The organism is Affinundibacterium macrobrachii, from assembly GCF_014652415.1.
Taxonomy (GTDB): domain Bacteria; phylum Pseudomonadota; class Gammaproteobacteria; order Burkholderiales; family Burkholderiaceae_D; genus Undibacterium; species Undibacterium macrobrachii.
In genome coordinates, this window is sequence record NZ_BMYT01000003.1 from 1 (window position 1) to 115,343 (window position 115,343).

The 115,343-nt window shown below is 45.1% G+C and carries 101 protein-coding genes, 4 tRNA genes and 1 pseudogene (1 of these 106 running past the window's edge); 52 read left to right on the forward strand and 54 right to left on the reverse strand.

Translation table 11 applies throughout. From position 1 onward, the window contains the following. Positions 1–120: 120 nt before the first annotated feature. The 7 genes and pseudogenes from IE103_RS18385 to IE103_RS09025 form a co-directional block, all read right to left on the reverse strand. Complete coding sequence (locus IE103_RS18385; RefSeq protein ID WP_229827195.1) at positions 121–291, reverse strand: hypothetical protein; 171 nt, start codon at positions 289–291, stop codon at positions 121–123. Between the two features lie 15 nt (positions 292–306). Next, positions 307–447 (reverse strand): annotated as a pseudogene (locus IE103_RS18665) (helix-turn-helix domain-containing protein); the annotation flags it as partial. Positions 448–450: 3 nt separating this feature from the next. Beyond that, positions 451–645, reverse strand: coding sequence for a helix-turn-helix domain-containing protein (locus tag IE103_RS09005; RefSeq protein WP_189345810.1), 195 nt, complete (start codon positions 643–645; stop codon positions 451–453). Between the two features lie 115 nt (positions 646–760). Next, a complete protein-coding gene (locus tag IE103_RS09010; protein WP_189345811.1) occupies positions 761–1,504 on the reverse strand; it encodes a BPSS1780 family membrane protein in 744 nt (247 codons plus the stop codon). 101 nt (positions 1,505–1,605) lie between these two features. Next, a complete protein-coding gene (locus tag IE103_RS09015) occupies positions 1,606–2,568 on the reverse strand; it encodes a homoserine kinase (RefSeq protein ID WP_189345812.1) in 963 nt (320 codons plus the stop codon). Between the two features lie 161 nt (positions 2,569–2,729). Further along, entirely contained in the window at positions 2,730–3,257 is a 528-nt protein-coding gene (locus tag IE103_RS09020) for a hypothetical protein (RefSeq protein ID WP_189345813.1), read from the reverse strand. A 232-nt stretch (positions 3,258–3,489) separates the two neighbouring features. Further along, a complete protein-coding gene (locus IE103_RS09025) occupies positions 3,490–4,227 on the reverse strand; it encodes an LOG family protein (RefSeq protein ID WP_189345814.1) in 738 nt (245 codons plus the stop codon). Between the two features lie 12 nt (positions 4,228–4,239). On the opposite strand from IE103_RS09025, the gene polA reads away from it, so the two are divergent. From polA to bla, 4 genes are all read left to right on the forward strand, one after another. Then, complete coding sequence (polA, locus tag IE103_RS09030; RefSeq protein ID WP_189345815.1) at positions 4,240–7,026, forward strand: DNA polymerase I; 2,787 nt, start codon at positions 4,240–4,242, stop codon at positions 7,024–7,026. Between the two features lies 1 nt (position 7,027). Further along, complete coding sequence (locus tag IE103_RS09035) at positions 7,028–7,627, forward strand: hypothetical protein (RefSeq protein WP_189345816.1); 600 nt, start codon at positions 7,028–7,030, stop codon at positions 7,625–7,627. A 142-nt stretch (positions 7,628–7,769) separates the two neighbouring features. Beyond that, positions 7,770–8,462, forward strand: coding sequence for a hypothetical protein (locus IE103_RS09040; RefSeq protein ID WP_189345817.1), 693 nt, complete (start codon positions 7,770–7,772; stop codon positions 8,460–8,462). A gap of 179 nt (positions 8,463–8,641) precedes the next feature. Next, positions 8,642–9,556 (forward strand): subclass B3 metallo-beta-lactamase, encoded by a 915-nt coding sequence (gene bla / locus IE103_RS09045; protein ID WP_189345818.1) that lies wholly within the window; start codon positions 8,642–8,644, stop codon positions 9,554–9,556. A gap of 163 nt (positions 9,557–9,719) precedes the next feature. Here the strand turns inward: bla and IE103_RS09050 are convergent, their stop codons facing one another. Continuing rightward, positions 9,720–10,700, reverse strand: a complete 981-nt coding sequence (locus tag IE103_RS09050) for a sulfite exporter TauE/SafE family protein (RefSeq protein ID WP_189345819.1) — start codon at positions 10,698–10,700, stop codon at positions 9,720–9,722. Between the two features lie 300 nt (positions 10,701–11,000). On the opposite strand from IE103_RS09050, the gene IE103_RS09055 reads away from it, so the two are divergent. The 3 genes from IE103_RS09055 (at position 11,001) to paeA (ending at position 14,370) form a co-directional block, all read left to right on the forward strand. Next, positions 11,001–12,332 carry a M28 family metallopeptidase gene (locus tag IE103_RS09055; RefSeq protein WP_189345820.1) on the forward strand — a complete coding sequence of 444 codons (1,332 nt, stop codon included), beginning with the start codon at positions 11,001–11,003 and terminating at the stop codon, positions 12,330–12,332. 152 nt (positions 12,333–12,484) lie between these two features. Then, complete coding sequence (locus tag IE103_RS09060; protein ID WP_189345821.1) at positions 12,485–12,901, forward strand: hypothetical protein; 417 nt, start codon at positions 12,485–12,487, stop codon at positions 12,899–12,901. 152 nt (positions 12,902–13,053) lie between these two features. Then, a complete protein-coding gene (paeA, locus tag IE103_RS09065) occupies positions 13,054–14,370 on the forward strand; it encodes a polyamine export protein PaeA (RefSeq protein WP_189345822.1) in 1,317 nt (438 codons plus the stop codon). Between the two features lie 114 nt (positions 14,371–14,484). On the opposite strand, the gene IE103_RS09070 is transcribed toward paeA, so the two are convergent. Continuing rightward, complete coding sequence (locus IE103_RS09070; RefSeq protein ID WP_189345823.1) at positions 14,485–16,197, reverse strand: serine hydrolase; 1,713 nt, start codon at positions 16,195–16,197, stop codon at positions 14,485–14,487. Between the two features lie 284 nt (positions 16,198–16,481). On the opposite strand from IE103_RS09070, the gene IE103_RS09075 reads away from it, so the two are divergent. From IE103_RS09075 to IE103_RS09105, 7 genes are all read left to right on the forward strand, one after another. Beyond that, positions 16,482–17,165 carry a response regulator transcription factor gene (locus IE103_RS09075; RefSeq protein ID WP_189345824.1) on the forward strand — a complete coding sequence of 228 codons (684 nt, stop codon included), beginning with the start codon at positions 16,482–16,484 and terminating at the stop codon, positions 17,163–17,165. A 27-nt stretch (positions 17,166–17,192) separates the two neighbouring features. After that, entirely contained in the window at positions 17,193–18,449 is a 1,257-nt protein-coding gene (locus tag IE103_RS09080; protein ID WP_189345825.1) for a sensor histidine kinase, read from the forward strand. Positions 18,450–18,596: 147 nt separating this feature from the next. After that, positions 18,597–19,532, forward strand: coding sequence for a CE1 family esterase (locus IE103_RS09085; RefSeq protein WP_229827196.1), 936 nt, complete (start codon positions 18,597–18,599; stop codon positions 19,530–19,532). A 181-nt stretch (positions 19,533–19,713) separates the two neighbouring features. Next, on the forward strand, positions 19,714–20,262 hold the full coding sequence (locus tag IE103_RS09090) for a DUF3455 domain-containing protein (RefSeq protein WP_189345826.1): 549 nt from the start codon (positions 19,714–19,716) through the stop codon (positions 20,260–20,262). 259 nt (positions 20,263–20,521) lie between these two features. Further along, positions 20,522–21,175, forward strand: coding sequence for a glutathione S-transferase family protein (locus IE103_RS09095; RefSeq protein WP_189345827.1), 654 nt, complete (start codon positions 20,522–20,524; stop codon positions 21,173–21,175). 420 nt (positions 21,176–21,595) lie between these two features. Further along, positions 21,596–22,483, forward strand: a complete 888-nt coding sequence (locus IE103_RS09100; RefSeq protein WP_189345828.1) for a hypothetical protein — start codon at positions 21,596–21,598, stop codon at positions 22,481–22,483. A gap of 144 nt (positions 22,484–22,627) precedes the next feature. Continuing rightward, positions 22,628–23,968, forward strand: coding sequence for a hypothetical protein (locus IE103_RS09105; protein WP_189345829.1), 1,341 nt, complete (start codon positions 22,628–22,630; stop codon positions 23,966–23,968). Positions 23,969–24,075: 107 nt separating this feature from the next. Here IE103_RS09105 and IE103_RS09110 read toward each other — a convergent pair whose 3' ends face one another. From IE103_RS09110 to IE103_RS09160, 11 genes are all read right to left on the reverse strand, one after another. Beyond that, entirely contained in the window at positions 24,076–25,014 is a 939-nt protein-coding gene (locus tag IE103_RS09110; protein ID WP_189345830.1) for a DHH family phosphoesterase, read from the reverse strand. A 231-nt stretch (positions 25,015–25,245) separates the two neighbouring features. Next, a complete protein-coding gene (locus IE103_RS09115) occupies positions 25,246–26,685 on the reverse strand; it encodes a DUF4139 domain-containing protein (RefSeq protein ID WP_229827197.1) in 1,440 nt (479 codons plus the stop codon). A 66-nt stretch (positions 26,686–26,751) separates the two neighbouring features. Beyond that, positions 26,752–27,306: a YggT family protein gene (locus IE103_RS09120; RefSeq protein WP_189345832.1), complete on the reverse strand. Its 555-nt coding sequence runs from the start codon at positions 27,304–27,306 to the stop codon at positions 26,752–26,754. An 87-nt stretch (positions 27,307–27,393) separates the two neighbouring features. Beyond that, positions 27,394–28,251, reverse strand: a complete 858-nt coding sequence (locus IE103_RS09125) for a hypothetical protein (RefSeq protein WP_189345833.1) — start codon at positions 28,249–28,251, stop codon at positions 27,394–27,396. Positions 28,252–28,773: 522 nt separating this feature from the next. After that, positions 28,774–29,976 (reverse strand): ribonucleotide-diphosphate reductase subunit beta, encoded by a 1,203-nt coding sequence (locus IE103_RS09130; protein ID WP_189345834.1) that lies wholly within the window; start codon positions 29,974–29,976, stop codon positions 28,774–28,776. A 149-nt stretch (positions 29,977–30,125) separates the two neighbouring features. Beyond that, complete coding sequence (locus IE103_RS09135; protein WP_189345835.1) at positions 30,126–33,047, reverse strand: ribonucleoside-diphosphate reductase subunit alpha; 2,922 nt, start codon at positions 33,045–33,047, stop codon at positions 30,126–30,128. A 710-nt stretch (positions 33,048–33,757) separates the two neighbouring features. Continuing rightward, positions 33,758–34,351: a 1,6-anhydro-N-acetylmuramyl-L-alanine amidase AmpD gene (ampD, locus tag IE103_RS09140; RefSeq protein ID WP_189345836.1), complete on the reverse strand. Its 594-nt coding sequence runs from the start codon at positions 34,349–34,351 to the stop codon at positions 33,758–33,760. Then, positions 34,335–35,807 carry a sigma-54-dependent transcriptional regulator gene (locus IE103_RS09145; RefSeq protein ID WP_189345837.1) on the reverse strand — a complete coding sequence of 491 codons (1,473 nt, stop codon included), beginning with the start codon at positions 35,805–35,807 and terminating at the stop codon, positions 34,335–34,337. Before IE103_RS09145 ends, ampD begins: the two co-directional genes overlap by 17 nt. After that, positions 35,794–37,539 (reverse strand): two-component system sensor histidine kinase NtrB, encoded by a 1,746-nt coding sequence (locus tag IE103_RS09150; RefSeq protein ID WP_189345838.1) that lies wholly within the window; start codon positions 37,537–37,539, stop codon positions 35,794–35,796. The genes IE103_RS09145 and IE103_RS09150 overlap by 14 nt, the downstream gene beginning before the upstream one ends. A gap of 15 nt (positions 37,540–37,554) precedes the next feature. Continuing rightward, positions 37,555–37,842, reverse strand: a complete 288-nt coding sequence (locus IE103_RS09155; RefSeq protein WP_189345839.1) for a PP0621 family protein — start codon at positions 37,840–37,842, stop codon at positions 37,555–37,557. Beyond that, on the reverse strand, positions 37,839–38,648 hold the full coding sequence (locus IE103_RS09160; RefSeq protein WP_189345840.1) for a cytochrome C assembly family protein: 810 nt from the start codon (positions 38,646–38,648) through the stop codon (positions 37,839–37,841). Before IE103_RS09160 ends, IE103_RS09155 begins: the two co-directional genes overlap by 4 nt. Positions 38,649–39,173: 525 nt before the next feature. Here IE103_RS09160 and IE103_RS09165 point away from each other — a divergent pair. From IE103_RS09165 to IE103_RS09175, 3 genes are all read left to right on the forward strand, one after another. Beyond that, positions 39,174–41,336, forward strand: coding sequence for a S46 family peptidase (locus IE103_RS09165; RefSeq protein ID WP_189345841.1), 2,163 nt, complete (start codon positions 39,174–39,176; stop codon positions 41,334–41,336). A 241-nt stretch (positions 41,337–41,577) separates the two neighbouring features. Further along, the gene (gene ffh / locus IE103_RS09170; protein WP_189345842.1) at positions 41,578–42,936 is read left to right on the forward strand and encodes a signal recognition particle protein; all 1,359 of its coding nucleotides are present in this window, start codon (positions 41,578–41,580) and stop codon (positions 42,934–42,936) included. 767 nt (positions 42,937–43,703) lie between these two features. Then, a complete protein-coding gene (locus tag IE103_RS09175; protein ID WP_189345843.1) occupies positions 43,704–44,138 on the forward strand; it encodes an SWIB/MDM2 domain-containing protein in 435 nt (144 codons plus the stop codon). Between the two features lie 283 nt (positions 44,139–44,421). On the opposite strand, the gene IE103_RS09180 is transcribed toward IE103_RS09175, so the two are convergent. After that, a complete protein-coding gene (locus IE103_RS09180) occupies positions 44,422–45,186 on the reverse strand; it encodes a hypothetical protein (RefSeq protein WP_189345844.1) in 765 nt (254 codons plus the stop codon). A gap of 48 nt (positions 45,187–45,234) precedes the next feature. On the opposite strand from IE103_RS09180, the gene IE103_RS09185 reads away from it, so the two are divergent. The 7 genes from IE103_RS09185 (at position 45,235) to IE103_RS09215 (ending at position 51,947) form a co-directional block, all read left to right on the forward strand. Continuing rightward, positions 45,235–45,498: a hypothetical protein gene (locus IE103_RS09185; protein ID WP_189345845.1), complete on the forward strand. Its 264-nt coding sequence runs from the start codon at positions 45,235–45,237 to the stop codon at positions 45,496–45,498. Between the two features lie 193 nt (positions 45,499–45,691). After that, complete coding sequence (locus IE103_RS09190) at positions 45,692–46,117, forward strand: c-type cytochrome (RefSeq protein WP_189345846.1); 426 nt, start codon at positions 45,692–45,694, stop codon at positions 46,115–46,117. A gap of 36 nt (positions 46,118–46,153) precedes the next feature. After that, positions 46,154–47,539: a cbb3-type cytochrome c oxidase subunit I gene (locus tag IE103_RS09195; RefSeq protein WP_189345847.1), complete on the forward strand. Its 1,386-nt coding sequence runs from the start codon at positions 46,154–46,156 to the stop codon at positions 47,537–47,539. A 189-nt stretch (positions 47,540–47,728) separates the two neighbouring features. Beyond that, positions 47,729–48,589, forward strand: coding sequence for a CbbQ/NirQ/NorQ/GpvN family protein (locus IE103_RS09200; protein ID WP_189345848.1), 861 nt, complete (start codon positions 47,729–47,731; stop codon positions 48,587–48,589). Further along, positions 48,586–48,987, forward strand: coding sequence for a hypothetical protein (locus IE103_RS09205; protein WP_189345849.1), 402 nt, complete (start codon positions 48,586–48,588; stop codon positions 48,985–48,987). Before IE103_RS09200 ends, IE103_RS09205 begins: the two co-directional genes overlap by 4 nt. A 13-nt stretch (positions 48,988–49,000) precedes the next feature. Further along, positions 49,001–50,050 carry a 4Fe-4S binding protein gene (locus IE103_RS09210; RefSeq protein ID WP_189345850.1) on the forward strand — a complete coding sequence of 350 codons (1,050 nt, stop codon included), beginning with the start codon at positions 49,001–49,003 and terminating at the stop codon, positions 50,048–50,050. 19 nt (positions 50,051–50,069) lie between these two features. Continuing rightward, complete coding sequence (locus tag IE103_RS09215) at positions 50,070–51,947, forward strand: nitric oxide reductase activation protein NorD (RefSeq protein WP_189345851.1); 1,878 nt, start codon at positions 50,070–50,072, stop codon at positions 51,945–51,947. A 139-nt stretch (positions 51,948–52,086) separates the two neighbouring features. Here the strand turns inward: IE103_RS09215 and IE103_RS09220 are convergent, their stop codons facing one another. Continuing rightward, positions 52,087–52,323, reverse strand: a complete 237-nt coding sequence (locus tag IE103_RS09220; protein WP_189345852.1) for a hypothetical protein — start codon at positions 52,321–52,323, stop codon at positions 52,087–52,089. A 164-nt stretch (positions 52,324–52,487) separates the two neighbouring features. On the opposite strand from IE103_RS09220, the gene IE103_RS09225 reads away from it, so the two are divergent. From IE103_RS09225 to IE103_RS09240, 4 genes are all read left to right on the forward strand, one after another. Next, positions 52,488–54,239: a nitrite reductase gene (locus IE103_RS09225; RefSeq protein ID WP_373295236.1), complete on the forward strand. Its 1,752-nt coding sequence runs from the start codon at positions 52,488–52,490 to the stop codon at positions 54,237–54,239. A gap of 10 nt (positions 54,240–54,249) precedes the next feature. Then, complete coding sequence (locus tag IE103_RS09230) at positions 54,250–54,570, forward strand: c-type cytochrome (RefSeq protein ID WP_189345853.1); 321 nt, start codon at positions 54,250–54,252, stop codon at positions 54,568–54,570. Positions 54,571–54,915: 345 nt separating this feature from the next. After that, complete coding sequence (locus IE103_RS09235) at positions 54,916–57,666, forward strand: PEP/pyruvate-binding domain-containing protein (protein ID WP_189345854.1); 2,751 nt, start codon at positions 54,916–54,918, stop codon at positions 57,664–57,666. 4 nt (positions 57,667–57,670) lie between these two features. Further along, positions 57,671–58,366 carry a hypothetical protein gene (locus IE103_RS09240; protein ID WP_189345855.1) on the forward strand — a complete coding sequence of 232 codons (696 nt, stop codon included), beginning with the start codon at positions 57,671–57,673 and terminating at the stop codon, positions 58,364–58,366. 307 nt (positions 58,367–58,673) lie between these two features. Here IE103_RS09240 and IE103_RS09245 read toward each other — a convergent pair whose 3' ends face one another. Continuing rightward, positions 58,674–60,989, reverse strand: a complete 2,316-nt coding sequence (locus IE103_RS09245) for a TonB-dependent hemoglobin/transferrin/lactoferrin family receptor (protein WP_189345856.1) — start codon at positions 60,987–60,989, stop codon at positions 58,674–58,676. Between the two features lie 398 nt (positions 60,990–61,387). Between IE103_RS09245 and IE103_RS09250 the strand changes: the two genes are divergently transcribed. The 5 genes from IE103_RS09250 to IE103_RS09270 all read left to right on the forward strand — a co-directional run bounded on the left by IE103_RS09250 (position 61,388) and on the right by IE103_RS09270 (position 64,991). After that, complete coding sequence (locus tag IE103_RS09250; RefSeq protein ID WP_189345857.1) at positions 61,388–61,972, forward strand: hypothetical protein; 585 nt, start codon at positions 61,388–61,390, stop codon at positions 61,970–61,972. A 9-nt stretch (positions 61,973–61,981) separates the two neighbouring features. Further along, positions 61,982–62,218 carry a helix-turn-helix domain-containing protein gene (locus tag IE103_RS09255; RefSeq protein ID WP_189345858.1) on the forward strand — a complete coding sequence of 79 codons (237 nt, stop codon included), beginning with the start codon at positions 61,982–61,984 and terminating at the stop codon, positions 62,216–62,218. A 190-nt stretch (positions 62,219–62,408) separates the two neighbouring features. Then, positions 62,409–63,491, forward strand: a complete 1,083-nt coding sequence (locus tag IE103_RS09260; protein WP_189345859.1) for a sensor histidine kinase — start codon at positions 62,409–62,411, stop codon at positions 63,489–63,491. Continuing rightward, a complete protein-coding gene (locus IE103_RS09265; protein ID WP_189345860.1) occupies positions 63,488–64,276 on the forward strand; it encodes a LytR/AlgR family response regulator transcription factor in 789 nt (262 codons plus the stop codon). Before IE103_RS09260 ends, IE103_RS09265 begins: the two co-directional genes overlap by 4 nt. A 67-nt stretch (positions 64,277–64,343) precedes the next feature. After that, a complete protein-coding gene (locus IE103_RS09270; protein ID WP_229827198.1) occupies positions 64,344–64,991 on the forward strand; it encodes a hypothetical protein in 648 nt (215 codons plus the stop codon). Between the two features lie 105 nt (positions 64,992–65,096). Here the strand turns inward: IE103_RS09270 and ybeY are convergent, their stop codons facing one another. The 4 genes from ybeY to IE103_RS09290 form a co-directional block, all read right to left on the reverse strand. Continuing rightward, a complete protein-coding gene (gene ybeY / locus IE103_RS09275) occupies positions 65,097–65,561 on the reverse strand; it encodes an rRNA maturation RNase YbeY (RefSeq protein WP_189345861.1) in 465 nt (154 codons plus the stop codon). A 20-nt stretch (positions 65,562–65,581) separates the two neighbouring features. Continuing rightward, entirely contained in the window at positions 65,582–66,760 is a 1,179-nt protein-coding gene (locus tag IE103_RS09280; RefSeq protein ID WP_189345862.1) for a PhoH family protein, read from the reverse strand. A 245-nt stretch (positions 66,761–67,005) separates the two neighbouring features. Beyond that, a complete protein-coding gene (gene miaB, locus IE103_RS09285) occupies positions 67,006–68,331 on the reverse strand; it encodes a tRNA (N6-isopentenyl adenosine(37)-C2)-methylthiotransferase MiaB (RefSeq protein WP_189345863.1) in 1,326 nt (441 codons plus the stop codon). 126 nt (positions 68,332–68,457) lie between these two features. Further along, the gene (locus tag IE103_RS09290) at positions 68,458–68,805 is read right to left on the reverse strand and encodes a hypothetical protein (protein ID WP_189345864.1); all 348 of its coding nucleotides are present in this window, start codon (positions 68,803–68,805) and stop codon (positions 68,458–68,460) included. Between the two features lie 338 nt (positions 68,806–69,143). Between IE103_RS09290 and IE103_RS09295 the strand changes: the two genes are divergently transcribed. Together IE103_RS09295 and IE103_RS09300 are read left to right on the forward strand one after the other, a co-directional pair. Continuing rightward, the gene (locus tag IE103_RS09295) at positions 69,144–69,653 is read left to right on the forward strand and encodes a flavin reductase family protein (RefSeq protein ID WP_189345865.1); all 510 of its coding nucleotides are present in this window, start codon (positions 69,144–69,146) and stop codon (positions 69,651–69,653) included. Continuing rightward, positions 69,650–69,904 carry a SemiSWEET family sugar transporter gene (locus IE103_RS09300; RefSeq protein WP_189345866.1) on the forward strand — a complete coding sequence of 85 codons (255 nt, stop codon included), beginning with the start codon at positions 69,650–69,652 and terminating at the stop codon, positions 69,902–69,904. Before IE103_RS09295 ends, IE103_RS09300 begins: the two co-directional genes overlap by 4 nt. A 71-nt stretch (positions 69,905–69,975) precedes the next feature. Here IE103_RS09300 and IE103_RS09305 read toward each other — a convergent pair whose 3' ends face one another. The 9 genes from IE103_RS09305 to IE103_RS09345 all read right to left on the reverse strand — a co-directional run bounded on the left by IE103_RS09305 (position 69,976) and on the right by IE103_RS09345 (position 79,640). Next, on the reverse strand, positions 69,976–71,007 hold the full coding sequence (locus IE103_RS09305; protein ID WP_189345867.1) for an L-threonylcarbamoyladenylate synthase: 1,032 nt from the start codon (positions 71,005–71,007) through the stop codon (positions 69,976–69,978). Positions 71,008–71,019: 12 nt separating this feature from the next. Then, entirely contained in the window at positions 71,020–72,213 is a 1,194-nt protein-coding gene (locus IE103_RS09310; protein ID WP_189345868.1) for a 5-(carboxyamino)imidazole ribonucleotide synthase, read from the reverse strand. Positions 72,214–72,586: 373 nt separating this feature from the next. Continuing rightward, positions 72,587–73,093 (reverse strand): 5-(carboxyamino)imidazole ribonucleotide mutase, encoded by a 507-nt coding sequence (gene purE / locus IE103_RS09315; RefSeq protein ID WP_189345869.1) that lies wholly within the window; start codon positions 73,091–73,093, stop codon positions 72,587–72,589. A gap of 1 nt (position 73,094) precedes the next feature. Further along, positions 73,095–73,991 carry a phosphoribosylaminoimidazolesuccinocarboxamide synthase gene (locus tag IE103_RS09320; RefSeq protein ID WP_189345870.1) on the reverse strand — a complete coding sequence of 299 codons (897 nt, stop codon included), beginning with the start codon at positions 73,989–73,991 and terminating at the stop codon, positions 73,095–73,097. 148 nt (positions 73,992–74,139) lie between these two features. Further along, complete coding sequence (gene fba / locus IE103_RS09325) at positions 74,140–75,204, reverse strand: class II fructose-bisphosphate aldolase (RefSeq protein WP_189345871.1); 1,065 nt, start codon at positions 75,202–75,204, stop codon at positions 74,140–74,142. Between the two features lie 323 nt (positions 75,205–75,527). Then, positions 75,528–76,958, reverse strand: a complete 1,431-nt coding sequence (gene pyk, locus IE103_RS09330; RefSeq protein WP_189345872.1) for a pyruvate kinase — start codon at positions 76,956–76,958, stop codon at positions 75,528–75,530. 157 nt (positions 76,959–77,115) lie between these two features. After that, entirely contained in the window at positions 77,116–78,309 is a 1,194-nt protein-coding gene (locus IE103_RS09335; protein ID WP_189345873.1) for a phosphoglycerate kinase, read from the reverse strand. Positions 78,310–78,559: 250 nt separating this feature from the next. After that, entirely contained in the window at positions 78,560–78,883 is a 324-nt protein-coding gene (locus IE103_RS09340) for an AzlD domain-containing protein (RefSeq protein ID WP_189345874.1), read from the reverse strand. Then, the gene (locus tag IE103_RS09345; RefSeq protein WP_189345875.1) at positions 78,876–79,640 is read right to left on the reverse strand and encodes an AzlC family ABC transporter permease; all 765 of its coding nucleotides are present in this window, start codon (positions 79,638–79,640) and stop codon (positions 78,876–78,878) included. Before IE103_RS09345 ends, IE103_RS09340 begins: the two co-directional genes overlap by 8 nt. Before the next feature lie 216 nt (positions 79,641–79,856). On the opposite strand from IE103_RS09345, the gene IE103_RS09350 reads away from it, so the two are divergent. The 4 genes from IE103_RS09350 to IE103_RS09365 all read left to right on the forward strand — a co-directional run bounded on the left by IE103_RS09350 (position 79,857) and on the right by IE103_RS09365 (position 82,097). Beyond that, positions 79,857–80,054 carry a zinc-finger domain-containing protein gene (locus tag IE103_RS09350; protein WP_186890668.1) on the forward strand — a complete coding sequence of 66 codons (198 nt, stop codon included), beginning with the start codon at positions 79,857–79,859 and terminating at the stop codon, positions 80,052–80,054. Positions 80,055–80,117: 63 nt separating this feature from the next. Beyond that, on the forward strand, positions 80,118–80,549 hold the full coding sequence (locus tag IE103_RS09355) for a YybH family protein (protein WP_189345876.1): 432 nt from the start codon (positions 80,118–80,120) through the stop codon (positions 80,547–80,549). Beyond that, positions 80,549–81,505, forward strand: coding sequence for a hydrolase (locus tag IE103_RS09360; protein WP_189345877.1), 957 nt, complete (start codon positions 80,549–80,551; stop codon positions 81,503–81,505). Before IE103_RS09355 ends, IE103_RS09360 begins: the two co-directional genes overlap by 1 nt. Beyond that, entirely contained in the window at positions 81,498–82,097 is a 600-nt protein-coding gene (locus IE103_RS09365) for a DUF2946 family protein (protein WP_189345878.1), read from the forward strand. Before IE103_RS09360 ends, IE103_RS09365 begins: the two co-directional genes overlap by 8 nt. 153 nt (positions 82,098–82,250) lie before the next feature. Here the strand turns inward: IE103_RS09365 and IE103_RS09370 are convergent, their stop codons facing one another. The 3 genes from IE103_RS09370 to IE103_RS09380 all read right to left on the reverse strand — a co-directional run bounded on the left by IE103_RS09370 (position 82,251) and on the right by IE103_RS09380 (position 85,596). Continuing rightward, a complete protein-coding gene (locus IE103_RS09370) occupies positions 82,251–82,592 on the reverse strand; it encodes a DUF2489 domain-containing protein (protein ID WP_189345879.1) in 342 nt (113 codons plus the stop codon). Between the two features lie 1,012 nt (positions 82,593–83,604). Further along, a complete protein-coding gene (locus IE103_RS09375) occupies positions 83,605–83,790 on the reverse strand; it encodes a hypothetical protein (protein ID WP_189345880.1) in 186 nt (61 codons plus the stop codon). A 204-nt stretch (positions 83,791–83,994) separates the two neighbouring features. After that, a complete protein-coding gene (locus IE103_RS09380) occupies positions 83,995–85,596 on the reverse strand; it encodes a M48 family metalloprotease (RefSeq protein ID WP_229827200.1) in 1,602 nt (533 codons plus the stop codon). Positions 85,597–85,735: 139 nt separating this feature from the next. Between IE103_RS09380 and moaC the strand changes: the two genes are divergently transcribed. Continuing rightward, on the forward strand, positions 85,736–86,263 hold the full coding sequence (gene moaC / locus IE103_RS09385; RefSeq protein ID WP_189345881.1) for a cyclic pyranopterin monophosphate synthase MoaC: 528 nt from the start codon (positions 85,736–85,738) through the stop codon (positions 86,261–86,263). Between the two features lie 334 nt (positions 86,264–86,597). Here the strand turns inward: moaC and IE103_RS09390 are convergent, their stop codons facing one another. Together IE103_RS09390 and IE103_RS09395 are read right to left on the reverse strand one after the other, a co-directional pair. Beyond that, complete coding sequence (locus IE103_RS09390) at positions 86,598–88,133, reverse strand: acetyl-CoA hydrolase/transferase family protein (RefSeq protein ID WP_189345882.1); 1,536 nt, start codon at positions 88,131–88,133, stop codon at positions 86,598–86,600. A 56-nt stretch (positions 88,134–88,189) separates the two neighbouring features. Beyond that, complete coding sequence (locus IE103_RS09395) at positions 88,190–89,905, reverse strand: PglL family O-oligosaccharyltransferase (RefSeq protein WP_189345883.1); 1,716 nt, start codon at positions 89,903–89,905, stop codon at positions 88,190–88,192. A 248-nt stretch (positions 89,906–90,153) separates the two neighbouring features. On the opposite strand from IE103_RS09395, the gene tfpZ reads away from it, so the two are divergent. Then, positions 90,154–90,903 carry a TfpX/TfpZ family type IV pilin accessory protein gene (tfpZ, locus tag IE103_RS09400; RefSeq protein ID WP_189345884.1) on the forward strand — a complete coding sequence of 250 codons (750 nt, stop codon included), beginning with the start codon at positions 90,154–90,156 and terminating at the stop codon, positions 90,901–90,903. 103 nt (positions 90,904–91,006) lie between these two features. Here the strand turns inward: tfpZ and IE103_RS09405 are convergent, their stop codons facing one another. The 6 genes from IE103_RS09405 to recA all read right to left on the reverse strand — a co-directional run bounded on the left by IE103_RS09405 (position 91,007) and on the right by recA (position 97,117). Continuing rightward, a complete protein-coding gene (locus tag IE103_RS09405; RefSeq protein ID WP_189345885.1) occupies positions 91,007–91,588 on the reverse strand; it encodes an FHA domain-containing protein in 582 nt (193 codons plus the stop codon). 56 nt (positions 91,589–91,644) lie between these two features. Further along, positions 91,645–92,451 carry a Stp1/IreP family PP2C-type Ser/Thr phosphatase gene (locus tag IE103_RS09410; protein ID WP_189345886.1) on the reverse strand — a complete coding sequence of 269 codons (807 nt, stop codon included), beginning with the start codon at positions 92,449–92,451 and terminating at the stop codon, positions 91,645–91,647. A gap of 267 nt (positions 92,452–92,718) precedes the next feature. After that, positions 92,719–93,600, reverse strand: coding sequence for a succinate--CoA ligase subunit alpha (gene sucD / locus IE103_RS09415; protein ID WP_186914681.1), 882 nt, complete (start codon positions 93,598–93,600; stop codon positions 92,719–92,721). Positions 93,601–93,618: 18 nt separating this feature from the next. Then, positions 93,619–94,803: an ADP-forming succinate--CoA ligase subunit beta gene (gene sucC, locus IE103_RS09420; RefSeq protein ID WP_255423111.1), complete on the reverse strand. Its 1,185-nt coding sequence runs from the start codon at positions 94,801–94,803 to the stop codon at positions 93,619–93,621. Positions 94,804–95,422: 619 nt separating this feature from the next. Then, positions 95,423–95,881 carry a recombination regulator RecX gene (recX, locus tag IE103_RS09425; RefSeq protein WP_189345887.1) on the reverse strand — a complete coding sequence of 153 codons (459 nt, stop codon included), beginning with the start codon at positions 95,879–95,881 and terminating at the stop codon, positions 95,423–95,425. 198 nt (positions 95,882–96,079) lie between these two features. Further along, on the reverse strand, positions 96,080–97,117 hold the full coding sequence (gene recA, locus IE103_RS09430; protein WP_189345888.1) for a recombinase RecA: 1,038 nt from the start codon (positions 97,115–97,117) through the stop codon (positions 96,080–96,082). A gap of 286 nt (positions 97,118–97,403) precedes the next feature. Between recA and IE103_RS09435 the strand changes: the two genes are divergently transcribed. Beyond that, positions 97,404–98,405, forward strand: coding sequence for a hypothetical protein (locus tag IE103_RS09435; RefSeq protein ID WP_189345889.1), 1,002 nt, complete (start codon positions 97,404–97,406; stop codon positions 98,403–98,405). A gap of 61 nt (positions 98,406–98,466) precedes the next feature. On the opposite strand, the gene IE103_RS09440 is transcribed toward IE103_RS09435, so the two are convergent. After that, the gene (locus IE103_RS09440) at positions 98,467–99,492 is read right to left on the reverse strand and encodes an FAD:protein FMN transferase (RefSeq protein WP_189345890.1); all 1,026 of its coding nucleotides are present in this window, start codon (positions 99,490–99,492) and stop codon (positions 98,467–98,469) included. A 153-nt stretch (positions 99,493–99,645) separates the two neighbouring features. Next, positions 99,646–100,065, reverse strand: coding sequence for a c-type cytochrome (locus tag IE103_RS09445; RefSeq protein WP_189345891.1), 420 nt, complete (start codon positions 100,063–100,065; stop codon positions 99,646–99,648). A 282-nt stretch (positions 100,066–100,347) separates the two neighbouring features. Between IE103_RS09445 and nosZ the strand changes: the two genes are divergently transcribed. From nosZ to IE103_RS09480, 7 genes are all read left to right on the forward strand, one after another. After that, positions 100,348–102,261, forward strand: a complete 1,914-nt coding sequence (gene nosZ, locus IE103_RS09450; protein ID WP_189345892.1) for a TAT-dependent nitrous-oxide reductase — start codon at positions 100,348–100,350, stop codon at positions 102,259–102,261. Positions 102,262–102,356: 95 nt separating this feature from the next. Then, positions 102,357–104,999: a NosR/NirI family protein gene (locus tag IE103_RS09455; protein ID WP_189345893.1), complete on the forward strand. Its 2,643-nt coding sequence runs from the start codon at positions 102,357–102,359 to the stop codon at positions 104,997–104,999. Positions 105,000–105,039: 40 nt separating this feature from the next. Next, the gene (locus IE103_RS09460; RefSeq protein ID WP_189345894.1) at positions 105,040–106,308 is read left to right on the forward strand and encodes a nitrous oxide reductase family maturation protein NosD; all 1,269 of its coding nucleotides are present in this window, start codon (positions 105,040–105,042) and stop codon (positions 106,306–106,308) included. Continuing rightward, the gene (locus tag IE103_RS09465; RefSeq protein ID WP_189345895.1) at positions 106,283–107,230 is read left to right on the forward strand and encodes an ABC transporter ATP-binding protein; all 948 of its coding nucleotides are present in this window, start codon (positions 106,283–106,285) and stop codon (positions 107,228–107,230) included. Before IE103_RS09460 ends, IE103_RS09465 begins: the two co-directional genes overlap by 26 nt. A gap of 19 nt (positions 107,231–107,249) precedes the next feature. Next, positions 107,250–108,065 (forward strand): ABC transporter permease, encoded by an 816-nt coding sequence (locus IE103_RS09470; RefSeq protein ID WP_189345896.1) that lies wholly within the window; start codon positions 107,250–107,252, stop codon positions 108,063–108,065. Further along, positions 108,062–108,595, forward strand: a complete 534-nt coding sequence (locus IE103_RS09475; protein WP_189345897.1) for a nitrous oxide reductase accessory protein NosL — start codon at positions 108,062–108,064, stop codon at positions 108,593–108,595. Before IE103_RS09470 ends, IE103_RS09475 begins: the two co-directional genes overlap by 4 nt. Positions 108,596–108,610: 15 nt before the next feature. After that, entirely contained in the window at positions 108,611–109,243 is a 633-nt protein-coding gene (locus IE103_RS09480; protein WP_229827201.1) for a nitrous oxide reductase accessory protein NosL, read from the forward strand. A 335-nt stretch (positions 109,244–109,578) separates the two neighbouring features. Here the strand turns inward: IE103_RS09480 and IE103_RS09485 are convergent. The 3 genes from IE103_RS09485 to gltX all read right to left on the reverse strand — a co-directional run bounded on the left by IE103_RS09485 (position 109,579) and on the right by gltX (position 111,431). Then, positions 109,579–109,654 (reverse strand) — tRNA-Glu (locus tag IE103_RS09485). Positions 109,655–109,824: 170 nt separating this feature from the next. Next, a tRNA-Ala gene (locus tag IE103_RS09490) sits at positions 109,825–109,900 on the reverse strand. Between the two features lie 112 nt (positions 109,901–110,012). After that, entirely contained in the window at positions 110,013–111,431 is a 1,419-nt protein-coding gene (gene gltX, locus IE103_RS09495; RefSeq protein ID WP_189345899.1) for a glutamate--tRNA ligase, read from the reverse strand. A gap of 179 nt (positions 111,432–111,610) precedes the next feature. Between gltX and IE103_RS09500 the strand changes: the two genes are divergently transcribed. From IE103_RS09500 to IE103_RS09510, 3 genes are all read left to right on the forward strand, one after another. Continuing rightward, positions 111,611–112,570: a pseudouridine synthase gene (locus tag IE103_RS09500; protein WP_189345900.1), complete on the forward strand. Its 960-nt coding sequence runs from the start codon at positions 111,611–111,613 to the stop codon at positions 112,568–112,570. A 222-nt stretch (positions 112,571–112,792) separates the two neighbouring features. Continuing rightward, positions 112,793–112,869: transfer RNA gene (locus IE103_RS09505), tRNA-Pro, on the forward strand. A gap of 87 nt (positions 112,870–112,956) precedes the next feature. After that, a tRNA-Pro gene (locus IE103_RS09510) sits at positions 112,957–113,033 on the forward strand. Positions 113,034–113,244: 211 nt separating this feature from the next. On the opposite strand, the gene ribD is transcribed toward IE103_RS09510, so the two are convergent. Continuing rightward, positions 113,245–114,384, reverse strand: a complete 1,140-nt coding sequence (ribD, locus tag IE103_RS09515) for a bifunctional diaminohydroxyphosphoribosylaminopyrimidine deaminase/5-amino-6-(5-phosphoribosylamino)uracil reductase RibD (RefSeq protein WP_229827202.1) — start codon at positions 114,382–114,384, stop codon at positions 113,245–113,247. Next, positions 114,384–115,343: the 3' portion of an iron-sulfur cluster carrier protein ApbC gene (gene apbC / locus IE103_RS09520; RefSeq protein WP_189345901.1), read on the reverse strand. The gene runs 153 nt beyond the window's last position; 960 of the gene's 1,113 nt are visible here — the last part of the coding sequence; its start codon lies off the right edge, out of view; its stop codon occupies positions 114,384–114,386. The genes ribD and apbC overlap by 1 nt, the downstream gene beginning before the upstream one ends.

The window sequence follows — 115,343 nt, forward strand, 5'->3', positions numbered from 1 at the left end:
TGATCGCGTCATACTTGTCGTCGAGACGCGATTGTTTGCGTTGGTAGTAAAACGTACTGCGTGCCATACCAACTACCTTGAGAACCTGTGTGATCGGATATTGCTACCTTAGTTCATCGACTATTTGCGCTTTCTCTCTTGCGCTAGTTTCTGCTTTGCCTGAACTAAGGCTTGCAACTTTTTTAGGTATGCATTTTCTAGGCGCAAATGATTGAGCTCTTTGAGTAGTGCTTCTTGAGAGAGCGGTATTGGTTCCTGATCTTTACTTGGCTTAGTGACTGGAGCTGACATAGATCGGGGTCTTCCTTTGCGACGTGGTTGTAGAGCGTCAAGCCCACCTTCGCGATAAAGGCGAATCCATTGCGCAAGAATGCCTGGGTTGCGAATATTGAAGTGTGCTGCGGCTTGACCATAGGATAGAGCATTGTCCCATATGTGGGTTAGCACAGACTATTTGAATTCGGCACTGTAATGCGTGAATTTCTTTCTGATCCCTTCAATACCGTGCGCTCGGTACCAACCAACCCAGCGCCTGATCATATCGCCATCCAAGTTGTATTTCTTGCCCAACGAAGCGTACCCCATCGCCCCACCCAAGTACTCTTGCACTACTTGGTATTTGAACTCATCTGTATTTTTAGTCATTAAAAAACCCCAATAGTTGGTGTCCAACTATTGGGGTTCAGTTCACTCCGGCATTTTTACTATAAAAGGACAAAATCGAAAAAGAGAAGAATCTAAGAATCTGAAAATATGAAAATCAAACAAGTTGATCACGGCTAAACACCGCCGTGTAACTAAAATAAAAAGTGCAGTACATCACCAAAGAAATCATCAACATGACCGGCAGCATAAGAATGCCAAGCGCACCACCACTCAGCGCAACTAGCAAAGCCACGAAACTTAAAATACCGCACCAAGCCAATAAATAAACCATGAATGCGCGACGCGCACGCCAGACTGCAAAAAAGCTATAGAAAATCGCCTTCGCCACGCCCATCCCATGCCACATGATCAAGGGTGCACCAAACCAAAAACCCATCGCTGCCGGTGTATACACAGCGAAAAAGGTCAACATACCCCATCCGATATTCGACTTCACTAAGGCTTTTTGATCTGCTTTAGAAGGATCGGTTAAATAATTCCAAAGTGCGCCATCATCAACGGGTATCGAACAAGCTAAGGATCCGACCAAAGCCATCGTGTACAAGCAGCCCAAAACCAATAAAGGTTTGAGCGCTGGTGAACGAAACACGATCAATAAAGAACCAGTTGCAATTGGCTTAGCCTGATCAATATCTCGACAAGCATGCATGATGCCCATGCCCAACACAGGACCAAAAATAAAAGGTAAGAAACTACCAAGATAAGGTATTAAGCTGAGGCCAAGATTAAAAAAGATCAAACCAAAAAACATAAACAGCAATTCAAATGGATGCTTTTTGAATGTCTGAAAACCTTGCTGTATCCATTGCAAACCCGCTTTGGGCATCGGTGTATTCATTTGTCTTTTCTATCGTTACTTTAACAACACGCTTTATCGGCTTTATATCTACACTAAACTACGCTAAATCAATTCTATGTTTGAATTTCCAGAATCAAGACTCAAGCTTGTGGCAAGGCTGGAACTGGCTGCGAAATGCGCAAACGTAAAATACGTTCAAAATGTGTAGGATCATGTGGTGTCAACATTTCTGCATCGCGCGGCTGATAAAAATCATACACACGCGAAAGCCAAAACCGGAAAGCAGCGGCGCGCAACATCGCTTGCCAGGCTTGCGATTCTTCGGCGGTAAATGGTCGAACTGCATGATAGGCATTTAACATCGCTTGCACGCGTGTCATATCTAACTCGCCACTCACTAAATCAATACACCAATCATTAATCGTCACCGCCACATCAAACAACCAAGTATCACAGCCAGCAAAATAAAAATCGAAGAATCCGGTTAATTGCTCGCCATCAAACATCACATTATTGCGAAACAAATCCGCATGTACTGGCCCAGTTGCCAATGCCTTATATGTTGGAGTCAATGCAAATGCAGATTGGAATGCGATTTCATCTTGCATCAATTGTCGATTCTCAGCGGATAAAAATCCCAACACTTTGGGTACAGTTAACTGCCACCAGTCAAGCGAGCGCAAGTTAGCTTGATGAATCGTAAAATCACGTCCTGCCAAATGCATACGCGCCAGCATCGTACCGACTTCAGCACAGTGCACAGGCTGCGGCTCCATTTGCGAGCTGCCATTAAGTTTGCTCACAATCGCTGCAGGCTTACCATGCAATGCAACGCATAACTCACCATCCGCATTCGCAATTGGTGCTGGCACCAACACACCACGGTCTGCCAAATGACGCATTAATTTCAAGTAAAACGGCAATTGCTCGAAATTCAAATTTTCGAAAATAGTCAGAACATATTCGCCCTGCTCTGTATCAATAAAAAAATTACTGTTTTCAATGCCAGAAGCAATACCACGTATGTTCAACGCCTTACCAAGCGGGAATTGCGTCATCCAAGGCGCAAGATCTTCCAATGTTACCGATGTAAATACAGCCATGTCTATCCACTATCAATGATAGGATCTCTAACAACGCCAATTCTTCGTTAGCAAAGACACGAACACGATACCGCCATCACAAGTCATGCCAGGCATTCATTGTGAAAGATCATTGATCGTTGCCAAGCATCACAAGGACATTTGGAAAAGTAGAGTTACCCTTATTTTTTCTCTGCCGGCATCGAAGCCGACGCTGCGCTCGCTGCATTTGCAGAAGCGGGAGTCGATGCAGCTTTCGCTGCTGGAGGCGCTACTGATTTGGTAGAACCAGTCTTTGAAGTAGAGTAAGGGCCTGGTGATAACACAGGTAAAGATTCGACTTCTTTAGTCTCTTTCTTGCCGCCGAATTCCATTACTTTCCATTGCGCTGCGCGATTAGCATCACCTTCTGGGGTGCCTTTCGGCGCATTATTTGGTTTCACCGTGTAGGTGCTTTTGCCAGTACGGACCTGGACTTCAGTTACTTTACCGTTATCTTTACGCTCAACGGTTTTTAACTTATTACTTTCTTGCTTAATCAATTTAATATCAGAATCTGGACCTTCTTCCAATTTTTCTAATTTTGGTGGTGGAGGTGCCGTCTTTTCTTGCGCTAACACAGTTGCTGGTGCCGAAATAGCAAAACAGGCCATCACAAAAGTCGCAATAAGGCTGGAAAGGCTGGAAACAGAGGTCGATGAACTTTTCATGATTTTCACTTTAGATTCAATAGAAATGCGGACAATTGCCCAGCATTGTAACAAAGCCCGAGCGTCCTTAGCAGGAAAGTCGTGCGATGATGTTTCACCAGCGTTCACCATCGCACACTTTTTATAAAAACACGCCAACAACTAAATCATATTGGTGAAAAGTTTGTATGCAATGTCTCACTGGTGTTCACGCTAAAGTTAGTTTCGTGCATACAGCGTGTTTTCAAATACCTTACAGATACAACATGCGTTGGCGTTCTTCGTCCGATGGTTCAATATCATGCGCTTCATAAAACGCAAAAATCGCGTCGACAATATTTGCTGGCTCATCGATCACTTGTACCAAATTCAAATCCTTATCTTCAATCAAACCCATATCAGCCATTTGCGAACGAATCCAATCTAAAAATCCCTGCCAAAAACCAGTGCCTACCAAAATTACTGGTATGCGCTTACTTTTTCCGGTTTGGATCAAGGTTAGCACTTCCATCAATTCATCCATGGTACCGAAACCACCGGGGAAAATAATATACGCATCGGCATACTTCACGAACGACACTTTACGCGCAAAAAAATGACGAAAATTTAAGGAAATATTTTGCCAAGGATTGGTTTTTTGCTCGTGTGGCAATTCAATATTTAAACCAACCGATGCAGAAGCTCCTTCAAAAGCGCCACGATTGGCAGCTTCCATGATGCCAGGACCACCACCAGAAATCACCGCAAAACCTTCATCGGATAATCGTTTCGCGACATCGACGCATTGTTGATAATACGGATTCTCAGGCTTAATTCGGGCAGAACCAAAGATTGTAACAGCGGGACCGAGTGCCGACAGACGTTCGGTAGATTCGATAAACTCTGCCATAATCGTGAACATATGCCATGACTCACGTGCCTTCAAGGCGGTTGCCTTGTCTTTGTCCGTTATCTGGCGCAATTTTAAAATTCTTTTTCCGCTGTCATTCATACCCAAATCCTTATGCAAAAAACTCTGTTATTAGTCGACGGCTCTAGCTATTTATACCGCGCATTCCACGCCCTACCTGATTTGCGCAATATGCGCGGTGAACCGACTGGCGCGATACATGGCATGGTCAATATGATGCGTAAGCTGCGCCAAGATTATCCCGCAGCTTACATGGCTTGTGTGTTTGATGCCAAGGGCAAGACCTTCCGCGACGATCTCTATCCAGAATATAAAGCACAGCGCGCACCGATGCCAGACGATTTGCGCTTACAAATCGAACCAATTCATCAAGCAGTCGCAGCAATGGGTTGGCCGATCTTGATGGTGGAAGGTGTCGAGGCCGATGATGTGATCGGCACGCTCGCGGTCGAAGCCACGGCACGCGGCATGAACACCATCATCTCCACCGGCGATAAAGATTTGGCGCAATTGGTGAATGCCAACGTCACCTTGATCAACACCATGAGTAATGAAAAACTCGATGAAGCGGGTGTACTCGCCAAATTCGGCGTACCACCGAATCGCATCATCGACTATTTAACCTTGATCGGCGACACCGTTGATAACGTCCCCGGCGTAACCAAGTGCGGCCCGAAAACAGCGGTGAAATGGCTAACCGAATACGATAGCTTAGATGGCGTAATCGCCAATGCAGACAAGATCAAAGGTGTGGTCGGCGACAATCTGCGCGCTGCCTTAGATTGGTTGCCACAAGGCCGCGTCTTAATTACGGTAAAAACCAACTGCGATCTAGCCGGACATCATATTTCCATCGATGAATCGCTCAAGGCGAAAGAAGAAAATCGCGAAGAAATGATCGCGTTCTTGCAGCACCAAGGCTTCAAGAGTTTATTACGTGAATTTGGCGTTGATCCGGTAGCCGGTTCTGCGCCAGCCAAAGCAGCACCTGCGCAAGGTGGATTATTTGGCGAAGATGCTGCTAGCGATTCTGCGGCAAGCAAAGCGCCTGTCACGATTCCAGCTGCACCCGCCATCACCCAATACGAAACGATCTTGACCGAAGCTCAGCTTGATGTATGGTTAGACAAAATCAATCAAGCCGCCCTCACCTCAGTCGATACCGAAACCACCTCGCTAGAACCGATGAACGCACAAATGGTCGGGATTTCTTTGTGCTGCGAAGCTGGCATTGCTGCCTATATTCCGCTCGCACACAATTATCCGGGCGCACCAGAGCAATTAAGTCGTGAATTCGTTTTAGGCAAAATGAAGGCATGGTTAGAAGATGCCAGCAAAGCCAAAGTCGGACAAAACCTCAAATATGACACGCACATTTTCGCTAATCACGGCGTGCATTTACGCGGCATTCTGCACGACACTTTGCTGCAATCTTATGTATTTGAATCCCACAAATCGCACGACATGGATAGCCTCGCGCTACGCCACTTAGAACGCAAAACGATTAGCTTTGAAGAAGTCTGCGGCAAAGGTGCATCACAAATTGGTTTTGATCAAGTGGAGATTGAACGCGCCACCGCCTACGCTGCGGAAGACGCCGACATCACTTTGCAATTGCATCAAGCGATGTGGCCACAAGTCGAACCTTACGACAAACTGCGCTTCATTTACGTCAAGATCGAATTACCGACATCAGTCGTTTTACAAAAAATAGAACGCAATGGCGTCTTGATCAATCGTGATTTACTCGCCACCCAATCGCATGAAATCGGCAATCGCTTATTAGAGCTGGAACAAAAAGCCTACGAACTAGCAGAACAACCATTTAACTTAAATTCACCCAAACAACTCGGTGAAATTTTCTTCGGCAAACTCGGCCTCCCCGTCGTCAAAAAAACACCATCAGGCGCACCATCGACCGATGAAGAAGTTTTGCAAAAACTGGCCGAGGATTACCCATTGCCCAAAGTGCTGTTGGAATACCGTGGCCTCGCCAAACTCAAATCGACCTACACCGACAAGCTACCGAAAATGGTCAACAGCGAAACGGGTCGCGTCCACACCAACTACGCGCAAGCGGTAGCGGTCACAGGTCGCTTGGCATCGAATGATCCTAACTTACAAAACATTCCCGTGCGCACCGCCGAAGGCCGCCGCATCCGCGAAGCTTTTGTCGCTGCACCGGGCAATAGCATCGTCTCGGCCGATTATTCCCAAATCGAATTACGCATCATGGCGCACATCTCGGGCGACGCGAGTTTGCTCAAAGCCTTTGCCGATGGCGAAGACGTGCATAGAGCCACCGCATCAGAGATTTTTGGTGTGCCATTAGCTGAAGTCACGAGCGAACAACGACGCTACGCCAAAGTAATTAACTTCGGCCTAATCTACGGCATGAGCGCCTTTGGTTTGGCCGGTAATTTAGGCATAGAACGCAACGCCGCGCAAAGCTACATCGATAAGTATTTCCAACGCTACCCAGGCGTCGCCCAATACATGGCCGATACCCGACTCCAAGCCAAAGCCCACGGCTACGTAGAAACGGTCTTCGGTCGCCGCCTCTGGCTACCAGAAATCAACAGCCCCAACGGCCCACGCCGCCAAGGCGCAGAACGTGCAGCGATTAACGCCCCTATGCAAGGCACGGCGGCGGATTTGATTAAGCTTGCGATGATAGCGGTGCAGACTTGGTTAGAGACTGATGGTTTGCAATCCAAAATGATTATGCAAGTGCATGATGAATTGGTGTTGGAAGTGGTGGCTGATGAATTGGAATTGGTGAAGCGCAAATTGCCGGAGTTAATGGCTGGGGTGGCTGAGTTGAAGGTGCCGCTATTGGCCGAAGTGGGCGTGGGGTTGAATTGGGAAGAGGCACATTAAAATGCGTCAATTCTCGGTATTCTTCATTCTATGTATTCTCCTATTGGAACTCTTTATCTCCAAACCTGCATCCGCACAAATAAGGACGGAAGAAATAAGTGTCTATGTAGGTCTCATTGATGAACTATTAAAGGAAAATTCAGATAATTCAAACCCCATCATATTAACAACAACGAGATCTTTATCACAAAGCTTGTTGACAGTAAAAACAAAGAAGATAAGTAAGCTCCTACCAGCCGCGACAACATCTGTAATTTCTGATTTTCTAGATGTCGGAGAAAAAGTTCAGCACTTCAAAATCCCAAGAACAGTTACGTCGCCCAGTAAAAGACTCTTTACACTTTCAGAAAAAAGTTACCTGCAACTGTTTGATGAGTCAATCAAATTACAAGAAAGATGGAAAAATTTCAAACGCCAGTTTCCAAAATCGCAAAGCTTAATCACCTTTTCACGTGTTGGTATAGATAAAGAGAAAAAACAAGCTTTAGTGCTGCTATCAACCTCGTCGAGTGGGCAATATGGCGCTGGAGATCTTTTCTTACTATCAAAAGAAAGTGGACATTGGAAAATTCTCCAACAGGTGAATATTTGGATCACTTAACATCGAGAGACTTGTAGAGTGGGTATGCTTTCTGTGCCCACGCGGATTGCGCTCTGCGGACCACGGCAATATTTTTTCTTCGATATATTTTCACCTTTCTCAACCGTAACTTACCTTGTGAATATTAGAAGTGGAAAATCAGATGAAAACCAACACTTTATTGTATTTAAAGAATTGCTTACTAGGATCACTCTTTTTAACAACTAGCGTGTTAGCATATCCTTCAGTTAATGCATCTAGCGATAAACTCAAAAAAATTGAACTAGACCTTTATGGAAAAAGGCTTAGCATTGATGTTCCTAAACAAGAAAGTAAGGAATTCCCTCAATTTCCTTTGATTGATTTCGTTGACTCAAATACTGAACCTGCATTGCAGGAAACAACTGGCTATCAAATAGTTAATAAATATTGGGAGTTCAAAAAAATCATGCACCCCGGTTCTGTAGGTGCAATGCAAATGCGAGTAGCAGTTTTTGCACTTGCAAATCCAGAGTTAGAAATTGCTAAGGCAGATGATCTGCGAGAAATAATCACTCAAAATGCAATCCGGTTTTATGATGCATCGAACAAAGAAAAACTTGAAAAAGGCAGGCCACTACTACGAGTCGACTTGCCTCAAAATTTTTCTATAAAACATTTGGGAAATTTAAATTGGCTTGAGTATGGTTTTGAAAATGAGTCAGGCATCGCAATCTATGCAATCCCCTTAGATAAAAAACATTACATCAAAATTTACTTTACTTATGTTAATAATAGTCGTGGCAATCTTGTCGAAATAAAGGGACTTGCTGAAAATGAAATTATGGAAATAATGAGGTCATCAACGATCAAATAAATTTTAGCCCTGTAGGATGGGCACGCTTTTTGTGCTCAAGCGGATCGTGCTTTTCGAATCACGGCAATATTCTTTTCTTCGATATATTTTCACCTCTTTCAACCGTAACACGTAGGCACGATGAAGCTGTGCCCCACCCTACGAAATTAACCCACCCAAAACGGTCAAACAAAAATCCAATGAATTTTCAAATCCGCCCTCTCTTACTGATCACTAGCATCGCCCTTCTCAGCCTTACCCAAACAGCAAACGCCAACAGAATCGCCATCAAAATGCCAAGCGAGCCAAAACTAGCGTCTGCACCAGCAGCTTGCAAATCGCTCGATGATTGGAACGAGCCTACCCATGCGCGTCGGATTTATGGCAATACTTGGTATGTCGGCACATGCGGGATCAGCGTCGTGTTAATCGCGACACCGAACGGTCATGTCTTGATTGATAGCGCACCGCAAAAAGCGTCGGAAGCGGTGCGGCAAAACATTCTATCTTTGGGTGTCAAACTGAGTGACATCAAAACGATTTTGATCACACATGAGCACCATGATCACATGGGTGGTTTGGCTAGCATGCAAGCCGCAACTGGGGCGAAGGTATTGAGTCGCAGCAATATCGTCGATGTTCTGAAATCGGGCAAGAATGATCGTCGTGATCCGCAATTTGATGAATTATCTGGCTTTGATCCGGTTGCGAATGTGCATGCGTTTAAGGATGCGGGTACGATCGTCATCGGTGATAAAAAGATTCAACACTTGCCCATGGCGGGTCATGCGCCTGGTGGCTCGGGTTGGACTTGGCAAGAGTGCGAGAAATCTGTTTGCAAGAATCTCGTGTTTGCCGATAGTTTAGGATCTATTTCTGATGCGACTTATCGCTATTCCGCACCCGATTCTTTGGCAAATGCGCTGCGCGAAAGTAGTCAACGCGTAGCGAAGACGGCCTGCGATATTCTAATCACCGGCCATGGCACAGCGAGTGATCTGATGGCTCGTTTGGATGGTACAAAACCGCTTGCCGACACACAAGCCTGTGTAAATTATGCGCAGACTGGAATGCTGCGATTGGAAGATCGATTAAAAAAAGAGATGATTAAGTAAAGAGACATCGCTAAAAAACAGAAGTAATAAAGTGAATGTGTGATGGGCATAAACAGTACATGCCCATCAACATCACAACAAGTTTCCGAACAAGCTAGCAGATCAAATTAGAGATGCTTTAATTGTAGCGACTACCCGATATCGCTATCGTATGCATCATCAACTACTTGATAAATGCCTGATACAAATTAAACACGCTGACCAAGCTGATTAAACTGCCGACCAAGATCAACAAAGTCTTTGCTTTTAAGTGCTTGGTAACAAATGCAGCAAAAGGCGCAGCCACTAAGCCACCCAAGGCTAAACCTGCGACTAAGATCCATACCGTGTGATCCAAAATAGAAAAGAACGACGCGGCGACCACGATGGTTAAAAAGAACTCGGCAAAATTGACCGTACCAATCGTGGTACGTGGGTCTTGTCCTGAACCTACCAATGAGGTTGTCACGATTGGTCCCCAACCGCCACCGCCTGTGGTATCCATTAATCCGCCAAAGAATGCGAGTGGAACCACCTTTTTCGTATTGATATCAGACTTGGCTTTGATTTGACGAAAGGCTTTACTAATTACGTAAACGCCCATCAATAGAAGATACAAACTGATATAGGGCTTGAGCGCTTTACCATCAATACTACTCAAAATATAAGTACCAACCAGCGCACCGATAATACCCGGCACGAGTAAGCCAAAGAATAATTTCTTATTCACGTTACCCATTTTTAAATGCGCCACGCCCGACACGCCTGTCGTGAATACCTCGGCCAAATGCGTTGCGCCGCTCGCTAACGCCGGTGGCGCACCTGCGGCGAGCAAAAAGCTGCTTGAAGTAATACCGTAAGCCATACCCAATGCACCATCAATCACTTGTGCTAAGAACCCAACGCCAACGGCACTCCAAAACAAAGGATCGTATAAGGTTTGCGTTATCAGCGCCATGCCGGTTTGTTCATTACCACCGAAAAACAAGCGAAACACCAAGTACACAACTAAGCCGAGCAAGATCGCTACCACTGCATAACTCAATATCCGCAAAATCGGATGCTCATGCGCATGCGTCACTTCGTATTCGATAGGAGGCAATGCCAGCGCTTCGTGCTCTGGATTAATGCTTCTATCATCAAGATCGATATGACGGATTTTCATATTGGCTTAGGGGCTGGATTTCATTCAGAAGCGGCGATGATAACGAAATCAACTCAAATTCAAAACAATAGAATAACTATTTGCTTATGCAAAAGTTCTGTGTCGCTGCAATTAAATAAAACCGTAGCGCTTTGTCTACCACTAAAAATATTGCCGAGTTCGACGGATGGGTTTTACACTGGTTGTATCGAATTTTCGGCGAACTTTCAATGATCTCACCAATCAAAGTCTAGCGATCAGCATCCACTTTCGCCAATAACAGAAAATAACAATCACACAAGCCAAACAGAGGAGACTTCCATGCACTTTTCGCAAAAATTAATCTGCACTACCTTGGTTAGTGCTTTATGCGGCGCTAGTTCGATCGGCTTTGCACAAGCACAATCGCTGGAGATTTTGCAAGGCAGCGCGCTCAAACAAGATGATTTTGTGGTGACGATGGTGCGGCAATTGGAATTAGAAAAATACAAGGCGACGATCAAATCATTGACCGAATTTGGCGATCGTCGTCAGGGCACAGAACGCAATCGTCGTGCTTTGGATTGGATAGAAGCCCAACTCAAATCCTACGGTTGTACCAACACCGAGCGCATGCAATTTGACTATACACAAGCAGCACCCGCCACACCGGGAGCGGCTCCTGCACCGCGCCGCAATGTGATTCCTAGTGGTGGCTTGGGCGGTGCACCAGGACAAGGTGGTAGCACGCTGTTTGGCAAACGTGCAAAAACTGGAGTCAATACCGACCCGCTACTGCAGCCAAATGAAAAATTACGTGCCTTAAATGCAGAACAAACTCCGGTCGGCACTTCACAACGCGAGAATGTGTACTGCACAAAAATAGGCAAAACCAATCCCGACGAAATGTATATCGTCGGCGCACATTTTGATGGCATCGGCTTCGGCGAAGCTGCCAATGACAATGGATCTGGAACCGCCTTGGTCATGGAGCTCGCCAGAATATTTAGTGCACCGGGAATTGAAACCGACAAATCGATACGCTTTGTTTTTTGGAATAATGAAGAAAGTGGCTTAAATGGCGCTTATGCCTATGTCGCACAACGTAAAGATTTGCAAGGTATTGAATCACCAAAAGGCTCGGGTAAATATCCCGAACCAAAATGGCTGGGCATGATACAGCACGATATGATGCTGTGGGATCATGGTATGCCAATCGAAAAATTAGATGAACATGGTAAGCCAGTATTGGGCGCAGATGGCAAACCAATCTACGTTTCGCCAAAAGAACAAAGAGCCGAAGCAGACGTCAATATCGAATTTCAATCGACGGCAAAACAGGCAGAAGGCGCAGCGAAGTTGGCATGGTTCTTCCGCGCGGCGAATGATAAATATGCGACTAACTACCCGGCCGCTGTTGGATTTCATATGACCAACACCGATTCGGTGCCGTTTATGGATTTAGTCCCTGCGATCTCGTTGCGCGAAAATGAGCGCGGTATGCATATCGGTGCAGGTTGGAATCCGAACTGGCACCAACCCAGCGATGTGTACTCAACTTATTCAGATAAAGACTTTTTGTTGGGCTTAAATGCCGCGCAGACAACCTTGTCCGCAGTGGCAATCTTGTCTGGTGCCAAGCCGGTCGCAAAATCGAGCAGCGACAAAAAGTAATTGGCTTATTTGAACCAGTAAACGTCGACGATTTAACCAAATTTATCTTTTGACGAAGGGGTGATTCAAACTTTTGGACTTACAATTCTAGTATTTGCAATAAAACACTAATCGTCGCGCTGGTTCAATGGGAATCAGCGCTTAGGATTTGCATGAATGCTATTTTTCGCCCGCACGGTAAGTTTCGAGTTTGGATCGAAGGGCAACTTCTCATCACAGAATTGACTGGGCCTTGGAATCGCGAGCTAATCGAGTACTGGGCCGTGCAAGCCTTGCCGCTCGCTAGTCAATTTTCTGCTGTACATCCATACATAGCGATCACCATCGTGCATGAATCGATCTTGTGTCCTGGCGATGCAATTGATCGCATCGCACGAGCGATCCAATTTAGTCGCAATCAACTGCACTGCATAGAAAACATCATCGTCGCAGCTGATGATGTCGATGGCAAAGATTTACTTAAATCGACGTATCATCGGATTGGCTTGCAGCATTTCTTTAACGATTTTGACAGCGCCAAACATTGGGCGGAACAAACCATCATTCAGCAAGGCAAATCTTCATTCTAAATTCTGTATCAGCCTACTTTCTCGCTCCAGCTTGAGCTAAGCCAACACTAGCCCAACACCAAGCCAATAAGAGCTACTCCAAGCCGCACAGAAGTATTTCCAGTTTTACCCTAAGCTCGGCTATGATGTTTACCATCATTAATGGAGGCAACATGGCATTATTTGATCATCTCTTGGTTATCTTGCTACTGGTAGCGATCAGTGGCTTTTTCTCTATGTCAGAAATCGCGCTCGCCGCAGCGCGTAAAGTCAAACTACAAATTTTAGAAGCCGATGGCGATTTGCGCGCCAGCAAAGTGTTGGCGCTGCAACAAGAACCCGGACATTTTTTTACGGTAGTACAAATCGCGCTAAATGCTATTGCGATTTTGGGTGGTATTTTAGGTGAACAATCCTTAACGCCCTACTTCGCTAAACTATTTCAATCCCTATTTGGTGAAGCGAGCTGGATTGATACTTTGAGTTTTTTGAGTTCATTCATCTTCGTTACTTCAATATTTATTCTACTTGCCGATCTGATGCCGAAAAAGCTGGCGATGGTTGCGCCCGAAAGCGTAGCGATGTTTGTTGTCGCACCTATGATGTTGTGCGTTAAATTATTCAAACCTTTGGTGTGGATATTCAATGGCTTATCGAATTTAATTTTTACAAGCTTTAATTTACCGACCGAACGTGACGATCAAATCACATCTGACGAAATTCATGCAGTCGTCAATGCGGGTGCCGAGGCTGGCATTTTACAAACCCGCGAACACGATATGATAGGCAATGTTTTTGAACTCGAGAGCCGCACTGTTCCCTCTGCGATGTCACAACGCGATAGCATCGTCTATTTGAGCTTGCAAGATAATGAGGAAAGCATACGACAAAAAATCGCCGAACATCCACACACCAAGTTCCTAGTCTGTGATGGGCAAATTGATAAAGTCGTTGGCTATGTCGAATCTAAAGACATCCTCAAACGCATCTTGACCAATCAAGCCTTCTCTAAGGTGCAGGAGTTGTCGCTGCGCACCGCATTAGTGGTACCCGATTCACTCACGCTGTCGGAAATGTTAGAGCAATTTAAAGCCACGCGAGAAGACTTTGCGGTGATCTTAAATGAATACGCACTAGTAGTCGGTATCATTACCTTAAACGATGTCTTAAGCACCTTAATGGATGGCATGGTGCATCCTTATTTAGAAGATCAAATCGTGCGTCGCGATGATCAATCTTGGCTGATCGATGGTGCAACCACGATAGAAGATGTATGCCGCGCCCTCGATATAGACGACTTACCGGAGAGTGGCAATTACGAAACCATCGCGGGCTTCATGATGACTATGCTGAGAAAAATTCCTAAGCGCACCGACTTTGTCATGGTTGGGGATTATAAATTTGAAGTAGTCGATATTGATCAATTTAGGATTGATCAATTATTGGTCGTGAAAAAACCTCCTACCGAAGCAATTCCAAATAAATCCTAAGCGGCTTTTGCCGCTTAGAAATCTAGTTACTCCATCTGCGATCCAGTCTAAAAAAATCCCTGTCCCATGGACGCCCCAAACGGGACAGGGAATTTTCAAACATCAATGTGGCGCTTATTTAATTTTCTTGGCAGGAATCGCGCGACCACCTTGATTCAAAATTAATTGCGTCACTTTGCCATCCGCATCTTTTTCAAATTTCAATTGCGCACCAACTTCTGCCGCGCTAAAAGTATCAGCACCTATGGCGACAATACCGACTGGGCCTTGCCCCGTAGCTTGTGTAATGAAGCGATTTCCTTCGCGTCGCACATTCAAAATAAAATTCGCTTGTATCTGATAGTCACCTTCAAATACCGCAAACTGCTCAGCCGTCATCTCGACCACTTTTGGCGGCTGAGGCAGTGCTTCTTTTAATTTGGGATGCGCTACTGAACCGCCGTTTTGATACACCACCGCTTCATTGACTTCGCCATTCGCTTGACGATTAAATTCAACGCGCAGTAAAGAGTTTTGATCTTTAAAGAAAGCATTCTGTGCGTAAGCTTGCAACTCGGTGCGCGGACCATCAGTGCGAGTCATCACCAATTTATTGCCTTCACGCGTGACGAAGCGACGATTTTTATCGTCAATCTTATACACACCGACATACTGATCTAAGATTTTTTCATCGACACTGATCGCCTTAAATTCTGGAATCGGCTTGCCAATTGCGGCAGACGCCAAACGCGTTGCAATCATTTCTGGTTGTGGCAATCCACGATCAGCATTATGTAACACGGCGACAAACACCTTGTCTTTCGGTAAACGCAGCGCATAAGTCGAAAATCCAGGGATGCCGCCTCCATGCGAGAGCATTGTTTGGCCTTCAAATTGCCCTACGCCCCAACCATAAGCATAATTTGTGACTTGCCCATTCTTCAGTTTGTAAGAAGTAAATGCACGTTGCCAGCTATCTGCTTTTAATAATTTGCCCGCTGTAATTGCCGCATCCCATTTCGCCAAATCATCCACCGTAGAAGCGATAGAGCCAGCAGCATAAGGCTGCGTCATACTGATCTTCATGCTTGGATCAAACACGTCACCAAGCTGAGAGTAGCCTTGCGCACGCGCTTGCCGACTACGCTCATGACCTTCGTGCGCGGTGTTATTCATGTCCAGAGGCATGAAAATATGCTTGGCAACATAATTCGCATAAGTTTCACCACTGACTTTTTCTATGATGGCACCCAATAAGAAGTAACCGGAATTATTGTATTTGTAGGCAGTTCCAGGTTCAAATTCCAGTGCATCACTTTTAAAGCTATCGACCATCTCGCTTACGCTAATGTCGGTCATCGATTTCGCCATAAAACCGGGCTTGCCGGTGTAACTTGGAATGCCGGAGGTATGGGTCAACAAATGCTCGATCGTGACCAGTTTTCCACTGACAGGATAATCAGGGAAAAACTTGCTTACGGGGTCATTCAAAGCTATTTTCCCAGCTTCGATTAACTGCAAAATCGCGACGGCGGTAAATTGTTTGGTAATCGACCCCAAGCGCATCACATGATCCGCTTGCAAGGCTTCCTTGGTACTCAGATTGGCTAAACCATAGGCTTTACGCAGCAAAACTTTGCCGTCTTTGATGACGATTACCGTCGCTCCTGGTTGATCTGCTTTGTAGTAACCCTTTGCGATCTGATCAAGTTGCTGCGTGCTTGGTGTTGCGCTAGCCGCAGACTGGCTTAGTCCATTAAGATTCTGCGCCAGACTGATTGGCGCTTGTAGCAGCAAAAAACTAGCAAATGCAATTGGCGTTAAAGCCAAGATAGTGCTTCTCGACATGATGTTTACCTTTACGTGATTATTCATTCTAAAAATAACTTAAGAAATATATTCTAGTGATTTAACACAAGATCTTCATCTTAAACAGCTTCGATTTTATTTTCTCAAGCATTACGACAAAACGCAAAAATTGGGGCATCAATGGTCTTAGCTGAGCAATCAACAAAAATTGAAAAAGCGATCTCGCAATTGGATTACAATAAAAAAGCAAACTTCTCTTTAATACAATCCGCTTTAATGTACAACTAAGTTACTCCACCACTTTTACCAATATCTGATTCACTTTGAAACCACTCAAGCTATTAATCGTTGAAGATAATCCACACATCGCCAAGCAACTAGGTGATTTTTTGGCTGGCTTGCAGTGGCAGGTAGATTTTGCGAGTGAAGGCAAGCTCGCTGTACAACTCGCCAGCAAAGAACATTTCGATGTTGTGTTACTCGATCTCAATTTGCCAGATATTGATGGTTTTCAAGTGTGCCAACAAATCAAAGCGCAAGCACCTAGCAATGTCCCCATATTAATGCTGACCGCGCGTGATGCATTTGAAGATAAGGCGCGTGGCTTCTCAATGGGTGCCGATGATTACCTAAGCAAGCCATTCGATTTTCGGGAAGTGGCTTTACGTTGTGAAGCATTAAGTCGTCGACAGCAATTACATCTAAAACAAGAAATTCAGATTGGCCGCTTACGATTATTGGTACGCGACATGCGCGCAGATTATGCGGATCGGAGCCTTGCACTAACCCAAGTTGGTTTTAAGATTCTGCTACTACTCGCACAAAAATATCCAGATGCAGTCAGTCGCTCGCACATCTTGCATGAAATCTGGGGCGACGCCCCACCTCAAAGTGATGCTTTGAAATCGCACATCTACAGCTTACGCAAGCAACTCGAAAATGCTGCTGGACACGATCTGGTACGCACTGTACATAATCTTGGTTATCAATTGATTGCGCCAATTTAAAAAGCCAACAGATCAACAAAGCACCGAATGATATTCGCAAAACTCAACACCAGTATCAAACGACAATTGTTTGTCGCCCTCGCTAGCTTCACACTTTTTTTGTGTGTGAGTTATACCGGCGTCGCGGTCTTGATTGCTTATGTCACGGAAGATACTGTACTTGAAAGCATCTTGAATCACGAAGCGAAGCATCTACAAGAACACTACACAAAGACCGCAACTTGGAAACAGCCGCGCATGGGTTTCATGCAAATGGTTCCATCACTAGAGCAATTAGCTGAACCATTAAAATCCGAAGTACAAGAAGCGAATCAACACAATAGAACGCGAGCAGAAGTCTTTACGCATGAACAAACGCACTTTCACGTGATGCGTTTAAGTAAAGATAGCCAAGGTCCCTACCTTGTTGCGGAAGTAAGCCCGTTTTTGGTAGTCGGCAATTTATCAAAAAACTTGGCTGATTTCATGATGTTTGTTGCGATTTTCATGCTGGCTGGTGCTTTGCTATTGGCATATCGTTTGGCAAAACATATCGCGGCACCGCTTGTGCAATTGAATGAAGAAATCAAAGACGGAATCAATAATCAACTTCATGGAAAATTTACCGCATCGCAGCGCGTCGATGAAATTGGATTTTTGGCGCAAACCCTAAGCCAAAGTTTGCAGTCATTACAAGCCGCCTTGCAACGAGAAAGCTTGTTCACACGCGATATCAGTCACGAGCTAAGAACGCCGGTTACCATCATTAAAAATTTATTACAAACTGATAGCAAGGCAAACTGGAGCCAAGATGATCGGCAATTACTTAGCGCATCCATGACCGAGATTGATCAGACTTTGACGATATTACTAGCGCTAGCACGCGCAGAAAATCTGGCACTGGAACAAACTAACTTGCAAGCGCATTTAGAACACGCAATCTTGAATCTAGAAAAAACCGCACAAGCCCATCAACGACAGTTCAGCCTCGAATTTGATGAAGCGATGTTTGAGAAAAATATCTTCGTCATGGCAAACCCAACGCTACTCACATTGTTATTCAATAACCTGCTCAACAATGCCTTATTTCATGGTGGTCAACAGGTTCTGATTCGTATTCGCATTGATGCAGATCAGTTAATGATTGCGAATACAATTCACGCTTCATCGCCCACGCAGACTAGTGGTTTTACTCACGGTAAAAATTTACTGACACGTATCGCACAAGCACTAGAGTGGTCTATCGAGTTCCAACACAGTGCAAACTACTTCGAGGTGCGCGTTGGTTTTAACTCAATCAGCTAAGAAATTAGTTCGATAATTTCACCTAAATTTCACAGGCATTTCCCTACACTTAGTTGACTATGTATGGCGACAATCCGCTGCAAAAACCCGTGAGCGGCTGAATTTTGCGCTATGCATTAACTTACTCAATCTAGGTAAAGGAAATGTATGAAATCACTTCAACTAATGTTACGCGCAATACTAACTATCAGTGTAATCACAGGTTTATCGCTCGCATCGACTGCTGCCATTGCGCAGGAAATAGGATTAACACACAAAGAAGAAAAACGACGTTACATCGTTTATACACCAGCGTCGTATGTCAATAATCCTGATAAAAAATACCCATTAGTTTTAAATTTTCATGGTGGCGGTATGAGCATGCGCGAACAAATGCTCTACACACAAATGAATAAAACCGCTGAGCAGTTTGATTTCATCATGGTATATCCACAAGGATTGGGCAATGTCGGCAAACAGGACTGGAATGTGGGCTTTGGCACGTCGTATCATGAAGGGACTGACGATGTTGGTTTTACCGATAGTTTATTGAATCAATTAGAAAAGAATCTGCGAATTGATACTTCGAGAATCTATGCCACAGGCTTATCGCGCGGTGGTTTCTTCGCGCAACGTTTAGCGGCCGAACTGTCGCATCGATTCGCGGCAGTTGCCTCTGTTGGCGCTAGCTTGCCGATACCTGTCGAGAAAAATAAAACACCGCGCGGTGAGAAAAAACCGGTCGGTGTCATGATAGTAATGGGAACGGCAGATCAAGTAGTCGCCTATACAGGCAAAGCAGAAGGCTATCTGTCTGCAATTGCCAGCTACGAATATTGGATACAACAAAACACCGGCAAAGCACGAGATACATCATTGGATACCAAGCGATACATCAACCGTGATCCGAATGATGGAACCGAAGTCGATATCTTAGAAAACAAGGCCGGAGCTTTTCAAACAAGTTTAGTCAGTGTTCATCAAGGTGGCCATACCTGGGCGGGAGCAGATCCTTTCAATATCGGCCTACCTATTGGTAAGACTTCCAATGACATCAACTTAAACGAAGTGATCTGGCAATTCTTTCAAAAGCACAGACGTTGACTTAGAGTAAGAGAGCTAATTAATTTGTTTGGTTTTCGAAGGGGCTTTATGTTCAATATCCTATTCTAAATTATCTGTTGTTTGAATCCAATTCATTAGCAGATGCGTATATGAATAAGTAATTCAATCGCGTTCTTGTTAAATCATGAGCGCACTTATTCTTTTACCATTGGAGATTCACATGAAACGAACAACTCAGATTTTACCTATAGCCACTGCAGCTTGCCTGCTAATTTCACTGAGTGCTTGTAGCGCTACATTAATTGCACCAAATACACCGCCTGCCATCACTGTGCCGAGTGGAAATCAGTTAGTAATGGTGGCTGTCGGATCTGGAGATTTAAATTATGAATGTCGAGTCAAAGCCAATAGCAATGTTACCTATGAATGGGTATTTACAGGACCGAATGCGTTACTAAGCGACAAAAACGGTATGGTGGTTGGCAGATATTATGGAGGCCCAACATGGGAGTCAAATGACGGAAGTAAGATTTCTGGCAAGCAGATAGCAACTGCTCCTGCATCACCGACCGCCATTCCCTTACAATTGGTCAAAGTCGATACCCTACTTGATGGTACTAACAGTGGTATGCTGACAGGAATTACCTATATCCAGCGCTTAAATACGGTAGGAGGAATTGCTCCCACTGAAAGCTGCTCAATTGATAATTTGGGCGCAAAAGTATTAGTGAAATATCAGGCGGATTATTTATTCTATAAAGCCAACTAACACAAATCGTCGATTTGATTTATATTAAAATGGATATTTAATTTTTGTGAGCTATTTCGCATCGACACTCTAAAAAAATGTATTTAAATTAATATATTGAGGAAAATTTAGATCCAGAATATGAAGCCGAGAAAACCACTATTCTCGGCTTTTTTCTTAGTAGCAGAGCTTTATAAAGTCGATTCTTAGACCATACGAAAATATAATAACTTTGCAATTGCGCCAATAAATTGGAACTTATATCCAGAAAGATGATTACATGATCCAGCTCTACTATTCCCCTGGCACTGCGTGCCTTGCCCCGCATTTTTTGTTAGAAGAATTAGGGTTAGCTTATGAATTAATCCTAGTCGACACAGCAAAACAACAACATCAAGAAGCTGCCTACTTGCAACTAAATCCTAAAGGCAAAATTCCTTTTATGATTGACGGCGACCTTCATCTCAGCGAGAGTGCAGCGATTTGTTTGTACCTGATTGAAAAATATACAGATACTCAACAAGCTACGCATTTTAATCCTGCCCCTGGTACAGCGGAACGAGCACAGCTTTATCAGTGGATGCTGTATTTATCCAATACCTTGCAGGCTGAATTGCTGAGTTATTTCTATCCTGAGCGTTTAAGCGAAGATGCTGCGGGCGCAGCGCAAGTGAAGGCGCATGCGGAACAACGCGTCGCATCTATGCTGAGTTATATCGACACCCAACTGAGCAAGACAGCAGGCAATTATCTGCTAGGTCATGAACTCAGTTGCGCGGATCTATTTTTATTCATGCTATGTCGATGGACGCGTGGCATGACCAAACCAGCGCGCGAATATCCACACTTAAAACCTTACTTACAAAGCATGTTCGAACGCCGCTCCATTCAGGATAGCTTGGCACAAGAAGGTATTAGCGCACCTTACTATTAATTATCTAGTAGAGTGGAAAATTGCTTCTTTCCACTCTTCTTTGCCTACTCAATTCCAAGTTTGCGGCAATCTCCACAGCGATATCAGTGACAAGGTTTGTTCTAAATTTCCAACACTTTCAAGACCCAAAATTCGTTTAGAGAGAAATCTCTAATTGAGATTAATCATCAAGCTCTCATAGCTAAGCTAGTCGTTTTTCATTCTATTGTTGCTGTTTTCGGCGTGCTTTTTTGTTGCATCGCAAATTGACCCTGCATGCGGTGATTTTGATAATCCGCTGCAGACCACTTGCATTCAAATCGACGCGGCGCTGATCGCTTCACCACAATATCAAGCGGTCATCTTGTCACTAGGCGATAAAACAAAGCAGACGTCTAGTGTTCTCGTTTTTTCATTCAGGTTGGTCTCAATGGGAGTCGCATGATGAAGTTCAAACGTTTACTTGTTTCTTTATTTTTACTCAGCAGTACATTACTTGCCAATATCGCCAGCGCGGAAAATTACACACTATGGGTCAATGGTCGTGGCGGCGGTGGTGTAGTTGGTAATTACGCTAGTTTCACTTATTGGGGACCAGCGTCAACTGCCGCTGGTGTCAATAAAAAGGCAGTCAATTGGGATGGTTATAACAGCATCGCATCACAGAACGGAAAAATTCGCGATGCCTTGGATTGCTTTTGCACGGGAAACAATTGGTGCTACATCGCCACACATAGCGCGGGCGACTTAATGATGGGTTATACGCTGGCAAATTATGGCAGCTCATCCCGTATGAAGAAAAACGCAGTCGCCAATTCTAGCGGCCAATGCAGTAATTCAGACGGTACCGCACAAACTGGTTGGAATATCAAATGGGTGCGCGCAGCATCTGGTGCTGGCGGCGGCTCCGAATTGTCTGATGCAGGCTCATGGGCGCTAAGCGAACCTTTGGTTAAAGACTTAAAAACGACGACAGCACGTGCGATGTATAACCACAATAGCACTGCGAATGTGTGGTTCTATATGTATGCAGGAGCTAAAGGCACCGTTTATTCTGGCATCTTACCTGGTCAAGATGATGAAGCGGTCTCCTATCACAGTACAGGTGGTGTGGCAGGTAGTGCAGGACGCTCGTTGTGCAATCCTAGCGATTGGTTGTGCAATGATTTGACCATGGGTACCGCTGCAAACGAAGGCGGTTCAGCTAAATGGGCTTATCACTCAGTTGTGTTCCGCGACGATAACGAAGCCTACAACCACTATGCGAGCGGCAACTGGCTAGGAATTATTTCCGTCGTGCGAACGGCGGTTGTGAATAGTGCGCTGTAGCTAGTTTAACGATATCAACCACAACATCAACAGGATGCGAGCCTACTCAAGCTGGCATCCTGTTTTAAAACTATACGCCGTGATTTAGTCGGCAATTCGTACGCAATTCAAGTTCAACACACCAATTAAGCCCGTCCAGCCCAAGTGAAACCTACGCAATCCAAATCAAGCAACAAGAAAAACGATGCACCTGCTGTCCAAGCTAACTCTCCAGCTTGGTACAACTCAAAGCTAGTACTGAGCTTGATCAGCGTATTCGCTGTACTGCTGACCTACTTAATTTGGAATAATTTCTTTCGCGTTGAGCGATCACAAGCAGCTAACAATCTGCCCACCCAACAAGCGGTGAAAACCGCACAAGTTACGACAACATCCATAAGTACATTACCAATCGCCATCGCTGATCGCGAAGAACTCAGAAAAAAATTAGTCAGCCAACTTGAAGAGGTCGACCATACTTTATGTAGTTATCGTGAAGCCAGTAAGTATCCATTAAGTTCACGGCCCATCGACGAACATCCTGATCAGATTTATCCAAATCAAGCAATCACAGAACAACACCCTATGCGGAAACGCGATGGCAAAACCGATGCGACAATTCAAATTAGTTCTAGCCAATCGCGTGTGTATCTTGCGGCTAATGAGAGCGTTAGTTTTAGCGTACAAGCCAAGGATGCGAATCAACAAAGCCTGCCAATCTTTGTAACGCGTGCTTTTTCAACTGGACTGAACTTCAATTCCGATCGTCCAAGCAGCCAGCTACCATTAGCCTTCGCTGACAATGGTCGTGACGGCGATGCACAAGCGAATGATGGTATTGCTAGTGCTCTATTACATCCTGCCAACACCAGTCTGGCAGGCTTTCACGGCACGATACGCACCGAAATTGAATACACAGTCAACGGTCAAACTGGACGCCTGTTTTTCGATGTCATCTATTCGCCAGAACTACCCGCAACTTGGGCGGGAAAAATCCGCGATGGCATCGAAAATGGACAATTAGTATTTTATTTGCCTATCGAAGTCAGACAAGCTGGTCGCTACATCGTCAATGCTAGATTGGATGATGCAAAAGGCCAAGCGTTCGCACTGCTGAATTTTAATGATCTTCTGCCACAAGGCCGGACAGAAATCCGCCTAAGCGCAGCTGGAAATTTATTGCGTGACAAAGAAGCCAACTTCCCAATGAGTCTGCGCGACATCGACGGCTATCTACTCAAAGAAAACGTCGATCCTGATCGCTCTCTAATTTCAAGAATTGAAGCGGCCGCGCATAAAACAAAAAATTATTCTCTGAAAGGCTTTTCGGATGCGGAACCGGATACCGAAGAAAGACGACGGCATTTGAAGGAATTTAGTAAAGATGTTGAGCTAGCCAAAGCGGCCTTAATTGCATTCGACCCTGAACAAGCACGGCGCGCATTTCCGCAGAGTGCTTGCAGCTTAAAACGTCAGGCGTCAACCATGGGATCTACTGCAAAATAAGTTGCTAGTAAAAATGCGGCATCGACAGAACTAGCTCAGACGTAGCTCAAAATTAGTTCTGCCCAACCGCGATGAAATCAGCGCGCACATGCAATCATCAAAGATGGTCAACCATCTAAGTTGATACGTCGAACTAACTGTGCAAGAACTGCTTCTGCCTGATCATTTTCAACTTGGCAAGTGCCTGCATTTTCATGACCACCACCGCCATATTCCAACATCAAAGCGCCAACATTGGTCTTTGATGTTCGGTTCAAAATCGACTTACCTGTCGCAAAAACCGTATTCTGCTGTTTCAAACCCCACAGCACATGAATCGAGATATTAATCTCTGGATAAATCGCATAAATGACAAAGCGATTACCTGCAAAAATGGTTTCTTCATTACGTAAATCTAAAACCACCAAATTGCCGACGACTTTTGCACAACGACTGATTTGTTCTTTGCACTTTGCCGCATGCTCTTGATAAATTTCTACCCGCTCTTTGACGTCAGGTAGTTCCATAATTTGCTCAATGCGATGGTTTCGACAATAGTCGATTAAGTCCATCATCAAGTTGTAATTTGAAATCCGAAACTCACGGAAACGCCCAAGCCCAGTGCGCGCATCCATCAAGAAATTTAATAGATCCCAATTCGCTGGATTTAAGACTTCTTCGCGATTAAATTGCGCGGCATCCCCTTTATCAACCGCCGCCATCATATCGTCCCACTCCGCTGGAAAAACCTGTCGCCCACCATAATGATCATAAACCACCCGTGCCGCCGACGGTGCGTCAGGATGAATCACATGATTGCTACGTTCGCCGGGATTACGCAATGTTTCGGATAGGTGATGATCAAACGCAAGGTGTACGCCGGGTACGAAAGGTAGGTTGGTTGTGATATCTCTATCACTCACCTCTACTTTGCCATCTTGCATGTCTTTGGGATGCACGAATTTGATGTCATCTATTAGCTGTAAATGCTTGAGTAACACCGCACAAACCAAGCCATCAAAGTCACTGCGCGTGATCAAACGATACTTTGGGGACGTTGCAGACATGAACCACCTCTCGATAAAAAGGGAATTCTAGTCTACTCCAAAGTTTTGGTGATTTCGAGAAATATTAAGAGGAAAATCTAAGCTGTTGTGTTTAGATTCAAAGGATTTGATTTACTTTAAAAAAACGCTTTCCATAAGAAAAACTCCATCGCAATGATGGAGTTTTTTCAGACGGTCACGCTCTCAATTTTAGCTTTAAGTTCAACTTCAAATGCAGCTGCAGTTTCCGTTTTAGTAACGCACTTGCGCACGATAAACCAACTTGCTCGCGCCTTCGGCTGGAACTGTGATTTTCCAAACCGCGGTATTGCTACTTGCCTTGTTGTGTGGATGATTACTGCTTAAGACTTGCCAATCACCTGGCATCGGTTCTTGAACTGTGACGGTGACCGCTTCTTTCTTCGCATTTTTTAAAACCACTTCATAGCCGCTCTCGAACACATAATTGTATTTAGATGTGCCAGCAATCTTCTTGAAATCCGTTTGCTTTTTATCTGCGGTTACGTCAAATGCATCGCCCAACTTCAAACGCACTTTTTCATTCTTCGGTGTGTGATCTACCCTATCTTCACCGATGAACTGTGCATTCCCGTTACTATCTTTCTTATAAACACGAATCACACCTTTTGGCAAAGGCATTCCAAGTTGTGCGCTTTCTTTGTTGTCGAATTCGATGAAGGCACCAATCTTCATCTTTTGTCCTAAGTCACCGTAGGCAGATTGATAGTAATAATCACTGCCTTGTAACAAAAACTCTTTACGCGCAGGAACCCCAGAAGCACCTAACAGTGCAACTTGCTTGGTTTGATTTTCAGCGATGGTAGTCGGACGATTCAACGTATATAGATGATATTCAAACAGCGATTCTTCTTGCATATCGGCCACTTTAGCGACTGGTGCAGCAGCCATTGGCATCGCTCTACTACCTGACACCGTGACTCGTTCTCGAACTTGATTGACATCGCCAGCCACCAATTGCAACTTGGCATTCCGATAGCTCGCACCACTCGTATTCGTCAAGGTCACCCAACCAGAAATATCTAACTTGTCTTCATTGGAATTGAGCTCAACCACGTAATCTGCTTTCCAAGCCAAGCCACCCGTCAAATAACTTAACTCAACATCTTGCGTTGCGTTACTCGTATTATTGAGCGACATCACCAGCGTTGGGCGTTCGCGTAAATTCGCAGGTACACCATCGTAGACGATACGACCAGGCATACCGGTCTCGATCCGATTGCCGATCTTCATCACCACACCCTCATTGGCCGCTAGGACTTGCGCGACTTCCGTTGATTCAAGCCCGGTGGTTGGATGGGTGCGCACAATCGTCACCGTTTGGCCTACATATTTTTCCAATAATTTTCTTGGTGTCAGCAAATCAAAATCAAAGTTTTGCTCGACGACTGAAAGGCTACCTGGTGCAGAAACACTGCGCAATAAAGCTGTTTCGGGACGCATTTTGGCGCTCACATCACGAAAGGCCAAGGCTGTTTGCCCACGCTTCAAATTGATCTTTCGCTGATCTTTTACCAATGCAAGGTTTTCGTTATAAATCGTCACAGCGACTTCACGCTGATCATTTAACGTACTACGTTGCTCGGTATCCTGCGCGTAGACATTCGCAGAGCATGCTAATAACAGTGAAACGCAACTAAGTGGATAACGCATTTTCATTCCTTCCATCAAGTGAACAAACTGAATCAAACCGTGATTCAGCGCCCTAACTAACTAGGATTACATAACGTAAAAATAGAGCTTTGGGATGACGGACATTAACACGCGGCTAAGTATTTGCAAAACAATTAATGCAACTAAGACAGAAAAATCGATGCCTCCCATCGCTGGTAAAACACGACGAATTGGTCGTAGCAAAGGCTCATTCAAAGCGCGAATGATTGGTGCCAGCGGTGCATAAGGATTGACGAAACTTAAAATCGCTTCTAGTACAAGCAAGGCCATTAAGCCATATAGTATCCATTGAACCAAGCGTAACAAAGAAGCCAACATCACTACAGCAATATTCAATTGGCCGCCAAATAGCAACTCCAAGAGAATGGAAACCATTGCAACTAAAAAAGCGGCAATCAAACTTGCCCAATCTAATCCACCAAAGCCTGGGACTAATCTTCGTATCGGCTTGACCAACCAATCTGTTAATTGATAAATCGCCTGTCCCAAAGAACTAGGTGGTCGCAATCGTAAAGCTTGCATCCAAAATCGCAATAACAAAAAACCGGCAAAAATACCTGCAAGGATTTCGATCACAAATCCAAACAATTCATAAAACATGGATGCTTCCTCAAAAAAAAACCCACTGGGTGATTAACACACAGTGGGTATTGTGCCTGAATAAAACCAGGCGTCCAAGTAAGAAGATTACGCTGGACGTGTACCAGTTGGGAAAGGCCAAGCTGCCGTTGGGCTGACAACTGTCTTTGCTTCTGCTGGTGCTGCCGCTGCTGCAGCTGGCTTTGCAGCCGCTGGTTTAGCCGCTTTCTTTGCTGCTGGTTTCGCTGCTGGTTTCGCTGCGGCCTTTTTTGCGGCTGGCTTAGCCGCCGCTTTTTTTGCTGCTGGCTTAGCTGCTGGTTTCGCTGCTGCTTTTTTCGCTGCTGGCTTCGCTGCTACTTTTTTCGCTGCTGGCTTAGCTGCTGGTTTTGCTGCTGCTTTTTTCGCTGCTGGCTTAGCTGCTGGTTTTGCTGCCGCTTTTTTGGCTGCTGGCTTAGCTGCTGGTTTCGCTGCTACTTTTTTTGCTGCTGGCTTAGCTGCTGGTTTTGCCGCTACTTTTTTTGCTGCTGGCTTAGCTGCTGGTTTCGCTGCCGCTTTTTTCGCTGCTGGCTTAGCTGCTGGTTTCGCCGCTACTTTTTTTGCTGCTGGCTTAGCTGCTGGTTTCGCCGCTACTTTTTTTGCTGCTGGCTTAGCTGCTGGTTTCGCTGCCGCTTTTTTCGCTGCTGGCTTAGCTGCTGGTTTCGCCGCTACTTTTTTCGCTGCTGGCTTAGCTGCTGGTTTTGCTGCCGCTTTTTTCGCTGCTGGCTTAGCTGCTGGTTTCGCTGCTACTTTTTTCGCTGCTGGCTTAGCTGCTGGTTTTGCCGCCGCTTTCGCTGCTGGCTTAGCTGCTGCTTTCGCTGCTACTTTTTTCGCTGCTGGTTTTGCAGCAGGTTTTGCTGCTGCTTTTTTTGCCGCCGGTTTTGCTGCAGGCTTAGCTGCTGCTTTCTTGGCTTCGGGTGCTGTTGCCATTTTGTTTCTCCTTCACGTTAGTCGGAAAAAATCAGATTAAAGTTAAAATCCGCTCTCTTTCTAGTAAGCGGATTATTCATCGGCACAAACATGACATCTGGTTGCGCTAATGAATTCGGCACCGACTATCTTATTCACTCCCGCTGCAGAATAAGACGGTCATATGGCTTTGTCGTTTGCCCTTTTTTATTCTTCACTACAGGCAGACCTTAACACTTGATGACAACAGCCAAAACGCTATTTATAAAACACTAGCGCTGGAATTCTTTATTTCAAATTGCTCTTAAATCCGCTTTTCAGCTCACAAATAGTTTGCCAATTGCATTTCGGATTTTCCAAACACAAAAGCGCAACACCCAGTCTCGCTGGGGTCGCGCTATCTAAACTTACCACATCGAATGAGTCTAAAAAGTTCATTCAGTTTTGTGAAGCCTTTCTTGTTCAATTACTTTGGTCGCATTTTACTGTCTTTACGATTTTTTGTCTTGAACACTTTCGACTACAAAAATTGATTCTAATGATTTATTCCCAATTGAGTGCGCCACCTGTTTGATATTCGATGACACGAGTCTCAAAGAAGTTTCGCTCTTTTTTCAAGTCGATCATTTCGCTCATCCACGGGAAAGGATTTTCTTCTTGTGGGAACAAAACATCCAGACCGATTTGTTGTGCGCGACGATTTGCGATGAATCGTAAATAGCCTTTAAACATAGGCGCATTCAAGCCGAGTACTCCTCGCGGCATTGTATCCTCTGCGTAACGATATTCCAACTCAACCGCACGTAAAAACAACGATTTAATTTCGTCGCGAAATGCAGCAGTCCACAAATGTGGATTTTCCATTTTGATCGTGTTGATCAAATCGATTCCGAAATTGCAGTGCATCGATTCATCACGCAAGATGTACTGGTATTGTTCCGCAGCGCCCATCATTTTATTCTGACGACCAAGCGCAAGAATTTGTGTGAAGCCAACGTAGAAGAAAAGACCTTCCATCAAACACGCAAAAACGATCAAAGAGCGCAATAGTGTTTGGTCCGCTTCCGTAGTGCCCGTCTTGAATTCCGGGTTCGTCAATACATCGATGAATGGAATCAAGAACTGATCTTTATCGCGAATCGATTCAACTTCGTTGTATGCATTGAAGATCTCTGCCTCATCTAAACCAAGTGATTCAACGATGTACTGGTATGCATGCGTATGAATCGCTTCTTCAAATGCTTGACGCAATAAATATTGGCGACATTCTGGCGCAGTGATGTGACGATAGGTGCCGAGCACAATATTATTCGCAGCTAAAGAATCCGCGGTGACAAAAAATCCGAGATTACGTTTAACCAAACGACGTTCATCTTCAGTCAAACCATTTGGATTTTTCCACAGCTCGATATCACGCTGCATATTGATCTCTTGTGGCATCCAATGGTTAGCGCAACCCGCCAAATATTTATCCCAAGCCCATTTATATTTAAACGGAACCAGCTGGTTCACATCGGTCTGTCCGTTGATAATCCGCTTGTCCGCGGCGTTAACACGACGGCCAATATCTTCTGCGCTCACGACAACAGGCTTGGTTACCAAGGCTGGATTCAAAGCCACATCTTGCGTTTGCATACGCGTTTGATATTGATCAAATTGATTGGCAACACCTGCTGGTGCTGGTGGTTGCATGGCCGGACGTGGTGCCGGTGCCGCTGGTGCGACTTCATCATCCCATGAAAGCATGTGACATTCCTTATTTGTTAAATTTTGCTAAATTCGGTTCAGTGCAAGTTTGTTCAGCGAAGTTGATCACCGCAGCACATCATGCAGTGATCAACTACCGTGATCAAACAATGCTTACAGCGCTAATTTGCAGCACTTATTTGCAACACTTACTGGCAGGCTTCGCATTCTTCAAAACCTGGATCACCTGGACGCAAGTAACATGCAGCTCCCTCGGCTTCAACCGCGGGCAATGCACTAACTTCTGCACTTGCCGCATAGCTGCCATGACCACCGTCAACTGCTACTGCGTTCAAAGCACCTGTCTTACTAGTGGATTTTTCAGTATGGGTCGCACCGATCGTACGCAAGTAATACGTGGTTTTTAAACCGCGCAACCAAGCCAGCTTATAAGTTTCGTCCAACTTCTTACCTGAAGCACCAGCCATGTAGATATTCAAAGACTGCGCTTGATCGATCCACTTTTGACGGCGTGAAGCCGCTTCTACCAACCATGTTGGGCTAATTTCAAATGCCGTCGCATATAACTCACGCAGATCTTCTGGAATACGATCGATCTTTGCCAAGCTACCGTCAAAGTATTTGAGATCAGAAATCATCACGTCATCCCACAAGCCACGTTCTTTCAAATCACGCACCAAGTGTTCATTGATTTCAGTGAATTCACCAGACAGGTTCGATTTCACGTACAAGTTTTGATAAGTAGGCTCAATACAGGCTGAGACACCGATAATATTAGAGATCGTCGCGGTCGGTGCAATTGCTACACAATTAGAGTTACGCATACCGTATTGCTTAATACGATCACGCACAATCGACCAGTCCATTGTTTCTGAGCTATCGACTTCCAAATAACCGCCGCGTTCTTGTGCCAATAACTTCACAGAATCCTGCGGCAAAATACCGCGATCCCACAAGGAACCTGTATAAGAACTATAACGACCGCGCTCTTGTGCTAATTCTGTCGAAGCCAAATACGCGTAGTAGCACACTGCTTCCATCGATGTATCAGCAAACTGCACCGCATCCATCGATGCGTAAGGAATACGCATCATATGCAAGCAGTCTTGGAAACCCATGATACCCAAACCAACTGGACGATGACGCAAGTTAGAATCACGCGCCTTCTTCACTGCATAGTAATTAATATCAATCACGTTATCCAACATGCGCATTGCCGTCGTGATAGTACGTTTAAGTTTTTCGTGATCCAACTTGCCATCTTTCATATGGGCTGGCATGTTGACGGAACCCAAGTTACAGACCGCGATTTCACTATCATTGGTGTTTAGTGTAATTTCTGTACACAAGTTCGAACTATGCACAACACCAACATGCTGCTGCGGTGAGCGGATATTGCAAGGATCTTTGAACGTGATCCATGGATGACCAGTTTCAAACAACATCGACAACATTTTGCGCCACAGATCTAAAGCCGGTACTTTTTTAGACAACTTGATTTCACCAGAAGCTGCCTTTGCTTCATATGCTGTATACGCTTCTTCGAATGCCTTACCGAACTTATCATGCAGATCAGGTACGTCAGACGGTGAGAACAAAGTCCACTCGCCTTTTTCCATCACACGTTTCATGAACAAATCTGGAATCCAGTTGGAAGTGTTCATGTCATGCGTACGACGACGATCATCACCGGTGTTTTTACGCAATTCCAAAAATTCTTCAACGTCCATATGCCAAGTTTCGAGATAAGCGCAGACTGCACCTTTACGCTTACCACCTTGGTTTACCGCGACGGCGGTATCGTTCACCACTTTTAAGAACGGCACCACACCTTGTGATTTACCATTCGTCCCTTTGATGTGCGCACCTAAAGAGCGCACTGGGGTCCAGTCATTACCTAAGCCACCTGCATATTTCGCCAACAAGGCATTTTCTTTGATCGCTTCGTAGATGCCATCGAGATCATCGGCAACTGTAGTCAAGTAGCAAGACGACAATTGTGAGCGTTGCGTGCCACTATTAAATAGTGTTGGTGTTGAACTCATGAAGTCGAAAGTCGACAACAAGTTATAGAATTCAATCGCACGAGCTTCGCGATCGATCTCGTTTAAGGCCAAGCCCATTGCTACACGCATGTAAAACGCTTGCGGCATTTCAATACGGATATCGCGAACATGCAAGAAATAGCGATCATACAAAGTCTGCAAGCCGATGTAACCAAATTGCAAATCACGATCAGCGACCAAGGCTTTTGCCAAACGTTTCAAATCAAATTGCGCTAATTTGGCATCCAGTAAACCAGCTTCAATCCCTTTTTTGATAAATTTTGGGAAGTATTCTACGTATTCATCTGCGGCATCTTTTTGCGCCACTTCACGTTTGAACACTTCTTTACGAACTGTATGCAACAACAAACGTGCAGTAACTTGGCTGTATGCTGGTTCTTTTTCCATCATCGCACGTGCCGCCAAAATCGCCGATTTATGCAATTCTTCTACAGGGACGCCGTCATACAAATTCTTTAAAGTTTCGATCAGAATCGCTTCTGCATCCACCAAAGACTCTAGACCAACACAAGCAGCAGAAATCAAGGCGCGCACTTGCGCTACTTCTAGCACTTGCGGACGACCATCTACGATGACGTGAATTTGTGGTGCCGCTGCATCGGACTTGCCCGCTGCTTGCGCTTCTAACTGTTGACGACGCTCTTCCATGCGTTTGGCGCGATATAACACATAGGCGCGCGCTACATCATGTTCACCAGAGCGCATCAAGGCCAATTCAACTTGATCTTGGATATCTTCAATATGGAAAGTGCCACCATTGGGCTGACGGCGCATCAATGCATTGACGACATTAGAAGTTAACTGTTCAACCAACTCACGAATTCTTGCCGATGCAGCACCTTGGCCGCCATTCACAGCCAAAAATGCTTTCGTTACCGCAATCGCAATTTTAGACGGCTCAAAACCAACGACGGCGCCGTTACGACGAATGATTCGATAGTCGCTAAAACTCGCAGTTGGAACAGTTGAACGCATTTCCAAACTTGCTTGTGCCGCTGCTGCATCAAATGCTTGGGATGGTGATATTTCTAATGAAGAGTGCATTTCGCCTCCAGGTTTAGGGTCTTATTAAATGTCAAAATTGAGCGTCGAACTTTAGTTATCGATTGACACATCAGAGTGATTCGTCAAACTAAAGTGAATATCTGCTCGGGTACTGCGGAATTTACTCAAACTACCGTACTGCCTGAGGTCAAACAATCATCAACCTCAATTTCAACTTCGGCTCATGCTTATTTGAATTCAGATAAACGACAAATTCGGAATTGGATTACTCCAATCAATCCATCATCATTTGCGTTACTTACTTAGGTTCAAAACAAGCGAAAAAATAATTTTGGGAAACTTTCCAAAAAACACTATATCTAGTGCGATTATTTTCATTTGCACTAATTCTAGTGTCCAGTTCTGCAGAGTGCAACCGCTTTTTTTCACAATTGGCGGATATATTTGAGGTAAAACGATCGCTTCTATTTGACATTAGTCAAGCCACAAAACTATGCGGATTAGAGAGTGAGTAGGCACTAACATCGAGTGCTAATTTCTTGTGCAGCAAAGTGAAAAATAAGAAGGCGAAAGCAAAAAAATCATCGCTACACTGTATTACAGCGACAACAAAAAAGTGTAAGAAACCACTAGCTGTAGTTTTTTTCCGCACTAATAAGCTCTATCTAGTAGCAAAGATCAAACGCATTTTTGCCTCAGATACGCCAATTGTTTAATCAAATTAGTGCTATTAGAGAAGTCGCGTTTGCTTAAAACGCGAATTGATTGGAGATTGACTGCTGAAAGCGTGACCATTCGAAAAAAGGTCCAGGGTCGGTTTTACGCCCGGGAGCAATTTCATTATGTCCAACTATGTAGTGGATAGGAAAATGCTGAAGCAAACTCATGGTCAATAGACTCAAGCTAGCATACTGTGCATCAGTGAAGGGGCAAGTATCGCATCCCTCTAACTCAATCCCAATCGAATAATCATTGCACTTTTCGCGTCCTTGAAAACTCGACAAGCCTGCGTGCCACGCTCGCGCCAAACAAGAAACAAACTGAAATAACTGTCCATCACGGCGGATCACAAAGTGACTAGAAACCTCTAATCCACGCAAATCAGCAAAACTAGGATGCGCATCGCAATCAAGTTGATTCTGAAACAAATCGAGTATGTAATCACTACTAAAATCGGCCTCGGGCAAACTCATATTATGAATCACCAATAAATCGACTTGGGTATCAGCAGGACGTTCAGTAAAGTTCGGTGATATTAAAATCTGCGCTTGCTTGCACCAGCCTTGCGCATCGAAATCCAAATTCGCCACCGAAGCGAGCGTAGAATTAGTCCGCTTCAACATCTTGAATTTTTAATTTTTGAATTGAATAACGTAATTGCCGAAAACTGACACCCAATAATTCGGCCGCCTGTGTGCGGTTATTGCGGGTTCTCGCCAAGGCGGCACGAATCACCTCGCGCTCAATTTGTTCTAAATACTCGGGCAAAACACACGGCAATTCTGGCATGACGAATAAATTGCTGGCTTGATCAGGCGCTGATTCGCTGATTGACTGTGATTCTTGCATGCCAACTACAGCAGAACTAGACTCTCGTTCAATTTGCGGTACCGATCGCAAGCTGGAACGCAATCCGAGATCGATCACATCAATACAGCCATCATTCGCAAACGCGGCTGCGCGCTCTAGGATATTTTCTAATTCTCGTACATTTCCGGGAAAATCATAAGCCTGTAGCGCATTCAATGCTGTCGGGTTCAAACTAATCGGATAGCCAGGTGTGGCTAACTTTAATAAGATGCCTGAGGCTAACTCGCTTACATCGTTCAAGCGTTGACGTAAGGGTGGCAGCACGAGTTCGATCACATTCAAGCGGTAATATAAGTCTTGACGAAATTTCCCAGCGGTTACACAGGCTTCCAAATTCTGATGAGTTGCACTCAGAATACGTACATCAACCGCTTCTTCAACGGTAGCGCCAACTTTACGAACTCGCCGCTCTTGTATTGCACGAAGCAATTTTACTTGCATAGGCAAAGGCAAATCTGCCACTTCATCTAACATTAAAGTACCGCCATTTGCTGCCTGAAAAAAGCCGTCACGATCTTCATTCGCACCGGTGAACGCACCTTTGCGATAACCGAAAAACTCGGCCTCCATCAAAGCCTCTGGAATCGCGCCACAGTTAACTGCGATAAATGGCTTATCTGCACGAGCACTATTACGGTGGATTTCTCGTGCTGCTAATTCTTTGCCGCTGCCAGACTCACCAGTAATAATTACTGGAGCCATACTACGCGCAAGTCGGCTAATTTGCGAACGTACATGTTGAATCTCTTCCGATTGCCCAATTAAAAACGACGGACTGGAAGGCTTAGCGGCGACAATCGCGACTTCCTCAGTTGGCTTCACTTCTTGCATTTGCAATGCAGAACGAACTAACTTACGTAGTTGATCCAATGCCACCGGTTTAGACACATAATCAAATGCGCCCGCCTTTAAAGCAACGACGGCATTATCTGCACTACCAAAAGCAGTAATCACAGCAATTGGCGTCGATTTATATTTGCTACTGACTTCCTCGACCATCTCTAAGCCGCTACCGTCGGGCAAACGCATATCGGTGAGCACAAGGGAATAATGTTGCTTCGCCAAAAATTCGCGTGCCGCTGCTAAGGTTTCTGCCGTATCGACATCTAAACCCATTTTGATCAAGGTAATTTCTAGTAGCTCGCGCAGATGAGCTTCATCATCAATCACCAGGATGCGTGCCGCGGCAGTTAGCTCATTTGGATTCATGATTTTCATTAGAGAAATTGATAACGAAACGACCACCCGGCTCTATGCCATGGGTATAAGTATCGTCGTTCCTATATTCGTAATCGAGAACAGCATGATTATTCAAACATAATTCCCTGGCCATATACAAGCCTAAGCCTGTACCTTTACTCGATGTGGTGTAGAAAGGTTCAAATAAATGCGATCGGACCATAGCAGAAATTCCGGGACCATCATCTTGAATATGTAACTCGCGCCGATTACCCGAAGAGATTTTGATAATTAAACGAATACAACCCGGCTTACCGCTGGCATAACGCACGGCATTCGATAGTAAATTAGTAATGACTTCATGCAAATGCCCCGGATCGAAGACGATATGTAATCGCGCTGTATCGATCAATTGAATCATATCTGCCGAGATACCACGGGTTTCTACAAATTCTTGCACGATACTTTTTAACTCATCCGCTAACAAAACCGGAGCAAGGTTCATTTGTGCTTTGCGCGACAATTTCAAAATATCTTCAATCAGCTGATTTAAGCGAGCAACATTGTCTTCAACGATTTTTAGTAAGCGACGCGCCTGCACTTCATTATGCACATCTTCGCCCAGCAAGGATGCTGCATAAGAAATCGACGATAAGGGATTACGCACCTCATGCGCGATGCTGGCAGTTAATCGGCCCATCGACGCGAGTTTTAATTGCTGCGCTTGATTTTCTAGTTCCGATACATTTTGCATAAAAATGATGGTACAAGGCGTCAATTGCAAACCCAAATGATTGAAATCATCTTCATCGATTCGAATAAAACGTAATTTCAAATGGGTGACGGCTTCAAGCGGTGCTTCTGCTGAAGAAAAATTCGTATTCTGATTACGCGTATCAACAAAGTGACGAATCGTTACAAAGGATGCACCTTCATTTCTCATCCAAGTCGTTGTATGAGGTCTCTGCCCCTCACTCCATTTTTCCAGTGCTTCGGCAATTGGCTCTAAGCTATTGATTTGTTTTAAGCGTACTTTGCGCTCGACCGAGTAAGGAAAGGTAGAAATACCCAACATCCGTTCAGCAGCTGGATTGGATTCGAATAAATAGCCATCCTGATCGATCACCAATACGCCGTCTTCCATATCTGCAATCACGGTGCGATTAATCGCTTGTTGCAGAGCTAATTCAAAACCGCGTTGATTCGCTAGCTCCTCTTGTCCAAGCAAATTTTTCGCTAAGCGATTTAAGACATAGACCACCGCAAAATAAGCCGCACCGTACAAGCCCGCTTGCGAAATGATATTGCTATCCTCGTTCTGTAACACTTGATAGGTGTTAACTAACAGTAGAAAAAGCGAAACAGCCGAAACAAACGACAGGGCTAATAGCATAGGCGCCAATATGCCCAATCCAGCTAATGGGAAGAGATACAAAATGACTAGCCCACTCTTACTACCACCTGCGCCAACATATAACAAAGAAATAACAATTAAATCGATCGCAACCTGCGTCACCAACTGCAACATAAATCCTTGTTGGCATTTCCACTTAAGGATCACAAAACCAAGCGCTACAACTAAATAGGAAGCAGCCACCACACGCAAAGCATTAGGCTCGAACAACCAATAATCGGTGAACACTTTAAAAATAAGCGATATCAATAAGGCGAGCGCAACTAAGACACGTGAAAAATTTAGCGTCTGCAAAGAACGCCAAAGAGTCGCACTAACTACTTGTTGCCTGATATCGTGTTTGATCATGACACTAAGGTCTTATCACGAAGTTTTGCTGGCAATATCCGCGTGTTCAGTACAGCAATAGTGAAGATTGCCACGTTGTACTGATTCGGATGCGGGAAAATAGACTTGGCAATACGCACAGCTAAGCATAGACTCAGCTTGTTTAGCACTAGGATTTTGTACAAATTGATCCTCTCGCCAATCTTCTTGGGAGGAATTCGCACTATCTTGATTACGGTTCGAAGGCGGCGTATTGGCACGAAAACTCTTGCGCAAGGCCAGATACACAAGGACTGCTAAGCACAACCACAAAAATAATTTCACAGCACGCTCCTGTGTAGCACGACTTCCATCACAAAACGACTACCAACGTAGGCCAACAAGAGGCTGAGGAAACCAAATAAGGTAATTCTCAATACCGCTTTACCGCGCCAACCGCGCCATTGACGACCGGCCAACAGCACGGCAAACAAGCCCCACGATAACAGAGACAATACCGTCTTATGATCCCATTTAAACGCAACGCCCAGGAACTGTTCTGAGAAGATTACGCCAGAAAGCACAGTCAAACTCAGCAAAATAAAACCCAAGCTAACCAGCATAAACAAAATATGCTCCATCTTTAATAGCGCAGGTAAACGATCCAAGGCTTTTTCCAACCATGATTGCACTGGTTTGCCGCGCATACGATGCAAATGTAAGTCTTGCACATACATAATCAAGGCATGAAATGCAGCGATAGTTAAAGTGCTATACGCCAGCATAGCGACGCCGACATGCCATGGAAACATCGATGGCTTATTAAGTAGCGGCACCAAATTACCGGGAAAAACCAAAGGTAACAAAGCTGTTACGGCGGCTTGAGGCAAAATCAAAATACGTAAGCCATCGAGCGAGAAATTACGATTTTCGACCAAATACACCAAAATGGAGACCCAAATCGCAGCCGACCACATGACTGCAAAACCGATTCTTAAAGCATGTTCAGCATAAACACTTAGGCCTAGCGCAAGTCCATGCACACACCATGCAATCGCAGCGGTGCTTAGTGAAAGCAGTTTACGATGATTGGGAATAAATGGGCAAATCGCATATAAGAGCGCAGCCGCAATTGATAAATAAATTAGCATGGCTTAAGTTTACACTATGTTGGACTTATTTTTTCCTGATTGAAATTCTTGATCCAGCAAATAAATGATTGATTTGGCGAACCACAACAAACGTTTGAATTTCGCGCTGAGTTTCGCGCAATTGACAAGTTCGACTTTGCGTCAACGCAAAGAGTTCAGAAAAAGTCATCCATACTATCGTCGATATTGGTCACTATGCATACATACGCACCGTTGAACTCAAGCTCGCAATTTATCCGCACTTACCTGATTATCTTCACCGGCGATGTTCAATCTGCGCGAAATATCCACTAGCTAAGCACTAATTAAGTACTAATTGCGCAGCAATATAATCCTCTACGGAAACTTTATAAGCTGCAATTACAACATGCCTAAATATATGTGTAAAAAGCTTGCTCGATTCACTTGACTAAGGATGGTCGCTTCTAGATACTGCCAAGCACTCAAGAACAGGGTCGAACAATAGTTCAGTCATGTGCCAGATGAGTAGTTTAAAAACAAGTAGTCTTTTTTGCAGGAATTAAAATGAAAAAATCACTTTTCGCTTTAGCCGCACTCACTCTCACCAGCGGCTTTGCACAAGCCGATGAAGGTATGTGGATGCCGCAACAGTTACCACAAATAGCTAAGCAACTCAAAGCAGCGGGTTTAAAACTAGATCCAAAATCTTTAACAAAGTTGACCGAATTCCCGATGGGTGCAATTGTCAGCTTGGGCGGTTGCTCTGCATCTTTTGTTTCTCCTCAAGGTTTGGTTGCAACCAACCATCACTGCGTTTATGACAGTGTGGCGCGCAACTCAACACCAGAACGTAACTTGCTGGCTGATGGCTTCCTCGCAAAAACTCTGGCAGAAGAATTACCTGCTGGCCCAGGCTCACGCATTTTCGTTACAACCGAAGTGACTAATGTCAGCGACAAAGTAATTACCGCGGATGTGGCGAAATTAACTGGTAAAGCACGCGTTGATGCGATCGAAAAAAATCAAAAAACCATGATCGCAGCATGTGAAAAAGAAGCTGGATATCGTTGCAGCATTCCGACTTTCTACGGTGGTTTAGAGTTCTATCTGATTAAACAGATGGAAATCAAAGACGTCCGTTTGGTGCATGCACCAGCCGAAGGCGTTGGTAAGTTTGGTGGCGACACCGATAACTGGATGTGGCCACGCCATACAGGCGACTATGGTTTCTATCGTGCTTACGTAAGCAAAGATGGCAAACCAGCTGAATACAGCAAAGACAACGTGCCATACGTACCGAAGCATGTCCTGAAGTTGGCTAAAGATGGTTTAAAAGAAGGTGATTTCGTGATGGTATTGGGCTATCCAGGCCGTACTAACCGTCATCGTTTGCCATCTGAAATTTCTTACACTTTCGATTTCGAATACCCGAATTTCGTCAAAAACTCTGCGGAAACTTTGGCGATCATCGCTGCAGAAACCAAAGACAATAAAGACGCTAGTTTGAAATATGCGGGTATGGTTGCAGGCATCAACAACTACTACAAAAACCGTCAAGGTATGTTGGATAGTTATGCGGGCAGCGATATCTTGGAGCGCAAAACCAAAGAACACGCAGACTTAAAAGCATGGGTCAACTCTAATCCTAAGACTAAAGCAGAATATGCTGCAGACATCGAAAAAATTGAAGAAATCTATGCAAAACGCGATGCGACTGCGAAGAAAGAATCTTATTTAGCATCTTCTTCCCCACGTTTCTTATCAACTGCCCGTACTTTGTACCGCTTGGCGCATGAAAAAACCAAACCAGATGCAGAACGTCGTGCTGGTTTCCAAAATCGTGATTTGCCACGCTTCAAAGCAACAGTTGATGGCGTAGAACGTAGCTATGATGAGAAAGTAGATAAAGCTTTAGTATTAAATAGCTTGGTCAAATACGCAGCAGCGCCAGCCGCTGAACGCAATTCGAACTTTGACAATGCTATGGGTATTAAAGATGGCATGACAAAAGATCAGTTGAAAGCCTTGCTGGATCAAATGTATGCCGGTAGCCAATTTGGTGACAAAGCATTCCGTACTTCATGGTTGAATAAGTCGGTGGACGAATTCAAAGCAAGCAACGATAGCTTTATCAAAGCTGCAGTTGCGATGTTTGACGAAAGCATGAAGCGTGAAGCAGCTGATTTGGAATCTGCAGGCAATTCACAAAAAGCTTATGCTAGCTACATGAAAGCAAAAATCGCTTACATGAATAGCAAAGGCCAAGCGGTTTATCCAGATGCAAATAGCACTTTACGTGTGACTTTCGGTAAAGTTGCAAGCCGTCCATTCGGTGCCGATGGTACAACTTGGACTGCATTCACTACCGTAAAAGGTATCACAGCAAAAGCAACTGGCACTGGTGAATTCAATGCACCAGCGAATCAATTGGCTGCAATCAAAGCGAAAGACTTTGGTAAATACGTTGACCCAGTATTGAAAACTGTTCCAGTCAATTACTTGGCAACTTTGGATATCACTGGCGGCAATTCAGGCTCTGCAGCTTTGAATTCTAAAGGCGAATTCATCGGCTTAGCATTTGACGGCACCTTGGATTCCATCATCGCTGATTGGGATTACAACAAAGCATCTAGCCGTTCTATCCAAGTAGATTTGCGCTACATGTTGTGGCAAATGAAACACGTTGATAAAGCGGATAACTTATTGAAAGAAATGGGCGCAGAGTAAGCTGCTCAGTTGTAAATTCAACTTTAAGTTAGCAAATGAAGCCACGTTGAGGTAATTCAACGTGGCTTTTTTATTTATACAAACAGCATGAAAGCAGGCGATCATACGACAAAACCGATGATATCTCGAAGGAAACACCCTCATTTCGAGTAAAATACCGAGCCTTAAGCTGATATCAAGCCTTATTCAAAACTGATATCGCAATGCCGTATTTATACCAATTTGAAACAGAAAGTTTACTATGCTCGACAATCTGACCCAGCGCCTCGCCAAAGTCGTCAAGACTATGCGTGGCGAAGCGCGTTTAACTGAATCCAATACCGCTGACATGCTGCGTGAAGTGCGTATGGCCTTATTAGAGGCAGACGTTGCATTGCCTGCGGTACGTGAATTGATTGCGCGCGTCAAAGAAAAGGCCATGGGCGAAGATGTAATCGGCTCATTGACACCTGGTCAAGCACTCGTTGGCGTCGTACAAAAAGAACTCGCATCGGTGATTGGTGCGGATTTAGGTGAAAACGCATCAGAATTAAACTTTGCGACCCAACCGCCTGCCATCATTTTAATGGCGGGTCTACAAGGTGCAGGTAAAACCACCACGGTTGGTAAGCTCGCCTTATTCTTACGCGAAAAGAAAAAGAAAAAAGTCTTAACCGTGTCTGCCGACGTCTACCGTCCAGCGGCGATTGGGCAGCTAGAAACAGTTACCGCACAAGCAGGTGCCGATTTCTTCCCCACCACCATCAATGACAAACCGGTTGATATAGCCTTAGCTGCTTTGGATTGGGCAAAGAAACATCATCACGAAGTATTAATCATCGATACCGCTGGTCGTCTTGGTATTGACGAAGCGATGATGCAAGAAATCGCTGCCGTACATGCGGCAGTGAATCCAATCGAAACCTTGTTCGTGGTCGACGCCATGTTGGGGCAAGATGCGGTCAACACCGCTAAAGCCTTTAACGATGCATTACCTTTGACCGGTGTAGTTCTGACCAAACTTGACGGTGACTCACGCGGTGGTGCTGCATTGTCAGTACGCCATGTCACTGGCAAGCCAATTAAGTTCGCTGGTGTTTCAGAAAAACTCGATGGCCTCGAAGCCTTTGACGCAACGCGCATGGCGAACCGTATTCTCGGCATGGGCGACATTCTTGCTTTGGTCGAATCGGCGCAAAAAGGCATGGACGTCGAAGCGGCAAAAGGCTTAGCTGAAAAAATCAAAGTCGGCGGCAAGTTTGATATGAACGATTTCAAAATGCAGTTGGCACAAATGAAGAATATGGGCAGCCTATCCAGCTTGATGGATAAACTCCCAGCGCAGTTCCAACAAGCTGCCAGTGGCGCCAACATGGATAATGCCGAAAAACAAATGCGTCGCATGGAAGGCATCATCAATTCAATGACCCCGCTAGAACGTGCAAAACCCGATTTAATCAAAGCTTCACGCAAACGTCGCATTGCGGCTGGTGCTGGCGTACAAATTCAAGAAGTCAATCGCATGTTAGCGCAGTTTGATCAAATGCAAAGCATGATGAAAAAACTTAAGGGTGGTGGCATGATGAAAATGATGCGGGGTCTAAAAGGCATGATGCGTTGATTTACCTACATAAATCCAATTCTAGGGCGCTGTGCGTTGTTGCCAATGCTCGCAATACCGCAGTATTGCTGCGCTTGGCGCCTAGCGCAGCATCCCTAAAATTGAATTTCTAAAGGCAAATCGCCTTAGTATTTTTTTGAATGAAACTAAAATAGCTTCGCTGCGTTTTACAAAATCGGAGGTCGGGTGCAACCCGCACTACCAACATTTGCAGTAACAAAGCTAGTGAAACAAAAAAAGAACCAGCATTCTTTAATTATGCACATTGTAGGATTGTACTGTTTCAACAAAACTACATCGCCATCGTCGAATTTCTAAAGCCGCCTATTTATTTGTCTTACGCTTCCCAGCAACTTATCGACCATCCTCGCAATACCGAAGTATTACGGTGCTTGGCGCAAAACAAACTGGAACGCAACATCACTTAAATATGTGATGCACTTCAGTTTCTAAAGTCTGGTCAAAAGCCCGACTTCATCTCCACATACAAGTCATCTATTTTGCCGCTCCATCCCTAAGACCTCGTATTAAGAGGTTTTGATTTTACGTTTTTCAAATCCCGATTTCATCGATAACAAAGCCATCATTTGTCTCACTCTGCAGAGGAAAAACGACATTTTTCCCTCTGAAAACCACGTCTCTCATGATTTCTCACACTTTTTTCGCAAAAAGCAAAAAAAAACACTTGCATCACTCTGTAATCGGCACCACTATAAGCACTGCGTGAAATGGCGCATTTTCCAAGACAATTGTGAAGGAGCCTCAATATGGCAACAGCACCAAAAAAAGCAGCAGCAAAACCAGCAGCGAAGCCTGCCGCAAAAGCAGCAGCGAAACCTGCAGCAGCAAAAAAACCAGTAGCAAAAGCGGCAGCGAAACCTGCGGCGAAGGCAGCAGCTAAACCTGCAAAAGCAGCAGCGAAGCCAGCAGCTAAAAAACCAGCAGCAGCGCGTAAGCCAAATGCAGCTTTCATGAAGCCTATGACTTTGTCTCCAGTATTGGCAGCAGTAATTGGCGCAGCACCAATGCCACGTACTGAAGTCACCAAGAAAATCTGGGAATACATCAAAAAGCACAAGCTGCAAGACGAAGCAAACAAACGCAATATCAACGCGGATGACAAATTGAAAGCCGTTTTCGGTGGCAAGAAACAAGTCTCCATGTTTGAAATGACAAAACTCATTTCTGGTCATCTGTCCTAATTAGATTTCTAATTGGATTTGATTTCCATATTGCTTTGGGCAATGCTTGGGTCGTAAATCTTACTACCCAAATCCCAAACAAAAACGCCCGCATCGCGCGGGCGTTTTTGTTTCTAATACGAGCCATCAACATCTCTACAAACAATACAAATAAAGTGGCTTGTTCGAATTTAGGACACCAGTCACATCTTCAATGCTAGCTACCAGATTTGATTAAAGTCGTATCTAATCGCTGGCGCTTTCATAAACTCAATCAGTGATGTTGAGTTGTCGACTTATTCACTCACTGCACTTTATTCGCAGCAAATAAACTGGGTAACCAAGCCGCTGTTTGTGATTTAATCCAATCGATATCTTCATCTGAATTAAGTCGCGCATAAGCAAAGAAATACAGGATCTTGCCTTTGACCATGGTATTGGTTAAACCCATCACCATAGGGATTTGTTTCAGCTCGCCGTTCACATTTGCTTGCACCAAGGTTTTCGCAATCAATGAGACATAGCTGTCATCACCTATTACATCCAGCACTTTCATCTCACCTAATTTTAAGCTGAGCTCTTTGGCCTGCGGTGACTTGCTATCTTTCTTCAAACGATCAACAGCCATGTCGATTTCGGTTTGCATACGTGCTGCGTTTTCGTCGAATAATTTCTTGTATTGATTCTTCAATTGGTCGCGCACCATGCCATATTCACGTTCAGACATGTTGACGCCTTCGGCTGCACGCAAAGTCTGTACCATGAAATAACGATGTAATTGTGGCGCGCTCTGTGCGAGCAAGGCTTTGACATCGTCATCACTCATAAAAAAACTAAGTAAGCGATTGGTTGAGGCTGTCATGTTTTCGCCAAATTGACGGATGGCAGGCATCATGCTTGAAGGGTCTGAATAATTTTTTGGCTCAGGAATCAAGATACGTGTACCCGAGATGTTCACTTCAATAGGCTTAGCAACTTGCTTTACTGCAGACTGATCAAGCGCGTAAGTATTGCCAACAGAAAGTGCGAGCGCTAGTACAGCGATCAAACGTGCTAAGTAAGTTTTCATAAAGTATCCCGAATCAAAATCATCATTATAAATTTATTACAAAAGAACTTGCGACCAATTTCAAATAAATCGAAGTATGATTTCTTATTAGTCGATGATCAGTTGCAGTTCAATTGTTGGTCGCTGATTGATCAACTCACGCAACTCCACCCATTCACAGCAATCAACACTCACTCAACCAAACCAACTGGCAATGTCCCTGAGAAATTTGTGGATATTGATAAATCTCGACAAGCTTTGATCAGCCTCAAAGCTTGTCTCGAAACAGTCAATATCGATGTCGCGTTTCTATTGCCATCTTTCCAAAATTGACTGCAGTCAAGGAAAGCCATTCCCTAGCCACTTACTATCAGTGACGTGGGGAAATAACATCCACAACATCAAATAGTGCTGTGCAGTCATCACGATCAATCAGCGCTTTTTATGATTTACTTTAGGACCTACGCAAAATTGCGCCAGCTTTTGTTTTGTGTATGTCCTAGCATTCACTAGGGGTTAACTCGACATGAGCTCATCGTTCACCAAGTCAACCGCCAGAAATATTTTTTATGGCGGCTCTGTATTTTTCTTCCTGTTATTTCTCGGACTCACATTCGATACGATGAATACGCTTCCTAAGCGTGATAACAGTGCCAACCTAACTGAATCTGCCATTCGTGGTAAGAAAATTTGGGAAACCCGTAACTGTATCGGTTGCCATACTTTACTTGGTGAAGGTGCTTATTTTGCTCCTGAGCTAGGCAATGTCTACAAGCGCCGTGGTCCAGAATTTATTAAAGCATGGATGGCTGCTCAACCGACTGGTGCACCGGGTCGTCGTCAAATGCCACAGTTCAATTTGAATGAAAAAGAAATGAACGATTTGGTCGAGTTTCTGAAATATAGCTCAGAGATCAACACCAACAACTGGCCGCCAAATATCGAAGGCTAAGAGCGCGACACCTTTCAACGATTCGTGGAGAATTTTATGCAATACAAATCACAGGCCGTCGCGAAGCCCTACTTCATCGCGGCAATTGCCCTGTTCGTTGGCCAAATTCTGTTTGGCCTGATCATGGGCTTGCAATATCTGATAGGCGACTTTTTGTTTCCGCTGATTCCTTTTAACGTAGCACGGATGGTGCATACCAACTTGCTGATCGTATGGCTGCTATTTGGCTTTATGGGCGCTGCCTACTACTTGATTCCAGAAGAATCAGAACGTGAACTACATAGCCCGAAATTGGCGATGCTGATGTTCTGGGTATTTTTAGTTGCGGGTGCGTTAACCATCGTTGGCTATCTTGCAGTGCCTTACGCATCATTAGCACATCTCACGGGTAATGATCTACTCGAAACCATGGGACGTGAATTCCTTGAGCAACCTTTACCTACCAAAGTCGGTATTGTGATTGTTGCTTTGGTGTTCCTCTTTAATATTTCGATGACGGTGTTAAAAGGTCGCAAGACAAGTATTAGCTTGGTCATGCTTGCTGGCTTGTGGGGCTTGGCGATTTTCTTCTTATTCTCTTTCTACAATCCTAGCAATCTCGTTAAAGATAAATTCTACTGGTGGTGGGTAGTCCATCTGTGGGTAGAAGGTGTGTGGGAATTGATCCTCGGTGCGATGTTGGCTTTTGTTTTGATTAAAGTCACAGGGGTTGACCGTGAAGTAATCGAAAAATGGTTGTATTCAATTATTGCGATGTCTTTAATCACTGGCATTATCGGTACAGGTCACCATTATTTCTGGATCGGTGCACCTGAATACTGGCAATGGTGGGGTAGCGTATTCTCCGCCTTAGAACCAATTCCATTTTTCATGATGACGGTGTTTGCATTCAATATGGTGAATCGTCGTCGCCGTGATCACCCAAATCGTGCTGCTGTTTTGTGGGCATTGGGTACTGGTGTGATGGCATTCTTGGGCGCTGGTGTATGGGGCTTCTTACATACTTTGTCACCAGTCAATTACTACACACATGGTACACAAATTACCGCAGCACACGGTCACATGGCTTTCTATGGTGCTTATGCGATGGTAGTGATGACGATGATCAGTTACACCATGCCTTTAATGCACGGCCGTCAAGCCAATAGCAATCGCGCACAAGTTGTTGAAATGTGGTCATTCTGGATGATGACAGTTTCTATGGTATTCATCACCTTGTTCTTGACTGCGGCTGGCGTGTTGCAAGTGTGGCTGCAACGTGTTGCGACCTCGCCATTAAGTTTTATGGCAACGCAAGATCAAATCGCCATATTCTATTGGTTACGTCTCGCATCCGGTGTGGTCTTTACCCTTGGATTGGGCTTATATATCTTTAGCTTCTTTGTAGGTGGAGACAAAGCCGAGAGTGCATCTCAGGCTTAATCAGCAGAGCAACGCCCGACAAAACATCGTCGGGCGTTTTTAGTTATATGTATAAATGTAGTCAGTAAGAACTGAAGCAAAATTAGATGGATGAAGTAGCACACGGATAAATTAGATTACGCGTGTCAGTCTGCGTAAAGCAAAGCACACCAACAAATATTTTGACTAAGTTTGATAAGAAAGTTTTTCATGAATGATTTGAGTCATCAAGTGTTTCTCTCTAATGCTGCAGCAGCCTCAAGCACAGTAGAGATTCCTTACTATCAACCAGTCGCCAATGAATGTGCATTATTCGAGCTTGCGTATCAACGCCAATTGCCCTTGTTAATTAAAGGACCGACTGGCTGTGGTAAAACACGCTTTGTCGCTCATATGGCGGCAAAATTAGCACGCCCATTGATCACCGTTGCATGTCACGATGACTTGAGCGCAGCGGATCTAGTTGGTCGTCATTTAATAGGCGATGGTGAAACTCTATGGTCAGACGGCCCACTAACCCGCGCAGTACGCCAAGGCGGTATATGTTATTTAGATGAAATCGTCGAAGCACGTAAAGATACCACCGTCGTCTTGCATCCGCTCACCGATGATAGACGCATACTGCCTATCGAACGAACCGGTGAAGAATTAGCAGCACCGAACGAATTTATGCTGGTGGTGTCGTATAACCCCGGCTATCAAAATCTATTAAAAAATCTCAAACCCTCGACGCGTCAACGCTTTTTGGCGATACAGTTTGATTATCCAAATGCCGAATTAGAACAAAGTATTTTGATCAAAGAAGCGGGCATCGATTTGGCATTAGCGACGCGCTTAGTTGATATCGCGCGACGCTTCCGTCAACTGAAACAACATGATTTAGATGAGGCCGCCTCTACCCGCTTACTAGTCTATGCCGCCAATTTAATTGCGGCTGGCTGCCCACCGGTCGAAGCTTGTGCTGCGGCGCTAGTAGAACCCTTAAGCGACGATCTCGACACCATCGCTGCCTTGATGGAAGTGATTAAACTCCACTTTGGTAGCGGCAAAGTACCCACCAAAACGTCATGAAAATTCTGGAACCGACCAAGCAGGAAATTCAAATTGCTAGCACAGCGGCGACACTGTATTTGCTCAACATTTTGATTTTGCCTTTCCTCGCATTTGTTTTATTGCTGATTCTGTACCAACGTCATCGTGATCACGTCTCGACTTTGGTGCAATGTCACTTAATACAAGCGATGCGAGCAAGTGTTTGCGCAGGAATTATGCTGGTCTTAGTCAGCGCAGGAATTTTACTCTTTGGTGACTGGCATCATGTCGGCACATGGATGTTTTTAATTCTCTACGTGCTGTGCTTGCATTCTGTGTTTATTTTATTTGGGGTATTTGCCCTTACCAAAGCGCTGTCTGGCAAATTGTATTTCTATCCGCTGATAGGAAAATCTGCTGGCCAACACCACGATTAAAGCGAAATTCCCCATGCAGGTGAAAACACATATCGGTTTATGGGGCGTACCCGTACAAAAATGGCGACGCATGACGCAGGTCGGCTTTTTTTTGCTGTTCGTGTTTGCGCCTATCTTCGATATCTTTCGATTGGATTTACATCTCAAGCATTTCATCATCTTTGGGATGGATTGGACTCTTGGCCTAAACGATTTCGTCGCGGGGAAAGATACCGCAGCACAAGCCGCCAAAGCAATATTTCTGCACGCGATCTTGCCCCTCATTTTGGTGGCAGCAGCGGTGATTTTTGTCGCTTGGAAATGGGGACGAATTTATTGCGGTTGGTTATGTCCGCATTTTTCTATCGTCGAGACCATCAATCAAACCTTACGGCGTGCCATCGGTAAACAAAGCTTGTGGGAAAAAGAAACTCAACCCACGCGCAATCCAGATGGTAGCGAAACCAAACCAGACGCGATCTGGTGGTTCGGTGTGATACCACTGGTGATCATTTGCGCGATCACTTGGGCGACAGTTTTACTCACTTATCTACTACCACCGGCAGAAATTTACAGCAATATCTGGCATGGCACCTTAACCCGCAATCAAAGTATCTTTTTAATCGCGGGCAGCATTGCCTTCTTCGTCGAATTTATGTTCGCGCGTCATCTATTTTGCCGCTATGCCTGTGCGCTTGGCTTATTTCAAAGTCTAGCGTGGATGGGCAATGACAAAGCGATGGTGATAGGCTTTAAGCGCGAAAGAGCCAAAGACTGTTCGACTTGTTACTCTGCTTGCGATCACGTTTGCCCTATGCGCCTCAATCCGCGCAACGTCAAACGCATGATGTTTGCCTGCGTACAATGCGGACAATGTACCGACGCCTGCATGCAAACCCAAAGCGACAATCCACAAAGTAATTTGCTGGAATGGGTCAATCAAGCTTATGCCGAATCAGAAGCCGCGTTGAATGGCAGTACCGCACGTGTCATTCAAATTAAGCTGGAAAATAAGCTGGAAAAAAACAATCTCATCACTGGCGAAAATTCCCAGCAGATCGTCGCTAAAACCAGCCAACATTGAACCTTAGAAAAGCACAGTCATGGAAGAATACATAGGCGGTCTATGGGATAAACTGATCACCCGCGTTGCCTACCAAGGCTATCCCGAAGCAAGGGTGGAATTAGCCCAGATGAAAAACATCGCAGCAACGTTTTTCCGCGCACTTGGTGGTGATCCTGGCTTAAATCTGCAATCAGGCTCCGCTAGCACGCACGGCGCTCGTCGTCGTTGGCTAGAACGTATCGCAGGAATTGGTGAAAAAGTAGAGCTAACATGGGCCGATGACAGCACGCTACATCTACCCGCGTATATCGACTATTTTCCAGAACGCGAACTGAATCGTGAACTATATTTATGGTTATTGGCGCTGGTTGCCCATGATGTTCAACCCACGGCACCCTATTTACAACGCAATCAAGCAGCGACCTTGGCATTATTAAACGCCTTCCCTTCTTTGCAAGAACGCTATGCACGCTTGGTACAAGCAAGCCTGTTACGGCGCACAGATCCAAGCCAATTAAAAAAGCATGAAGCGCAAAATGAGTTACTGATACGTCAAGCACTAAAAAATCCTGGCAGTGTTCACACCGAGTTAATCAAAACTTCGCGTAAAGAATTTGCTTTTACCCCTGTCATTCTTTGGCTGCAATCGGCTAACAAGAGCAATGCGGTCAGCAATAAAGCAGCGAACAAGACGACACCTGAACAGGCACAAGGCAGCGCTGCGCAAAACGATACCGAACAACGCAAACGCATGGCAGAACGCACTGACATGCCGGACAACCCTAGCCCCTTCATGCTGTTGTTTCGTGCCGAAAGTCTGTTTTCTTGGGCGGAATACGTGAAAGTCAATCGCCCCTTAGATGAAGACGATAATCCCGATGCGCAACGTGCTGCCAATGATTTTGATGTACTAAGCGTTGCTAATGATGGCAAAAGCACCGCCAGCCGCGTGCGTTTTGATCTTGATCTGCCAGCAGAAGCCGATGATGATTTACTGCTTGCCGATGGCATTCTGTACCCAGAATGGCATTACAAAAAACAGCAACTCATCGACAAACATGCTTGCATACAAATGCTATTAGCACGTGATGCAGAACCTCAAAGTTTGCCAGCACATCTACGTCCTACCGCCAAACGTTTACGTCAGCAATTTCAAAGCCTCGCTCCAGAACGGCAGCGACTGCGCAGCCAAATGCGTGGCGACGATATTGATATCGATGCTTGTGTGCGTTTTAATGCCGAACGCTGCGGCGCAAATAGCGCTACTAATCATCATCGACTAGCAGTAGCTAGCCCAGGCCTGTATCTAGATAATCGCCAACAAAGCCGAGACATGGCTTGTCTTTTACTCGCGGACTTATCGATGTCCACTGATACTTGGGTCAACAATCAGGCGCGTGTGATTGATGTGATACGCGATAGTTTGTATTTGCTGTGCGAAGCCTTAGCAGCGACGCGCGATCGCTTCGCTTTATATGGTTTCTCTTCGGTACGGCGCGACAATGTGCGCTTTCATTTGCTAAAAGGCTTTGATGAGCCGTATGGCGATCAAATACGTGGGCGCTTAGCAGAGATCAAGCCCGGCTTTTATACCCGCATGGGCGCAGCGATAAGGCATGCCTCTGCGATCTTGCAACAACAAAAAAATGCACGACGTTTGCTATTTATTCTGACTGACGGGAAACCAAATGACCTCGACCAATATGAGGGGCGCTATGGCATCGAGGATACATGCGTCGCCATTCACGCAGCACGTCAAATGGGGCTCATTCCGTTTTGTGTCACGATCGATGAGAAGGCGGAAGATTACCTGCCACACCTATTCGGTGCAAAAGGCTACATCGTGGTCAAAGATGCGACGGAATTGCCACAGCTATTACCGCGCTTATATGCACAGTTAACAAACCAGTATTAGGTGCAATTTTTAAACCGCCTTAATTTCCCAACCCAATATGAGCGCGGTCACTAAATTATCGACAATCATCTTTCATTACTGAATCAGCCAATATACATAAATGTAGGAATGTCATTGCTGCCAAAACAAAGATAGTGTGTCATTGGCCTTTTATGCCGCCAGTTTTCACCTTCGCAGGAAGGGCAACGGGCAAAGCAAGGCTGGAATGAATGAGTGAATAGTATGGGTCCTCGAACTCGTTGTTTTTACCTCTCTTTTTGTCTGAAAAATCTCGCAAACTTTGTCCCAAGTTTGATCTATCGCAGACTTTACTTGTTTCAAATTCTTTCTTGACCATCGTCAATGATTTACCAAAAGCAGGGGCGTAGCCTGACATTGTCCGCACTGCACAAATGTACTAGACACTTAGCAAGAAAATTGAATAGACATCACTAGTACTTGGCTACGGCAGCTATTCCATCACGAATTAATGCAGCAGAAAACTCAGAAAATTTTTTACCGAAATACAGTCGTAATTTCATCAAAAAAAGAGGACCTAAAATGAAGTCAACCAATATCAATACGATCAGAACCCCGATGCTGCGCCCTCTCGTCGCTGCACTCGCTTGCTTGCCACTCACCTTTGGCTTTGCTTATGCACAAGAGAAGAAAGATGAAAAGACACATGCAGCAGCGGAATTGAAATACCAAGCTGGCGGCTCCCCTTTAGCGAGCGAAGCCATGCATCAAAATATCAATCCAAAAGCGCCAGCAATGACGCAAGCGGAATTTGAGATTGGTAAACAAATCTACTTCCAACGTTGCGCAGGCTGCCACGGCGTATTGCGCAAAGGCGCAACAGGTAAAGCGCTGACACCGGATATCACTTTAGAAAAAGGGACTGACTACCTCAAAGTATTCATCGCTTATGGCTCACCAGCAGGTATGCCAAACTGGGGGACTTCTGGCGACTTGAGCGAAAAAGAAGTCGATTTGATGGCACGCTATATTCAACAAGAGCCACCTACTCCACCAGAATTTGGCATGAAAGAAATGCTGGCAACCTGGAAGGACATCATTCCACCTTCCAAACGTCCAACTAAGAAGATGAATAAGTACAACATCGCCAATATCTTCTCAACGACTTTGCGTGATTCTGGCGAAGTGGCTTTAATCGATGGCGATACCAAGAAAATCATCAACATCGTTAAAACTGGCTACGCTGTACACATTTCACGTATCTCCGCTTCAGGTCGTTACCTCTACGTGATCGGTCGTGATGCACGTTTGAACTTGATCGACTTGTGGATGGAGAAACCAGATAACGTCGCTGAAATCAAAGTCGGTTTGGAAGCACGTTCTGTAGAAACATCGAAGTTCAAAGGCTATGAAGACAAATTTGCGGTTGCGGGTTCTTACTGGCCACCACAATACGTGTTGATGGAAGGTGATTCCTTGAAACCTTTGAAGATCGTTTCTACACGCGGCATGACAGTCGACAATGAATACCATCCAGAACCGCGCGTTGCCTCTATCGTGGCATCACATTACCATCCAGAATTCGTGATCAATGCCAAAGAAACGGGCAAAATCATGATGGTGAACTACTCAGATTTAAACAATCTGAAAGTCACTACTTTGGATGCAGCGAAGTTCTTGCATGATGGTGGTTTCGATTCAACTGGTCGCTACTTCTTAGTCGCTGCAAATGCATCGAATAAGATCGCGGTAGTTGATACCAAAGAAGACAAGATGGCAGCGATTGTAGAAGTTGGCAAGACACCACATCCAGGTCGCGGCGCAAACTTTGTACATCCTAAGTTTGGTCCAGTGTGGGCAACTAGCCACTTAGGTGATGAGACCATCTCCATGATTGGTACTGATCCAGTCAAACACAAAGCACAAGCATGGAAAGTAGTTGATACGATTAAAGGACAAGGCGGTGGTTCTTTGTTTATCAAGACCCATCCAAAATCCAAAAATCTGTGGGTTGATACACCATTGCATCCTGATGCGAAAATCAGTCAATCTGTCGCGGTGTTTGACATCAATAACTTCGGCAAGGGCTTTGAAGTTTTGCCTATCGGTGAATGGTCTGGTTTAGGTGACGGTGCAAAACGTATCGTACAACCTGAATACAATATCGCTGGTGATGAAGTTTGGTTCTCTGTCTGGAGCGCAAAAGACAAGGAATCTGCAATTGTGATCGTCGATGACAAAACACGTAAGTTGAAAAAAGTGATTCGCGATCCAAAACTGATTACACCAACTGGCAAATTCAACGTCAACAATACACAGCATGACGTGTATTAAGGAGAATCGAATGAAAAGCTCAATTTCAAGCATCTTAGCAGCGTGTGCGGTTGCACTAGTCAGTTTGCCAGCAATGGCAGACACGGGTGCTGACCTCGCAAAGAAAAATAACTGCATGAGTTGTCATGGCGTCGATAAAAAAATTATCGGCCCAGCATTCAAAGACGTTGCGAAGAAATACAAAGGCAATAACGATGCAGTTGCCCTGCTATCCAAAAAAGTGAAAGATGGTGGCAGCGGTGTTTGGGGTCCGATTCCTATGTCCCCAAATAAAACGATCAGCGATGCTGACATCAAGGTAATGGTGGAGTATGTACTTTCTTTAAATTAAGCTTTAATTTAGGATTGTATTAAGGTCGAATAAGCCCGCATGATTTGGAGTGCTATGCGGCAAGGTGCTCCAAATCTGTATGAATTGATCGTCCTCGCCATTAGCTATCTTTAGCTGTCTTTAGCAATTCAAAAGCGTACAGAAAAACAATCTGTACGCTTTTTTGTTAACTATTACTCTTCATTTGTCACGAGTCATTTTGCGCATATTCACTGATAGACTTTAACACTCGATACGCCCTATCATGTATGACAATATCGAACCAAGGTTTCCGTCTTGAAGGCCTTCGCCAACAAACGACGCAGATTATCGAGAATGTGAACGATGACTCCCAACCAACAATCTATGAATCTCAGCTTGATCGACTGTCGTCAAGCCACGCCAGAACAATATCCACAGCTCGGTGGTAAAGGATCGCAACTTGCGCGTTTGCTGCGTTACGGCTTGCCAACACCAGTAAGCTTTGTCATCCCCGCAGCGTATTGCCGCACACTGATTCCTGAGCACATCTGGGCACAAGCGATAACAGCATGCGAACAATACCAAGATCAGCCCGAGCAAGCAGAACTTGCTTTAAGTGCAGTTCGTCAAGCAATTACACAGTTAGCCAGCTTAGATCAAAACGACACCCAACTTCGACGCACATTAGCAGACCTACTAACAGCACAAAACTGGCAACAACAAGCCTTAGCCGTGCGGTCTTCTGCGATTGGTGAAGATGGACAACAACATTCCTTCGCCGGCATTCATCACAGCGAACTCAATGTAGTAGGGCTTGCAGCACTAGAGCGCGCCATTCTAGATGTCATTGCTTCTTTATGGACACCACAAGCCTGCGCCTATCGCGACAAGATTCAATTCTCTCATCACGATGCGAATATGGCAGTGGTGATCATGCCGATGTTAGAGTGTCACGCGGCTGGCGTGATCTTCACTTGCGATCCGCGTGATGGTCGTGAAGACCGATTATTGATTAGCAGTGTATTCGGTCTGGCAGATGAACTAGTTGCAGGCAAAGTCAATGGCGAAGACATCATCGTGCAACATGACTGGTCGCATCAGGATTGGCACATCGTTGGTCGTCGTTGCGCGCATAGTAATACCTTGCAGATGTCTGAGGAACCAAGTTCTCCACAATCTACACAGTCCAGAACAAATTCAATCTCAAATTCGCCTAAAAATACAGTCAATCAAACATCAATCATCTTAACGGACGAGCAAGCCATCACACTCGCCAAATTAGCTTGTGAAACAGCAAAGGCGATGGATTACTCTCAGCCTTATTTTGATATTGAATGGGTGTTCGATGGGCAAGAGTTCCAACTTGTGCAAGCCCGCACTATCAGCGCGCGTGGGTTGTACACCTATCCGTATCTGCAACAACAAGCAACGATGTGGACCAATGGAAATGCCAAAGAAATTTTGCCGTTTGCAATCAGGATCTGCGAACGTGATCCGATGATATGCGCGGTCAACGAAATGTTGACACTCGCACAGCAAATCGTCGGCATTCAAGTTCCGGCAGGAATACAACGCATTACGCAATTTGATGGGCACGTTTACTTAAATGCGTCGGTAATTCAATGGGAAATATTCCAGCACTTCAATCTACAACCAGACGAAGTCAATTTCATTTTTGGTGGGCATCAAGCCAATATACCTATCCCCAAACGACATTGGTCTGAGTATCTCAAGATTGCTGGCAACTTTCTCAAAGCCTTGAGCCGTTTCCCAGCTTATCGTCGGCGTGGTATGCAAGAAGCAAAAACAATACAAGCGAATAGTCTGCTGTGGCGCAAACAAGATTTATCCAACTTGAGCAATGCAGCCCTTCTGCAAGAAATACGCGAGCGATCACGCTATACCTATCTGCAACATCGCGGCCTATGCTTAATGCAAGGTGCCAGTGGCACGCTGATGCAATTACAAAAGTTTTTAGACAAAGCCTGTCCGCAAGATGCCAAAGCACTCATCGCCGCATTAATGAGTGAAGGCGAAATGAGCGTAAGCGCACAGCAAGCCTTTGATTTGTTAAGCCTCGCAAAAATCGCAGCCAAAGATGAAGTCGCACTCGATTTTCTAAAAGGAAATCTGCCAAGTGAGAGCGACATACAAACTTGTAGCGAAACATTTCAACATGCCTACACCGATTTTTTGGATCGATACGGTCATCGCGGCAATTACGAATCTTATATTTCAAGACCGAGTTGGCGTGAACAATCCGACACCCTGCATCTAGCCATACTCAATTTGGCAGAAGTCGATATAGACGCTTTACAAAAACGACAGCAAGAACAAATCGCTTGGGCGTGGAAAACAATCAAAGAACGATGTCACTTCGGACAAATTGGCACCATCAAATTCATGCAGAAGCAAGCCAAAATGGAATGCAATCAACGTGAATTTGCTCGTAGTCATTTTGGCTTAATACTGGAGCGTTCGCGTTCTTTAATGTTAGAAGTTGGTCGACGCTTACAAGGTGCAGGCATTATTCTTGAAGTTAGTGATGTGTTTGATTTAGATTATGCGGAAATTGACTGTGCGCTATCGGATATCGAAGCCAGCAAAGACCGGGCACGAGCATATCAACATCGCATCGCCGATCGACAACAACAAATCGCTCACTGGAATACGATGCCGATACGCGATGTAGTACTTCAAACAGCACAGGGCATCATTGCGAGTCCTTCGACTAACGCATTCGCACATGAATTAGCGCAAGAATTAACGCAGGAGCGTGCTGCTAACGAAGCTACACAAGAATGGCAAGGTATCGCCGTCAGCATGGCAAGTTACCGTGGCAAAGTCTGTTTGATCGAATCCCCCGCACAAATCGCCAAGCTAAAGCAAGGTGATATTGCAATTGCACTCAGTACAGATCCCAGTTGGCTACCAATTTTTTTAAAAGCGGGTGGCATGATCGTTGAAACTGGTGGCTATCTCTCGCATAGCGCCATCGTTGCACGCGAGTTAGGTATTCCAACAATCGTCAATTTACCCGGCATTACATCGCAACTACAAGATGGTGATGAGGTCATGATTGATGGGCCAGCTGGTCGCCTCTATCGCTTAACACCAAGCAAAATAAATCAGTAAAATCATGTCACATCAATTCACATTGCGCCTACTTTTCACAACTTGCTTGGGTATTTTTAATACTCAACTACTAGCGCAATCGAGCCATCTGGAAAGCACATCGCCGCGTCTAGAAACCCAGCAGTATCAGTTGTTCGAAGAAGTAGAAAAACACCAAGTTCGCATCCTTGATCGCGCTACACAAAAAACGCTGCGTGTACTTCGCTTACAAAACAAACAGGAAAAAGCTTCTCGTCTCAGTACCGTCTTGCATCATGAACAGCGGCAAAGTTTTATTCTGGTCTTGCCCGATATCGCAGAGTTATGGGAACTGAGTTATGACCCCAAAGCCGAACCTGTCTATCAAGGCTGGGTACATGATTATCAAATGGGAGAAGGCATCGCTGATACACAGTTGTTTGCGCCACGTAAAACTTTATTGAGCACCACGCTAGATTGCTTCATCCTCGATCCACAACGCCCTTACATAGCGGGTGCTGATCAGCATGGCAAATTTCAAATTATCAATCTCGATATCCGCCGCCGGATTATCGAACACCAGTTTGCGAATCCGGTTTATCCCTGTCATAGCAAGTTAGAAAATACTGGGGCCACATCGGTGCTGCATTTAGAAATGAAATCTTCTGGCTCGAATCTTAGCGAAACGACTAGTTCAATCATCTTGATTGATATGAAAACAGGGAAGAAGTTGGCGCGCTAATTTTTTAACTTTTTTTGGTTTGCTTGATTTGCGTCGTTGCTTAGGCTGGGCGCATCGTTGAACCGCCCTCACCCTAGCCCTCTCCCGCTTGCGGGAGAGGGAACTTTGAGTATCGGTTAGAATAGGCAATCATCGTCATTTTTGATCGCCAAATTTAAGAAATAATCAGCGCCAATCAATCTCTCTATCAATCCCCTCTCCCGCAAGCGGGAGAGGGTTAGGGTGAGGGTCGTCCAGCAACAACGAAATCTTGCAAGAGCAAACAAACTCACCAACAGAAAACATTCAAATTTAACGCAACCACAATCTAAAATCCCACCACCAAAGAAGCATGGTAGTAACGGCCAGGCTGTGTATAAGCATCAACCACGACAGAGTTCGCGGCTAAGCCTTGTACATCACTCCAATTCCAATATTTCTTATTGGTCAGATTATCGACACCCACATTCAAGCGCCAGTTCTTCTGCATGGTCCATTGCAATTGCATATCCATCGTCGTCACACTTGGCACTAAAAATTGACGCACACGTGGCGGCACTGCTGGCTTAGGCAAATAGGGACTACTCAAATCCGCTTCCTCTTTCCCTGCTTGATGACGTGCGCTCAACTGCCAATCGACCATATCATTGGTGTAGCGTAAACCAGCAAACAACTTGCTTGGATTAATCGCGCTCAAAGGCGTATGTGCAACTTGATCGGTACCGCGTGTTTTGCCATAAGAAAATGGCGAACTCCATTTGCCACCCGCAAACTCTGCCCATTGAACTTGCCCACGGATTTCAAAGCCATCAATTTTGGCCTTGTCCACATTAACCGTTTGAAATATCGCTGGATCACCAGCAACACCTTTACCGCCCAGTGGTTTCTTATCGTAAATTAAATCGGTATAACGACCGCTAAATACGGCAAAATCGAGGTTAAATTTTTCAAACAAAGCACGTACACCGAACTCGATATTCTGACTCTTCTCTGGCTTTAGCTCAGGATTCGCTAACAACACCGCGGGCACTGTCGAACTCTCAAAAACACCATTGATTTGCTGTGCATTTGGCGCGCGGAATCCATGTGCAAAACTTGCATAAGCATTCCAATCGCCATTCACTTTGTACAGCACACCTAACTTGGGGACCATTGCCGATCCTGACAAAGATTTTCCCGGGGTTTTAGATGGTGGTGCAAAGCCCTGTTGGGTTTTCACGTTTAAATCAAAATGGTCATAGCGTAGACCTGGTGTGATGATCCAAGAACCCGCAAAAATTTCATCTTGCACAAACAGCGCACGACTCGAATCACGTGTATCAGGGAAGTATTTGCGCGGCGTAAAATCTGCATTGCCGGGATCGACACCATCAAAGAAATTGTTGACATCAATGCGTGAATAATCAAATCCAAGACTGACGCGCTGCGCAAAATTGGCATTCGATTTAATCAACTTGTCTGCTAACAAACTCCATTGCCAAGCTTGTTCCCCATACGACACCTTACGCACCCTATCGGCCAAGGTATTGCGATGCGTCACGCCATCATCTTGCGCTTGACTATCTTGATAGCTGAGATGACTTTGTACATGGTCAACCCACGCATGATTGAGCGTGTAACGATCAATTAAACTCAATCGATCGCGCGTAAAATCTTTGTGAACCGTTTCGCCTTTTACCGCCGCTGCGGTCGTCATCGGCAATTTGGCACGACTGGATAACAATTCAAAATCCGAAGTTTTATCGACATGCTCATAAGTCAAACTATGCTTTTGCGTCGCACTAGCTTGATACACCAGTTTAGCTAACACAGATTGCGATTGGTCTTGCTGCGGATTCGGCGTGGTTCTGTCTATATTAGGAACATCATTCGTGCCCCTATTTTCTAAACCTCTTGCCTTGCTGGTATTGGCGCTAATCAACCAACTCCATTGTGGATCAAAACGCCCAGCCAAACTCGCCCCAATGCTGCGACTATGATCATCACCACTCCAGCTAGCAAACACTTTTCCACCGATGTTCTTCGGTGCGGCTTGCTTCTCTTGTAAAAAATCATGTGGGTCTACGGTCATAAAATTGACTAGTCCAGCCAAGCCATCCGAACCATACAACACCGATGATGGGCCACGTACGATTTCAACTTGTCGAATCAAATTCATCGCAATCGAATCACGGCCAAACGCATTGCTGCCATTGATATAACTACGTGGCAAACGCATGCCATCGACCAACATCAAGACTCGATTACCATCTTGTCCGCGTATGCTAAAGCCCGCATTACCATCACGACCAGTCGCATTGCCGACGCCGGTTACGGTAAAACGCGCTGGTGCACGCTTAACTTCGATATTCGACAAATTCTTCGCTAAATCACGAATATCTAAAATGCCTAAACGCTCTAATTCTTTTTGCTCAATCACATCAATCGACAAGGGCAGATTTTCAATGAATTGCTCATAGCGGGTACCGCTAATCACGACAATCTGTGGTGCTTTATCAACCAGCAATACACTACTAGTTTGCGTCTGTGCATAAGCGGGTGTTATCGCAAGCGAATAGAGACTGGCCAACCCTAGGGCAATTGCTGTCTTACGTAAAGGCTTACAAGCGAAGATTTTTTTATGCGGACAAGCAAAGGTTTTCATACTAGCTCCAGAGAATAAATTCATTTCCGTAGTCTAGATGCCGTAGCATTGCGGTCAATCAGCTGTTTGATTAATTACCTAGTTATAAAGAACTAGTTTTGCATTAAAAGTGCTCATTAAATGCAGAAAATCACATGAGATTTGCGTTAAAACAAACCACGCAAAGGCCTCAAAAACAACAAAGTTATTAACTTGAAAAAATCCGCTACGAGATGTACTTGGCTTCGCCCAAGATGCTTCATTTAGCGTCGAACTAAAACAAGCAAGTTAGTCCTTTTGAAATAGCCTAAGGAAACCTTAAACAATATTTATTTATTGAAAAACGATAAATAAATATTGCATTTCATGTTTTTAATTCATACAATGCACCCAACATCAAACCTAGTGAGGAGTTGAGTATGAACTTAGAACGCAACAAACGGATTGCAGCATTTCGCAAAGTGAGTGGGTATTTGCTTTGGTTTTCTATGCCACTTCTGGTATTAACTTGCCTTGGTGGTCTGCTCGGAATAATTGGCACGCTGTCGGTTCAGACTGGAAACATCGACATCCATCAATCGTTACTTAAAGTAATGGATGATCCTGCTGATTTTGGTAAATTTATCAGGCCAGGATTAACTATCGGCAGCAAAGTCTTCTTCACACTAACACTGCTTGCACTCTTCGTACCGATTTTTTATGTGGTTCTCCATCTCCAAAAACTCATACAGTGCTTTCACGACGGTAACATCTTCAATGCTAGGGCACTCTTCCATGCTAGAGCCGCTTATAAAATCAATCTCTATTTAGGCATTGCTTGGATAGTCGCAAGCTTTTGCATACTCATTTACTGCTTTCAGTTCGCTGATGGTAACTTGGATCGCACTCTCAATTGGTTGTGGAACACCATCGTCTTCTTTATCGAACTTGGCTTTCTAAGCCTGATCCTATGGGCCTTGGAAATCGGCACCGACCTCAACGAAGAAGCTGAACTCACCATTTAAGGAAACTGCATGCCTATCATTGTGAACTTAGATGTGGTGCTCGCGCAGCGCAAGATGCGCCTCAATACCTTAGCGGAATTAGTCGATATTACACCGCAAAATTTATCCGTTTTAAAGTCAGGTCGAGCAAAAGCGATACGCTTTGATACCTTAGAAAAAATTTGTCACGTACTGCAATGTCAGCCGGGAGATATTTTGGCATTCGATGGGGCGCTCGCGACAACATCTGATAATGAAGTTGATTAAGCCCGATGTGTCTTGCTGATTGCGCGGTATAGATTATTTTTTGAGCTTAACAGTAGACAAAGTCAAAGTGAATTTTCACGCTCTTCTGACGACCATTCACGCCATGCTAATTGGATTCGTCATATGGAACTGACTGCGGGTGAAAAACTAATTACGATGAATAAACCGACCGTATTAACGACTTAGCAACATGACAAAAACGATTCTAACTTTCCTCTGGCGTGAACTCCGAGTTAGCGGCCCAATGATCATCATCGCCTCTATTCTTCTTAGTCATTTGTTCAAGGAAAAACTTTGGATGATGACAGTTCATACAGTATGTGTTGGCCTTTGCATGCAGGTACTAATCAAGCTTGGTCGACATGGTGGCTGTTACTTTATTCGCAATTACACCAAGCTCGAGCTACAACAAGACTTCGCTTGGCCAGGCTGGCCCTTCATGCTTGCCTGGATTCCTATTGCTTGCATAGGCGGATATCTAATCGGCGGCAACATCGCTCTCGTGCTCACGGGTGATACTCGAAAATTACAGAATAATGGATACGGTTTAATCATCATCCTGAGCGCTTGCTTGATTGCCGCGCTCGTCAGCACCATCTACCTGTATAGCCGTAACTATATTGCCAGCATGGAAGCATGTAATGCTGCCATTCAACAAAAGGCAACCGAAAGTCACTTACGCTTGCTTCAATCTCAATTAGAACCGCATATGCTTTTCAACACGCTCGCCAACCTACGAGTCCTGATTGAAGTCGATGCTCGTGCGGCACAAGAAATGTTAGACCACCTCAACGACTTTCTGCGTTCCAGTCTAAATGGGTCACGTACAACCAATCACAGCCTCGAAGAAGAATTTCAACGCATACAAGATTATCTTGCCTTAATGAAAATTCGCATGCGTGAACGTCTAAAAATTGAAGTCGAACTTCCTCCGCAACTAAACCGCATTCCAGTACCAGCAATGATTCTTCAACCCTTAGTGGAAAACGCTATTAAACACGGACTCGAACCAACTGAACATGGTGGCACTATCAGCATTCGAGCAAAAAACCTCAATCAACAACTACATCTTTATGTGCAAGACGATGGCTGCGGCACTACCCCTAGCCTCGTCCAGGAACACGGCAGTGATGGTTATGGATTGCAGCATGTCCGTGAACGCCTGCTACATATGTATGGTGACAAAGCGATATTCGATATCGTCAATCCTCCTAGCGGTGGCTACATCGCCCATATTCAGCTCCCTATTGACCAAGCGTCTTCTCTATCATGAACATCACTGCCCTTATTGCCGAAGATGAACCTTTACTCGCAGAATACTTAGAGCGTGAGTTACAAAAGCTTTGGCCGCAACTAAGCATCGTCGCCAACCTAAGAAACGGCGTCGCCGCTCTGGAAGTAGGTCTAAAGGAACAAGTCGATATTTTGTTTCTCGACATTAGCATGCCGCTACTCAATGGCCTAGAAGTCGTGGAAGCGCTTATGGAGGAGTGGCCGCTTGAAAGCAAAGCCTTGCCTCTAATCGTTTTTGTCACAGCCTACGATCAATATGCGGTACAGGCTTTTGAAAAAGCGGCCTTGGATTATCTGATTAAGCCACTGAAGAGTGAACGATTAATGCAAACTTGCCAGCGTCTGCAACAAGCATTGGCACAGAAGACCGCCGTACCGATCACCACCACACTTGAGCAACTCGCTGGTCTATTTAAGGCGACGTCAACGGTCAATCACGGCTACCTTCGAAATCTACAAGCTAGCAGCGGCAACACCGTGTATTTTGTAGCGCTCGACGAGGTACTTTACATTGAAGCTATCGACAAATACCTCAAAGTTGTCACACCCGATCGCGAGCACTATATACGCGCGACGCTAAGAGAACTTAAGGCGCAACTCGATCCTGAACAATTCTGGCAAATCCATCGTTCCACTTTAGTGCAAGTCAACGCGATAGAACGCGCTACTCGCCAAGAATCCGGTACCTTGATTATCCATTTGCGACAACACGCCGATCAACTCAAGGTCAGCAGACTTTATGCGCATCTTTTTTCAGGAAGATAATTGTGCGCATAAATAATCAATTATTCACTAAACAGTTGCTTGGCAGGTACTTCAATTAGGAGAAAACATGTTGAACAATTTTCAAAAAATCGCAGGTGTCGCCGCCTTATGCGAGGCGCTCATTTACATCACTCTATTTGTCTTATACGGGACAGTCTTAGCCATGCCAGCAGGACTCGATTCCGCACAAAAGCTAGGCTTTTTAGAGAGTCATCACAACTTACTCTTTTTCAGCAATCTTCTTGGCTATGTGGTCTTTGGCATACTGCTAGCAGTCTTGGTCCTAGCACTGCATGAACGACTAAAAAATGGGGCGAACACGCTCTCGCAACTCGCAGCAATCTTCGGTGTATTGTGGGTTGGTCTTGTCATCACAAGTGGTATGTTGGCAAACATAGGTTTAAATGCCGTGCTTAAACTCAGTCTCACCGAGCCAGAACAAACACGCGCGCTGTGGCTGAACGTGACGACGATGACAGAAGCTTTGGGTGGTGGGAACGAGATCGTTGGTGGTTTGTGGGTTTTACTGATTAGCTGCGCAGGGCTCAAAGCGAAAGTGCTAGCCGAAAAACTTCATTATTTTGGTATTGCAGTTGGCGTTACCGGCATCGCAACTTACTATCCAGCGGCAGGACTCACCGAGCTATTCGGTATCAGTCAAATTATTTGGTTTGGATTTCTTGGTGTGGCGATGCTAAGACGGCATCAAGACTGATTTACTATGTTCTAAGCAGATTGCTAAGCACCAGCCCGATCGTACTATGCGGCCAAGACCTCGACACAAAATTTGCAGAGATCTGGCGGAGTACCAATGCAGAAATTAAGACTCAGCGTAAGGATTTGCTAATCCCAAACTCGCTAAGATTTCGACTTCTAAGGCTTCCATTTCTTCCGCCTCTTCATCGGTTTCGTGATCGTATCCTTGTGCATGCAAAACACCGTGTACGACTAAATGCTGAGCATGTTCGAGCACTGTTTTCTTTTGCTCTTTGGCTTCTTTTTCCAACACGTCGGTACACAAAATAATATCGGCTTGCGTCACTTCTGCATCACTATCTTCGGTGTAGGCAAACGTTAATACATTGGTCGCGTAATCTTTGCCGCGATAATCACGATTAAGAATTTGCCCTTCTTCTGCGTCAACGATGCGTAGCGTCAGTTCTGCGGGGAAGAACAAAGCCGCTTGTATCGTTTTGCGCAGCAAAGGTCGCGTCAATACCTCCTTCAAACGCTCATCAGCGTATTGCACGGATAGATTTAATTTGTGTTTAGGAGTAGTTGCCATCGTTTTCTACGCTATCTATTTTATCGACGTCGAGGTTTCGTCATTGCCGTAGCTTGTTTCAAGCTGACTATTTCTGCATCTTGCTGATCTTGATGTTGGGTAGCTTCTTCATAGGCGTCAACGATGCGACCAACTAAAGGATGACGCACCACGTCCACACTCGTAAATTGATTAAAAGCGATGCCGCGCACATTGCGCAAAACCTGACAAGCATCCACCAAGCCGCTCTTTTGATGGCGCTGCAAATCAATCTGGGTAACGTCGCCAGTAACGACCGCCTTACTACCAAATCCTATGCGGGTCAAAAACATTTTCATTTGTTCTGGCGTGGTGTTTTGTGCCTCATCCAAGATAATGAAAGAATGATTCAAAGTGCGGCCACGCATATAAGCCAGTGGTGCAATCTCAATCACCTGTTTTTCAAACATTTTTTGGGTGCGATCAAAGCCCAGTAAATCGTACAAAGCATCATACAAAGGACGCAAATAAGGATCGACCTTTTGTGCTAAGTCACCGGGCAAGAAACCGAGACGCTCGCCTGCTTCTACCGCTGGACGCGTCAACACAATACGTTTAACTGCATCACGTTCTAAAGCATCAACTGCGCAAGCCACTGCCAAGTAGGTCTTACCGGTACCCGCTGGGCCAACACCGAAAGTAATATCGTGTTCGAGTATCGCTTTGAGATAAGTATTCTGATGTGGAGTCCGTCCACGCAAATCACTGCGACGGGTTTTAAGTATTGGACTTTCTAAAGCCTCTTCCACTGCTAGTGGTGCGACTTTTTTCACCACATTTTTTGAAGTAGCGCTAGTCTTTGCTGTGGTTTTTGTCGTGGCTTTTGTGCTACGACGTTTTGCAGGCGCAGATTCATCATCTTCTGTACTAGCCGCAAAACCTGATTCAGTCGCTTTCTGCAAGCTACTCGCTGCACGTTGTTCTACCAATGCCAACTGAACTTCATCGATGGTAATGATTTTTTTTGCTTGAGCGTAAAACTTTTCCAGTAACTCCAAACCCTTTTCCGCATTGTGCCCGCTCACAATAAATTTCTCACCACGGCGGAAAATACTCAAATCTAAGGCAGCAGAAATTTGACGCAGATTTTCATCCAAAGGACCGCACAAATGCGCGAGCCGTAAGTTATCTAGCGGCTGTGGAACAAAATACAAAACGGGAACGGGTGTATTCGTTTTCAAAATGTTTAATTTTCTAAAATAAAATCAGTAGCAACACTAATAGTCCCCTCCCCCTTAAAAGGGAGGGGGGGAGGGCTAGGGTGGGGATGGGTTATAGTCACAAAACCAGCGGTGCCTATTGGTCAATTTAAACCCATCCCCATCCCTGCCTTCCCCTTGAAGGGGAAGGAGTATTTCATCGCGCGACAACTCCACAAATCAAACCATCTCGCCCTACTTTTCTAACTGAGCAAAACTGAGCAAAACTAATCGACCAACTCACCACGCAATGAATAATTATAAGATTCGGTTACGCGTGTATTCACCAAGGTACCGATCAATTCTTTGCTACCGGCAAAATTCACCACGCGATTATTTTCGGTACGACCTTGTAATTCATTTGGATCTTTCACCGAAGGGCCTTCTACCAAAATACGTTGTATCGTACCTATCATCGCATTGCTGTACTTCTTGGTATTCGCGTCAATCACCGACTGCAAAAATTGCAAACGCTTAAGCTTTAAAGGCGCTGGCGTGGTGTCTTCCAAACTAGCGGCTGGCGTACCTGGGCGCGCGCTGAAAATAAAGCTGAAACTATTGTCAAATTCGACGTCTTTAATCAACTTCATCAAGGCATCAAAATCTTCATCCGTTTCACCTGGAAAGCCGACGATAAAATCGGAAGAGATATGCATGTTCGGACGCACTGCCTTCAACTTGCGAATCACAGACTTATATTCAAGTGAGGTATAGCCACGCTTCATCGCTGCCAAGATTCGATCCGAGCCATGCTGTGCTGGCAAATAGACGTGATCCACCAATTTCGGGATCTTGGCATAAGCATCGATCAAGCGTTGATTGAATTCTTTCGGGTGGCTAGTCACAAAACGAATGCGTTCGATTTGTGGAAATTCTGCGATGTATTCCAATAACAAAGCGAAATCTGCGATCTCGCCATCATCCATCACACCACGATAGGCATTGACGTTTTGTCCTAACAAGCTGATTTCTTTAATACCCTGCTCCGCTAAGCCAGCGACTTCGACTAACACGTCATTGAATGGACGCGAGACTTCTTCACCGCGAGTATAAGGCACCACGCAATAACTGCAATATTTTGAGCAACCTTCCATAATCGACACAAAGGCGGTAGAGCCTTCAACCTTCGCTGGTGGCAAGTGATCAAATTTTTCAATTTCTGGAAAACTAATATCGACTTGTGAGCGACCTGAATCGCGTCTGTCTTTGATCAATTGTGGCAAACGGTGCAAAGTCTGCGGCCCAAACACCACGTCGACATACGGTGCACGACGCACGATTGCTTCACCTTCTTGTGAAGCGACACAGCCACCAACACCAATCAACAAATCAGGATTCGATTTTTTCAATTCACGCAGACGACCAAGATCCGAAAAAACTTTTTCCGACGCTTTCTCACGCACGCTACAGGTGTTGAGCAAAATCACATCGGCTTCTTCCGGTTTATCGGTTTTGATCATGCCATCAGTTGCCGCCAACACGTCTTGCATCTTGTCCGAGTCATACTCGTTCATTTGGCAACCAAAGGTTTTGATAAATACTTTCTTCTGCATGGAACTAAGGTCTTCCTACTATCGATAAATTACAATTAAGTACAAATGCTGAAAAGCGCACTCAAGATTTGCTGGTCGACCGTTACAACAATTTGCAAACAGTTGAGACGCAAAATGCGCGGCGATCTAATTCTTTTTGGGCAAAGCTTGACGCGCCTCTTCTGCGGTCAATACCCATATTTTTTGAATTTCACCAAATTCGTTTTCTACGTAGTTGATCACAATATTACGTACATCGACACTGGCGAGCGTCAAGGTCAAATTGTCTTCACTATAAATACGCAAAGCTGGTGTGTGTTGGCGTAGTTTGCCATCAATTACCAATTCCGCTAATGCCGTGGTGCTGAGTTTTCCGCGCTTCACATCGATAGGAAACTGACGCTCCATCTGCATTGCATTCGCGTTTATCATCATGCCAAGAAACGCAATGACCGCACTGAGCACAGTTAATCGTAGAGATTTATTATTTAACATGCTGACACCCAATTAGTATCCGATCAATGATATTAAGACTTGCACACAATTGCATCGACTTGTGCCCGTCTTCACATGCTTACATTGCGGGGGAAAAGGCAAAACATCAACAATGCACGACGAGACCTACTCTATACCGTTCATATCTTTTTTCGTAATTCCTAATATTCTTAAAAATCAATTAGTTACGAAGGCAAACTACATCAACAAGGGCGACAGTTTAACACAGAGCGTTGTTTTCTTCGCGCTTTAGACTTAGCTGAGCACTGAACCGTTTTGCTAGATGATGCGTTCTAGAAAAATCTGGGATAATGGCGAAAAATGTTTTTGGATAACCAATGCTAACGCCGACCAGCACCGCACTCCCGCCAGATTTTGATAGTCGCCATTTTCGCCATGCTTTATCGCAATTTGCGACTGGCATCACTGTCATTACAACGCGTCTCAACGAGCAAAAATTTCTAGGTTTAACTGCTAGTTCTTTTAATTCTGTCTCACTTGATCCACCGTTGGTGATTTGGAGTTTAGGCGACCGTGCCCAAAGCATGCCGATTTTTACGCAAAATACTCATTACGTCGTTAACGTGCTGGCAGCGGATCAACGTCATCTGGCGGAACAATTTGCCAGCCGCGTAGAAGATCGCTTTGCGGGTGTGGAATACAGTCTTTCACGTACCGGATTACCCATACTTAAAGGTGCTTCTGCTTGGTTTGAATGCTTTAATCGCAGCCGTTATCCGGAAGGCGACCACGTTATTTTTGTCGGCGAAGTCGAACAATGTGCGTTCAAAAATCAAGCTCCACTTGTCTATCATCACGGTCAATTCTTGACCAGTAAAGCTTTATGAATTCTATCGATATTATCGGCTACGTCGCTGCATTTTTAACGACTAGCGCGTTCATCCCACAAGCATGGCTCACGTGGCGTCGCAAACGGGCTGAAGGTGTTTCGCTCGGCATGTATTGCATTATGGTTGCCGGCACCGTTGGTTGGCTGATCTACGGCATCATGCTTGGCGCTTGGCCTATCATCGTGGCGAATGTAATTTCGCTCTCGCTATCGGCGTTTATCTTAGTAATGAAGTTAATTTATAAGTAATTGGCTTTATCAAGATCTTTGTACACGAATTGGAGCTGTCCAGATCGTCAACCTCAATTCAAATCCGCTAATTAATTGATTAGCAGACGCTCCAACACACCCTGCGAATCAAACGCTGCGCGGCGTAGCCTGTCAGCCACACCTTGCCATTCACGTCCGACTGGCAAACCTTCTACCAAAATGATATCGGCGCCGACGTGATCAAGCTCACGTAAATCTGCGTACAGATCATGTGCATAAGAAATCGGATCAGGATTTAATTGACGCCAGCCTTGTAATTGCGCATTGGCGCTATGCGGCTGATAAGCCATCACGGCGACACGTTTGCCCACAATCAGTAATTGATTAACGGTCGATTCCAAGTCTTCAACAGCGACCATCGCCACCGGCGTACTCGGTGCGTAATGTGCTTCTAATGTACCCGATGCACGTGGGGCAGCTTGATCTGGTGCATTCACCGCCCTGCCTAATACTTGTTCCAATTGCAGCGCGCTGATATGGCCCGGGCGTAACAGCACAGGACCATGCGTTGCTAAGCGGCTCATATCAACGATCGTTGATTCTATGCCGACGTCGCTTTGTCCACCGTCAAGCACAGCAGCGATCATGCCGCTCGCAATTTCAGCAGGAAACTCTTCAATGACGTGCTCAGCCTTGGTTGGACTGACATGCCCAAACTTGTTTGCCGATGGTGCCGCGACGCCGCCCTGGCCATCTTTAAACGCACGCAATAAAGCTTGTGCCACTGGATGTGATGGACAACGAATGCCTATCGAATCTTGACCACCAGATACCGCATCAGGGATATGCTCGGCGCGCTTCAAAATCAAGGTTAAAGGACCAGGCCAAAATGCATCGATCAATGCTTGCGCTGGTGTAGGGATCTCTTGCACCCAATAACTGATATCTGCTTCTGGCGCGACGTGCACAATCACAGGATGATTCGATGGACGTCCTTTGGCTTGATAGATATTCGCGACAGCATCAATGTTTTCTGCGTCGGCACCAAGTCCGTACACCGTCTCCGTCGGAAAGCCAACTAAGGCACCTTGTTCTAAGGCGCGAGCAGCTGCCAGAATTTGCTCAGTAGAATTCAATCTCAACCTCGGTCGTGATCAAACAGCGATACCAAGGATGACGCACGCTTGGCGCATCTCGTCTTGCGCTTGTTCTAAGCTTGTTGCGATAAACGTGATGTGTCCCATCTTACGAGCACGACGTGCCTCTGCCTTGCCGTACAAATGCAAGTGCGCCGAAGGCAATGCTAAAACTTTATCCCAAGCCGGCTGACGTACAACATCACCATCGAACCAAATATCACCAAGAATATTCAACATCACACAAGGCGAATGCTGACGCACATCCCCCAAAGGCAAACGCGCCATCGCGCGTACTTGTTGCGCAAATTGACTAGTGACGCACGCATCAATCGTGTAATGCCCGCTATTGTGTGGGCGTGGTGCCATTTCATTGACGACGACTGAGCCGTCTTGCAGCACAAAGAATTCTATGCAAAGCACGCCAACATAATTGATATCGGCAATCAATTTCAATGCAGCGTTTTGTGTTTTTAACGCAGCGTCGGCAGAGACGTGCGGACTAGGTACGGTGGTCGTGAACAAGATGCCGTCACGATGCACGTTTTCTGCAATCGGATACACAACGGCTTGACCATCTGCGCCACGTGCTACCAATACAGAAATCTCATAAGCGAGTGGCAGCATTTTTTCTAGCACACAGACCACACCTTTGAGATTTGCAAATGCCGTACACAATTCTTCCATCGACTTCACGCGCACTTGACCTTTACCGTCGTAGCCCATGCGTGCCGTTTTCAAAATCCCAGGGAATAAATCGGCGCTAACTTTTTCCAGATCTTCCGCTGTACGCAATACTGCGTGCGGTGCTGGCAAGATGCCAGTTTGTGGTGCACAACGCGTGAAGAATGCTTTCTCTTCGATACGATCTTGAGCAATCGATACGCAGGCGGCGCTTGGCGCAACGAAGCCCGTTTCGGCTAATTTAGCCAAACTACTTGCTGGCACATTTTCAAATTCTGTGGTGAATGAAGCACACGCCTCGGCTAACTTCTGCAAAGCCGTCGCATCATCGTAAGCCGCTTGTATATGCGCATCCGCTGCATGTGCTGCCGGACTGCCCGCTTCTGGCTCTAATACCGTCACTTTAAAACCTAGGGCTTGCGCTTCATGCACAAACATACGCCCTAATTGTCCGCCACCGACCATGCCTAACATGCTGGATTTCGTGTTCGGAAATTGTGGATTGGTGTTGATAGTAGAAGTGGACATCGTTGGGTTTTCCATACTGGTGCGATACAAATTAAATGCGATTTGAAACGTGGTTTGAAACTAAAAAGATACTGTATTTTCTGGCTAAAAACAGATTAGTGACTCCGTTTTTCACTCCTTCCCCTTCAAGGGGAAGGCTGGGATGGGGATGGGTTACGATTGATTGACTTCGCACCTTGCCCTTCAAAACCCATCCCCACCCTAGCCCTCCCCTTGAAGGGGAGGGAATTTCATCACGTCAATGTTGACTAGGCTTAAAAATACTAGAGTCTAACTTTCAAAGAAATATAAACTGAAAGTTCACCGTCTTAAAATGTACCTCTGCATACCCCACACCTCTGTGGGAATAAAAACTCTAGCCTCAAAATTCTAGTTACACTGGCAAATGCATATCCCGCGCAACTTGTGTTTGCTTAACGCGGAAGGCTTCTAACTTCGCTGCCATCGCATCATCAGTCGTCGCCAACATTGCAATCGCAGCCAAGGCCGCATTACCCGCGCCTGCTTCACCAATCGCAAAAGTATTCACAGGAACGCCTTTTGGCATTTGCACGATAGACAGCAAAGAGTCTTCGCCACGCAAATACTTGGATGGCACAGGCACACCAAATACCGGCACGATGGTTTTCGCGGCGATCATGCCTGGCAAGTGCGCCGCACCACCAGCACCAGCGATGATGCCGCGGATGCCGCGACTACGTGCTGTTTCGGCATAAGTGAACATTTCATCTGGCATGCGATGTGCAGACACGACCTGCGCCTCGAAAGGGATGCCGAATTCTTTCAGCATGGTCACGGCGTGTTGCATCACATCCCAATCAGATGAAGAGCCCATCACGACACCGATGATAGGCGTTGCGTTGTACGTTGCGTCGCTCATATTACGCCTTCAAACTTTCGCCCGTTAAGCGTTCTAAGGCTTCACGGTATTTCGCTGCGGTTTTTTGCACGACTTCGTCTGGCAAAGTCGGCGCTGGTGCTGTCTTATTCCAGCTTGTGATGGTTTCTAAGTAATCACGTACGAATTGCTTATCAAATGATGGTGGAGAAATACCTGTTGCGTAGGAATCTGCTGGCCAGAAGCGTGATGAGTCCGCTGTCAATACTTCATCCATCAAATGCAATACGCCATTGTCATCGAGACCAAATTCAAACTTCGTATCGGCAATGATGATGCCACGTGTTGCTGCGTAGTTTGCTGCCTCTGTATAAAGTTGAATACTGATGTCACGCATCTTGGCAGCGAGTTCTACACCGATGCGTTTTTCCATTTCGGCAAAGCTAATGTTCTCGTCATGCTCACCCTTTTCCGCTTTTGCAGCTGGCGTGAAAATTGGGGCGTCTAACTTAGCTGCTTGTGGCAAACCCGCTGGCAATTGAATGCCGCAAATTGCGCCGGTTTCTTGATAGTCTTTCCAACCAGAGCCGATGATATAACCACGCACAACCGCCTCCACCATGATAGGTTTTAAGCGTTTTGCCACCACCGCACGACCACGCACTTGTTCCACTTCATCGGCTGCCACCACAGTCTCAGGGGCAATACCTGTCAAATGATTAGGAACCACATGCGCTAATTTATCGAACCAGAAATTAGCCATTTGATTCAAGACACGACCTTTGTCAGGAATCGGCTCGTTCATAATCACGTCGAATGCGGACAAACGATCACTGGTAACGATCAACAACTTATCTTCGCCAACAGCGTAGTTATCACGGACTTTGCCACGACCTAACAGTGGTAGCGAATGTAAAGTAGAGTTAATTTGCGTAGTCATAATGTGGTCTCAAAAAAAATACTGAAGGGAGATTCAAGCAATGTGATATTGAATTATCTTCATATCCATTGTTGAAGCTCCCTAATGGGTCTATCGACCCGAGTTCCGTGCTAGTAGAGTCGAAAACGATCGAAACAACAGCACGTAATTATTTTACGAGCTGTGCCAAAGCGCCAGACTTGTATTGTTCTGCAATTTTTTCCAAAGTAATTGGCTTGATTTTCGCCGCTTGACCTTCGCAACCAAATGCGAGGAAACGTGCTTTACAAACTTGCTTTGCTGCTTCGCGCGCAGGCTTCAAGTAATCACGTGGATCAAACTTACTTGGATTTTCAAACATAAAACGACGGATCGCTGCTGTCATCGCTAAACGGATGTCGGTATCGATATTAATTTTACGCACGCCGTTTTGAATACCAATGACGATCTCTTCCACTGGTACGCCATAGGTTTCTTTCATATCACCACCGAATTGACGAATTTCTTCGAGCAATTCTTGGGGCACAGAAGAAGAACCATGCATCACCAAGTGGGTATTCGGAATGCGTGTGTGAATTTCTTTGATACGGTCAATCGCGAGAATATCGCCAGTTGGCTTGCGAGAGAATTTATACGCACCGTGAGAAGTACCAATCGCAATTGCCAACGCGTCACATTGTGTTTGGCTGACGAAATCAGCCGCTTGCGCGACGTCAGTCAACAACTGTTCACGTGTCATTTTGCCGTCTGCACCGTGACCGTCTTCCTTATCACCCATCATGGTTTCCAAAGAACCTAACACGCCTAATTCTGCTTCTACCGTCACACCAATCGCGTGCGAAAACTTCACCACTTCTTTAGAAACAGCCACATTGTATTCATAGCTAGCTACCGATTTGCCATCTTCCATCAAGGAACCGTCCATCATCACGGAGGTGAAACCGGACTTGATCGCTGCCATACAAACTGCTGGCGATTGACCATGATCTTGATGCATTACCACAGGAATATGTGGATAAGCTTCTACCGCAGCAGAGATTAAATGACGCAAGAAAGCTTCACCAGCGTACTTACGCGCACCAGCAGAGGCTTGCATAATCACCGGCGCACCAACTTCATTCGCCGCTTCCATGATCGCAGTAACTTGTTCTAAGTTATTGACATTAAACGCTGGAATACCATAGCCATTTTCAGCTGCATGATCCAGCAATTGACGCATTGATACGAGAGACATAGTTTTTAACTCCAAATAAAAAAATCTTCTTTTGAGGTGCTGATTAAGCTACTGCGCGACCACAGTTTGAATTGGCGATGCTCGCTGTACTCAAGTACAGCTGCGCTTCTCAATCCAAACTGTGACCGCTCGCTACGCTTACTCAGCACTTCTTTAAGCTTGTGGCCTTTGACTTCGGCTGTTTGAATCGTGTTCGTTACTCTTCTAATTCGGCACTGCTAAGAAACTGATTTCTAGGGATGCAGTGCTAGGCGCAAAGCACAGCAATACACAAGTATTGCGAGCATTTGCAACAACGCAATGCGCCCTAAAAATCAGTTTATTTATTCGCCGATTTTCACTATCCGCATCGCGTTCGTACCACCAACCTTACCCATTTGCTCACCCCAAGTCGCAACGATTAAATCGCCCTTCTTCACTGCGCCTTTTTCTAACAATACATTTTCCGCTTCTTTCAACACCAAATCACGATCTGGGTTGTACGGCAATTTGAAGGTCTGTACATTGCGGTACAAAGCTGCTTTACGCATGGTCGCAACGCTTGGCGTCAAGGCAAACAAAGGCACATCAATACTTTGGCGGCTCATCCACAATGCGGTTGAACCGGATTCGGTTAAGGCCGCAATCGCTTGTACGCGTAAATGATGCGCGGTGAACAAAGCACCGTAGGCAATCGATTGATCAATACGTGTGAATTGTAAATTCAAGAAATCAGCGTCGAGCTTGCATTCTTGATGCTTCTCTGCTTCTACGCAAATCGCTGCCATGGTTTCAACAGTGATTACAGGATATTTACCTGACGCTGTTTCCGCCGACAACATCACCGCATCCGTGCCATCCAATACCGCGTTCGCGACGTCGGAAACTTCAGCACGAGTTGGCACCGCATTCACAATCATCGATTCCATCATTTGCGTCGCCGTGATCGTCAACTTATTCGACTCACGCGCCATCTTGATCATACGTTTTTGCAGAGCAGGAACGGCAGCATTACCAACCTCTACCGCCAAATCACCACGTGCCACCATAATGCCGTCGGAGGCATCCAAAATCTCTTGTAACACCGGAATCGCTTCGGCACGTTCAATCTTTGCGATCATCATCGGCTTATGGCCATAAGGTTCGCCTGCGATGTTCGCTAATTGACGCGCCATTTCCATATCTGTCGCATTTTTTGGGAAAGAGATCGCCAAATAATCCGCTTGGAAAGACATCGCCGTTTTGATGTCTTCCATATCTTTTGCCGTCAATGCAGGTGCAGTTAAACCACCACCTTGGCGATTGATGCCTTTGTTATTTGAGAGTTCGCCGCCGATTTTTACTGTAGTGTGAATCTCATTGCCCACCACTTTGTCAACGATCAACACGATCAAACCGTCGTTAAGGAGCAATACGTCGTTTGCTTTAACATCGCGCGGTAAGGCTTTGTAATCGAGTCCTACACGCTCTTGATTACCTAAAGCACAGTCTGCATCGAGAATGAATTTATCGCCGTTCTCAATTTGAATCTTGCTATTTTCAAACTTGCCGATACGAATTTTCGGACCTTGCATGTCCGCCATAATCGCGATCTCAATGCCGCAGACTTCCGCAGCTTTACGAACCAGTGCAGCGCGATCAATATGGTCCTGTGCCTTGCCATGTGAGAAGTTCAGACGAACCACATTCACGCCAGCTTTTAACATGCTAACTAAAGTATCCAGATCACTGGATGCCGGGCCTACTGTCGCTACAATTTTGGTTCCGCGTAACATTGAATCTCCTGATGGATAATTTTTACAAGGTCGTGCTTAAACTTCAAAACTAATTTTTTTGCCGCTGAGGCGCGAAGTACGCAGAGAAATTCAGCAATAAAACTCTGCGATCTCTGCGTCTCTGCGGCGAATACTTTTCGGCAGTTTTCTAAACAGATTACTGCGCTGCTCTTTGCAACAAAATCTCTACTGCTGGCAAAGTTTTGCCTTCTAAGAATTCCAAGAAAGCGCCGCCGCCAGTGGAGATATAGCCAATTTTTTCTGTGATGTTGTACTTGGCAATCGCAGCCAAAGTATCGCCGCCGCCAGCAATCGAGAATCCATTGGATTCCGCAATCGCTTCAGCCAATACTTTGGTGCCGTTACCAAATTGATCGAACTCGAACACGCCGACTGGGCCATTCCACACGATCGTACCTGCTTGACGAATTTGTGCGGCTAATGCACTGGCTGTGTCAGGACCGATATCCAAAATCATGTCGTCATCTTGCAAATCTGCGACTGCTTTTACTGTTGCAACAGCGGTTGGAGAAAATTCTTTCGCGCAGACCACATCCGTTGGAATCGGCACAATCGCGCCACGCGCTGCCATCATGTCCATAATCGCTTTGGCTTCGCCAACCAAATCCGCTTCTGCCAACGACTTACCAATTTTTAAACCGGCTGCCAACATGAAGGTATTCGCGATACCACCGCCGACGATCAATTGATCTACTTTTTCGGCGAGGGATTTCAAGATGGTCAATTTGCTGGAGACTTTAGAGCCAGCCACAATCGCTGACAATGGGCGCGCAGGTTGGCCGAGCGCTTTACCCAGGGCATCCAATTCAGCCGACAACAAAGGGCCAGCGCAAACGATAGGCGCATATTTTGCAATACCGTGGGTCGTTGCTTCTGCGCGATGTGCTGTACCGAATGCATCGTTCACATAGATGTCGCACAGCTTCGCCATTTTTTGCGCGAGCGCGTCATCGTTCTTTTTCTCGCCTTTGTTGACGCGGCAATTTTCTAGCAAAACCACTTGACCTGCGCCCACTTCAACGCCATCCACCCAGTTTTGTTTGAGTTCAACCGTCACGCCCAATAATTCAGATAAACGCCTTGCCACTGGTGCCAAAGAATCTTCTGCTTTGAATTCACCTTCAGTCGGACGACCCAAATGGGATGTCACCATCACGGCAGCACCTGCTTGCAAAGCTTGTTGAATCGCTGGTACCGAAGCACGGATACGCGTGTCTTCGGTAATATTTCCAGCATCGTCTTGCGGAACATTCAAATCTGCACGAATAAAGACACGTTGACCTTGGAGTTTATTAGCAGCGATGAGATCGCTCAGACGATTAAATTGCATAGCAGAACCAGTTAAGATGAGAAGGAATTAAATCGAGATGTGAATCCCCAACCCCACATTGCCTCTTTAGCTCGCGTCAATGACAATAATAATGACACTGACAATTACAATAAGCAGCTATTCGAATTGGCAAATCAGGAAAATTCGGGATTATTTAAATTAATCGCGTATTTTACCAAATCAACAGCCCAAATCACGATTTTTCTCGCCACTCTGGCACTTTATGCAATTTATAAGCGGATCGCTCAGATTAAAAATAAAGTCGGATGAGCGTAAATACACTCATACCAAAAATAATAGTTAAGAGCATATCTTTTTTCCAAAGATAGAATAAAGAGGCAGCGACACCAGCGATGAGCTTGGGATTATGCAAACTAGTAACAATTTGATTATCGTTAATAAAAAAATCAGGCACGACAATCGCTGCCAGTGCGCAACTGGGCGCGTAGCGCAACGCTTCTTGTACCCGTTTGGGTAAATTGATGTGATGCCCAACCACCCAGAACGCACTGCGGTCAATCACCGTTGCAACAGTTAACAAGATAATCACGATCCAGATTTCTAAATCACTCATCGCGCTTCTCCTGTTCGCTGGTCACTGAAGCACTGGCTTCCGGCGCTGCGGCAAGCTCCATATGCTCTTCTATCCACATCGAAACCGCCATACCAATCAACACCGCCAACAATAGACCCAATTTATACGGTAAATCATGCGCGGCAACGGCAACCGCACCAGCCACAACCACACCAATAAAACCAGGACGATTGCGCATTAATGGCAACAAAATACACAAAATCGCCAAAGTGCCAGCAAAACCCAAGCCCCAATGCGTCGGCACTTGGCTGCCCGCCAAAATCCCTAAAATAGAGCCAAGCTGCCAAACAATCCAATTAGGCACCACTAAACCATGCAGATAAAGAACTTGATCGCGCTCTTCTGCTGGTGTTTGCCACATTGTTGGAAACCGTTGCATGAACAAAGCAACCGTTAAATCACCGGTCAAGAATCCCAACAAAGTACGACGCAACCACGGAAGATGTGCAAAGCGCGGCGCAATCAATGCCGACATGATCAAAAAGCGCAAATTAACAATTAAAGCCGTCGCAAAGATGACCCAAATCGGCGCATTGGCAACAATCAAAGGCAAAGCTGCCAATTGCGCAGAACCAGCAAAAACCAACAAGGTCATGCCAAGCGCTTGCGGCAAACTCAAGCCCGCCTTGATCATTGCCACACCAACCACCATGCCCCAAGCCCCCATCCCAAACAAGGATGGTGCGCAAGCCCTAAAACCTTCACGGTAAATAGGTGAATTCCAATCTTTTAACATAATGAGAAACGCAAATGCGGCTGAAGAAAAACGGTGATGGCGAATAGTTGCAGGCAAATGCTGCGAGGTCGCTATTGTAACGCGATGGGTAAATGCTTGCTCAAACTCACAGCAAATCAAGCAACGAGCGGCAATCGCTCAACGCAAACGCGACGAAATCCTTTAAAATCATGGCCTAGAAAAACTCACGCAAATTCACTCACTGAGGAGCAAAACATGTCTAATAAGCCATCAACACCTGCGGTTGAACTGCAAGCAAGCGACTTACCAGCACATTGCCCGAACCCAGCAATGCCGTTATGGTCTTCACACCCACGTGTTTATTTAGATTTATCGCATGGCGATTCCGCAACTTGCTCATACTGCGGCACCGTATATAAATTAGCACCAGGAACAGTATTAAAAGCGCATTAATTCACAACTTGATACAACTGAATGAATTACATGCAAACACAAACGCCTCAATAGAAAGCCCCCATGCCCGCTAAGAAGCAACTCAATGGCAGCGCCGACGAAGTTGAAATCGCCTTCTACGATGCCATCGCACGTGGCGACTTGGATGGCATGATGGCGCTATGGGCAGAAGATGAAGAGATTATTTGCGTACATCCCAATTCACCGCGCTTGATTGGTCACGCAGATATTCGTGCCTCATGGGAAGCCATTTTTGAAAATGGCAACATGCACATTCACACGCGGCAATTACATGCAATACACAATGTACTAACTGCCGTGCATAATTTGATCGAAGAATTCCATCCGCGTGATCAAATCGCCCAAGACGTTCACATTATCGCCACCAATGTTTATGTGAAGACACCACGCGGCTGGCGCATTACCATGCATCACGCTTCAGTTGCCGCCGGTCCCGCTCCTGTCGATCTATCCAAAGCCGACGTTTTACACTAATGCATTATTCTTCTCCTTGGTGGCTAACTGGCGGTCACCTTCAAACGATTTATCCTGCAACCTTAATGCGAAAGCCTGAGGTCGCGCTTCGGCGCGAACGTTGGACTACACCCGATCAAGATTTTATCGATGTCGATTTTCTCGACGGCGAAGCGGGAAAACCTTTTCTGGTTTTATTCCATGGCTTAGAAGGCTCTAGCAATAGTCACTACGCCCGCGCCTTAATGCACAAATTAAAAAGTTTAGGTTGGTCGGGTGCAGTGCCACATTTTCGTGGCTGCTCAGGCGAGCCAAATCAAGCACCGCGTTTTTATCACTCAGGCGATGCGCAAGAAATCAACTGGATCATCCGTCGTCTGCATAGCCAATTTACAGCAGCCCATCCGCAAGCGAAGTTTTATGCCAGCGGCGTCTCGCTTGGCGGCAATGCTTTGTTGCGTTGGCTAGGTGAATCGCAATCGAGTGCCAGTATCGTCGATGCCGCCTGCGCGGTCTCGGCACCACTAAATTTAACCAATAGCGGTGCGACTTTATCGCGTGGTTTTAATCGTATTTATACGAAAAATTTTCTACAAACCTTAAAGCCCAAATGCCTGCACAAGCTCACGCAATTTCCCAAGCTATTTGATCGTGAACGCATGCTTAGTGCCAAGAATTTGTACGAGTTCGACAATGTCGTCACCGCACCTTTACATGGTTATCGCGATGTTGATGACTACTGGCATCGCGCCAGTGCTTGCTGGGTATTGAATGAAATTCAAGTGCCGACCTTAGTATTAAACGCGCAGAATGACCCGTTTATGCCCGCGCAATTTTTACCCAAATCGGCATCGACTTATGTCACACTCGATTACCCACAACATGGCGGTCACGTCGGATTTGCGCAGGGAGCCTTCCCCAGCAAACTAGATTGGCTACCGGAAAAAATCATTTCCCACCTACAAGCACATGGATGACATCGTTCTCGCCGCCATGGCCAAATGGCCGAATGTTCCGCATTGCTACGGCTGGCTAACTCTCGATGCACGCGGTAACTGGCGCATGCGCGACGAACGCGCACAAGCTCTGAATTTGCTAGGCGATGTGATTCGCAACCCAACACTACAGAACTTTATCAATCGCAATTATCTATGCGATGAAAATGGTAATTGGTACTTTCAAAATGGCCCGCAAAAAGTCTATGTCGACTTAGCAGCAACGCCCTATATCGCGCAAATCTTACCAGATCAAACTTGGCGCTTGCATACGGGACAAATCATGCCGCCCGCGACACGTGTCTGGATGTTAGATGATGGGAATATTGTGTGTCAGGCAGATCAATTTCTATGTCAGCTTGACGACCGCGATATTGGACTGCTTCTCGAGACGCTCACTGAGAATCAACAGACTTTAGCTGAAGAGCGATTGCTAGAGTTCATGGAAGCATCAACAGAAAGTAGGTCTCAATTCAAGATTACTGCAAGAGTTGCTCAGCAAAAAATAGCTTTACAGAAAACGGATTTGACTAGCTTGCTAAACGAAGTTGGCTATTGCCAGAAGCCGCGTTAAACCCAACTTCGGTAACAACAGGTCAATGTCACTTGGTGTCTACTCATCATAGTTTAAACAGGCTTGTTGCCCAATATTTCTGAGCGTCAAATCTATTTAATTAATTTTCAACGCCGAAATGACTGGAGAGAAGCGTCCGAGTCAATTGTTGATTTAAACATGAAACCGCCGTATTAACGACTCACATGCTTCAGTTCCAATTTTTTTTGCCCATACTTCAGCGTCTTTGCATTCAGATTCGAGCTTTTCCAATGCTTCTTTCGACCAGTGCTGCCGAACCGTACCAATTGGCGGATCATCAGTTTCAGAATCAATTACAACAAAAGTCATAAAATCAGGATCATCATCTCGAACAGCGGCTTCATGCCTGAGACTAGAAAGCACACGTGCACCTTCAAGGAAATTCAACTGCCCGCCAAGCATTAATCTGGCAGTATCAACGACACCCATTCTCACAGACGCAACGTAACTTTCATTGGTGATGTGTTCAGACATGATGTTTAACGTTGAATTATGCGGCGTGCACATGAAAGTAAAAAAGAAAGACGAACGCATATCTGTATGTCCGTCAAGGATGCTATGTTAAACATCAAATTTAAACCTATCCTTCTCGGGTTTCGCAAGCTGGTTCATATCCAAATCGGTCTCGCAAATTCCTTACTTCTCGAAAAGTACTTTGAAAAACCTGACCATCAATTAAATGCATCTCAGCGATAAACTTTTCTTCGGCGATCTTTTCGGAGGCACAATCAAAACTGTGGCTTGAGAATGGACAAAGGCTAGTTAAAACATCAGATCTCCACGTTCTTGTGGAAAAAAATTTGACTGGCTTATGTTTTTTATTCCCACGATTAAAACGAAGCTCCCACTCCTCCCAATATTCCCCATCACGAAAACTTACTAGTACAATTTTGGACGAGTGCTTACGCTGAGAAGTCATGTTGAAGAAGTTTAACGTAAAATTAATAAGCGCAAAAGGCGTCGCTGTTGAATGGAAAGTTAAAAGTCACGACGAACATTATTTCGGGCACACTACTTTCAATGGTAATCCGTCCTTGTAAGCAAAGTACTCGATACATTTCAATCCAGCTCTTTCAACAGATCTTTCGCCGAACGACGAGGCATAGTCCACCTCGAATAATTCTACCTTTCCGTCGCGGTTTAAGTCCATCTCGGTATACAACAACGGCGACGAATAAACCATCCAGCCAAACAGCGCCCAATAGCAGCCGACAAGACTAAGTGCGGTGAACGCAATCGCCTTTCCTGCCCTACTTATAACTGGGCTACGATCCTCCATGACTTTTAACGCTGATTTGAAAGGCGCGCGCGCATTTCACTAAATTTTAAGAATGATTCGATTCGCGCGTCATTTTCGAAAGTCATGTTAAACCTTATTAGAGCATCGCCCATATTTTTGACATCCCAATTCCAGCAATAAATAACGAGGCGATGATTTCACATAGAAAAAAGAATGGTGACTCTTCCCGACTAATGCTTGGACGATTTATGCAAATTCCTCTCGCAAATCGAGCACAACGAAAGTAAGCCCGCCACCGATTAACGCAGCAGCAAATATTAATTCCAAAGGTTTAACCAACACACTTGAAATCGGAACAAGTGCATTTAAAATTCCAACAATGGCAATGACGCCAATGATGAGGATTGCGCGTCTATCGGGCATTTCAAACATAATGATTAACTAGATATAGGCGACACAGTGTCACCTAATAATTTAAGATGGCGCATAAGATTTTTCATTCATCGCCTCCAAAGGTTTGTAAACATTGGGTTTCCGACATAGCACCGCGCATTTGATCTCTACTAAAATTTCCGTGAAATACGTCATCATGTTCTTGCATTTTACCAAACATCATGACGATTCAAACCACACTTCTTACTTCCCCTTCTTCTCCTCTTCCATTTCCTCTTTACGCTTTTCTTTCCATTCACGCTCACGCGCGTCTATCACCGACAAGTCGTAATATTTCACATCAGGATCAAGGCGGGCGATTTCTAATTGGGCTAGTGCTGCGGGTAGCGCACCTTCTAAGGCGTAGGCTTCGGCTAAGGCAATATGTTGTAGCGCTTGCTTGCCTTCTACGGCATAGGCTTTGGCTAACAAATGCTGTAACTTAGCTTCGCGGCGATACAGGCTGATCTGGTCACGCAGAAAGGCTTCGGCTTCTTTGTAGTTTTTTGCCTCGATCAATACTTCGGCGTATTGATGCGCCAGACCGCGTGCCAATGGCAAGTCACGCAAGGCAGCTTTGGCTTTGGCGACGGCTAAATCTGGACGCTTTTTACCCATTTCAATATCGATCGCCAAACTCGCAAAAGCGCTGGTTTCTTTTAACCATTTTTTTTGATTTGGCAATTGCGCGATTTGCGCGGTTAATGCATCTAAGAGTTTTTCGGCTTTCAGAAAATCATTTTTTTTGTAGGCAACAAATGCCAAGCCGTAGTGTCCACTGAGGCGACTTTCTTCATTTCCATTTTTGATTTGATTTTCAAACGCGACTGCGGCATCGATCAAGCCTTGCGCTTTACTGTCTTGCAAAACGCGTACGCGTGCTTGCGTCAAATAAAAATCCAAACCATCAACGCGTTGGCGATAGCGTTCACCAAATAAGCGGCCTTGGATATCTGCCATCCGTTCACTGGTGAGTGGATGACTACGCAAATAAGACAAACCATTGTCGGTGTAGTTGCGCGACGCATGCTGCATACGTCCAAAAAACGCCAGCATACCCGCCGTATCGTAGCCGCCATCTTTAAGAATTTGAAAACCAATACGATCTGCCTCACGCTCTGCATCACGACTAAAACTCAGTTGCCTTTGCATTGCTAAGCCTTGCCCGCCCATCACCATCGCCATTGCAGCGTCTGGGCTAGAGCGCGCAGCCAAGGCCGCCAAAATAATTGCGGCAATCGGAATTAAGAAATCATTTTTTTGATTGCCCAACATACGAGCGATATGCCGTTGTGACACATGCCCAATTTCATGTCCCATGACGGATGCCAATTCAGATTCGGATTGCGCTGCCAAAATCAAACCAGAATGGAAGCCTAAGAAACCACCGGGGAAGGCGAACGCATTTAAAACGGGATCGCGTACCGCAAAAAACTCAAACTCATAAGATTCTTCGCCACGCGCATCGGGACGTTTATCCAATAAAGAATTGCCGAGTTTGGTTAAGTATTCAATCACCGGACCATCTTCGAGAAAATCAGGATCGCGTCTCACGCTACTCATAATTTGCTCACCAATCTTGCGTTCCATCATCGGCGACAAATCACCACGCGCGGCATCGCCCAAGGTGGGCAAGCTTTGGTTCTTAGACACACTCTGCGTACTAATTGAGGCTGGCGACGGAACGGTAGAGATCGTGCCGGTTTGCGCATAACCCACGTGTGACAAGATAAATGCACAGCCCAAACTCATCGAGAGCGTGAGCTGGATCAACTTAAAACGAAATTGCGGGAATTCTTTTTTCACGATGATATGATCACGAATTAGATTAAAAATGCGTTACAACAAACTTGTGGTGTTCACTTTTGTCTCATCATACCGAACCAAGTTTATCGCTTTTTAATGACAGCGTATCTTAACTTACAATCAAATCGAGTGTTTAATTATGACTAACAAAAATTCTACAAGTTCCTCGATTGAGGTAAATGGTGGCTTGACCCACTTTGATCAAGGTGGACAAGCGCATATGGTGGATGTTGGCGACAAAGATAGTACCCACAGAATCGCTCGCGCGGCCGGCAAAATTCGTATGCAAGCAGCGACTTTTGCCTTGATACAAAATGGTCATGCAAAAAAAGGCGATGTGATTGGCATCGCAAGAATTGCGGCAATTATGGCAGCCAAACGTACCAGCGATTTAATTCCTTTATGCCACCCATTAGCCTTGACCCGCGTCACGGTTGACTTTGAACTCGACGCAGAAAACCATGCTGTGCTGTGCCAAGCGCAAGTTGAGACTTATGGCAAAACTGGTGTTGAAATGGAAGCCTTAACCTCGGTACAAATTGGTTTGCTCACAATTTATGACATGTGCAAAGCAGTTGATCGGGGTATGGTGATGAGTGATATTCGGGTGTTAGAAAAACACGGTGGTAAATCGGGGGATTGGACTGCGGTGATTGATGCAGGCTAATTCATAAAATCTTAGTGAGCTAGTACACCTCATTCTGGCTATTGTTTGAAATAATTTTTGTAGTTCAGTGCGCCTTGTTTGACTCCTTCCCCTTCAAGGGGAAGCTTGGGATGGGGATGGGTTTGAATCAATTTAATAACCTCGCTGCAATTTCAACGAAACCCATCCCCACCCTAGCCCTCCCCTTGAAGGGGGAGGGAATTCGTTCAAATTCGCATTTGGATATTGGTTTGAAATTTCAAACCAAATTTCAAGTCAAATTCCAATCCACTAGCCGCAATGTTGATGTTGCAATCAATAAAACTCATCAGCTCAACAAAACTTTGAAACAACTTCAAAGTTTAGGCAGCATCTGCCCTTCCCTCTCATAACGACTATGCCACGACAAGGCTTCATCAAGGATGTGAGGTGTATGCATGCCGCCTTGTCCCGCTTGCGCGCTTTGTTGTGCTCGTTGAACATAGTCGAGCAAAGCAGGACGGTAATCTGGATGGGCGCAGCGTTGGATAATTAGCTCTGCCCTATGACGTGGTGCTAAGCCGCGTAAATCAGCCAAACCTTGTTCGGTCACAATAATCTGTACATCGTGTTCGGTGTGATCAACATGACTGACCATAGGCACAATACAAGAGATCGCCCCGCCCTTGGCGGTCGATGGTGTCATAAACATCGACACATAGGCGTTGCGGGCAAAATCACCTGAACCGCCAATACCATTCATGATGCGCGTTCCCATCACATGGGTGGAATTCACATTGCCATAAATATCGGCTTCGAGCATGCCGTTCATAGAAATGACGCCAAGACGACGAATCAATTCAGGATGATTTGAAATTTCTTGTGGGCGCAAAATGATTTTGTCCCGATAGAAATCTAAGTTTTGCAAAAACTCTTGATTGGCGGTCGGGCTCAAGGATAAGGCAGTGGCTGACGCCATCGTCATCTTGCCCGATTTAATCATCTCCAACATGCCGTCTTGCAGCACTTCGGTGAAGCCTGTTAAGTTTTCAAAGGGGCCACGATTCAATCCAGCCAACACGGCATTCGCAATATTGCCGACACCTGATTGTAGAGGCAACAAAGCTGGCGGCATCCGTCCCATTTTCACTTCTTCTTCAAAAAACGCTAGGATATGAGACGCAATTTTTTCTGAGGTTTGATCTGGTGCATTAAATTCTGTATTTCGATCTGGTAAATCTGTTTCTACCACCGCGACGACTTTATTCAAATCGACTCGTAAATATGGTTCACCGATTCGGTCACCCGTGTGCTCCATTGGAATTGGCTTGCGGTGCGGTGGGCGCTCGGTACCATAATAAATATCGTGCATACCTTCGAGTGCGGCACTTTGATGTGCGTTCACTTCTAAAATCACTTTATCCGCCTGATCGAGCCAAGTCTTATTATTGCCGACTGACGAAGATGGAATCAAACGTCCATCCGGCAGCACGCCAGCAACCTCAATCACCGCGACATTTAACTTGCCCAAGAACCCAAACCAAACAATTTGCGCCACGTGAGAAAGATGCAAATCGACATAATCCATTTGACCCGCATTAATCCGCGCACGGCAAGTTGGATCAGATTGATAAGGCAAACGCATATTGATGCCACCAACTTTGGCTAGCGCACCATCCAACTCAGGTGCGGTTGAAGCCCCAGTCCAAACACCGATACTAAACTTCTGATCACCTTGATTGGCAAGTTCAATACGTCGCGCCAATGCTTGTGGTAGTAACTTAGGGTAACCCGCTCCCGTAAAACCGCTCATACCGACATGGTCACCATTTTCAATCAATAGCGCTGCACTCTCTGCGCTCATGATTTTTTGTTTTAGTAAAGGATGTTGAATACGGGAATAAAGCGTCATCTTTGTTTTCCTACATGGGGTGAATCAATCGAACGACTTTGGATTTAGCAATCTTATTAAGGTGCATTTCGCGCGGGCATCGTTGCAAATACGGCGGCATAGCGCTCATCTGTTTTCGCTAAGGATTGCCAATAGTCGTAATACTCTGGATAGACAATCGGGTGCAGGCGCTGCAAACTTTGCATGACACGCTTGGCTGCATCAACTTGATTATTCAACACATAGACTTGCGCCAATTTATCTAAAATATGCACATAGCCAAAACGATGGCTACAAGTAATAACAAACTGAATTTCTTCAGGTGACATGCCACTGCGGGGTGTTACAAGCAAGAGTTTGAAATAATCAAAATAATCTGGCATCAAGGTCCAGCGCGGTGCTTGAATTTTTTCTTTAGGGATTAAGGCATAGTCTTTGGTTTGTCGAAAGGCGACAAAGCCATTGACAACACGATGATAATCAACCCAAGCAAAAGCCAAGATCGCAAAACAAATCGCTATGCTCGCTTGCACCCATCCGCGAGAAATCTGCCATGCCGCTTGTGGTTGCTGCAATTGATGTGCTGCTCCCATCATTAATCCGACCGGTAATAAAACATAGGCATACCAGAGCGGAAATTCGACCATACTATGCACACCAACCGCTAACAACATCATGAGAATGAATGTTTTAGACTTGTCTCGGTGCGCCTCACGGAGCGCAAAATGCTTCCAAAACCACACAAATAAAATACCAAAAAATAAAATCGTAAAAGGCAAACCTAACTCAGCCGCAAAGTTTAAGACGATATTATGTGAATGCTCGGCATAAATCGTCGAACTAAAGTCAGCAGCGACAGCAACTTGTTGCGCGCCAAAACCAAACCACCCAGCTCCTAGCCAAGGATGTGCACTAGCAATCGCCCATGCTTGCTGGAGTAGCACCGAGCGTTCCGATCGTCCACCAAGACGCTCGCCCAAAGTACCGACTACAAAACCTAAATACTTCGCTATCGTCGGTAAAGTAATCACCAAACTCGCATAGATCACCAACAAACTCAGCATACCAAGCAAACTTAATTTTGCATTGGTCTTGCGTAGATACACAATCAACACGAATAAACTAGGCAGAATGATCCACCCTATGCGCGACTGCGTTAGCGCCAATCCCCACAACAAAAACACCGCGACACACCAGGCAAGTTTGCCAGGCAAACGCGTACTTTCTAACAACCACCACAATGCAGCAAAGCCAAAACAAATCAACAAAGCCAACTGATTTGGTTGCGCTACATTGGCAAATGCACGAATAGGATTGACCCCATCGTTACTCATATACATCACAATCGGGCGCCAATCGATGCCCATGATTTGCAACTGCTGCATCAAAACAGATAACACAGCGGCGAGCAAATAAACTACCGCAAACATTTGACATAGATCATCCGCATTGCCATTGAGTTTGACCCAACTAGCACCTAATGACTTTGCCAAGGCTGTGCAAAATAAAAGAAATAAGGGGTAATAAATTGTCGTCAGCAAAGTCAATCCGAGCAAACTTTGCAAACCCAAAAAAGAAAACAACAACAATGCACTTCCAGCAATTGCTGGGACGATCAATTTCTCTCGAGAAAAAACAAACAGTGGGATCAACGCCAAGAAAACACCAACCACCACAGCAAACTCATGATAAAAGCTTCGGTAAGGATGTATATGGCCAGAATAGAGTTGCGCGAACAATAGACAAAGTCCGAACAAAATGATGGAAAGCTTCGTAATATTTTTAAGAAACATCTTTTCTAGATATAATTTTGAAAGGCAGTTATTTGACAGCGAGGATTCACTAGATTGAAGAAGTCGACGAAGTCGATCACTTCAATGATTGAGCCCAGCTATTGAAAACTGAATTGAATGCGCCTATTTTAAACGATGATTTTTTGCGGGGCGCTGCAGATTGACTGAGCACACGCATTATTTTTAGCCAGTTTTCATTTTCTAGCAGTAAGAACGCCAATTCACTCAAGCTTATTTCGAGAATATTTATGTTGACACATCGTCTTTCAAGTTTAAGCCGACTCCAGGCCTTTGGTTTTCATTTTCTAGCAAGTGCGACGGTAATCGCCGTAATTTTTGGTTTGGTTAAACTGGTTTGGTATCCAAACCAATTATTTGAAGCGGCAAATGGATTTGAGCTATTAAAAATTTTAGTCTTAGTCGATCTGGTTTTAGGTCCACTAATTATGCTGATCATCTTTAATCCTAAAAAGAAATCACTAAAATTTGACGTCAGCGCAGTTCTGATCTGTCAATTGATGTTCATGGCCTATGGCGTATGGTCATTGTATGCGGTACGTCCCGTTTATATCGCCTATGTAGAAAACCAATTTTTTCTCGTAAAAGCAAATGAAATCGAAGACAGCGATCTAGACAAGGTAGAACACGCACAATTCAAAAAATTGCCCCTATTTGGTCCGGTGTTTGTCGGTACCAAAGCGCCCGAATCAGATAAAAAACGGGAAGAAATTATGTTTGCAAAATTAGGGGGCATGGGCATACAAAATCTCCCTCAGTTTTATGTTCCGATTGAAGATGTTCAAGCGCAAGTTCGCGCGAATGGCAAACTGCCATCCCAGTTAAATACAAATAATGAAGATAAAAAACAATTGGAAAACATGTTCGAAAAAGCAGAGAAGCAAGGGCAAAAAATCCTATTTTCTCCTTTGCAAACAAAAGGGCGACAATTATTTGTTGCCATCGATGGCACAAATGGACAGCCTTTGCGCGTGAACTAGGCGAAGCTACGGCAAAACTAAGTAGGCGTTCCTAATGCCTAAATAAAAAAGCGAGACCAATTTGTTGGTCTCGCTTTTTTGAACTTAATTAACTTAACTGAGCTCAATCTAACTGGAACTCCATTTTGGTTCCAGATAAATCAATTTCATCTCCGTGCGCTAACACGCGAGGACGCGCATCGGTTGTTTCACCATTAATTTTCGGGAAGACTTTTCCCTCAACAAAGTTAATTTTAAAACGATTGCCATCACGTGCGATCGAAACGACCAAAATCCCTGGGCTACCCAAGGTTGTCACGGGTTTCGACAAAATCATTTCTTTGCCAGCATTTGAACCATTGAGCACTTTGATTTTTCCAACTTTCAAAGTCTCGTCAGGCGACACCTGATAGTTATCTACCTCAACAATGAATTTAAGCTGATATTTCCCCAATTCAATCACATCATCGTTCTGTAACTGATGCTTCTTAATTGGTTGACCATTCACCGAAGTACCGTTGGTGCTACCTAAATCGAGAATAAAAGTGCCTTCTGAAGTTGTATCGATAGCAGCGTGGCGCCCACTCACGGCAAGATGGTCTAATACTAAATCATTTCCTGGTCGACGCCCGATATTGATACGAGCGCGGTCAATACTGATCTCTTTTTGCACTTGACCATTAAAAATCACCACAACTTTTGCCATAATCTATCCGCTAGATACAAAATAAAATTAAATAAAAATAATGCGTTACTTGTTTTTTAACTAGCAAAAATATACTCCATAAACCCACGTTCATGCAATTCTTTGACACGTATTAAAACAACGGAAATATTGTCAAATCCACCTTGACGATTAGCCAAATACACTAAAGTCTTGCAACAGGTATCCAAATTCTCAGATTGCTCTCGCAAGACAGTTTGTATATGAATCTGATCGAGCATATCACTCAAACCGTCAGAACACAGTACGAAAATATCGCCAACACGCATAGCATGTTCGTGCACCTCAACTTCGATCTCATCATTAGAACCGACCGCACGTGTAATTAAGTTCTTGATTGGAGAGAGATGTGCATCTGCCTGCGAAATTAAGCCCGCATCAATTTGGGCCTGCAATACAGAATGATCGCGGGTAATTTGTTCTAAATAATTTTCACGAAATAGATATGCACGAGAATCGCCAACATGACCAATCACCAACTTATCATGATGACAAAGCGCCGCGACAATTGTTGTGCCCATGCCGAAGTTATCTGGATTCTTATTTGCCTGCTCGATTACTTTTTGATTGGCGTAGACGATAGCGTCTTGTATCCACTTCTCAGAGATGGAAGATTGCCAAGGCAATCGAGGCATCCATGTCGCATCAAGGCTATTTCGAATCTGCTCACGAACCAAGTCAACACTCATTTGACTGGCGACCTCACCCGCGTTGTAGCCGCCCATGCCGTCAGCCAAAATGGCAAGGCCAAGCTCAGGAGATATAGCAATAGCATCCTCATTATGACTGCGGACAAGTCCGGTGTCTGAATGACTAGCAAATTCCAGAACTGTTTGTGCGGGCATGAAGGAAAATAATTAAGGCAACATTAAAATAAATAAATCTCGTGTACTCAGATTATTAAGCTTAACGAGCTTACCATTAAGCTAAAGCATTATGAACTTAGTTTGCAAATTTTAATGTTTCAATAGCGCAACTACAACATTTTTCGGCGTGTTTTTTATTTCCGCACAAAAAATAAGGGAGCGATTGCTCCCTTATTTTTTAGATCAATTTATGAGAATCAAGCATATTGATTAATTCTCATTATGACGCCAACTGACACCATCAAATTACAGCATTGCTTTCAACAAACGTGCCATTTCGGATGGATTCTTCGTTGCTTTGATACCGCACTCTTCCATGATGTCTAATTTTGCTTGCGCAGTATCAGCACCACCAGAAATCAAAGCACCAGCGTGGCCCATACGTTTGCCTGGAGGCGCAGTCACACCAGCGATGAAACCAACGACTGGTTTCTTCATGTTGTCGCGTACCCAGTAAGATGCATTCGCTTCATCTGGACCACCGATTTCACCGATCATGATCACAGCGTCTGTATCTGGATCATCGTTGAACATCTTCATGACGTCGATATGTTTCAAACCATTGATTGGATCGCCACCGATACCAACTGCAGAAGATTGACCCAAGCCGAGTGCTGTCAATTGACCAACCGCTTCGTATGTCAATGTACCAGAACGGGAAACCACGCCGATACGACCTTTACGGTGGATGTGACCAGGCATAATGCCGATCTTGATTTCGTCTGGTGTGATCAAACCTGGGCAGTTAGGGCCGAGCAATTTTGTTTTGCTACCGGCTTTTGCCATGCGGTCTTTCAACATCATCATGTCACGAACTGGAATACCTTCAGTGATACAGATCGCTAAATCGAGATCCGCTTCAACCGCTTCCCAGATCGCAGCCGCTGCACCTGCTGGTGGAACATAGATCACGGAAACGGTTGCGCCAGTTGCTGCTTTAGCTTCTGAAACATTCGCGTAAATTGGAATGCCTTCGAAATCTTCGCCAGCTTTCTTTGGATTTACACCAGCGACGAAACAGTTTTTTCCGTTTGCGTAGTCGCGGCACATACGTGTATGGAACTGGCCAGTTTTACCAGTGATACCTTGGGTGATGACTTTAGTGTCTTTATTAATCAGGATGGACATAGTGATTCCTTGCGATAATTAAGCGTGAGCAGCAGCAGCGGCAACAACCTTCTGCGCTGCTTCTTCCATCGTGTCTGCAGAAATAATCGGCAAACCAGAGTCAGCCAACATTTTCTTACCGATATCTTCGTTTGTACCTTTCATGCGTACAACCAAAGGCACTTGCAAGGACACTGCTTTAGACGCCGTAATTACGCCTTCTGCAATCACGTCGCAACGCATAATGCCGCCGAAGATGTTGACCAAGATCGCTTTCAAGCCTGGGTTTTTCAACATGATCTTGAATGCTTCAGTCACTTTTTCTGCAGTCGCGCCACCACCTACGTCGAGGAAGTTAGCTGGCTCGCCGCCGAACAGTTTGATGGTATCCATGGTTGCCATCGCCAAACCTGCACCATTGACCAAGCAACCAATATTGCCGTCAAGGGAAATGTAAGCGAGGTCGAATTTAGATGCTTCGATTTCAGCTGGATCTTCTTCGTCCAAATCGCGGTAAGCAACGATTTCTGGTTGACGGAACAAAGAGTTCGCGTCGAAGTTAAATTTCGCATCGAGAGCGATCACTTTGCCAGAACCAGTCAAAATCAATGGATTGATTTCAGCCAAAGAGCAATCGGTTTCCATGAAAGCTTTGTACAAACCTTTCAACTGAACGCGTGCGTCTTCGATAGAGCCTTCTGGCACACCGATTTTACGGGAGATGTCATCGGCTTCAGCATCTTGCAAGCCTGCAGTTGGATCGATCGCGATAGAGTGGATCAATTCTGGATGTTTCTCAGCGACTTCTTCGATGTCCATACCGCCTTCGGAGGATGCCATCAGCACCACGCGTTGGCTGATACGGTCAGTTACCATACTGACGTACAGTTCTTTCTTGATGTCTGCGCCTTCTTCGATCAACAAACGACGAACTTTTTGACCTTCTGGACCAGTTTGGTGTGTGACCAATTGCATGCCCATGATCGCATCAGCGTATTCGCGTACTTGCTCCATGGATTTCGCAACTTTAACGCCACCACCTTTACCACGGCCACCGGCGTGAATTTGTGCTTTGACTACCCATACTGGACCGCCTAAAGTTTCAGCAGCTTTGACTGCTTCTTCAACGGACATGCATGGGATACCGCGCGGTACGGTCACTCCGAATTTACGGAGGATTTCTTTACCCTGATACTCATGGATTTTCATACGACTTCCCTTCAGACACTGAGGTATTAGTTAAAAAGTAAAACAAAATAATTTGGATCAATTACTACCAACAAACAAAACCATGCTGCAACATCTTCATGAATTCGATGAACTAAAAATTTATATTCCTTAGCTCACCTACACAATTCTCAAGCCCATACAAAAAAACGCGACGACCATCCTTGGTGTCACGTTTTATCAATCAGTTGGGAATCAAAACTTTGCTGAATTCATTTGCGCCAGTTTCACAGGTATCAACATAAACTTCATGGTCGTACGCCTGCACACCGCACATTTTTGCGAGAGCGCGAAAGACCGAGTTGGACTTCATCGAGTAAGCCCAAATTGTAGTGAATGTTGTTGAGGACATCATGCCTGCTGGCGGCAATTCAAATATAAAAAGCCACAATTGCGTGCGTTATCGTAGCTTCTACCATAACAGCCGCTCTTGCGGCGTTGCAAAAAACCTGTGGATTTTAGCACAGCTAAAGCATGAATTCTATTTTTTGGTTAGACCACTTTTCAGGAAAACCCGCTTAAAAATATGAAACAACCAGCGTTTTCGCAAAAATTTGCATTTTCTCAAATAACTCAAATGAAGATTTACTTAAGTGCGCAAGACATAAACTGGTATTCACTCATCGAAGCTCTCACGTGACTGTTTCAATGCATAGTTAATTGCGCGACTAGAGAAACCACGTTGCGCCAAAAATTGCATTTGCTTGGCTTTCTCTCGATGGTCGACAGGCGGTGCACTAAATTTTCTCCACAAAACATCAACGGCTCTTTGTGACTCAGTTGCCTCTAGATCATCTTTAATTTCTTCTAAATCTTCCTTGTTTAGTTGATGGCTCTGCAATTCCGCTAATATTTTCTGGTTACCAAATCGCCCTTGACGCTTATGTACCAAAGCTTCTGAGAATCGTTGATCAGAAAGAAATTTTGATTCTTCTAGCCAGTTCAATAATCCATTCAATTCGTCGTCATCTTGCGCATACGCAGAAAGTTTGCGTGCCAGCTCAATGCGGCTATATTCACGCATAGACAGATAACGTAAGGCGCGGCCTTTTAAACTAAGTTTAGGTTTCAGCATATTTGTTTTTAGACATCTGACTTGTACATCAACTAGGTCACGCGTGTTTTAAGCATCTTTCACGCGTGTAGTTCGAAGAAGGTATTCACATAGCTGTACATAAAAAAAGTCGACCACTTGTTTCCAAGTAAGTCGACTTAAGACTAACGTGATCTTTCCTATTCACCGAGCTTATATCTGCATAAGCTCTAATCTAAATTATTCTTCAACCAGTGCAGGCAACAAAGGAACGCCTAATTGCTCACGCACTTTGTTTTCAATTTCATGGGCTAATGCTGGTCGTTCGATCAGGAAGTTTCTTGCATTATCTTTGCCTTGACCAATTTTCTCGCCGTTATAGCTATACCAAGAGCCAGATTTCTCAACAATCTTGCAATCCGCGCCCAAGTCCAAAATCTCGCCTTCACGTGAAGTACCTGCACCATACAAAATATCAAAATGCGCTTCTTTAAATGGTGGCGCTACTTTATTCTTCACCACTTTCACTTTGGTTTCGTTACCAACCACTTCATCACCCGCTTTGATTGATCCGGTACGACGAATATCCAAACGAACTGAAGCGTAGAACTTCAAAGCATTACCGCCAGTTGTAGTCTCTGGGCTACCAAACATCACACCAATTTTCATACGAATCTGGTTAATAAAGATCACCAAGGTATTGGTACGATTGATGCTACCAGTTAATTTACGCAAAGCTTGCGACATTAATCGTGCTTGCAAACCTGGCAGCGAGTCACCCATATCACCTTCGATCTCGGCCTTTGGTGTTAATGCAGCGACAGAATCGACTACCACTAAATCGACGCTACCAGATCGCACCAATGCGTCTGTAATTTCCAGAGCTTGCTCGCCAGTGTCCGGTTGAGAAATCAACAAATCGTTTAAATTCACACCAAGTTTTTGCGCATAGCCAACATCTAATGCATGCTCCGCATCGATAAATGCGCAAGTGCCGCCCAATTTCTGCATTTCAGCAATAACTTGCAATGTCAGCGTTGTTTTACCAGAAGATTCAGGGCCGTAAATTTCAACCACACGACCGCGTGGCAGACCACCAACACCTAAAGCAATGTCCAAGCCCAAGGAGCCGGTAGAAACAACTTGAATTTCTTCAACTGCAGCACCATCCGCTAATCGCATGATAGAGCCTTTACCAAATTGCTTTTCAATTTGCGCTAAGGCCGCAGCTAAGGCTTTACTTTTGTCGGCGCTATTATCAGTTTTTCTGTCGTCCATGATTTCTTCCTGGTTAGTACAAAGATGTATGTCAAATAATGTCGTGATACTTGCGAACTTGTTTTATCGTAAATAAAGCCGCTAAAAACTGCTTAAACCACTGAATGTCGACACTGTATAAAAAATCAGTAGTTTGTGCAAGCTTCTTTTAAAATATTTTTTTATCGTTGGATTTCGGTCATTTTAATGTGAACTAAGAAAATCCAATCTTCCGCCACACACCCACAAAACCTACAATAGCTAAAATTCAATCTTACAAATACTTCATCAAGCCATTCAACAGCCTATGTCTAAACCTAATAGTTTCGCCAATGAACATCGCTCCTACCTTCAAGCTCAATTGATCGATGCGAATCAACTTGATACTCTCAAAAACTGGTATCCGGTCAGCATCGATGAAAAAAATGGGGAGCTAATTTGGCGGGATATGGGGGATCAACGATTTAGTGCGTCATTTTTTCAAGATTCTTTGCATGAACAAGCGCATGACCAACGTCGTGTCTGCAAGACTAAGCTTGATGCCTTAGATCAATTCGATGATTGTATTCAACCAAGCGCATTTATTTTTCATGTGTCACGTTGCGGATCGACTTTGATGACGCAAATGTTGAGTACTTTATCGCATTGCATCGTTTTGTCCGAACCGCCAGTGATCGATATGTTTTTCAACACGATGAATGAATCGAAAGAAACCAATATCGCGACATTTCAAAAACTAATTCATGCGCTAGGCCAGAGACGTTTTGCCAATGAAAAAAATGTGATCATTAAATTAGATAGTTGGCATTTAGGGCGAATTCGTTTTATCCGTGAAGCCTTTCCTAACACGCCTATGCTATTTCTCTATCGCGAGCCGAGACAAGTTTTAGCATCGCACCAGCGTCAACGCGGTCCGCAAATGACTCCCGATTTTGTTAACTTTGGGGACTTACAAGTTGAGTACAGCACACTATCGCCTGGCGATTTAGACGCATTCTGTCTTGCAGTGCTTGATCAATTCTATTCAGCGGCGATTCAGCATCACACTATGAGTGGACTACAACTGATTAATTACAGTGAATTACCAGCGATCATTTGGGAGAAATTGCTAAGTCAATTGGCGATTGACTGCAATCCTGAGGAGTTAGCGCAGATGAAAGCACGCTCACAATTTCATTCGAAGCACCCTCAAAACTCCTTCGAAGGAGATCCAACATCGCAACAAGCGCATCCGCGCTTATCTATTACGCAAGAGCGCTATCAACAGTTGGAAAACTTGCGACTAAAGACAGTAGAAGCAGTGGCATGAAACCGAACATACCCAATCAATACGACGATAGGCCTAGCAATCAGAAGACCACAAAAATCGATCAAGCCGCAATCAGTCTTCTTGCCATCCCATGTGAAGTCCACAACTGATTATCGCGATCAACAATCAAAGCGTCGACTCCGACTAATTGCTGTATTTTTGTGCGGCCAGCTTGTGCACCACTCACCATAATTGCGGTACCCAAGCCATTAATTTTTTCCAGATTTTCGCTGACCAAAGTCACGCCTCGTGGTCCCTGCGTTGGATAACCTGTTTTAGGATCAAGAATATGATGCAAGCGCTTGCCATCTTGAATCAAAAAGCGCTCATAGTCGCCTGACGAAGCGACGAAGCCTTTATTCAAAGAAATCGTGCCAAGCAGTTTTTCAGGATGACGTGGATCGCGCAAGCCGATGCGCCAATCGCGACCATTGAGCTTCCCCTGTACTAAGACGTCTCCACCACCATTGATCATAGCGTTGCTAACACCAAGTTCTAACAGCTTCTTCATGCCCGCTTGCAGAATCGGTAGTTTCGCAATTCCACCTAAATCAAGTCGCATTCCACGCTTTGTCAAATAAGCGGTGCTACAACGTTCATCAAGCACGAGACCTTGAGAACCGATCAGAGGAAGTTGCTCCGCAATTTGTTGCGGCGTGGCGATGGAAGGATGAGCTGCATCAAAACTCCAATTCTTGAATGCACCCACTGTGCTATCAAAAGCACCTTGACTACTCAATGCAACGGCCTTTGCCATCTTTAACACCTGCATTAGCTCGCCAGAAATATTCACTGGCTGCACTCCAGCGGCAAGGTTGATCGCATTGAGCACACTGTCGCTACGATAGCGACTCATCATGTCAGTGAGCCGAATCATTTCAGCAAACGCTGCGTTTGCAGCGAAGCTGATTAATTGACTATCGGCATTTTGTAAAGTGAGTTCAAGCTTCGTCCCCATCAATATTTTTGATGATTGATGAATATCTGTCTTTGCAAGCACAGGTGGGATCACTAATCCACAAGCGAGCAACGGAAGGCTACACACGATGCGGCGACGACTCAATGACACAGTAGAATTATTCAACATAAAAATAGACAGATTTGATACTCGATGAAACTGCGCTGACGCGAAACGAGCGATGACGCTTGAAAAGTTTAAGAGTTACGCTAAGAGGAAAGCTTAAAGAAAAATCAAGCAAACATGCACATCGCAAATTTCGCGTGCTTTTTTTCGGAAAAATTAGCGCGACTGATCGACCATAAAATTGACTGTCGCTTTAATTTCATCATCGCTTAAATTAGGTGCGCCACCACGTGCAGGCATTTGCCCTTTGGCACCGGTATAACCTTCTAAAGCATGTTTGTACAAAACATCCATGCCCTGTGCAATACGTGGTCCCCAGTCAGCTTTATCACCTGGCTTAGGCGCACCAGCAACATTCGCTGCATGGCACATCGAGCAAGTCTGTCCATACACTTTTTTGCCCACAGTATTTTCTGCAGCAACTGGCGCAGCTGCTGCTGGCGCTGAAGCTGCTGCAACAGCGACCACGCTTGCAGAACCCGCACTTGCTGGCTCCGCTGCTTTATTATTACAAGCACTGATGCTAAGCAAACCAGCTAAACCAATGAGTTTGAAGAGTAAGGTAGTTGATTTCATTTTCTTCCTTTAAGGCACTTTAAGAATCCTGAAGACTCTTTGAGATTGATAGATTAACGCAGACACATACAAAAATAATCGACTTTATTAGTGTCGCATACCAAAGCTTGCGCAAACGCAAATCGTCCGCATAAAGCATTCCAATTTTTTTCTTTCTTGACTCGCGTCAATTTATTTTTTTAATCGATGACGCACTATCGCTGCCAGTTGTTATGTTTATTAACCATGGCCATCGAATCTGAATTGTTGATTCGAATTAAACCAGCCAATAAGGACCACATCATGAGTCAAGACAAAACCAAAGAAGTCGCAACACCTGCTTTAGGACGTCGCAAATTTCTCAATACCGCTGCGATTGCTAGCTTAGGTACGCTGGTTGCATGTAATGAAAAACCAGGTAGTGCAGCCGCCAGCGCCTCCCCTGCTAGCGCAGCCGGACATGCAGCGAGTAGTGCATCGCATTTGAAACCTGGTGAGCTTGATACTTATTATGGTTTGTGGAGCGGTGGTCATACTGGTGACATGCGTGTCTTAGGTTTACCTTCAGGCCGCGAAATTCATCGCATTCCTTGCTTTGTTCCCGATGCCTTAGTCGGCTGGGGTGTGACCAATGAATCTAAGAAAATCATGGGCACCAAAGCGGATGGTAGTTTGAAATATACAGTTGCAGATTCCCACCATACCCATGCTTCCTACAAAGACGGTAACTACGATGGTCGTTACGCTTGGATCAACGATAAGATCAATAGCCGTATCGCACGTATTCGTCTTGATTACTTCGTTTGCGACAAGATCACTCAATTGCCTAACGTACAAGGTTTTCACGGCATCTTCCCTGATAAACGCGATCCAGTTGATGAAAAAATCAATTACACAACACGCGTATTCTGTGGCGGTGAATTTGCAATCCCTATGCCAAATACGGGTAGCGAAGATAGTAGTAAATATCGTTCCATGTTTAGCTGCGTTGACGCAGAAACCATGGAAGTTCGCTGGCAAGTGCTGATCGATGGTAACTGCGATTTGGTCGCTACCTCTTACGACGGAAAATTAGCTGCGACGAATCAATACAACACCGAAATGGGCGCGCATTATGAAGACATGATGTCCGCCGAACGTGACGCCTGTTTGTTCTACAACGTGGCACGTATTGAAGCAGCTGTAAAAGCTGGCAAATTCAAAACCATCGGTGATTCAAAAGTGCCTGTCGTTGACGGTACACGCGAAGCGAACAAAGATCCAAAAACTGCACTCACTGCGTATGTTTCTGTGCCAAAAAATCCGCATGGCGTCAATGCAAGTCCAGACGGCAAATATTTCATTTGCGCCGGCAAACTGTCGCCTACTGGTACCGTAATTGACTTGTCTAAAGTATTGGATTGGTTCGATGGCAAATCAGAAAAGTTAGACGCCGCAATCGTCGCTGAAGTTGAACTTGGCTTAGGCCCATTGCACACCGCATTTGATGGTCGCGGCAATGCTTACACAACGCTCTTCCTCGATAGCCAAGTGGTGAAATGGAATGTAGAAGCCGCGATTAAATTCCATGCTGGTGATAAGAATGCAAAATATGTAGTTGATCGTCTCGACGTGCAATATCAACCTGGTCACTTGAATGCATCACAATCTGAAACCAAAGCTGCTGATGGTAAGTATTTGGCGGTTGGTTGTAAATTCTCGAAAGATCGCTTCTTGCCTGTCGGTCCTTTGCATCCAGAAAATGAACAAATGATCGACATTTCTGGCGACAAAATGATCTTGATGGCAGATCACCCTGTACGCGGCGAACCACATGATTTCATTATTTTCAAACGTGATTTGGTACGTCCAAAGCAAGTCTATGATTTGAATGATTTCCCGAACGCGATCAAAGATCCAAAAGAATCTGGCGTAGTACGTAATGGCAAAAAAGTGACCGTGAAAATGACTTCTCAAGCGCCGGCATTTAGTCTGCGTGAATTCACTGTTAAGAAAGGTGATGAAGTCACTTTGATTTTGACTAACTTAGACAAGATTGAAGACTTAACTCACGGTTTTGCGATTCCTAATCACAACGTCAACTTTATCGTCAATCCACAAGAAACAGCCTCTGTCACCTTTATCGCTGGCAATCCAGGCGTGTACTGGTGTTATTGCACTCACTTCTGCCACGCTCTGCATTTAGAAATGCGCACTCGCATGATCGTGGAAGCCTAACCCGGTAGTTGTAGCTCCGGTGGCGTCTGGAAATTTTCTGGGCGCCACCATTCAAGTTAAACATCGCAAGCTGTTTAACTCAAGTAGGAATAAAAATGTCTTTGATGCGTAAAAACTTGGCGGCCAGTGTAGTTTTCTACCTGGTCGCATTTTTTCTGATACTACTTAGCTTCGCCTCCTTACGCGCAGATGCGCGCACGAGCGCGTATGAAGCCGCATTACCAGCTGAACTTAAAACAGCAAAGAATATGTGCGCCTTAGTCGCTTGCACCGAGGTATTTCCGGGTGCTAAAAGTTTCTCAGATCGACTAGGTAACCCACCCTATGTTGAAGCTTATGGTGAGCCGATTGCAGGCAAAAAGAATCTGCTTGGCTACGTCATGCTATCGACCGATATTACCGACACCCCCGCTTATTCTGGCAAACCCGTTGTGACCTTAATGGGGATGGACTTAAAAGGACGTTTCGTCGGTATCAAAGTTTTGAAGCATTCTGAACCGATTCTGTTACTCGGCATTCCTGAATCTGCCTTACTCAATTTCAACAAACAATATCTGGGCAAATTTGCCACCGATAAAATAGAAGTTGGTCAATCACGCCCTGATGAAGGCGTGCTTGGCGTGGATGCTATTTCTGGTGCCACAGTGACGGTCATTGTACAAAACCAAGTAATGATGACAGCGGCAATGGCCGTAGCAAAACAAACCGGCATTGTTGCACCAACAGTGCGCGCTCCGGCACAATTTGCAATCACTGGCAAACGCATGTCTTGGGCGGACTTAGTAAAACAAGGCAGTGTGCAACGTCTATTGGTGAAACCAGAACAAGTAGGATTAGAAAAAAATGCTGTACCGTTTATTGAACTCTGGTTCGGTGATCTAAATCATCCCGATGTCGGTATCAGTTTGCTAGGTGAAGATAGTTTTAAAAACTTACGCTCACAACTCCAAGCTAATGAGCACGCCATCTTTATTATTCGTACTGACGGCATAGAATCATTCAAAGGCTCAGGCTTTGTGCGCGGCGGTATGTATGACCGAATTCAAGTCAAACAAGATAGCGACTCTTACACTTTTCGTGATCTCGACTATCTCAATCTGTATGGCATCGTGGCGGACGGCGCGCCGAGCTATAACGAATCTGCTATTTTCATTATTCGTTCACAAGCTTTTTCAAGCGCCTATCCGTGGAAACTGAGCTTTCTCGGTAATCGCGTCGATCGCGCCACTGGTACTCGCAGCTTCACTAGTTTCGATGCCAAATACTGGTTAGCGAATGAACTCTTGCAAGGTGGGCGACCAGTAGTTGAAGAAGCGGCAGCTCCACACGTACGCATTTGGAAATCACGCGCTGTCGAGATTACGTTGTTTGGCTTGTTACTGATCATGGTGACGATTGCATACGCCTACCGCGAAAAACTCACTCGCATGTCGAATCACAAAAATAAATGGCCAGTCAATATCTTCAAATATAGTGCATGGCTATTGAGTATTAGCTTTGTTGGATTTGGCGTGATGGCACAGCCTTCGATCACGCAGGTTCTGACCTGGTTCCATTCCTTATTATTCCAATGGACTTGGTCGCTATTTTTAACTGATCCATTTATCTTTGTATTTTGGATTTTTATCATTGTTACCGTATTTTTATTTGGTCGCGGATTATTCTGCGGCTGGATGTGCCCATTTGGCTCGCTGTCAGAAGCCATCTATAAAGTCGGCGAAAAAATCGGGTTGAAACGCTTCCAAACACATCTACCGCAAGCCTTGCATGACAAACTTAAATGGATCAAATATGTCATTTTCTTCTGTCTGTTAACTGTATCGATGTTTTCAATGGGTTTGGCTGAAAAATTAGCTGAGATTGAGCCTTTCAAAACTACCTTCTTAGTTGGAATCAGTAATCGCGCTTGGCCCTATGGCTTGTTCGTGTGCATCATACTTGGCATCTCACTATTTATCGAAAGACCTTATTGCAAATACATTTGTCCATTAGGCGCTGCTTTAGCGATGCCAAGTACATTTAGATGGTTTGGTTTAAAGCGCAAGCAAGATTGCAATAGCTGCAAAGCTTGTGCTGTTGGTTGTGGTTCCTTAGCGATTGACAAGGCAGGTCGCATTGATCACCGCGAATGTTTGCACTGCCTTGACTGTATGGTTCTTTATACCGACGCAAAAGCTTGTCCGCCTTTGTCAAAAGAACGCAAGCGACGTGAACGCGAGGGTTTGGAAATCAAAGCGATTGGCAAAGACGGTTATTTCATCCCGATTTATCCAATACCAGCGACAGCCGCTTCAGAAGCTGTCAAAGCTGGCCTAGATCCACGCATGCCATCCGACCCAGTTCAGTTAGCACACAAAATAAAGGCGACTGGATTACGCTGGATTATTTTAGAAATCATTGATCATTTATGGCCATGGAGTGCAAGCGCTTGGTCATCGCAACGCGGTTTGCAAATTGCGGGTATCGGCTTGGCTATTGCTGCCAGTGTTGCATGGGTATTAACCGCCTTTGGTCAACTTTCATCAGCAGCGATCATCGCGTGGTGGTTTGGCTGGAGTGTGTATGAAGTATTGATTCGCCTGTCAGGCAAACGCTATGTCAAAGATGGACCATGGTGGCGCGACCAATATCGCTACGCTAGCGTGATGGACATGATCAGTTATGTTAGTTTTAAAAACTTACTCATCGGTGCTGCATTATTCTTATCGCTAAAAACTTTGGGGCTCTTAGTTGCATAATCTAAATGCACAATCTAAATCGCATATTTTTAATCGCATAATGAATGAGATAAAACGTCTATTGCTATTATGGACAATCGCGCTACCCATGCTGGCTGGGGCGGCTACGGTATCCGTCAAACCAGGCGAATCCATACAGCAAGCGATTGCAAAAGCGCAAGCCGGTGACACGATAGAAATCGCTCGTGGTCAATATCAAGAAAATTTAATTATCGATAAAAAATTAACGCTTAAAGGCATACATCGCCCCACCATTCGCGGCGGCAATCATGGCGATACGATTCGAATCGTCTCTCCAGACGTAGTGATCGATGGCTTAATCGTGCGTGATTCTGGCGACAGTTTAAAAGACCAAAATGCTGGCATCTATATCTACCCAGGATCACATCGCAGCATCGTAAAAAACTGCGATATTACCTACAATCTTTTTGGCCTTTGGATAGAAAAAGCAAATGACGTGCTGATTGAAAACAATCTAATCACCGGCAAGCGTGAATACAATTCATCACAACGCGGTAATGGCATCCAACTCTACAATACCAAAGGCGCGCGCATCATCGGCAATAACATTAGTTTTGTACGCGATGCCTTGTACGTTGATGTATCCCATCACGCGATTTTTCGCGGCAACAAATTGCACCATAGTCGATACGGCAGCCATTACATGAATTCGTATTACAACCTATGGGAAGACAACGATAGTTACTTCAATCGCGGCGGCCTCGCCTTAATGGAAGTACGCGATCAAATTGTGCGGAATAATCGAACATGGGGAAACTCTGATCACGGCATCATGTTACGTACCATGCAAGATTCTCTGATTGAAAACAATGTCATCGCTGGGAATAGTCGCGGATTTTTTATTTACGATGTGGAATACGTCAATATTAAAAATAATCTAGTGGTAGATAATCGTGTCGGCGTCCATCTTTCTGCAGGCTCTACGCGTAATCAAGTTGAGGGCAACGACTTCATAAGTAACCGTGAGCAAATTCGTTACGTTGGCGCGAAGAATGAAACATGGGGCGCTGAGAGCGGTAATTACTGGAGTAATTACTTAGGCTGGGATAGAAATGCCGACGGCGTTGGCGACCTTGCCTATGAGGCAAACGATATGGTCGATCGTTTAAGTTGGCGCTATCCAAGCACTCAGATATTGCTAGCAAGTCCAGCGGTGCAAGCATTACGTTTGGTTTCACAACAATTTCCCGTGCTGCGTGTCCCTAGCGTGATCGACCCTAAGCCACGTATGCACCCTAGCAACAAACAATGGAGACGATGGAATGGCAAGCACTATCCCGGCCAATAAATTGGCTCACATCAAAAATCATGCGATAGAAGTGCTAGGTGTTAGCAAGCACTATGGCGCTTTACATGCTGTCGATGGGGTTGATTTGGCGGTGGAACACGGTGAGATATTTGGCTTGATCGGCCACAACGGCGCTGGAAAAAGTACCTTGTTCAAAATGATGTTAGGACTAGTAGAACCCAGTGCCGGCAACATCTTAATTAACGGCAATGCGGTTACGGGTGCGGCGTTTCGTCAGACTCGACGCAAACTGGGTTACCTACCTGAAAACGTGGTTCTTTACGATAATTTGAGTGGGATCGAAACCTTAAAGTTTTTTGCCAAACTCAAAGGTGCAGACTTGGCTGAATGTGCGCCTATTTTAGAAAAAGTCGGTTTAACCCATGCCCATCATCGTCCACTACGAGAATATTCAAAAGGGATGCGCCAGCGTCTAGGATTCGCGCAAGCCTTGCTCGGTCAGCCCAATGTACTTTTTTTAGATGAGCCAACCAATGGTCTAGACCCGCAAGCGATTCGTGATTTCTATTCGATACTACGCAGCCTGCGTGATGATGGCGTGACGATCATTATCACCTCTCATATTTTGGCGGAGTTACAAGAGCGAGTTGATCGATTGGCGATTATGTCTGCGGGCAAAATTCAAGCAGTCGGAAGCGTCTCGCAATTGCGTCAACAAATGCATATGCCGCTGACGATCACATTGCAATTAGCTGCTCAAGACCTAGCTGCAGCACAGGCTGCACTGCTCCACCTAACAGAAGTAAGCCACACTGTCACCAACGAAGGCATAGTCCTGCGCTGCAGCCGTCATCACAAGATGGAAGTCCTAACTGCACTTCACTCGCTCGGTAAAAAACTGATCGATATTCAAGTGCAAGAGCCATCTTTAGAAGATGTATTTTTTGGTTTTTCTGATTAATTCGAATGGACTTAGTGTTATGGAACTAAACCAAATTTTGCATCTTGCGACAAAAGAATTTCGTGATCGTATCCGCAATCGTTGGGTGTTAGCGGTGGCCTTAGTGTTCACCGTATTTTCACTCGTGATTACTTATCTTGGCGGTGCGCAGCAGGGGCAGATTGGACTAAAGTCGATTGAGGTAACGATTACGAGTTTGGTTAGCTTAGTGATTTACCTGATTCCCCTAATCGCCTTATTACTCGGCTTCGATGCCGTTGTGGGTGAACGCGAGCGTGGTTCACTTGATTTATTGCTGTCATATCCCATCACCCGAATGGAACTCTTGCTCGGCAAATATCTAGGTTTAGCCGCAGCATTAAGCTTATCTACCGTCGCTGGTTTTTCACTGGTTGCGGTGCTGCTGTATCAACAATTTAATTGGGCGGGTTTATTTCACTATCTCGGTTTTATCTTGAGTTCTATTTTGCTCGGTCTCGCTTTTTTAAGCTTAGCGATATTGATGTCCGTGATTGCACGTGAACGTACCCGCGCATCTGGACTAGCAATTGCGCTCTGGTTCTTTTTTGTCTTGATTTTCGATCTTCTATTACTCGGTGCCTTAGTCGGAACTGGTGGTAACTATGGCGGTGACATTTTCGCGTATCTCTTGTTACTCAATCCGACTGATGTATTTCGCATCTTAAATGTATTTTCAATGGACGATGTGCGAACGCTATATGGCTTAAGCAGCATCGTTCCACCCGCCCTCGCCAAACCTTGGCTGATGGGTTCCGTTATGTTTGCTTGGATACTTGTGCCACTGGTACTGGCACGTTGGAGATTTCGCTCATGAATCAGCATCGTAGAAGTTTCATTGTTCGCTCTTTTTTATTTTCTATGGTGGGTGGCAGCTTAATTGCTTGCAAACCATCTACGAGCAATACATCGATTGCTCCTGTAGAAATCGATTCACGTACCACCTGTGATCTTGATGGAATGCTGTTGGCCGACTATCCCGGCCCTAAAGCACAAGTGTTCTACGTGGGGAATCCAACACCGCGATTCTTTTGCGATACGGTTGAGTTATTGAACACCTTACTTTCACCTGAACAAGTCCAAGCAGTGGCAGCAGCCTTTGTGCAAGACATGGGAAAGGCCGATTGGGATCAGCCACGAGGTAATTGGATTCCCGTCAACACCGCTTACTACGTGCTAGGAAGTAAACGACATGGCTCGATGGGGCCGACTATTGCGAGTTTTTCTTTAGAAGCGGATGCGCAAAAATTTATAGCGCAGTGGAATGGAAAGCTGATGCGCTACGCGGATATCAAACCTGAGATGGTCGATCTCAGTGGCGGCGCGCTGCACGATACAAAAATGTAAACCATGCGAGCCCACGTGTCTTCTAAGAAAATTGCGACCTGGCTGATTAGTGCAAGCCTCATCAGTGGGCTATTTTTATTTTCTATTTCAGCAAATAAAGCAGCGCAAGGCGATACGCAAATCCTCAACACAGACGATATTTGCATTGTTGCACCAGCGACTTCGTTTGACCCCAATTGGGGAATCGCACTTTATGCTCCGCGTAAAGTGCCCGCAGACGCACGTTGCCCTGTGTGCGGCATGTATCCATCTAAGAGTCTTGATTCGGCTGGTCAAGTTATTTTCAAAAATGGCGACACGCATTTTTTTGATTCGCCATTAAGCTTATTCATTTATTTGCAAGCGCCAGAGAAATACAATGCGGCTCGGCGTATCAGCGATATCGCCGTTAGCTTTGTCACCGATTCAAGCTCAGGACGATGGATCAAAATAGAAGACGCCATCTTCGTATCTGGATCAAATGCCAAAGGCCCTATGCGTGCAGGTAACTTTGTGGCATTCGCTGATAAAGAAATCGCAAAAAAATTCATCCAAACGCGAGGTGGAGCCCTATTACGCGCTCAACAAATTGAACCTCAATTGCTTTTAAGCTTAAATAGCTCACGCCGACATCAGCACACGCAGTCAACATCAAGTCATTCGCCTTAAGCTGTGTCATTCGGTGTGCACTGAGAATCTAGCCTTGCTCTTGGTGATGACTTTATCTAGCTACCAACTAATTCAATAAATTAATATATAAATAAGCACCTAGATATGCACTACGGGTCGCGTCACCGTTAGGCAATTCAGTTTGCTTAACACTTAGGTATAGATTTCGTCTTTGGAAGTAAAAAAGCCGCGAAGTTTTTTCAACTTATCAGCTTTATCAGGAGTCCCCCGAAATTCGCCTGCGAGCGAATCGCCTCGAATTCCCCGCACGAGCATGCTCGCTTTTCTTTCGGAAATAAAAAAACCGCTAAGTTTTTTAACTTAGCGGTTTTATCTGGCGTCCCCAGGGGGATTCGAACCCCCGTACCCACCGTGAAAGGGTGGTGTCCTAGGCCTCTAGACGATGGGGACAGAAATCTGTCCTTGATACTGACCTAATACTGCTTTTACTTTTATCGTTTCGCTGCTTGCGTTTGCGATCAAGTAAGACCAAGATTATATACGTTGTTTCTTTATTTTGGCAAGCTATTTTCTAAAAAATCTGAAATTATTTTGCCTAATAAAAATTACTTATCTGATCGTGGTGGAGGTAAGCGGAATCGAACCGCTGACCTCTTGCATGCCATGCAAGCGCTCTACCAACTGAGCTATACCCCCGCACAAAACAGAAGCGCGAGTATAGCAAGTTTTAAGTTTGCTTGTAAAGCGCAAGGCTCGGCAGGACAATGTTGCGAGCGCGCTTTGAACCGCTTTATTGAAGCGTTCTTATTTAAGCTTTCGCCAAACGCATCAACACAACATCACGACCAAATAATTCAATCACCGCGTCAATCGATGGTGTTTGTAATTGCCCTGTCAAAAGCAAACGCAATGGCATCGCCAGTTGTGGCATCTTCAAGCTATGCTTCGCTAACACCTCTTTCATCAATGCTGAAATGGCTGCCTTGGTCCATTCTACCGTTGCGCATGCTTGCGCAAATTCTTGCAGCGCTGGCTTAATCGCATCCGTAATGTGTTGCGAAACTAATGCTGGATCAGGCGTTGGTTGACGATAAAACAGCATTGCGGCTTGCGCCAATTCTACTGTGGTGTTGGTACGCTCTTTTAATAAAGCAATCACCGATGCCAACGCTGGTGCACCGTCAGATTGTGCGTCCAATTTTTCCATATCAGCACGGATCAAGTCTGCTAAACGTTGATTATCAGCAGCTTTAATATAATGATTATTCAACCAAGCCAATTTCTCTGGATTGAACTGCGCAGCGGAACTAGACAAGTGCGTTAAATCAAACCAACTAATCATTTGCTCCATACTGAAGACTTCGTCATCACCATGACTCCACCCTAGACGTGCAAGATAATTCAACAAAGCTTCTGGCAAGAATCCCTTATCCAGATAATCCATCACACTCACAGCATCACGACGCTTAGAGAGTTTTTGCCCATCGGTTCCAAGAATCATAGGGACATGACCATAAAATGGTAGTGGTGCTCCCAATGCATTCAAAATATTAATTTGACGCGGTGTGTTATTTACATGATCGTCGCCACGAATTACATGCGTGATCTGCATATCGCTGTCATCAACTGCGACACAGAAATTATAAGTTGGAGTTCCATCAGGGCGGGCGATCACCAAATCATCCAATTCGCGGTTAGCAATAGTAATCGTGCCTTTAACCACATCGTTCCAACTCACTTCGCCATCCAAAGGATTTTTAAAACGAATAACTGGTTTACGATCAGCAGGAATTGCTGGCAAAGTTTTGCCTGGCTCCGGACGCCAAGTTCCATCGTATCGAGGCTTTTCACCGGCAGCACGTTGACGCTCACGCATTGCTTCAACTTCATCAGTGGAGCAATAACAATAGTATGCCGTTCCTTCAGATAACATTTTTGCCAAGACTTCACGATAACGATCCATACGCTTCATTTGATAGTACGGACCTTCGTCGTGCTGCAAATTCAACCAATTCATACCATCTAAAATCGCTTGCACCGCCTCTGGCGTCGAGCGTTCTAAATCGGTATCTTCAATCCGCAACACAAAAGTGCCGCCGAAATGACGTGCAAATGCCCAGCTAAATAGAGCAGTGCGAGCACCGCCAACATGCAGATAACCGGTAGGGCTTGGCGCAAAGCGCGTACGCACTGGCGCGGAAGGAGTAGGTAAATGAGAAGCTGTCATCGATGCAAAGCGAATTTTAAATTAAATAATTGCACGATTAAATTATGCAATTTAATCACTACTATTCAACCAAAGGGTCGCGTAAAAAAGTAAAAAACGTATTTTACCGTCTTAGCGTATTAGAAGATACTCAAGGAGTCGAGATTGCGACCTCGCAGAGATCTGCGATCAGGCTTGAAATGGTAGTATCCGTGTTTTTTGTTGTCAGTTATTTTCAATTATTCACATTGACCGTGCGCGGAATTACTCCATCATCCCCAGCCCCACTACCAACGAAAAATGGTATCAGTCCAAGCTATATTTGGCTTCCCGAAGGCCAATGGGAAAGTGCCTTGGCTTTTCTTACTCAGCAATTCCCCGCTGTTAGTGCCGATGTTTGGCGTAGTCGGATGGCAAAACTGGAAGTTTGTGATGCAAACGGAAATTACCTCCATCCGCACAGCCCAGTTCAGCGTGGCATGTGTATCTTTTATTATCGTGAAATCGAGAATGAGCCGACCATTCCATTTCAAGAAACGATCTTATTTGAAGATGCGCATTTATTAGTCGTCGATAAGCCACATTTCTTGGCTGTCATCCCTGGTGGACAATATCTGCGAGAAACCTTATTAGTTCGCCTAAAACTACAAACTAACATTGAACACCTAACGCCTCTACATCGATTAGATAGAGAGACTGCCGGAGTCATCTTATTTTCAAAACAGATTGAAAGTCGTGGCGCCTATCAAAGGCTATTTCAAACGCGGCAAATTGCAAAAACATATCACGCACTTGCACCACACTTACCACAACTGACTTTTCCTTACCTGAAACAAAGTCGCATCGAAGAAAGCGATCACTTCTTTAAAATGCATGAGGTAAATGGCTTAGCAAATAGCGAAACCTTAATAAACGTACTGGAACATCGAGGCGACATTGATCTATACGAGCTACAACCTTACACCGGAAAAAAGCATCAACTACGCCTACACATGGCAAGTTTAGGCGTGCCTATACTAAATGACTTATTCTATCCAGAGGCACTTCCAACTGGAAGCGACGACTATACAAAACCATTAAAGCTACTCGCAAAATCGATTGCTTTCATCGACCCTTTAGATAAATCAAAAAGAGAATTTCATAGTAGGCAAAGTCTGTAATCGAGCAGATTGACGGTGGGCGCTTAAACAAAACACCCCTAATCAGAGGCGCGCAAAAACACCTAAAAAGCATGCTTGCCATCGCTTAAATTATTCACTTATTCAAACACAAGTAAATAAGCATTACCGCGGCTTTACTTAAGACACATCGATTTTGACACTGATCAAAATACTAGCAAGGCGGTTGACAAGATTAGCGGCTCGCAGTATTATCTCGCTTCTCGGAGTGTAGCGCAGCCCGGTAGCGCACCTGGTTTGGGACCAGGGGGTCCAAGGTTCGAATCCTTGTACTCCGACCAAATTTAAAGGATCGTTGAGAAATCGACGATCCTTTTTAGTTTCACCAAATTTAGTTATTTAAACTTTTTTAAATGACCCAAAGTTTTCGGAGTGTAGCGCAGCCCGGTAGCGCACCTGGTTTGGGACCAGGGGGTCCAAGGTTCGAATCCTTGTACTCCGACCAAGATGAAGCCTAATTGAGCAATCAATTAGGCTTTTTTGTTTCTATAGCGATTATTAGCTCTTAGCCTTTTTAGTCGCAGCGCTTTAAATCAACTTGCATATTCATTTGCTTTAATAGTGCCACATTGAATAGTTATTGAATTGCAGAGCAAAAATTGCGCAAGACAAACCCACAAAAAAAACTTCAAATTATTCAAACTATTCAAATTAAATTAAAGCCGCGCCAAGATTCGAATCGCTTCGCCAACTTGAGTCACTTGATGTATGCGCAATGATCGCACCTCATCCATGCTTTGCAGTTCTGGCAAAGCAAACATGCTTGCCCCCTGCCCCATCAACTTGGGCGCCATGTACAACAATAACTCATCGACACATCCGGCCTGAATCAAAGCACCACTTAATTTTGCGCCGGCTTCGACATGCAATTCATTCACTTGCTCATTTCCCAATGCAGTAATGAGTGCAGGCAAATCGACCTGCACCTTTTTACTTGCTCGATTATCCGACGCACTCTGCAGCATATTTTCTGGCAGGCAGTACAATTGCGCTCCCACTGCCTTCAACGCAGCCTCACGCGCCTCGTCGCTGACAGCGTGATAAATTGTTGTACTACCAGTTTGAAAAAGCTTAGCCGCAACAGGCGTACGAAGTTGCGAATCGACGATGACCTTACGCGGTTGATGTGACTTTACAGAATCGACCTCTGGCAATCGCACACTCAATTGTGGATCATCAGCCAATACCGTACCAATACCAGCTAATATCGCATCAGCCCGCGCTCGCCATCGATGCCCATCTTCTCGCGCAGCGCCATCTGTGATCCATTGACTTCGCCCATTAGGCAGCGCAGTGAATCCATCCAAGCTAGCTGCCATCTTCAAACGCACCCATGGTCGACCTGTTTCCATGCGCTTAAAGAAACCAATATTCATCTCGCGCGCTTCTGACGCAAACAAGCCATGTTCGACGCTAATCCCAGCATCTCGCAACATTGCAAATCCACGCCCAGCAACTTGCGGATTCGCATCTTCAATTGCTGCCACAACCCTTGCCACGCCCGCTTCAATCAATGCATTTGCGCAAGGTGGCGTACGACCAAAGTGACTACATGGCTCCAAAGTCACATATGCTGTCGCGCCAAGTACCTTATGCCCCTGCGTTGCTGCATCGCGCAAGGCCATCACCTCGGCATGCGCTTGTCCGACCGGCTGCGTCCAACCTTGCCCCAGAATCACCCCATCTTTCACCAACACACAACCTACTTTTGGATTGGGCGACGTCGCCATCGTGGCACGAGAGGCTAACTCAAGCGCCACGCGCATGTAGGCGTGATCTTGTGCTGAAAATTGCATTAGGTGTTCTGTACTGTAATAGTAGGGAATTTACTGCTCATATCTTTCGCTTTATCGGCCACTCTCACGGCGACCTTGCGCGCGATTTCTTTATAAATTGCTGCGATTTTTCCGTCTGGGTCGGCTACTACTGTCGGTTTGCCAGAATCCGCTTGCTCACGAATCGCCATAGTTAAAGGCAAGCCCCCCAAAAATTCTACGCCATACTCACCACACATTTTTTCACCACCACCAGCACCAAAGATTGCCTCGGCATGCCCGCAATTTGAACAGACATGGGTGCTCATATTTTCCACAATACCAAGAATAGGAATGCCGACCTTTTCAAACATCTTCAATCCCTTGCGCGCATCTAACAAAGCAATATCTTGCGGTGTTGTTACAATTACGGCCCCGGTCACTGGTACTTTTTGCGACAAGGTCAATTGAATATCGCCCGTTCCTGGAGGCATATCGACGATCAAATAATCCAGATCACGCCAATTTGTTAATTCTAGTAATTGCTGCAAAGCTTGCGTCACCATAGGGCCACGCCAAACCATCGGGGAATCCGGATCGATCATGAAACCTATGGACGATACTTGCACGCCATAGTTTTCTAGCGGCTCCATCGTTTTACCGTCCGCAGACTCTGGTCGTCCGGCAATCCCCATCATCATCGGTTGTGATGGACCATAAATATCGGCATCTAATAAACCTACCTCAGCACCTTCTGCCGCTAACGCTAACGCCAAATTCACCGCCGTAGTTGATTTACCAACACCGCCTTTACCCGATGCGACCGCAATAATATTTTTTACATTAGGCATCAACTTAATACCACGCTGCACTGTATGCGCGACTATCTTACTAGTCACTTTGACATCAACGCGTTCGACACCAGTCAATCCCAGAAGCGCCTTCTCAATTAAATTTGCAATCAAAGCAAATTGACTCTTAGCGGGATAAGCAAGCTCCAC

What these genes read in the sequence shown, in the direction of transcription:
- IE103_RS09310 (WP_189345868.1), bottom strand. Translation starts at nt 72,213, where the DNA reads ATGTCCACTTCTACTATCAACACCAATCCACAATTTCCGAACACGAAA.
- IE103_RS09080 (WP_189345825.1), top strand. Translation starts at nt 17,193, where the DNA reads ATGATATTCGCAAAACTCAACACCAGTATCAAACGACAATTGTTTGTC.
- IE103_RS09215 (WP_189345851.1), top strand. Translation starts at nt 50,070, where the DNA reads ATGGAAGAATACATAGGCGGTCTATGGGATAAACTGATCACCCGCGTT.
- gltX (WP_189345899.1), bottom strand. Translation starts at nt 111,431, where the DNA reads ATGACAGCTTCTCATTTACCTACTCCTTCCGCGCCAGTGCGTACGCGC.
- IE103_RS09060 (WP_189345821.1), top strand. Translation starts at nt 12,485, where the DNA reads ATGAATGCTATTTTTCGCCCGCACGGTAAGTTTCGAGTTTGGATCGAA.
- IE103_RS09440 (WP_189345890.1), bottom strand. Translation starts at nt 99,492, where the DNA reads ATGTTGAATAATTCTACTGTGTCATTGAGTCGTCGCCGCATCGTGTGT.
- IE103_RS09240 (WP_189345855.1), top strand. Translation starts at nt 57,671, where the DNA reads ATGTCACATCAATTCACATTGCGCCTACTTTTCACAACTTGCTTGGGT.
- IE103_RS09050 (WP_189345819.1), bottom strand. Translation starts at nt 10,700, where the DNA reads ATGAAAATCCGTCATATCGATCTTGATGATAGAAGCATTAATCCAGAG.
- IE103_RS09445 (WP_189345891.1), bottom strand. Translation starts at nt 100,065, where the DNA reads ATGAAATCAACTACCTTACTCTTCAAACTCATTGGTTTAGCTGGTTTG.
- IE103_RS09010 (WP_189345811.1), bottom strand. Translation starts at nt 1,504, where the DNA reads ATGAATACACCGATGCCCAAAGCGGGTTTGCAATGGATACAGCAAGGT.
- sucD (WP_186914681.1), bottom strand. Translation starts at nt 93,600, where the DNA reads ATGTCCATCCTGATTAATAAAGACACTAAAGTCATCACCCAAGGTATC.
- IE103_RS09115 (WP_229827197.1), bottom strand. Translation starts at nt 26,685, where the DNA reads ATGCGTTATCCACTTAGTTGCGTTTCACTGTTATTAGCATGCTCTGCG.
- IE103_RS09130 (WP_189345834.1), bottom strand. Translation starts at nt 29,976, where the DNA reads ATGCTTTCATGGGATGATGAAGTCGCACCAGCGGCACCGGCACCACGT.
- IE103_RS09125 (WP_189345833.1), bottom strand. Translation starts at nt 28,251, where the DNA reads ATGGCAACAGCACCCGAAGCCAAGAAAGCAGCAGCTAAGCCTGCAGCA.
- IE103_RS09475 (WP_189345897.1), top strand. Translation starts at nt 108,062, where the DNA reads ATGAATCAGCATCGTAGAAGTTTCATTGTTCGCTCTTTTTTATTTTCT.
- IE103_RS09190 (WP_189345846.1), top strand. Translation starts at nt 45,692, where the DNA reads ATGAGCTCATCGTTCACCAAGTCAACCGCCAGAAATATTTTTTATGGC.
- IE103_RS09245 (WP_189345856.1), bottom strand. Translation starts at nt 60,989, where the DNA reads ATGAAAACCTTTGCTTGTCCGCATAAAAAAATCTTCGCTTGTAAGCCT.
- IE103_RS09225 (WP_373295236.1), top strand. Translation starts at nt 52,488, where the DNA reads ATGAAGTCAACCAATATCAATACGATCAGAACCCCGATGCTGCGCCCT.
- polA (WP_189345815.1), top strand. Translation starts at nt 4,240, where the DNA reads ATGCAAAAAACTCTGTTATTAGTCGACGGCTCTAGCTATTTATACCGC.
- IE103_RS09300 (WP_189345866.1), top strand. Translation starts at nt 69,650, where the DNA reads ATGAATTCTATCGATATTATCGGCTACGTCGCTGCATTTTTAACGACT.
- IE103_RS09070 (WP_189345823.1), bottom strand. Translation starts at nt 16,197, where the DNA reads ATGTCGAGAAGCACTATCTTGGCTTTAACGCCAATTGCATTTGCTAGT.
- IE103_RS09095 (WP_189345827.1), top strand. Translation starts at nt 20,522, where the DNA reads ATGATCCAGCTCTACTATTCCCCTGGCACTGCGTGCCTTGCCCCGCAT.
- IE103_RS09055 (WP_189345820.1), top strand. Translation starts at nt 11,001, where the DNA reads ATGCACTTTTCGCAAAAATTAATCTGCACTACCTTGGTTAGTGCTTTA.
- IE103_RS09220 (WP_189345852.1), bottom strand. Translation starts at nt 52,323, where the DNA reads ATGTCAGGCTACGCCCCTGCTTTTGGTAAATCATTGACGATGGTCAAG.
- IE103_RS09265 (WP_189345860.1), top strand. Translation starts at nt 63,488, where the DNA reads ATGAACATCACTGCCCTTATTGCCGAAGATGAACCTTTACTCGCAGAA.
- IE103_RS09255 (WP_189345858.1), top strand. Translation starts at nt 61,982, where the DNA reads ATGCCTATCATTGTGAACTTAGATGTGGTGCTCGCGCAGCGCAAGATG.
- bla (WP_189345818.1), top strand. Translation starts at nt 8,642, where the DNA reads ATGAATTTTCAAATCCGCCCTCTCTTACTGATCACTAGCATCGCCCTT.
- IE103_RS09110 (WP_189345830.1), bottom strand. Translation starts at nt 25,014, where the DNA reads ATGTCTGCAACGTCCCCAAAGTATCGTTTGATCACGCGCAGTGACTTT.
- IE103_RS09145 (WP_189345837.1), bottom strand. Translation starts at nt 35,807, where the DNA reads ATGAATCCAAATGAGCTAACTGCCGCGGCACGCATCCTGGTGATTGAT.
- IE103_RS09250 (WP_189345857.1), top strand. Translation starts at nt 61,388, where the DNA reads ATGAACTTAGAACGCAACAAACGGATTGCAGCATTTCGCAAAGTGAGT.
- IE103_RS09405 (WP_189345885.1), bottom strand. Translation starts at nt 91,588, where the DNA reads ATGGCAAAAGTTGTGGTGATTTTTAATGGTCAAGTGCAAAAAGAGATC.
- purE (WP_189345869.1), bottom strand. Translation starts at nt 73,093, where the DNA reads ATGAGCGACGCAACGTACAACGCAACGCCTATCATCGGTGTCGTGATG.
- IE103_RS09180 (WP_189345844.1), bottom strand. Translation starts at nt 45,186, where the DNA reads ATGAAAACTTACTTAGCACGTTTGATCGCTGTACTAGCGCTCGCACTT.
- IE103_RS18385 (WP_229827195.1), bottom strand. Translation starts at nt 291, where the DNA reads ATGTCAGCTCCAGTCACTAAGCCAAGTAAAGATCAGGAACCAATACCG.
- IE103_RS09260 (WP_189345859.1), top strand. Translation starts at nt 62,409, where the DNA reads ATGACAAAAACGATTCTAACTTTCCTCTGGCGTGAACTCCGAGTTAGC.
- IE103_RS09360 (WP_189345877.1), top strand. Translation starts at nt 80,549, where the DNA reads ATGCATTATTCTTCTCCTTGGTGGCTAACTGGCGGTCACCTTCAAACG.
- nosZ (WP_189345892.1), top strand. Translation starts at nt 100,348, where the DNA reads ATGAGTCAAGACAAAACCAAAGAAGTCGCAACACCTGCTTTAGGACGT.
- IE103_RS09100 (WP_189345828.1), top strand. Translation starts at nt 21,596, where the DNA reads ATGATGAAGTTCAAACGTTTACTTGTTTCTTTATTTTTACTCAGCAGT.
- IE103_RS09005 (WP_189345810.1), bottom strand. Translation starts at nt 645, where the DNA reads ATGACTAAAAATACAGATGAGTTCAAATACCAAGTAGTGCAAGAGTAC.
- IE103_RS09015 (WP_189345812.1), bottom strand. Translation starts at nt 2,568, where the DNA reads ATGGCTGTATTTACATCGGTAACATTGGAAGATCTTGCGCCTTGGATG.
- IE103_RS09390 (WP_189345882.1), bottom strand. Translation starts at nt 88,133, where the DNA reads ATGACGCTTTATTCCCGTATTCAACATCCTTTACTAAAACAAAAAATC.
- IE103_RS09320 (WP_189345870.1), bottom strand. Translation starts at nt 73,991, where the DNA reads ATGACTACGCAAATTAACTCTACTTTACATTCGCTACCACTGTTAGGT.
- ampD (WP_189345836.1), bottom strand. Translation starts at nt 34,351, where the DNA reads ATGTTGAAGCGGACTAATTCTACGCTCGCTTCGGTGGCGAATTTGGAT.
- IE103_RS09210 (WP_189345850.1), top strand. Translation starts at nt 49,001, where the DNA reads ATGCAGGTGAAAACACATATCGGTTTATGGGGCGTACCCGTACAAAAA.
- IE103_RS09465 (WP_189345895.1), top strand. Translation starts at nt 106,283, where the DNA reads ATGGCAAGCACTATCCCGGCCAATAAATTGGCTCACATCAAAAATCAT.
- ffh (WP_189345842.1), top strand. Translation starts at nt 41,578, where the DNA reads ATGCTCGACAATCTGACCCAGCGCCTCGCCAAAGTCGTCAAGACTATG.
- recX (WP_189345887.1), bottom strand. Translation starts at nt 95,881, where the DNA reads ATGCTGAAACCTAAACTTAGTTTAAAAGGCCGCGCCTTACGTTATCTG.
- IE103_RS09085 (WP_229827196.1), top strand. Translation starts at nt 18,597, where the DNA reads ATGAAATCACTTCAACTAATGTTACGCGCAATACTAACTATCAGTGTA.
- IE103_RS09135 (WP_189345835.1), bottom strand. Translation starts at nt 33,047, where the DNA reads ATGCACTCTTCATTAGAAATATCACCATCCCAAGCATTTGATGCAGCA.
- IE103_RS09455 (WP_189345893.1), top strand. Translation starts at nt 102,357, where the DNA reads ATGTCTTTGATGCGTAAAAACTTGGCGGCCAGTGTAGTTTTCTACCTG.
- IE103_RS09205 (WP_189345849.1), top strand. Translation starts at nt 48,586, where the DNA reads ATGAAAATTCTGGAACCGACCAAGCAGGAAATTCAAATTGCTAGCACA.
- IE103_RS09290 (WP_189345864.1), bottom strand. Translation starts at nt 68,805, where the DNA reads ATGTTAAATAATAAATCTCTACGATTAACTGTGCTCAGTGCGGTCATT.
- IE103_RS09470 (WP_189345896.1), top strand. Translation starts at nt 107,250, where the DNA reads ATGGAACTAAACCAAATTTTGCATCTTGCGACAAAAGAATTTCGTGAT.
- IE103_RS09365 (WP_189345878.1), top strand. Translation starts at nt 81,498, where the DNA reads ATGGATGACATCGTTCTCGCCGCCATGGCCAAATGGCCGAATGTTCCG.
- paeA (WP_189345822.1), top strand. Translation starts at nt 13,054, where the DNA reads ATGGCATTATTTGATCATCTCTTGGTTATCTTGCTACTGGTAGCGATC.
- IE103_RS09175 (WP_189345843.1), top strand. Translation starts at nt 43,704, where the DNA reads ATGGCAACAGCACCAAAAAAAGCAGCAGCAAAACCAGCAGCGAAGCCT.
- IE103_RS09370 (WP_189345879.1), bottom strand. Translation starts at nt 82,592, where the DNA reads ATGTCTGAACACATCACCAATGAAAGTTACGTTGCGTCTGTGAGAATG.
- IE103_RS09295 (WP_189345865.1), top strand. Translation starts at nt 69,144, where the DNA reads ATGCTAACGCCGACCAGCACCGCACTCCCGCCAGATTTTGATAGTCGC.
- IE103_RS09460 (WP_189345894.1), top strand. Translation starts at nt 105,040, where the DNA reads ATGAATGAGATAAAACGTCTATTGCTATTATGGACAATCGCGCTACCC.
- IE103_RS09230 (WP_189345853.1), top strand. Translation starts at nt 54,250, where the DNA reads ATGAAAAGCTCAATTTCAAGCATCTTAGCAGCGTGTGCGGTTGCACTA.
- IE103_RS09020 (WP_189345813.1), bottom strand. Translation starts at nt 3,257, where the DNA reads ATGAAAAGTTCATCGACCTCTGTTTCCAGCCTTTCCAGCCTTATTGCG.
- IE103_RS09345 (WP_189345875.1), bottom strand. Translation starts at nt 79,640, where the DNA reads ATGTTAAAAGATTGGAATTCACCTATTTACCGTGAAGGTTTTAGGGCT.
- IE103_RS09395 (WP_189345883.1), bottom strand. Translation starts at nt 89,905, where the DNA reads ATGTTTCTTAAAAATATTACGAAGCTTTCCATCATTTTGTTCGGACTT.
- fba (WP_189345871.1), bottom strand. Translation starts at nt 75,204, where the DNA reads ATGTCTCTCGTATCAATGCGTCAATTGCTGGATCATGCAGCTGAAAAT.
- pyk (WP_189345872.1), bottom strand. Translation starts at nt 76,958, where the DNA reads ATGTTACGCGGAACCAAAATTGTAGCGACAGTAGGCCCGGCATCCAGT.
- IE103_RS09410 (WP_189345886.1), bottom strand. Translation starts at nt 92,451, where the DNA reads ATGCCCGCACAAACAGTTCTGGAATTTGCTAGTCATTCAGACACCGGA.
- IE103_RS09435 (WP_189345889.1), top strand. Translation starts at nt 97,404, where the DNA reads ATGTCTAAACCTAATAGTTTCGCCAATGAACATCGCTCCTACCTTCAA.
- IE103_RS09195 (WP_189345847.1), top strand. Translation starts at nt 46,154, where the DNA reads ATGCAATACAAATCACAGGCCGTCGCGAAGCCCTACTTCATCGCGGCA.
- ribD (WP_229827202.1), bottom strand. Translation starts at nt 114,384, where the DNA reads ATGCAATTTTCAGCACAAGATCACGCCTACATGCGCGTGGCGCTTGAG.
- IE103_RS09025 (WP_189345814.1), bottom strand. Translation starts at nt 4,227, where the DNA reads ATGAATGACAGCGGAAAAAGAATTTTAAAATTGCGCCAGATAACGGAC.
- IE103_RS09035 (WP_189345816.1), top strand. Translation starts at nt 7,028, where the DNA reads ATGCGTCAATTCTCGGTATTCTTCATTCTATGTATTCTCCTATTGGAA.
- IE103_RS09375 (WP_189345880.1), bottom strand. Translation starts at nt 83,790, where the DNA reads ATGTTTGAAATGCCCGATAGACGCGCAATCCTCATCATTGGCGTCATT.
- IE103_RS09500 (WP_189345900.1), top strand. Translation starts at nt 111,611, where the DNA reads ATGGTAGTATCCGTGTTTTTTGTTGTCAGTTATTTTCAATTATTCACA.
- miaB (WP_189345863.1), bottom strand. Translation starts at nt 68,331, where the DNA reads ATGCAGAAGAAAGTATTTATCAAAACCTTTGGTTGCCAAATGAACGAG.
- IE103_RS09355 (WP_189345876.1), top strand. Translation starts at nt 80,118, where the DNA reads ATGCCCGCTAAGAAGCAACTCAATGGCAGCGCCGACGAAGTTGAAATC.
- IE103_RS09340 (WP_189345874.1), bottom strand. Translation starts at nt 78,883, where the DNA reads ATGAGTGATTTAGAAATCTGGATCGTGATTATCTTGTTAACTGTTGCA.
- IE103_RS09235 (WP_189345854.1), top strand. Translation starts at nt 54,916, where the DNA reads ATGAATCTCAGCTTGATCGACTGTCGTCAAGCCACGCCAGAACAATAT.
- ybeY (WP_189345861.1), bottom strand. Translation starts at nt 65,561, where the DNA reads ATGGCAACTACTCCTAAACACAAATTAAATCTATCCGTGCAATACGCT.
- IE103_RS09350 (WP_186890668.1), top strand. Translation starts at nt 79,857, where the DNA reads ATGTCTAATAAGCCATCAACACCTGCGGTTGAACTGCAAGCAAGCGAC.
- IE103_RS09200 (WP_189345848.1), top strand. Translation starts at nt 47,729, where the DNA reads ATGAATGATTTGAGTCATCAAGTGTTTCTCTCTAATGCTGCAGCAGCC.
- IE103_RS09165 (WP_189345841.1), top strand. Translation starts at nt 39,174, where the DNA reads ATGAAAAAATCACTTTTCGCTTTAGCCGCACTCACTCTCACCAGCGGC.
- IE103_RS09160 (WP_189345840.1), bottom strand. Translation starts at nt 38,648, where the DNA reads ATGCTAATTTATTTATCAATTGCGGCTGCGCTCTTATATGCGATTTGC.
- IE103_RS09335 (WP_189345873.1), bottom strand. Translation starts at nt 78,309, where the DNA reads ATGCAATTTAATCGTCTGAGCGATCTCATCGCTGCTAATAAACTCCAA.
- recA (WP_189345888.1), bottom strand. Translation starts at nt 97,117, where the DNA reads ATGGACGACAGAAAAACTGATAATAGCGCCGACAAAAGTAAAGCCTTA.
- IE103_RS09150 (WP_189345838.1), bottom strand. Translation starts at nt 37,539, where the DNA reads ATGATCAAACACGATATCAGGCAACAAGTAGTTAGTGCGACTCTTTGG.
- tfpZ (WP_189345884.1), top strand. Translation starts at nt 90,154, where the DNA reads ATGTTGACACATCGTCTTTCAAGTTTAAGCCGACTCCAGGCCTTTGGT.
- IE103_RS09270 (WP_229827198.1), top strand. Translation starts at nt 64,344, where the DNA reads ATGTTGAACAATTTTCAAAAAATCGCAGGTGTCGCCGCCTTATGCGAG.
- moaC (WP_189345881.1), top strand. Translation starts at nt 85,736, where the DNA reads ATGACTAACAAAAATTCTACAAGTTCCTCGATTGAGGTAAATGGTGGC.
- IE103_RS09090 (WP_189345826.1), top strand. Translation starts at nt 19,714, where the DNA reads ATGAAACGAACAACTCAGATTTTACCTATAGCCACTGCAGCTTGCCTG.
- IE103_RS09040 (WP_189345817.1), top strand. Translation starts at nt 7,770, where the DNA reads ATGAAAACCAACACTTTATTGTATTTAAAGAATTGCTTACTAGGATCA.
- IE103_RS09120 (WP_189345832.1), bottom strand. Translation starts at nt 27,306, where the DNA reads ATGTTTTATGAATTGTTTGGATTTGTGATCGAAATCCTTGCAGGTATT.